Source organism: Streptomyces violaceus, assembly GCF_036014075.1.
GTDB lineage: Bacteria > Actinomycetota > Actinomycetes > Streptomycetales > Streptomycetaceae > Streptomyces > Streptomyces violaceus.
Genome location: NZ_CP107911.1, coordinates 4333347 through 4446411 on the forward strand (window position 1 = coordinate 4333347; position 113065 = coordinate 4446411).

Annotated in this window: 105 protein-coding genes and 3 pseudogenes (2 of these 108 only partly in view); 50 read left to right on the forward strand and 58 right to left on the reverse strand. The window is 71.3% G+C overall.

Annotated features, from left to right (window positions below; translation table 11 throughout):
* A protein-coding gene (locus OG542_RS19415; protein WP_328412528.1) for a flavin-containing monooxygenase crosses the window boundary here: on the reverse strand, positions 1–6 show its beginning. The gene continues 1800 nt to the left of window position 1, outside the view; the window shows 6 of its 1806 coding nt (coding positions 1–6); it begins with the start codon at positions 4–6; the stop codon falls past the left edge of the window.
* Between the two features lie 50 nt (positions 7–56).
* Complete coding sequence (locus OG542_RS19420) at positions 57–827, reverse strand: SDR family NAD(P)-dependent oxidoreductase (RefSeq protein ID WP_328412530.1); 771 nt, start codon at positions 825–827, stop codon at positions 57–59.
* A gap of 147 nt (positions 828–974) precedes the next feature.
* On the opposite strand from OG542_RS19420, the gene OG542_RS19425 reads away from it, so the two are divergent.
* Positions 975–1595, forward strand: coding sequence for a TetR/AcrR family transcriptional regulator (locus OG542_RS19425; protein ID WP_328412532.1), 621 nt, complete (start codon positions 975–977; stop codon positions 1593–1595).
* 45 nt (positions 1596–1640) lie between these two features.
* Here the strand turns inward: OG542_RS19425 and OG542_RS19430 are convergent, their stop codons facing one another.
* From OG542_RS19430 to OG542_RS19440, 3 genes are read right to left on the reverse strand one after another with little or no spacing between them, the layout of a single operon-like run.
* Entirely contained in the window at positions 1641–2777 is a 1137-nt protein-coding gene (locus tag OG542_RS19430) for a glycosyltransferase family 4 protein (RefSeq protein ID WP_328412534.1), read from the reverse strand.
* Positions 2778–2783: 6 nt separating this feature from the next.
* A complete protein-coding gene (locus OG542_RS19435; protein WP_328412536.1) occupies positions 2784–2924 on the reverse strand; it encodes a hypothetical protein in 141 nt (46 codons plus the stop codon).
* The gene (locus OG542_RS19440) at positions 2921–4567 is read right to left on the reverse strand and encodes a glycosyltransferase 87 family protein (RefSeq protein ID WP_456243536.1); all 1647 of its coding nucleotides are present in this window, start codon (positions 4565–4567) and stop codon (positions 2921–2923) included. The genes OG542_RS19435 and OG542_RS19440 overlap by 4 nt, the downstream gene beginning before the upstream one ends.
* Positions 4568–4855: 288 nt before the next feature.
* Here OG542_RS19440 and OG542_RS19445 point away from each other — a divergent pair, with 288 nt between their 5' ends.
* Entirely contained in the window at positions 4856–6100 is a 1245-nt protein-coding gene (locus OG542_RS19445) for a sensor histidine kinase (protein ID WP_328412540.1), read from the forward strand.
* Positions 6097–6774 carry a response regulator transcription factor gene (locus tag OG542_RS19450; RefSeq protein ID WP_328412542.1) on the forward strand — a complete coding sequence of 226 codons (678 nt, stop codon included), beginning with the start codon at positions 6097–6099 and terminating at the stop codon, positions 6772–6774. The genes OG542_RS19445 and OG542_RS19450 overlap by 4 nt, the downstream gene beginning before the upstream one ends.
* A gap of 52 nt (positions 6775–6826) precedes the next feature.
* Here OG542_RS19450 and OG542_RS19455 read toward each other — a convergent pair whose 3' ends face one another.
* From OG542_RS19455 to OG542_RS19470, 4 genes are all read right to left on the reverse strand, one after another.
* Positions 6827–7744: a tetratricopeptide repeat protein gene (locus tag OG542_RS19455; RefSeq protein WP_328412544.1), complete on the reverse strand. Its 918-nt coding sequence runs from the start codon at positions 7742–7744 to the stop codon at positions 6827–6829.
* On the reverse strand, positions 7711–9903 hold the full coding sequence (locus OG542_RS19460) for a hypothetical protein (protein WP_328412546.1): 2193 nt from the start codon (positions 9901–9903) through the stop codon (positions 7711–7713). Before OG542_RS19460 ends, OG542_RS19455 begins: the two co-directional genes overlap by 34 nt.
* A 122-nt stretch (positions 9904–10025) precedes the next feature.
* Positions 10026–10148 carry a hypothetical protein gene (locus OG542_RS19465; RefSeq protein WP_311126794.1) on the reverse strand — a complete coding sequence of 41 codons (123 nt, stop codon included), beginning with the start codon at positions 10146–10148 and terminating at the stop codon, positions 10026–10028.
* 218 nt (positions 10149–10366) lie between these two features.
* On the reverse strand, positions 10367–12418 hold the full coding sequence (locus tag OG542_RS19470; RefSeq protein ID WP_328412549.1) for a glycoside hydrolase: 2052 nt from the start codon (positions 12416–12418) through the stop codon (positions 10367–10369).
* A 272-nt stretch (positions 12419–12690) separates the two neighbouring features.
* Here OG542_RS19470 and OG542_RS19475 point away from each other — a divergent pair, with 272 nt between their 5' ends.
* Positions 12691–13677 carry a LacI family DNA-binding transcriptional regulator gene (locus OG542_RS19475; RefSeq protein WP_328418005.1) on the forward strand — a complete coding sequence of 329 codons (987 nt, stop codon included), beginning with the start codon at positions 12691–12693 and terminating at the stop codon, positions 13675–13677.
* A 323-nt stretch (positions 13678–14000) separates the two neighbouring features.
* On the opposite strand, the gene OG542_RS19480 is transcribed toward OG542_RS19475, so the two are convergent.
* The gene (locus OG542_RS19480) at positions 14001–14366 is read right to left on the reverse strand and encodes a YybH family protein (protein WP_328412551.1); all 366 of its coding nucleotides are present in this window, start codon (positions 14364–14366) and stop codon (positions 14001–14003) included.
* Positions 14367–14472: 106 nt separating this feature from the next.
* Between OG542_RS19480 and OG542_RS19485 the strand changes: the two genes are divergently transcribed.
* Both OG542_RS19485 and OG542_RS19490 read left to right on the forward strand, forming a co-directional pair.
* On the forward strand, positions 14473–15381 hold the full coding sequence (locus OG542_RS19485) for a LysR family transcriptional regulator (RefSeq protein WP_328412553.1): 909 nt from the start codon (positions 14473–14475) through the stop codon (positions 15379–15381).
* A gap of 33 nt (positions 15382–15414) precedes the next feature.
* A complete protein-coding gene (locus OG542_RS19490; RefSeq protein ID WP_328412555.1) occupies positions 15415–15537 on the forward strand; it encodes a hypothetical protein in 123 nt (40 codons plus the stop codon).
* Positions 15538–15577: 40 nt separating this feature from the next.
* Here OG542_RS19490 and OG542_RS19495 read toward each other — a convergent pair whose 3' ends face one another.
* Entirely contained in the window at positions 15578–15931 is a 354-nt protein-coding gene (locus OG542_RS19495) for a winged helix-turn-helix transcriptional regulator (RefSeq protein ID WP_328412557.1), read from the reverse strand.
* Between the two features lie 64 nt (positions 15932–15995).
* On the opposite strand from OG542_RS19495, the gene OG542_RS19500 reads away from it, so the two are divergent.
* Positions 15996–16838, forward strand: a complete 843-nt coding sequence (locus tag OG542_RS19500) for an SDR family oxidoreductase (RefSeq protein ID WP_328412559.1) — start codon at positions 15996–15998, stop codon at positions 16836–16838.
* A 154-nt stretch (positions 16839–16992) separates the two neighbouring features.
* Here the strand turns inward: OG542_RS19500 and OG542_RS19505 are convergent, their stop codons facing one another.
* Positions 16993–17796 carry a MerR family transcriptional regulator gene (locus tag OG542_RS19505; protein WP_261681376.1) on the reverse strand — a complete coding sequence of 268 codons (804 nt, stop codon included), beginning with the start codon at positions 17794–17796 and terminating at the stop codon, positions 16993–16995.
* Positions 17789–18325 (reverse strand): VOC family protein, encoded by a 537-nt coding sequence (locus tag OG542_RS19510; protein WP_311126781.1) that lies wholly within the window; start codon positions 18323–18325, stop codon positions 17789–17791. The genes OG542_RS19505 and OG542_RS19510 overlap by 8 nt, the downstream gene beginning before the upstream one ends.
* 277 nt (positions 18326–18602) lie before the next feature.
* On the opposite strand from OG542_RS19510, the gene OG542_RS19515 reads away from it, so the two are divergent.
* On the forward strand, positions 18603–19130 hold the full coding sequence (locus tag OG542_RS19515; RefSeq protein WP_328412563.1) for a DUF1062 domain-containing protein: 528 nt from the start codon (positions 18603–18605) through the stop codon (positions 19128–19130).
* 68 nt (positions 19131–19198) lie between these two features.
* On the opposite strand, the gene OG542_RS19520 is transcribed toward OG542_RS19515, so the two are convergent.
* Positions 19199–19705 (reverse strand): hypothetical protein, encoded by a 507-nt coding sequence (locus OG542_RS19520; protein ID WP_261681378.1) that lies wholly within the window; start codon positions 19703–19705, stop codon positions 19199–19201.
* 150 nt (positions 19706–19855) lie between these two features.
* On the opposite strand from OG542_RS19520, the gene OG542_RS19525 reads away from it, so the two are divergent.
* Positions 19856–20566, forward strand: coding sequence for an AAA family ATPase (locus OG542_RS19525; RefSeq protein ID WP_328412565.1), 711 nt, complete (start codon positions 19856–19858; stop codon positions 20564–20566).
* 246 nt (positions 20567–20812) lie between these two features.
* On the opposite strand, the gene OG542_RS19530 is transcribed toward OG542_RS19525, so the two are convergent.
* Entirely contained in the window at positions 20813–21466 is a 654-nt protein-coding gene (locus tag OG542_RS19530) for a class I SAM-dependent methyltransferase (protein WP_328412567.1), read from the reverse strand.
* 191 nt (positions 21467–21657) lie between these two features.
* Positions 21658–21858 (reverse strand): annotated as a pseudogene (locus OG542_RS19535) (IS1380 family transposase); the annotation flags it as partial.
* 36 nt (positions 21859–21894) lie between these two features.
* Between OG542_RS19535 and OG542_RS19540 the strand changes: the two are divergent.
* The gene (locus tag OG542_RS19540) at positions 21895–23286 is read left to right on the forward strand and encodes an MFS transporter (RefSeq protein WP_328412569.1); all 1392 of its coding nucleotides are present in this window, start codon (positions 21895–21897) and stop codon (positions 23284–23286) included.
* Between the two features lie 104 nt (positions 23287–23390).
* A complete protein-coding gene (locus OG542_RS19545; protein ID WP_328412571.1) occupies positions 23391–24734 on the forward strand; it encodes a BTAD domain-containing putative transcriptional regulator in 1344 nt (447 codons plus the stop codon).
* A gap of 8 nt (positions 24735–24742) precedes the next feature.
* Here the strand turns inward: OG542_RS19545 and pip are convergent, their stop codons facing one another.
* Entirely contained in the window at positions 24743–25720 is a 978-nt protein-coding gene (gene pip, locus OG542_RS19550; RefSeq protein ID WP_328412573.1) for a prolyl aminopeptidase, read from the reverse strand.
* Between the two features lie 57 nt (positions 25721–25777).
* Between pip and OG542_RS19555 the strand changes: the two genes are divergently transcribed.
* The 8 genes and pseudogenes from OG542_RS19555 (at position 25778) to OG542_RS19590 (ending at position 35458) form a co-directional block, all read left to right on the forward strand.
* Complete coding sequence (locus tag OG542_RS19555; RefSeq protein WP_328412574.1) at positions 25778–26275, forward strand: MarR family winged helix-turn-helix transcriptional regulator; 498 nt, start codon at positions 25778–25780, stop codon at positions 26273–26275.
* Positions 26276–26371: 96 nt separating this feature from the next.
* A pseudogene (locus OG542_RS19560) lies at positions 26372–26542 on the forward strand (helix-turn-helix domain-containing protein); the annotation flags it as partial.
* A gap of 319 nt (positions 26543–26861) precedes the next feature.
* Positions 26862–28256 (forward strand): erythromycin esterase family protein, encoded by a 1395-nt coding sequence (locus OG542_RS19565; RefSeq protein ID WP_328412576.1) that lies wholly within the window; start codon positions 26862–26864, stop codon positions 28254–28256.
* Between the two features lie 144 nt (positions 28257–28400).
* The gene (locus OG542_RS19570) at positions 28401–29330 is read left to right on the forward strand and encodes an amidohydrolase family protein (RefSeq protein WP_328412578.1); all 930 of its coding nucleotides are present in this window, start codon (positions 28401–28403) and stop codon (positions 29328–29330) included.
* A 348-nt stretch (positions 29331–29678) separates the two neighbouring features.
* On the forward strand, positions 29679–31214 hold the full coding sequence (locus OG542_RS19575) for an alpha/beta hydrolase (RefSeq protein WP_328418007.1): 1536 nt from the start codon (positions 29679–29681) through the stop codon (positions 31212–31214).
* Between the two features lie 193 nt (positions 31215–31407).
* Complete coding sequence (locus OG542_RS19580) at positions 31408–33612, forward strand: MMPL family transporter (RefSeq protein ID WP_328412580.1); 2205 nt, start codon at positions 31408–31410, stop codon at positions 33610–33612.
* Positions 33613–33617: 5 nt separating this feature from the next.
* Entirely contained in the window at positions 33618–34823 is a 1206-nt protein-coding gene (locus OG542_RS19585; protein ID WP_328412582.1) for a sensor histidine kinase, read from the forward strand.
* The gene (locus OG542_RS19590; protein WP_328412584.1) at positions 34820–35458 is read left to right on the forward strand and encodes a response regulator transcription factor; all 639 of its coding nucleotides are present in this window, start codon (positions 34820–34822) and stop codon (positions 35456–35458) included. The genes OG542_RS19585 and OG542_RS19590 overlap by 4 nt, the downstream gene beginning before the upstream one ends.
* Positions 35459–35540: 82 nt before the next feature.
* On the opposite strand, the gene OG542_RS19595 is transcribed toward OG542_RS19590, so the two are convergent.
* The gene (locus OG542_RS19595) at positions 35541–36716 is read right to left on the reverse strand and encodes an NAD(P)/FAD-dependent oxidoreductase (protein WP_328412586.1); all 1176 of its coding nucleotides are present in this window, start codon (positions 36714–36716) and stop codon (positions 35541–35543) included.
* Positions 36717–36947: 231 nt separating this feature from the next.
* On the opposite strand from OG542_RS19595, the gene OG542_RS19600 reads away from it, so the two are divergent.
* Genes OG542_RS19600 through OG542_RS19615 form a run of 4 tightly spaced genes read left to right on the forward strand, consistent with a single transcriptional unit; the run spans position 36948 to position 38926 of the window.
* Entirely contained in the window at positions 36948–37340 is a 393-nt protein-coding gene (locus tag OG542_RS19600; protein ID WP_311126766.1) for a sortase-dependent protein, read from the forward strand.
* A complete protein-coding gene (locus OG542_RS19605) occupies positions 37337–37945 on the forward strand; it encodes a class F sortase (protein WP_328412589.1) in 609 nt (202 codons plus the stop codon). Before OG542_RS19600 ends, OG542_RS19605 begins: the two co-directional genes overlap by 4 nt.
* Entirely contained in the window at positions 37942–38433 is a 492-nt protein-coding gene (locus OG542_RS19610; protein ID WP_184594146.1) for an RNA polymerase sigma factor, read from the forward strand. The genes OG542_RS19605 and OG542_RS19610 overlap by 4 nt, the downstream gene beginning before the upstream one ends.
* Positions 38417–38926, forward strand: coding sequence for a hypothetical protein (locus OG542_RS19615; RefSeq protein ID WP_328412591.1), 510 nt, complete (start codon positions 38417–38419; stop codon positions 38924–38926). The genes OG542_RS19610 and OG542_RS19615 overlap by 17 nt, the downstream gene beginning before the upstream one ends.
* Before the next feature lie 6 nt (positions 38927–38932).
* Here OG542_RS19615 and OG542_RS19620 read toward each other — a convergent pair whose 3' ends face one another.
* Positions 38933–39922, reverse strand: a complete 990-nt coding sequence (locus tag OG542_RS19620; protein WP_328412593.1) for a cytochrome c oxidase assembly protein — start codon at positions 39920–39922, stop codon at positions 38933–38935.
* Between the two features lie 211 nt (positions 39923–40133).
* Between OG542_RS19620 and OG542_RS19625 the strand changes: the two genes are divergently transcribed.
* Positions 40134–41711 (forward strand): carbohydrate-binding protein, encoded by a 1578-nt coding sequence (locus OG542_RS19625; RefSeq protein ID WP_328412595.1) that lies wholly within the window; start codon positions 40134–40136, stop codon positions 41709–41711.
* Positions 41712–41887: 176 nt separating this feature from the next.
* Here OG542_RS19625 and OG542_RS19630 read toward each other — a convergent pair whose 3' ends face one another.
* The 8 genes from OG542_RS19630 to OG542_RS19665 all read right to left on the reverse strand — a co-directional run bounded on the left by OG542_RS19630 (position 41888) and on the right by OG542_RS19665 (position 50253).
* The gene (locus OG542_RS19630) at positions 41888–42583 is read right to left on the reverse strand and encodes a DUF4328 domain-containing protein (RefSeq protein WP_328412597.1); all 696 of its coding nucleotides are present in this window, start codon (positions 42581–42583) and stop codon (positions 41888–41890) included.
* An 84-nt stretch (positions 42584–42667) separates the two neighbouring features.
* Entirely contained in the window at positions 42668–43030 is a 363-nt protein-coding gene (locus OG542_RS19635; protein ID WP_328412599.1) for a DUF952 domain-containing protein, read from the reverse strand.
* Between the two features lie 34 nt (positions 43031–43064).
* Complete coding sequence (gene bla, locus OG542_RS19640; RefSeq protein WP_328412601.1) at positions 43065–44006, reverse strand: class A beta-lactamase; 942 nt, start codon at positions 44004–44006, stop codon at positions 43065–43067.
* Positions 44007–44020: 14 nt separating this feature from the next.
* The gene (locus tag OG542_RS19645; protein ID WP_328412602.1) at positions 44021–45658 is read right to left on the reverse strand and encodes a penicillin-binding transpeptidase domain-containing protein; all 1638 of its coding nucleotides are present in this window, start codon (positions 45656–45658) and stop codon (positions 44021–44023) included.
* A gap of 306 nt (positions 45659–45964) precedes the next feature.
* Positions 45965–46573, reverse strand: a complete 609-nt coding sequence (locus OG542_RS19650; RefSeq protein ID WP_328412604.1) for a tellurite resistance TerB family protein — start codon at positions 46571–46573, stop codon at positions 45965–45967.
* 106 nt (positions 46574–46679) lie between these two features.
* Positions 46680–48134 (reverse strand): MFS transporter, encoded by a 1455-nt coding sequence (locus tag OG542_RS19655; protein WP_328412606.1) that lies wholly within the window; start codon positions 48132–48134, stop codon positions 46680–46682.
* 164 nt (positions 48135–48298) lie between these two features.
* Entirely contained in the window at positions 48299–49216 is a 918-nt protein-coding gene (locus tag OG542_RS19660; RefSeq protein ID WP_328412608.1) for an Ig-like domain-containing protein, read from the reverse strand.
* A 59-nt stretch (positions 49217–49275) separates the two neighbouring features.
* On the reverse strand, positions 49276–50253 hold the full coding sequence (locus OG542_RS19665; RefSeq protein WP_328412610.1) for a hypothetical protein: 978 nt from the start codon (positions 50251–50253) through the stop codon (positions 49276–49278).
* Positions 50254–50270: 17 nt separating this feature from the next.
* On the opposite strand from OG542_RS19665, the gene OG542_RS19670 reads away from it, so the two are divergent.
* Complete coding sequence (locus tag OG542_RS19670) at positions 50271–50672, forward strand: hypothetical protein (RefSeq protein ID WP_328412612.1); 402 nt, start codon at positions 50271–50273, stop codon at positions 50670–50672.
* A 286-nt stretch (positions 50673–50958) separates the two neighbouring features.
* On the forward strand, positions 50959–51321 hold the full coding sequence (locus tag OG542_RS19675) for a DUF1304 domain-containing protein (protein ID WP_328412614.1): 363 nt from the start codon (positions 50959–50961) through the stop codon (positions 51319–51321).
* 41 nt (positions 51322–51362) lie between these two features.
* On the opposite strand, the gene OG542_RS19680 is transcribed toward OG542_RS19675, so the two are convergent.
* Entirely contained in the window at positions 51363–51776 is a 414-nt protein-coding gene (locus tag OG542_RS19680; RefSeq protein ID WP_328412616.1) for a DUF5994 family protein, read from the reverse strand.
* Positions 51777–51917: 141 nt separating this feature from the next.
* On the reverse strand, positions 51918–52769 hold the full coding sequence (locus OG542_RS19685) for a hypothetical protein (RefSeq protein ID WP_328412618.1): 852 nt from the start codon (positions 52767–52769) through the stop codon (positions 51918–51920).
* 128 nt (positions 52770–52897) lie between these two features.
* Here OG542_RS19685 and OG542_RS19690 point away from each other — a divergent pair, with 128 nt between their 5' ends.
* Positions 52898–53272, forward strand: coding sequence for a DUF6479 family protein (locus OG542_RS19690; protein WP_311126748.1), 375 nt, complete (start codon positions 52898–52900; stop codon positions 53270–53272).
* 39 nt (positions 53273–53311) lie between these two features.
* Entirely contained in the window at positions 53312–53800 is a 489-nt protein-coding gene (locus OG542_RS19695) for a hypothetical protein (protein WP_328412621.1), read from the forward strand.
* 32 nt (positions 53801–53832) lie between these two features.
* Here the strand turns inward: OG542_RS19695 and OG542_RS19700 are convergent, their stop codons facing one another.
* Entirely contained in the window at positions 53833–54576 is a 744-nt protein-coding gene (locus OG542_RS19700; RefSeq protein ID WP_328412623.1) for an Ig-like domain-containing protein, read from the reverse strand.
* A gap of 192 nt (positions 54577–54768) precedes the next feature.
* Positions 54769–56430, reverse strand: coding sequence for a glycoside hydrolase family 13 protein (locus tag OG542_RS19705; protein WP_328412625.1), 1662 nt, complete (start codon positions 56428–56430; stop codon positions 54769–54771).
* A 307-nt stretch (positions 56431–56737) separates the two neighbouring features.
* Here OG542_RS19705 and OG542_RS19710 point away from each other — a divergent pair, with 307 nt between their 5' ends.
* A complete protein-coding gene (locus OG542_RS19710; protein WP_328412627.1) occupies positions 56738–57685 on the forward strand; it encodes an LAETG motif-containing sortase-dependent surface protein in 948 nt (315 codons plus the stop codon).
* Positions 57686–58424: 739 nt separating this feature from the next.
* On the opposite strand, the gene OG542_RS19715 is transcribed toward OG542_RS19710, so the two are convergent.
* Positions 58425–59936 carry an AAA family ATPase gene (locus OG542_RS19715; protein ID WP_328412629.1) on the reverse strand — a complete coding sequence of 504 codons (1512 nt, stop codon included), beginning with the start codon at positions 59934–59936 and terminating at the stop codon, positions 58425–58427.
* Positions 59937–60237: 301 nt separating this feature from the next.
* Positions 60238–61194 carry a nucleoside hydrolase gene (locus tag OG542_RS19720; protein ID WP_328412631.1) on the reverse strand — a complete coding sequence of 319 codons (957 nt, stop codon included), beginning with the start codon at positions 61192–61194 and terminating at the stop codon, positions 60238–60240.
* A 160-nt stretch (positions 61195–61354) separates the two neighbouring features.
* Here OG542_RS19720 and OG542_RS19725 point away from each other — a divergent pair, with 160 nt between their 5' ends.
* Positions 61355–61912, forward strand: a complete 558-nt coding sequence (locus tag OG542_RS19725) for a pyridoxamine 5'-phosphate oxidase family protein (RefSeq protein ID WP_261683615.1) — start codon at positions 61355–61357, stop codon at positions 61910–61912.
* Between the two features lie 7 nt (positions 61913–61919).
* Here the strand turns inward: OG542_RS19725 and thrS are convergent, their stop codons facing one another.
* Positions 61920–63170 (reverse strand): threonine--tRNA ligase, encoded by a 1251-nt coding sequence (gene thrS, locus OG542_RS19730; RefSeq protein ID WP_328412635.1) that lies wholly within the window; start codon positions 63168–63170, stop codon positions 61920–61922.
* 401 nt (positions 63171–63571) lie between these two features.
* On the opposite strand from thrS, the gene OG542_RS19735 reads away from it, so the two are divergent.
* Entirely contained in the window at positions 63572–64357 is a 786-nt protein-coding gene (locus OG542_RS19735; RefSeq protein WP_328412637.1) for a hypothetical protein, read from the forward strand.
* Positions 64358–64444: 87 nt separating this feature from the next.
* On the opposite strand, the gene OG542_RS19740 is transcribed toward OG542_RS19735, so the two are convergent.
* The 5 genes from OG542_RS19740 to OG542_RS19760 form a co-directional block, all read right to left on the reverse strand.
* Entirely contained in the window at positions 64445–65227 is a 783-nt protein-coding gene (locus tag OG542_RS19740; protein WP_328412639.1) for a GAF and ANTAR domain-containing protein, read from the reverse strand.
* Positions 65228–65341: 114 nt separating this feature from the next.
* Positions 65342–66103: a TIGR03943 family putative permease subunit gene (locus OG542_RS19745; protein ID WP_328418009.1), complete on the reverse strand. Its 762-nt coding sequence runs from the start codon at positions 66101–66103 to the stop codon at positions 65342–65344.
* Positions 66100–67113, reverse strand: coding sequence for a permease (locus tag OG542_RS19750; RefSeq protein WP_328412641.1), 1014 nt, complete (start codon positions 67111–67113; stop codon positions 66100–66102). Before OG542_RS19750 ends, OG542_RS19745 begins: the two co-directional genes overlap by 4 nt.
* A gap of 159 nt (positions 67114–67272) precedes the next feature.
* The gene (locus OG542_RS19755; protein ID WP_328412643.1) at positions 67273–67728 is read right to left on the reverse strand and encodes a hypothetical protein; all 456 of its coding nucleotides are present in this window, start codon (positions 67726–67728) and stop codon (positions 67273–67275) included.
* Between the two features lie 128 nt (positions 67729–67856).
* Positions 67857–69200: a helix-turn-helix domain-containing protein gene (locus OG542_RS19760; protein WP_328412645.1), complete on the reverse strand. Its 1344-nt coding sequence runs from the start codon at positions 69198–69200 to the stop codon at positions 67857–67859.
* Positions 69201–69328: 128 nt separating this feature from the next.
* On the opposite strand from OG542_RS19760, the gene OG542_RS19765 reads away from it, so the two are divergent.
* Entirely contained in the window at positions 69329–69481 is a 153-nt protein-coding gene (locus OG542_RS19765; protein ID WP_328412647.1) for a hypothetical protein, read from the forward strand.
* 9 nt (positions 69482–69490) lie between these two features.
* Here the strand turns inward: OG542_RS19765 and OG542_RS19770 are convergent, their stop codons facing one another.
* On the reverse strand, positions 69491–69688 hold the full coding sequence (locus OG542_RS19770; RefSeq protein ID WP_328412649.1) for a DUF397 domain-containing protein: 198 nt from the start codon (positions 69686–69688) through the stop codon (positions 69491–69493).
* Positions 69648–70496, reverse strand: coding sequence for a helix-turn-helix domain-containing protein (locus OG542_RS19775; RefSeq protein WP_328412651.1), 849 nt, complete (start codon positions 70494–70496; stop codon positions 69648–69650). Before OG542_RS19775 ends, OG542_RS19770 begins: the two co-directional genes overlap by 41 nt.
* Positions 70497–70582: 86 nt before the next feature.
* Here OG542_RS19775 and OG542_RS19780 point away from each other — a divergent pair, with 86 nt between their 5' ends.
* Positions 70583–71008, forward strand: a complete 426-nt coding sequence (locus OG542_RS19780; protein ID WP_311126726.1) for an ATP-binding protein — start codon at positions 70583–70585, stop codon at positions 71006–71008.
* A gap of 212 nt (positions 71009–71220) precedes the next feature.
* On the opposite strand, the gene OG542_RS19785 is transcribed toward OG542_RS19780, so the two are convergent.
* The 5 genes from OG542_RS19785 to OG542_RS19805 form a co-directional block, all read right to left on the reverse strand.
* On the reverse strand, positions 71221–71697 hold the full coding sequence (locus OG542_RS19785) for a hypothetical protein (protein WP_328412653.1): 477 nt from the start codon (positions 71695–71697) through the stop codon (positions 71221–71223).
* Positions 71698–71802: 105 nt separating this feature from the next.
* The gene (locus OG542_RS19790; protein ID WP_408057871.1) at positions 71803–73206 is read right to left on the reverse strand and encodes an extracellular solute-binding protein; all 1404 of its coding nucleotides are present in this window, start codon (positions 73204–73206) and stop codon (positions 71803–71805) included.
* Positions 73206–75833, reverse strand: coding sequence for a substrate-binding domain-containing protein (locus OG542_RS19795; RefSeq protein ID WP_328412657.1), 2628 nt, complete (start codon positions 75831–75833; stop codon positions 73206–73208). Before OG542_RS19795 ends, OG542_RS19790 begins: the two co-directional genes overlap by 1 nt.
* A gap of 4 nt (positions 75834–75837) precedes the next feature.
* The gene (locus tag OG542_RS19800; protein WP_311126722.1) at positions 75838–76128 is read right to left on the reverse strand and encodes a hypothetical protein; all 291 of its coding nucleotides are present in this window, start codon (positions 76126–76128) and stop codon (positions 75838–75840) included.
* Positions 76129–76299: 171 nt separating this feature from the next.
* A complete protein-coding gene (locus OG542_RS19805; RefSeq protein ID WP_311126721.1) occupies positions 76300–77361 on the reverse strand; it encodes a hypothetical protein in 1062 nt (353 codons plus the stop codon).
* A 221-nt stretch (positions 77362–77582) separates the two neighbouring features.
* On the opposite strand from OG542_RS19805, the gene OG542_RS19810 reads away from it, so the two are divergent.
* Together OG542_RS19810 and OG542_RS19815 are read left to right on the forward strand one after the other, a co-directional pair.
* Positions 77583–78023: a hypothetical protein gene (locus tag OG542_RS19810; RefSeq protein ID WP_328412660.1), complete on the forward strand. Its 441-nt coding sequence runs from the start codon at positions 77583–77585 to the stop codon at positions 78021–78023.
* An 86-nt stretch (positions 78024–78109) separates the two neighbouring features.
* Positions 78110–79069 carry a hypothetical protein gene (locus OG542_RS19815; RefSeq protein ID WP_328412662.1) on the forward strand — a complete coding sequence of 320 codons (960 nt, stop codon included), beginning with the start codon at positions 78110–78112 and terminating at the stop codon, positions 79067–79069.
* Between the two features lie 295 nt (positions 79070–79364).
* On the opposite strand, the gene OG542_RS19820 is transcribed toward OG542_RS19815, so the two are convergent.
* Positions 79365–80720 carry an aminotransferase-like domain-containing protein gene (locus OG542_RS19820; protein WP_328412664.1) on the reverse strand — a complete coding sequence of 452 codons (1356 nt, stop codon included), beginning with the start codon at positions 80718–80720 and terminating at the stop codon, positions 79365–79367.
* Positions 80721–80799: 79 nt separating this feature from the next.
* On the opposite strand from OG542_RS19820, the gene OG542_RS19825 reads away from it, so the two are divergent.
* Both OG542_RS19825 and OG542_RS19830 read left to right on the forward strand, forming a co-directional pair.
* A complete protein-coding gene (locus tag OG542_RS19825; RefSeq protein WP_328412667.1) occupies positions 80800–81627 on the forward strand; it encodes an alpha/beta fold hydrolase in 828 nt (275 codons plus the stop codon).
* A gap of 43 nt (positions 81628–81670) precedes the next feature.
* A complete protein-coding gene (locus OG542_RS19830; protein ID WP_328412669.1) occupies positions 81671–82672 on the forward strand; it encodes an endonuclease/exonuclease/phosphatase family protein in 1002 nt (333 codons plus the stop codon).
* A gap of 33 nt (positions 82673–82705) precedes the next feature.
* On the opposite strand, the gene OG542_RS19835 is transcribed toward OG542_RS19830, so the two are convergent.
* Positions 82706–84808, reverse strand: a complete 2103-nt coding sequence (locus OG542_RS19835) for a PhoX family protein (RefSeq protein WP_328412671.1) — start codon at positions 84806–84808, stop codon at positions 82706–82708.
* A 280-nt stretch (positions 84809–85088) separates the two neighbouring features.
* On the opposite strand from OG542_RS19835, the gene OG542_RS19840 reads away from it, so the two are divergent.
* The 6 genes from OG542_RS19840 (at position 85089) to OG542_RS19865 (ending at position 93388) form a co-directional block, all read left to right on the forward strand.
* The gene (locus OG542_RS19840) at positions 85089–86912 is read left to right on the forward strand and encodes a VWA domain-containing protein (protein WP_328412673.1); all 1824 of its coding nucleotides are present in this window, start codon (positions 85089–85091) and stop codon (positions 86910–86912) included.
* Between the two features lie 97 nt (positions 86913–87009).
* Positions 87010–88626 (forward strand): methionine--tRNA ligase, encoded by a 1617-nt coding sequence (metG, locus tag OG542_RS19845; protein ID WP_328412675.1) that lies wholly within the window; start codon positions 87010–87012, stop codon positions 88624–88626.
* A 125-nt stretch (positions 88627–88751) separates the two neighbouring features.
* Positions 88752–89117, forward strand: coding sequence for a PH domain-containing protein (locus tag OG542_RS19850; protein ID WP_193479266.1), 366 nt, complete (start codon positions 88752–88754; stop codon positions 89115–89117).
* 112 nt (positions 89118–89229) lie between these two features.
* Positions 89230–89715: a hypothetical protein gene (locus OG542_RS19855; RefSeq protein ID WP_311126712.1), complete on the forward strand. Its 486-nt coding sequence runs from the start codon at positions 89230–89232 to the stop codon at positions 89713–89715.
* Positions 89716–89724: 9 nt separating this feature from the next.
* A complete protein-coding gene (locus tag OG542_RS19860; RefSeq protein WP_311126711.1) occupies positions 89725–92412 on the forward strand; it encodes an HD domain-containing protein in 2688 nt (895 codons plus the stop codon).
* A 79-nt stretch (positions 92413–92491) separates the two neighbouring features.
* Entirely contained in the window at positions 92492–93388 is an 897-nt protein-coding gene (locus OG542_RS19865) for a hypothetical protein (RefSeq protein ID WP_328412678.1), read from the forward strand.
* A gap of 73 nt (positions 93389–93461) precedes the next feature.
* Here OG542_RS19865 and OG542_RS19870 read toward each other — a convergent pair whose 3' ends face one another.
* From OG542_RS19870 to aspS, 3 genes are all read right to left on the reverse strand, one after another.
* Complete coding sequence (locus OG542_RS19870) at positions 93462–94805, reverse strand: MFS transporter (RefSeq protein ID WP_311126709.1); 1344 nt, start codon at positions 94803–94805, stop codon at positions 93462–93464.
* A gap of 163 nt (positions 94806–94968) precedes the next feature.
* Positions 94969–95922, reverse strand: a complete 954-nt coding sequence (locus OG542_RS19875) for an intradiol ring-cleavage dioxygenase (RefSeq protein ID WP_328412680.1) — start codon at positions 95920–95922, stop codon at positions 94969–94971.
* A gap of 117 nt (positions 95923–96039) precedes the next feature.
* Positions 96040–97803 carry an aspartate--tRNA ligase gene (gene aspS / locus OG542_RS19880; protein ID WP_311126707.1) on the reverse strand — a complete coding sequence of 588 codons (1764 nt, stop codon included), beginning with the start codon at positions 97801–97803 and terminating at the stop codon, positions 96040–96042.
* Positions 97804–97960: 157 nt separating this feature from the next.
* Between aspS and OG542_RS19885 the strand changes: the two genes are divergently transcribed.
* Positions 97961–100099 carry a SpoIIE family protein phosphatase gene (locus tag OG542_RS19885; RefSeq protein WP_328412682.1) on the forward strand — a complete coding sequence of 713 codons (2139 nt, stop codon included), beginning with the start codon at positions 97961–97963 and terminating at the stop codon, positions 100097–100099.
* Here OG542_RS19885 and OG542_RS19890 read toward each other — a convergent pair.
* The 3 genes from OG542_RS19890 to OG542_RS19900 all read right to left on the reverse strand — a co-directional run bounded on the left by OG542_RS19890 (position 100054) and on the right by OG542_RS19900 (position 104036).
* Positions 100054–101148 (reverse strand): AI-2E family transporter, encoded by a 1095-nt coding sequence (locus tag OG542_RS19890; protein ID WP_328412684.1) that lies wholly within the window; start codon positions 101146–101148, stop codon positions 100054–100056. The genes OG542_RS19885 and OG542_RS19890 overlap by 46 nt on opposite strands.
* 229 nt (positions 101149–101377) lie before the next feature.
* The gene (locus OG542_RS19895; RefSeq protein WP_311126704.1) at positions 101378–102355 is read right to left on the reverse strand and encodes a pirin family protein; all 978 of its coding nucleotides are present in this window, start codon (positions 102353–102355) and stop codon (positions 101378–101380) included.
* Between the two features lie 181 nt (positions 102356–102536).
* Positions 102537–104036: an MFS transporter gene (locus tag OG542_RS19900; RefSeq protein WP_328412686.1), complete on the reverse strand. Its 1500-nt coding sequence runs from the start codon at positions 104034–104036 to the stop codon at positions 102537–102539.
* A 145-nt stretch (positions 104037–104181) separates the two neighbouring features.
* Between OG542_RS19900 and OG542_RS19905 the strand changes: the two genes are divergently transcribed.
* Positions 104182–104919 (forward strand): TetR/AcrR family transcriptional regulator, encoded by a 738-nt coding sequence (locus tag OG542_RS19905; RefSeq protein WP_328412690.1) that lies wholly within the window; start codon positions 104182–104184, stop codon positions 104917–104919.
* Positions 104920–104962: 43 nt separating this feature from the next.
* On the opposite strand, the gene OG542_RS19910 is transcribed toward OG542_RS19905, so the two are convergent.
* Positions 104963–105427: an SseB family protein gene (locus OG542_RS19910; protein ID WP_184594050.1), complete on the reverse strand. Its 465-nt coding sequence runs from the start codon at positions 105425–105427 to the stop codon at positions 104963–104965.
* A 132-nt stretch (positions 105428–105559) separates the two neighbouring features.
* On the opposite strand from OG542_RS19910, the gene OG542_RS19915 reads away from it, so the two are divergent.
* The 4 genes from OG542_RS19915 to OG542_RS19930 all read left to right on the forward strand — a co-directional run bounded on the left by OG542_RS19915 (position 105560) and on the right by OG542_RS19930 (position 110113).
* Complete coding sequence (locus tag OG542_RS19915; RefSeq protein WP_328412692.1) at positions 105560–106381, forward strand: intradiol ring-cleavage dioxygenase; 822 nt, start codon at positions 105560–105562, stop codon at positions 106379–106381.
* A gap of 135 nt (positions 106382–106516) precedes the next feature.
* A complete protein-coding gene (locus OG542_RS19920) occupies positions 106517–108343 on the forward strand; it encodes an acyl-CoA dehydrogenase (protein ID WP_311126700.1) in 1827 nt (608 codons plus the stop codon).
* 73 nt (positions 108344–108416) lie between these two features.
* The gene (locus OG542_RS19925; protein WP_408057772.1) at positions 108417–109766 is read left to right on the forward strand and encodes a M18 family aminopeptidase; all 1350 of its coding nucleotides are present in this window, start codon (positions 108417–108419) and stop codon (positions 109764–109766) included.
* 92 nt (positions 109767–109858) lie between these two features.
* A complete protein-coding gene (locus OG542_RS19930) occupies positions 109859–110113 on the forward strand; it encodes a hypothetical protein (protein ID WP_311126698.1) in 255 nt (84 codons plus the stop codon).
* A 34-nt stretch (positions 110114–110147) separates the two neighbouring features.
* Here OG542_RS19930 and OG542_RS19935 read toward each other — a convergent pair.
* From OG542_RS19935 to OG542_RS19945, 3 genes and pseudogenes are all read right to left on the reverse strand, one after another.
* Positions 110148–110237 (reverse strand): annotated as a pseudogene (locus tag OG542_RS19935) (RNA-guided endonuclease TnpB family protein); the annotation flags it as partial.
* Between the two features lie 388 nt (positions 110238–110625).
* Positions 110626–112443, reverse strand: coding sequence for an NHL domain-containing thioredoxin family protein (locus OG542_RS19940; RefSeq protein WP_328412694.1), 1818 nt, complete (start codon positions 112441–112443; stop codon positions 110626–110628).
* A 29-nt stretch (positions 112444–112472) separates the two neighbouring features.
* The gene (locus OG542_RS19945; protein WP_328412696.1) at positions 112473–112865 is read right to left on the reverse strand and encodes a cupin domain-containing protein; all 393 of its coding nucleotides are present in this window, start codon (positions 112863–112865) and stop codon (positions 112473–112475) included.
* 52 nt (positions 112866–112917) lie between these two features.
* Here OG542_RS19945 and OG542_RS19950 point away from each other — a divergent pair, with 52 nt between their 5' ends.
* Positions 112918–113065: the beginning of a GlxA family transcriptional regulator gene (locus tag OG542_RS19950; RefSeq protein WP_328412698.1), read on the forward strand. 851 nt of this gene lie beyond the right edge of the window; the window shows 148 of its 999 coding nt (coding positions 1–148); the start codon lies at positions 112918–112920; its stop codon lies beyond the right edge, outside the window.

The window sequence follows — 113065 nt, forward strand, 5'->3', positions numbered from 1 at the left end:
GGACATGGGTGTCCTCTTCCTCTCGCGGAGTGCCGTAGGTGAGGGGTCGGGCGGGGTCAGACCGCGGCCCAGGCGTTGTCCACCGGCAGGATGACGCCGTTGACACCGCTCGCCGCGTCGGAGGCGAGATAGACGATGGCGGCGGCCTGCTCCTCCGGTGCGCAGAGGCGGCCCATGTTGACGAAGTGCCTGCCGACGACGGACGGTCCGTGGGCCTCCCGGTCGATGTGGACATCGGCCGTGATGTCGGTGGCCGTGCCGCCGGGGGCTATGGCGTTGGCGCGGATGCCCTGGTCCCGGTACATCACCGCGAGGGAGCGGGTGAGGCCGAGAACCCCGTGCTTGGAGACCGTGTACGCCGTTCCCGCCGCGCTGCCGCGCAGCGACGCCTCGGACGCGGTGTTGACGATGGCTCCGCCGCCCGCGGCGATCATGTGCGGCAGTGCGGCCCGGGTCAGCAGGAACGGCGCGGTGAGATTGATCCGCAGCACCCGCTCCCACTCGACGTCGGTGACGTCCGCCGTGGCGGACATGCTGTCCATGACGCCCGCGTTGTTGACCAGGACGTCGATGCCGCCGAAGGTGCCGACCGCGGCGGCCACGACCTCCTCGGCCACCGCGCCGTCGCTCAGGTCGCCCGTGACGGCGACGGCCGTTCCACCCGCGGACTCGATGTCTTGGACGACGTTCTTGGCGCCCTCCGCGTTCAGGTCGGCGACCACGACCTTCGCTCCCTCCTCGGCGAACCGCAGGGCGGTGGCGCGGCCGATGCCGGAGGCGGCTCCGGTGACGATGACGCTCTTGCCTGACAGACCCGTGGCTCCCATGAGGCTCCTCTGCTCGTGACGTGACGGCACAGTACTGGTTTCTGTCTCAGTGCGACATAAAGACGCGACGTGCCAACAGGGCCTTTCACGCCAGTCAGACGTGAAGCGACGTAAAATAGAGTGAGCACGGCAAGTCGAGGAGGGCGCATGGCCGGACGAGCAGGCGGGGCCACGGGGCGGCCACCGCTGACGGAGCGGCGGCGCGCCGAGACCCGTATGGAGATCGCCGAGGAGGCGGTCCGGCTCTTCGCCGCCAAGGGCGTGGCCGCGGTGACCGCGGACGACATCGCCTCCGCGTCGGGGGTGTCGACGCGCACGCTGTGGCGGTACTTCCGCTCCAAGGAGGAGTGCGTACGTCCCCTGCTCACCACGGGCCTCGAGCTGCTGACGGAGCATCTGCGGGAAGACCGGGGCGAGCACGCCTCACTCGCCGAGGCGATCCTGGGCGTCCGGTACGACGACGACGCCACTCCCCGCCTGCGGACCCTGGGCGACCTGCTGCTGCTGTGCCGTGACGAGCCGGGGCTGCGCGCGGTGTGGCTGGAGGCGCACTACGACGCGGAGGCGACGTTCGCCGCGGTGATCGCCGACCGTACGGGCCGGCCCGTCGGCGATCTCGCGGTCCGGGTGGAAGCGGGCGTGCTGAACACCGCGATGCGCATCGCGGTGGAGGACTGGGCGCTGCGGTTCGACGCGGCGGCGGGGCCGTCCCTGGCGGAGACCGTCAGGCGCGCGTTGCGGATGGTCGACTCCGTCGAGAAGCGCTGACCAGGATGGTTTCGGGGCCGTCTCGGGGGTCCGGGCGCCATGCCCTCAGCCCACCCCCAGCAGGGACGCCAGCTGCCCGTGGGCCCCGTCCCACCCCCATTGCTCCCGCACCCATTCCCGGCCCTTGCGGCCCATGTCCCCGGCCAGTTCCGGATCGCCCAGCAGCAGCGCGAGCCGGTCGGCGAGTGCCGGGACGTCACGGCCGTCGGCCAGGAAGCCGGTCTCGCCGTCGCGGACCGTGTCCGGGGCCCCGCCCGAGTCGCCGACGACGACCGGCAGTCCGGCCGCCGCCGCCTCCAGGAACACGATCCCGAGACCCTCCACCTCCATGCCCGCCCGGCGGGTCCGGCAGGGCATGGCGAACACCTGCGCGGCGGCGTAGAACCCGGGCATGTCCTCGTGCGGGTGGCCCCCCGCGAAGACCACCGCCCCGGCCAGTCCCTCCTCGGCGGCGAGCCGGCGCAGGGCGCGGGCGTGCGGGCCGTCCCCGACCAGCAGCAGGACCGCGTCGGGCACGGTGCGGCGCACCAGGCGTAACGCCCGTATGAGCGTGTCCTGCCCCTTGCGCGGGACGAGCCGCGCCGCACACAGCACGACCGGCCGGTCGCCCAGGCCGTACCGTTCCCGCACCCGGGCGGCCGCGGCCCCGGAGCCCTGGAAGACCTCGGCGTCGACGCCCGGCGCCAGCCGCCGCATACGCGCCGCGGCCTGCGGACCGACGGCGGCGGCGATCCGCGCCCGGGTGTACGAACCGAGATAGGTGACGCTGTCCACCCCGGCACCGACGCGGCGCAGCAGCGCGCGAGCGCCGGGCGTGCGCGCCCACCACACCTCGTGGCCGTGCGTGGTGGCGACCAGCCGCTCCACCTCCGTACGGCGGCGCAGTTCGCCCGCCATCAGCCCGAGCGGGGCGGCGGCCCCGAACCAGACACTGTCGCAGTCGAAGCGGCGGGCCAGCTCCGCCGCCCGGGCGGTGACCCGCCGGGTCGGCAGCAGCATGTGGGCGCGGTCGCGCACCACGGGGAACGGCAGCCGGGCGTCGTAGGCCCGGTCGCCCGGTGTGCTGGAGGTGTAGACGGCGACCCGGTCGGGCGGGAAGCGGACCGTCATCGCGTGGACGAAGGTCTCTATGCCGCCCTGACGGGGCGGGAAGTCGTTGGTGACGACGAGCGTGCGCGGCATGGTCGGTCAGTCCTCCAGCGGCTTCACGGTGAACAGGTAGTTGCGGTACGCCCCGGTGACCCGGTCCACGCGAGGCCACCGCCGTCCCGCCACAGGAACGTCGAGCAGCCCGTGGACGGGCAGTCCGCGGCGGTAGGGCGCGCTCATCCCCGCCGCGTCCCGGGGCCGGTCCCCGAGGGCCATCTGGTGCGCGTGGCCCCGCCCGCCGCACGGCAGCCGCACCCCCGCGCCGAGGACGCGGTACGCCCCGGGCAGCTGCTCGAAGCCGTGCACGCACCCCTCGGGCGGCTGAGCGCGCACAGCGCGGAGTACGTCCAGCGCAGGGGACGCCCGGTCTCCCGGGACGGGGCGAGGCGGGTGGGCATGAAGCGCGTGGGCATGAGTCGCGTGGGCATGAGTCGCGTGGGCATGAGTCGCGTGGGCATGGCAGCTCCCGGCCGGGCCGGACGGCGGCCGGCCGGCACGAGCCGGAACCAGCCGAACAGCACCAGCGGGTAGACGACGTATCCGAAGCGGGTGGCGGGGATCAGGCACATGGCGATCCCGAGGCCCAGCGCGAGCCGGTCGGCGGCGGCGACAGTGGTGCGCGGCGGGCGCGTCACGAGGGACACGGCCACGGCGACCGCGCTCAGCGCCAGCGCCGCCACCGCGAGGGCGAAGCCCCCCGGCACGTACGTCGCCAGGAGGTAGCCCGGCAGCGGACTGGTCGCCGGGGACCCGGTGGCCCCCTCGCCGAGCGGGAAGAGCAGCACGTGCTCGGCGAACGCCCCCGGGCCGGTGAGCGCGACCGGCAGCACGGCCAGCACGGCGAGCGCGACGGCCGTGGCACCGGCCCGTACGGCGGCCCGGCGACCGGCGGTCACGGCGAGCAGGGCGAGCCCGACGGGCAGCAGCGGCCAGGCGGTCCACTTCAGCGCCGCGGCGGCACCGAGCGCGAGCCCGGCGGCGACAGGACGGCCCCGGCCCGCGAGGGAGAGCGCGAGACACATCAGGGCGATGACCGGGAGGTCGACCCCGCCGACGGCGAGGGGGAGGGCGACGGCTGGGGTCGCGGCGAGCCAGAGGAGAGACCGCACGGGGCCACGCCGAGCCGACCGGTGGCCCGCGGACAGCGGGACGGTGCCGCGCCGGGTCGGTCGGTCGCCCGCGGACAGCAGGGCGGGGCCGCGCCGGGACGACCGGTCGCCCGCGGACAGCAGGGCGGGGCCGCGCCGGAACGACCGGGAGCCCGCCCACAGCGCAACGGTGCCGCGCCAAGACGACCGGTACCCCCCGCACAACAGCGCCGCGAGTCCCATCGCCCCGAGCGACACCAACGCGAACCAGAGCCGGGCGTCCGCGAGCGGGACGTCACCGAGGACGGCCCGGGGGAGCCCGAAGAGCGCCATGCCGGGCAGGTACGGGTTGTAGTCGGGCAGTTCGGCCGGGTCGGGTACGTACGGGGTGCCGGAGTCCAGCAGCAGCGTGCCGGACCGCTCGACGACCGTGACCTCCAGTTGCCGGGCCCCGTCGGCGACCAGGAACACCAGCGGCACCAGCACCGACCCGACGGCGGCCACCGCCGCGCTCGCCCGGCCCCAGGGCCGCGCCGAGAAGTGGGCGACGAGCGCGGCGAGTCCGTATCCGGCGGCGGCACAGGCGCCCCACACCTGATGGGGGGTGATGGTCGTGCGCAGACAGAGGAGCAGCGCGAACACCGCGCAGCCGGTCCAGCAGAGGGCCTCCAACGGGCGTCGGGAGGTGCGGCGCCCGGGCCTCGGGAGGGAGACGGGAAGAGCCGCCGCACGCACCGGCGGCTCGGTCCATACCGGCGGGACGGTCCGTACCGGCGCGGCCGTCCGCACGGATACCGCCGGGGGCATCAGCGAGTCGAACGGCCCTCTCGAAGCGCCCCGCATCCCGCTCCCCCTGTCACCTGCCGGCCGGCGTCGGTCCACTGCCGGCAAGTCTTCGCAAGGGGCGGTCGAGAAGCGTCACACCGGATTCCGATCCTGAGCGTCGACCCGTGGTACTCGCCCGGCGCCCGGGTCAACCCGTACGGTGACGCGGGCCAGAGGGTCCTGGCCGACAATGTGGGGATGCGTCAGAAGCCGTCCCTGCGCCCCACCGCCTGGCCGCGCTCCCCCCGCTACCCGTACGTCACCGGCGTCCTGTTGGTCCTCGTGGCCGCCGCCGAGGTGCTGCACGCGCGCATCACCTCGACGACGGTGCTGGCGACCCTGCCCTTCGCGGTGCTCCCGCTGCTCTGGCGGCAGCGCGAACCCCGGCTCGGACTCCTGGTGGTACCGGCGGCGCTGCTGAACTTCCTCTTCCGGCCCGAGCTGCTGATGGCGGTGGCGGTGGCCGGAATCATGGGCCTCTACACCCTCGCGCGCCACCGCGTTTTGCATCCGGCGCTGCTCGGCGCCGCGGCGATCACGGGCTCGCTCCTCGTCAACGCGGGCCATGTGGCGACGGGCGTGTACGACCTCGGCGGCCGGTCGCCCGCCCTCGGCTCCGACGGCTCACTGTCGTACTTCACGGAGTCGTTCGTCCTGGCCGTGGGCGTCGTGGCGACGGTCGGCATCGCGGACGCCTTCCGCAGCCGGGAGGAGTCCCGGCAGGCTCGGGAGGCGGCCCAGCGGGAGCTGATCGTCATGGAGCGCAGGCATGCCGCCACCCAGGAACGAGCCGCCATAGCGCGGGATTTGCACGACATCGTGGCGCACTCGGTGTCGGTGATCGCGGTCCAGGCGGAGAGCGCCACGTACACCACGCCCGACCTGTCGCCGCCCGCGCGCGACGGCTTCCAGCGGATCGCCTCGTCCGCCCGCTCGGCCCTGACCGAACTGCGCCAGCTCCTCAGCGTGCTGCACGCGGCCGACGCCGGGGCCGAGGACCCTGCCCCGGTGTTGCCGCAGCCCACGCTCGACTCCCTGGACGCCCTACTGGAGGCCCACCGGTCGGGCGGCGGAGAGGTCACCCTGCGCACCGAGGGCACCCGGCCCCCGGTACTCCCGCCCTCCCTCGAACTCACGGCCTACCGCATCGTCCAGGAGGCCCTGACCAACGCCCGCCGCCACGCGAGGGGCGCCGCGGTCGACATACTCCTCACCTACGAGGAGGACGAGCTCCGGGTCCGCGTCGCCGACGACGGCCCGGGCCCGCAGAGTCCCCAACTCGACACGGGAGGCCACGGGTTGAGCGGCATGCGGGAGCGTGCGACTCTACTCGGCGGACGTCTGACCTGCGGGCCGGCCGGTCCCGGGGGCGGCTTCCTGGTCGAGGCCGGACTCCCGGTGCGGGCGGCCGCGAAGAGCTTCGCGGAGGGTGTGTACGAGTGACGGCGGGGGAACCGATCCGCGCGATCGTGGCCGACGACCAGGCGGTGGTGAGAACCGGCTTCGTGAACCTGCTGTCCACCCAGGACGACATCGACGTCGTCGGCGAGGCGGAGGACGGCGAACAGGCCGTAGCCCTCGCACTGGCCCACCGGCCCGACGTGGCCCTGCTGGACATCAGGATGCCCAGGCTGGACGGCATCCAGGCCGCGCGCACGATCCTCCGGGAGACCGAGGGCGCCACGAAGGCACTGATGCTCACCACCTTCGACCTCGACCAGTACGTCTTCGACGCGCTCGCGGCCGGCGCCAGCGGCTTCCTCCTCAAGGACGCCACCTTCCCCGAACTCCTGCACGCCGTACGGGTGGTGGCCTCCGGAGACGCCATGCTGGCCCCCGGCATCACCCGCCGACTCATCGCCGAGTTCGCCCCGCGCCGCCCGGTCACCGCCCCGGGGCCCCTCCTGGACCGCCTCACGGCCCGCGAGATCGAGGTCCTCCTCCTGATCGCCCAGGGCCACTCCAACGCGGACATCGCCGACCGCCTCACCATCACCGACCACACGGTCAAGACCCACATCAACCGCCTCTTCACCAAGCTGGAGGTCCGCGACCGGGCACAGGCGGTGATCGTGGCGTACGAGGCGGGTCTGGTGACGCCGGGGGAGGGCGGGTGAGGCCTGAGCACACCCGCCTCCTCGCCCTCGAGAGGGCGGCCCGCGGCCTCAGTCAGGGCCTCGGCCTTTCGGACGACTCGACGAACCAGGGGCCTGACAGGTCGCCGTCCGCGGTGAGGCCGTAGCGCGGAAGGTCCTCCCAGCGCGGGTCCGTCCGACCCCGCAGTTTCGCGAGATGCCTCAGCGCACCGCCGTATCCCGCGTCGATCGCGGCCCTGTGGAGGCGGTCGGCGTCATCGGTCAGGCCCCTTTCGGCGCACATGCAAGCGAGGTCGCAGAGTGCCTCCACGTGACCGGCACATGCCGCGTCGCGGGCGTAGTCCTCCGCCGCGTCGTGATCGTCGGCCTGATGCTTCAGACGGGCCATCTCCCGCAGTGCCTGTGTCTCTCCCCGCTGGGCGGCGTGCCGGTAGAGCCGCTCCGCCTCTGCCCTCCTGCCGTCCGACTCCCAGAGCCGGGCGAGCAGCAGCACCACCTTGCCGCCTCCGGCCTTGGCGAGGCGTTCGGCTCCTTCGCTGTCCCCGGCCTTCTCCCTGCGCAGCACGAACTCGTTGAGCACACGGCTGTCGCCGGCACCTGCCGCCTGGAGGACGAGGGCTTCGGCACCGTAGTGGTCCCCGGCCTTCTCCCGTAACCGCGCCAGCAGAACGAGCGCTCCCGAATTTCCCGCACGGTGAGCGGTCTGCGCCAGGCGTTCGGCGCCCTGGCGGTCGCTGGTCTTCTCGCGCAGCCACGACAGTTCGAGCAGCGCGAAGGTACTGCCCCCGTCTGCGGCGCTGCACGCCATACGTTCGGCTTCCTCGCCGGCCCCCTCCTCCTCCTTCAGCAGGGCGAGGTGGGCCAGCGCGTCCGTGCTTCCCCGCTCGGCCGCTCTGAGGTAGAGCAGAAGCGCGGCCTGTCTGTCGTCGGCCTTCTCCCGCAGCCGGGCCAGCTCGGTCAGGGCGAACATGCTGCCCTGGTCCACAGCCATGCACAGAAACCGCTCCGCCCCGTCGTTGTCCCCCCACCTCGCATCAGACGGGCGAGCTCGGTCAGGGCGAAGATGCTGCCCGAGCCGGCGGCGAGGTCGAGGGCACGCGCGGCGCCCTGCCGGTCCCCGGCCTGCCGCCGTATACCGGCCAGCCTGATGGCGGGGCGCACCTTCCCACGCCCGGCCGCCGCGAGCACCAGACGCTCCGCCGCCTCACCGTCTCCCGCCTTGTCTCGCATGCCCGCCAGCTCGGACAGGGCGTACGTGCTGCCGGTCTGGTCCAATGCCAGGAACGCGAGAGCATCCGCCTCCGCCCGGTCTCCCGCCTCTTCCCTCGACCGGGCCAGTCCCGCGAACGTCCTGATCTTCCCTCTGGCAGCAGCGTTCCTCGTCAGCCGCTGCGCCCCCTCCTCGTCACCGGCCTCCTGCCGGAGCCGGGCCAACCGGGTCAGCGACGTGCTGTCGCCCTGATTGGCGGCCTCGTGCGCCAGTTCCTCAGCCCTGCCCGGCTCGCCCTTGATCTCGCGCAGCCGTACGAGTTCCCAGCGCGCCACGTGATCGTCCCGCCACGCGGCCTCGTAGAGCTTCTTCGCCGCGTTGTCATCTCCCACGCCCTCGGCGAGCCCGGCCAGTTCGGGCCGCACGTCGATGCTTCCGGCCCGCACAGCTCGTTGGTAGAGCGCCGCTGCGGCCCGCAGCCGTCCCCTCTGCTGCGCGGCACGAGCCAGCGCGACGGTGTCGTCGGTGCCGAGGCTGTGACGGGTCGCCGCGTTCCAGAAGGAGGCGGGAGGGCATACGAGCCGGCGCACGACGCGGCCGTGCTGTTCGAGGTAGTCCGCCAGCCGGTACGCCCGGCCCGAGAGCACATCGTCCCGGGGCGGAACAGGCGTCAGCGGTCCGGGTACCCCGTGGCACGGCATGGCGCAGTACGCCAGTGCCTTGTCCAGCCAGCCGCTTCCGCGCAGGGCAAGCTCCTGGTCCTTCATATAGCCTTCCGCGGCTTCGGCGAGGAGCTCATGGGGCAGTACGGGGCCGTGCCCGAGCCTGCGGTAGTCCATCGCCGCGTGGACCAAGGCCTGCTCCGCCGGGGGCGCGCACTCGTAGCGCCGCATGAGTTCCGGGACGCCCGCGAGGTATTGCGTGATCTGCCCGTCGGCCGCAGCCGCCAAGGCGCTGGCGAGCCGCGGGTCGTCGTGCGCCTTACGACGCGCCTGCCGTAGGTCCCTCTCCGAGAACGTCTTGGGCACCGCGGTGCACCGGCCGAGATCGGTGAGGAGCTTGCGCTGCTGGTCGAAGCGGTCGTCCGTCCCCGCGGCCGAGGGGGACGTCAGGAGTTCCCAAAAGCGCGGCCAGACAGTGGCCAGGACCAGGATCGGGCTCCGGCGCATGTCGGTCAGGGCCGAGCGCAGGCCGGCGGCGATGCCCTCGGCGGTCCTTGCGTCCGGGGAGAGGAGGTAGTGCTGGGCCTCGTTCAGCCAGATCACCGTCTGCGGGCCGACCTCCCCCAGGCGCACGAGTGCCGCGTCCGGACGGCTCGGATCGAACGGATGCCACACGCGCCACCCCGGCGGCAGCCTCCGCAGCGCCTCCCAGCAGGCACGGGTCTTCCCGGTCGAGGACTCACCGACCACCGTGACGAGCAGGCTCTCCCCCGCGGCCGCCCGGTCCACGAGGGCGCCCAACTCTGTGTCGTGATCCCTTGGAACGTAGGACGGCAGGCTGGGCAGCGACCGCTCACCCGGCACACTGATCGCCCGGTGCACCTCCAGGGCGAACGGGTCGACGTCGGCCACGGGGATGCCCAGCGGCGGGGTGAAGTGAGCGGCGACCCACATCCGCCGGATCCGGGTCTCCACCTCGCCGAGGTTCTTGTCCGTCTCACGAGCGAGCAGGAGGGCGACGGACACGACGTCCTCCTGGCTCGTGGGGAGTTCCCTGGAGCCGATGATCCGGTGAATGGTGGCTTTCGAAGGGCTGCCCGGGAGTGCGTCGTCCTTCCCGATCTCGGCCGCCATCCGGTGCGCCGGCGGCGCACCGGCCTCCACATAGAGCAGATAGACGTAGTCCTTCAAGTCCCGCAGTGGGGCCGGTGTCACGCCCAGGGGCTGCGGAATCCGCCGCTGGCTCCCTTGCCGCGAACCACTCGTGTGACTGGTCATCGATGCATCCTTGCCTATGGGAACCGTAGCCGCCCGGACTGTCACGGATTCAGCGACGGTGTGGAGCTTGTGCCGCATCGCCCTGCGCGGTCCGCGCGGAGCTGGGTCGCGAGTCGCACCGGTCAGGACAGCAACACCTTGAAGGTCTCGCTGGTGGCCGCTCCGACGATGGCGGAAACCAGACTGCCCAGGAGGATTCCCATCAGTGTCAACCGTTCACGGCGGTTCAGCGGGCGTCGGGGCATGGCATGTCTCCCGTCTCGGTGGGGGTCGTCGGCGAGTGGCCGATCACGACCTACTTTCGCGGACATGAAAGGGCCGTGGACGAGTTGAGACGAGAAGGCGACGACCGGACCATCGTGAGGGCTCCGAGGCCGACGGTCGCACAGCACGACGCCCCCGACCCGGCCACCAGGACGGTGGCGGCGGGCGGGGGCGTCGTGGGCGGATGTGCGAGGCGGGGCTAGTCGGTCGTCACATCCGTCAGCTTCCACCGCTGGTTGGCCCCGGAGTTCGGCTGCCACACGCCGACGGACGCGCCGTCGGTCGTGGACTGGCCGGAGACATCCGGGAGTTGACCCGTGGCGGCGTTGACGAGGGTCCACGTGCCGTCACCGGTCGACGACATGATCCACTCGGTGGCCTTGTCACGGCGGCCCTCGTCCGGCTCGGCGACCAGCTTGCCGTCGCGGATGGCCAGACGCTTGTCGGCGGACGTCTCGGTGAACACGTACCGCTTGCGGTTGTCGCTCCCGCGGATCTGCTCCAGCTTCCACTCCTGACCACTCGGGTCGGAAGCGTTCGCACCCCGGATGACCAGGCCCGTGCCGTTGTCGGCGATGGTGAGGTCCTTGCCGCTCTGGGCGCCGGTCAGACGGTAGGTGTGGCCCTTCCGCAGTTCGGCCGCGTCCTTGGCCGTGCCGGAGACTCCCTTGACGAGGAAGGAGGTCACGGACTGGGCGGGGACCGTGAGGGTGGCCTGCTTGCCGTTGACGCGGACGGCCTTCTGCTTGTCGAGCTTGCCGTCGGCGCTGGTCACCACCGGGGTGACCGTGGCGCGGGAGGAGACCCGGCCGAACTTGGACAGGTCGAGGGTGACCTCACGGGCCTCGGCCGTGCTGTTGACGTGGACGACCGTCGCCGCGTCGCCCTTGCGGGAGACCGCCGCCGTGCTGGACGTGTCGTTCGTCTTGATCAGCCGGTCGCCGGGCTTGATGTAGTGCGTGAAGTTGCGGGCCGTGTCGAACTTGGTGTTCGTGTAGATCGGGCAGGATTCCAGCGTGTCCTTCGAGGTGCAGCTGAACGGGAGTTGGATCTCGCCCCAGTTGCCGCCCTTCGCGGACTCGCCGCCCGGCTTCATGTTGTCGTAGTCCTCGACGGGCTGCCAGAACACCCAGGCCTTGGGCTCCAGTTCGCGCAGGTCGTCGACCATGCGCTGGGCGAGTCCCAGCCCCGGCCGCATGTCCGTGAAGCTCTGGCCGTCGCCCCAGTCGCCCTCGACCTCGCTCATCCACAGCGGCTTGTCGGCGGCCTTGGCCAGGTCGCGGACGGTGGTGCGCTGGCCCGTGCCGTAGGTGTGCACGTTCATCTGGTCGACGAGGTCACGCACCTCCTGGGGGTACGAGTTCCAGTTGGTGGCGAAGGTGCCCGGGTTGGTCTCGTCCATCGCCGAGATCTTCGCGTGGCTGCGGGACTTCTCCAGCACGGGTCCCAGCGCCCGCAGCACCTTCTGCTGAAGCTCGGGACCTATGTGAGCGCCCTCCTGGCGGCCGCCCGTCGGCTCGCCGTCCGGGCCCAGCTTGGTGCCCCAGTAGTCGGTGTTCGGCTCGTTGAAGGCGTCGAGCGTGTCGACCTTGATGCCGTGCGCCTTCTCCAGCCGCTCGGTCGCGCCCACCAGGTACTTGGCGAAGTCCTCCACGGACTCCGGCTTGAGCTGGTCCTTGCCCGCGTCGAAGTTGCCGGAGACGTAGCCGCTCTCGGTCATGAACCAGGGCGGGGAGTTGCTGAAGGTCTCCCAGTGGGTGATGTCCTTCTTGATGCGGTCGACCCACCAGCGCTGCGTCTTGTCGGCGTTCTTGTTCCAGTCGCCGGAGTCCTCGGCGTCCCACCAGTCGACGTCCTCGCGGGTCGTGCCCGCCGGCGCCTTCCACCAGCCCTCGACGGCCCCGCCGGCCCGCAGGTAGTCCTTGACGTCCGGGGCGTTGCCGCCGCCGATGTTGTAGCGGGCGATGTTCAGAGCGAGGCCCTCGTCGCCGAAGAGGAGCTTGTAGAGCTTCTCGCGTACCGCGGGCGGGTAGTCGCCGGTGGCGTTGGCGAACCAGACGAGACTGGTGCCCCAGCCCTCGAACTTCTCCCCCGAGTAGGAGGGGTCGGGCCGGACCGTGACCCCGGCCGCCTGAACGGTGGTCTCGGCGTGCGCGGCGGGCAGGGTGGTCGTGGCCAGGACGGTCCCGGTCGCCAGGGCGGTGACGCCGATGGCGCCGAGGAGCCTTCTCTTACGGGTGCGGTGTGCCATCTCGAGTACTCCAGGGCTTCTGGTGCGGTGTGGCGCCTTCTCGTACGATTTCCGCTAATTTCTGCTAGGCAATGTTTACGTAAACATCCACTGGCGGGATGTCTACACTGTCCGAATCTCAGGGGTCAAGGAGTCGTTCCGGACCTAATTTTTTCGCGCCGCTGGGCGGCGAGGGGAGCGAGGGGCAGGTGGGCACAGTGGACGGCGAGAGCGAACCGATGGGCACGAGCCGTACGAGAAGGCGCTCGGCCCGCCCCCGCCAGGGCGCGTCCATGGCCGACGTCGCCCAGCTCGCCGGCGTCTCCTCCCAGACGGTCTCCCGCGTCTCCAACGGATTCCCGGGCGTCACCGAGGACACCCGCCGGCAGGTCCTGGCCGCGATGCGGGAGCTGGGCTACCGGCCCAACAGCGCGGCCCGGGCGCTGCGCCGCGGCGAGTTCCGCACCCTCGGCGTGATCACCTTCTCCCTCTCCACCATGGGCAACATCCGCACCCTGGAGGCCATCGCCACCTCCGCGGCCCAGCACGGCTACGCCGTCACGCTGCTGCCCGTCGCCGTCCCCACCCAGGACGAGGTGAACGGCGCCTTCTCCCGCCTGGGCGAACTCGCCGTGGACGCCGTCATCGTCATCATGGAGATCCACCTGCTCGACGCGGCGACGGTCTCCCTGCCACCGGGTGTGCAAGTCGTCGTAGCGGACTCGGACGCCGGCGACCGCTACACCGTCGTCGACACCGACCAGGCGGGCGGCGCCCGTGACGCCGTACGGCATCTCCTCGACCTCGGCCACGACACGGTGTGGCACCTGGCCGGCCCCGAGGGCTCCTTCGCCGCCCAGCGCCGCGCCAACGCCTGGAGGGACACACTGAGGGCCGCGGGCCGGGCGACCCCACCCCTGGTCCGCGGCGACTGGTCGGCCGAGTCCGGCTACCGGGCCGGGCTGCGACTGGCCGACGAGCCGGACTGCACGGCGGTGTTCGCGGCCAACGACCAGATGGCCCTGGGCCTGCTGCGCGCCCTGCACGAACGCGGCCGCCACGTCCCCGACGACATCAGCGTCATCGGCTTCGACGACATCCCCGAGTCCGCGTCCTTCCTCCCACCCCTCACCACCATCCACCAGGACTTCGCCCAGGTGGGGCGGCTGTGTGTGGAGGGGGTCCTGGACAAGATGCGGCAGGACGCGGCGGAGCACGGGACGACGTTGGTGCCTACGCGGTTGGTGCGGCGGGAGAGTACGGGGGTCCGGCGGCGGTAGGGCCGGCGACACGGGCCGGGGATCAGCCGGTGGGCGGGGTCGGCTCGGGCCGACCGAGGAGGCGTTCAGCCGACGGACGAGGTCAACTCGGGCCGACCGAGGACGCCTTCAGCCGACGGACGAGGTCAACTCGGGCCGACCGAGGACGCCTTCAGCCGACGGACGCGGTCAACTCGGGCCGACCGAGGACGCCTTCAGCCGACAGACGAGGTCAACTCGGGCCGACCGAGGACGCCTTCAGCCGACAGACGAGGTCAACTCGGGCCGACCGAGGACGCCTTCAGCCGACGGACGCGGTCAACTCGGGCCGACCGAGGACGCCTTCAGCCGGCTGGCGGGGTGAACTCCGGCTGGTCGAGGACGCGTAGCCAGCTGCCGTCGGGCTGGCGCCGGACCACCTGGGCGCGGGCGCCGGCCCCGTCCTTCGGCGGGGTCGACGTCAGGGCGATGTCGCCGCTGACCAGCGTCGGCAGGGGCGTTTCCGGCTGGAAGCGGGGCCGGTCGGCCAGCACCTTCTCCCACAACGCGCGGATCGCTTCCCGTCCCACCGTCCGCGCACCGGGCGGATAGGCCAGCACCGCGTCCTCTTCGTAGAGCGCGGCGACCCCGGCCGGGTCACCGGCGTTGGACCGCTCGACGAACAAGCGGGTGAGGTCCTCGGGGCGCAGGGCCTTCTCGTACTCCGTCATGGCGGGTCTCCTTAACGTCGTCGAAGGTCGATGCCTGCTTCCAGCGTGCTCAGCCCTGGATCAGAAGTCCAACGGATGGATCTACTGGAAACTAGAATCTCCAGTCATGGAACTGAGGCAGCTCGAATACTTCGTCGCCGTCGCCGAGGAGCGGAACTTCACGCGGGCGGCGGAGCGGGTGCACATCAGCCAGTCCGGCGTCAGCGCTCAGATCCGCCAGTTGGAGCGTGAACTCGGTGCCGAGCTGTTCGACCGCTCGGCACGCACCGCCACCCTCACCGCGGCCGGCAGGGCGGCACTCGACCACGCCCGCGCGACGCTCGCGGCGGCCGGGGCGGTGGGCCAGGCGGTCGACGAGGTGACCGACCTGATCCGCGGTCAGCTCGTGGTCGGGATGGTCATCGGCTGCACCCTCACGCCGCTGTTCGACGCGCTCTCCGCGTTCCACCGCGCGCATCCAGGGGTCGAGATCTCCCTGCTGGAGGACAACTCCGACCGGCTCGTCGAGGCGGTGCGCACCGGCACCGTCGACCTGGCCCTCGTCGGAACCGCGACGGCCGCCCCCGAGGGGCTCGAGGCCCTGACGCTCATCAGCGAGCGGCTCGTCGTGGCGGTGGCGGCCGGGCATCCCCTGGCGGAACAGCGGCGGGTCGTGCTGGGTGACCTGGTAGCCCATCCGATCATCTGCATGCCCCCGGGCACCGGCCTGCGCACGCTCTTCGACCGCTCCTGTGCCGCACAGGACCTCCACCCCACGATCGCCCTGCAGGCCAGCGCCGCCGACGCCATCGTGGACCTCGCGGCCCGCGGCCTCGGCGTCGCCGTCCTCAGCGAGTCGATGGCCGCGAGCCATGGCGACCGGATCGTCGCCCGCACCATCGACGACGTGACGGCACCGGCTCTGCTGGCCCTGATCTGGAAGGGGACGAACGGTCCCGCGGTGCGTGAGCTGCTCGGGCATTGCCGGCGGGCGTTCACCGGGCATGCCGGTGGTCGGGCAGGGCGGGGCGGGTGACGCGGGACGGCAGTTCGGCCGGTCGGTCAAGGAGTGGGGCGACTACCTGTACGTGAAGAAGAACGCCGCGATCTGGCCCGCAAGGAGCTGGCCAGGATGCTTGAGTACAAGCGCCGCGGCACGATGCTGCTCAGCTCGGTCACCAACCCCTACTAGGGGCACGAGACGAAGTACCGGCTCACCCGCGGCATTCGGGTCAGGCGATGGTGTCGGGCTCGGGGTCGGACTCGGGCTCGGGGTCGGGGACCGCCTCAGCCCAGGTGCCCATGGCGTTGAGGACGTCACGCAACCCCTCACCCAGAGGCGTGAGCTGGTATTCGACGCGTGGGGGGATCTCCGCGTAGGCAGTGCGGATGACGATGCCGTGGGGCTCGAACTGGCGCAGCCTGCTGGTCAGGGTGTGCGGACTGATGCCGGGCAGGGCATCGCGCAGCTCGGTGAAGCGGTGCGGGCCACGCAGGAGCTCACGCACGATCAAGGTGGCCCAGGGCCCGTTGAGCAGGGTGAGGAACCGGGCAACACCGCACTCCGGCAGGCAAGGGTCGGACATTTTTTGAGAGTAGCCCATTAGTGCAGTTGATGTAACCGGTGCATCGCATGCACTAATGACGTCCATGACCTACGTGATTCACGGCGCCACCGGCGCCCAGGGCGCCCCTGTCGTCTCCGCTCTCGCCGCCGCGGGAAAGCCCGTGACCGCTATCACCCGCAACGAGCAGGCCGTCGTGAACGGCGCGCGCGTGGTGGCCGCCGCCTACTCCTCCGCCACTGATCTGACCGACGCCTACCGCGGTGCCGCAGGGGTGTTCGTGCACCTGCCGATAACCTCGGAAGAGGATCGCCAGATCTTCGCGGACAACATCCTCACCGCCGTCCGGGAGGCCCGGCCGGCCCGCGTGGTGTTCTCCACCAGCGGCCTCCCGAGCGATCCCGCCATCGGCGGAGCCGCCGCGACGCTGGCTGCCGGCCTGGCCGACAGCGGCGTCTCCCACGCGGTGATCGCACCCGAGCTGTACCTGGAGAACCTGCTCATGCCCTACGTCATCGACTCGGTGCGTGAACGCGGTGTGCTGCCCTACGCGATCCGGGCCGACTTCCCCGTCTCCTGGGCGTCCCACCTGGACATCGCTGATGTCGCCGTTGCCCTGTTCGAACGCACGGACGTCACCGGTGTGGTCGCCGTCGGACAGTACCCGGCTGTCACGGGGCCGGACCTGGCCGAGGCGTTCGGCGCCGCGCTCGGACGGGACGTGGTCTTCGAGCCGATCACCCCCGAGGAGATGCGTGTCTCGATCGCACCCCTGATCGGGGAGGGCGCAGCCGCCGATGTCGCGGGGGCCTACCAGGCGATGAGCACGATGCCGGGCCGCTCGATCACGCCGGAGGCCTCCGCCCAGAAGCTGCTGGGCGTCACCCCCCGGACCACGAGTCAGTGGCTGGCCGACATCGGGCTGTGATCGCCCCCGCTGTCATCGCCCCCCTTACCGCTACCGGCTCCCCGCGTGGTTGAGGCGGGCCGGGTCGTCTGTGGCTCGGCCCGGGGGGCATGAACCGCGGCCTCGGCATCGCCTCCTCAGCGAATCGATGGCCGCGGTCCTCCGGCCCCCCGCTCTACTGCCAGGTCGCGCTGTCGGGATCGATGCCATGGGCGCGTGCGCTGGCGTCGACGATGCGGCGGAACCACGTGGCAAGACCGGCGCGGATGCCGTCGTAGTGGGCGGTGAATCCCGGATCGTCCTCATACATGCGCCCGAGACAGACCTGCATCTGCCTGGTGAGGGGAAAGTACGCAGCGAAAACCTCACGGTGCCGCTCGACGAGTTCATTCGCTTCCGGGCTGCCAGGGGTGACGCCGGCGTCCATCGCTTCCCCGAGGGCGCGGTCGAAGCCGGCAACGGCGTCGGCGATCTCCTGCCATTCCTCGGGACCGCGAGAGGCTGAGCGTTCGGCGTACTGCCGCCATTGCGTCGTGTCTCCGTAGCGCTGACGGGCCTGGGCGGGCGAGTCCGGGTCCCACTGGGGGCCGAAGATCGAGGCCTGCTGCTCGATGGTCAGCAGCAGGCCGCGCTCATGGGCGTCGATCATCCGGTCCAGTCCGGCGCTGAGCTGCTGGAGACGGTCGATCCGTTCACCGACCTGGGTGCGCTGCGCACGCAAGGCACCGGGCACGTCGGCGGTCGAGTCGTCCAGGACGGCCCGGATCTGGTCCAGGCCGAGACCGACCTCACGGTAGACGACGATGCGGTGCAGGCGTTCCAGATCACCGGCGGTGTAGAGCCGGTATCCGGCAGCCGTGCGCAGCGACGGTCGCGCCAGACCGATCTCGTCCCAGTGGTGCAGCGCGCGGACGGTCACGCCCAGACGCGCCGAGACCTGACCGACGGTCAGGCCATCGGCGTCAGAGGCATCAGGCATGCTCCTCATTGTCGCCACGACCGACGCCCGGTGGAGTGATCCCGACGGCTGCAAGGTTCCGCGCCTCCTGACTGGCCGGATCGAAGGGCTTCGCCGCGGTGAAGACGATCCGTGCGTTCTCGGGGGTGATCACCGCGATATCGCGGGTGGTCCAGGGAGTGTCCCGTGGGCCGTCGACCGAGTCCGGGCGCAGCGCACGGCAGGCCTCGACGATGGAATCGACCTGGTCGAGCACGCACGCGAAACTGACGCTCATCGCCGGTGCCTGCTCCGGAACGCTCTCAGCCGGGACGAGGAGTACGTCCTGGAAGGCCCACCGGCGCAGATGCACCACCCGGCCGGGGATGCTGAACAGCTCGAAGAAGCCGAGCCCACGAGTCCAGAAGTCCACCGACGCCGCCAGATCGCTCGTGGGGATCGTCACGAACGCGGGCATCCCGTAGATGCCGCGGAACGGCTCCGGCGGGGTCGCATCCGGCCCGGGGGCGGGCACGGGACTCATCTCGAACGCGTCGTAGTAGTCGCTCATGCACCCCACCCTCCGGCCTCACGCAACGTGAGGGTCAAGCCCGATTTCTTGGATCTCGGCCTACCCCGGCGATGCTCGAAATCCGGTGGAGCACCGCCGCTGTGCGCCATTACCGTGCTGCCGACCCAAGTCGTCTGAGCAAGGACGTGCCGTTGCACACCGTGTGAGACCTCCCGAGCGCTGATCTGTCGCGCGTCGCGCATGTGCGCCGCGCTGCTTTTTGCTGCGGACTTCTCACTGAAACCGGTGTACTTCTGTGCTCGAAAACTGGGTGGTCATGCCCACCTGCCTGCCGCTCGTCCTCCGCCGTTGCCACACGTGCGCGTCCGAACACTTCCGGGCAAACGGCAAGTTCCGCGTCAACGCCCACCACAAGCTGCTCGACGCCTGGCTCCTCGTGCTCTGCACCGCTTGCGGGGAAACGGCGAAACTCACGGTCCTGGAGCGGATGAACGTGCGCTCCGTACGACCTGAGCTGCTGGACCGGCTGCACGACAACGACCCCGGCCTGGCAGCCGAGTTGCTCCAGGATCCGGCCGTGCGGCGCCGTAATCGCGTCGCCCTCGACTGGGACAACGCCTGGCGCCTCGAGACCGGCGGATCGGATCACCTGGACCGCGAGGTGATCGACGTATCGGTCCGCTTCGCGGCGCGGATCCCCGTCCGGCCCGTGCGACTGATCGCCGAAGGCTGCGGTCTTTCCCGAGCCGAGGCCGAGAGACTGATCACGGAGGGGAAGCTCGTTTCGGCGGTCCGGCTGAGCGGCAAGCTCTCCGGCGACTTCACCTTCACGCTCAAGCGCTGAGCCCTCTCCGGAACCAGGGGCCTGTCGGCGAGATCCGCCGGGCAGGCCCCAGCCCTCGGTCTTCCGGGTCAGTCGATGCGAGCGCACAGGTCGTCCGTAGTCCCCCGGACGAGGTGTACGGCCTTGTATCCGGTGGCGCTGATGTCCATCGTGTAGACGCCGTCGACGATGTACAGGCCGCGCGGCAGGGTGCCCTGGCCGGCCCCGACGCCGACGAACACCGGGCCGTGCACGGCCCAGAGTTGCGAGCCGTCGCGCCGGTACTCGACGACGGCCGAGCCGCTCGCGTCGGCGTCGTGGGCGGCGCCGGTCTCGGTGTTCGTGACGCGGATGACCAGGTCGCCCTTGTAGGCGACCCGGCGCTCGGAACCGTCGGGGTAGGTGCTCAGGACGCGCCGCACCACCTCGTCGACGACGGGCTCGCCGTGGACGGGGAAGTCGCAGCGCACGCCGGCGGCGACGTCCCACGGTGTGGAAGGTGCCGGTTCCCAGCCTTCTTCCGCCGCGGCCGTCGCGGGCTGCGTCCCGAGGAGCGCGGCGGCAAGTGTGAGCGTCGTGAGGGCGGTTCGTCGCATGGTTCTCCCTGGTCAGAGGGGTGTAAGGAAGGCTCGCCGTGAGGGCGTGCGCCAGTCTGTCCCCGGCCTCTGACCAAAGCCTCACCATCGTCGGCGTGGACGCGGCGTGGACACGGCGACGCCTTCCGCGTCCTGGGCGACACTGGTCGAGTGATTATCGAACGCGCGTACGCCCACCTCTCCTCGTACGACGAGGACACCTGGCCCTGGTCGGTACCCTGCGTCCGGCAGCTGCTCGACGAGGGGCTGCGCTTCACCGCGCCGGTGACCTTCCTGGTCGGTGAGAACGGCTCGGGGAAGTCGACGCTGGTCGAGGCGCTGGCGGAAGGATTCGGTCTGGACTCCTACGGCGGCTCCCACGACTGGCGCTACGCCTCCCCGCGCGGAAAGTCGGCGCTCGGCGAGCGGATCAGGTTCGACGCGGCCTCGCGCGGGCGCCGCATGGTCACCAGCTGGTCGGCCCGCAAGGGCTTCTTCCTCCGGGCCGAGACCGCGCTGGACGCGCTCGGCAGGGAGGGGTTCTCGCCGGACTCGATCAGCCACGGCGAGGGCTTCCTCGCGGCGTTCCGCGGGAAGTTCCTGCACGCCGGGCTCTACGTTCTCGACGAGCCGGAAGCAGCGCTCTCCTTCTCCTCCTGCCTCGAACTCATCGGGCACATCGACCGGTTGGCCAAGGAGGGCGGCCAGGTCATCTGTGCCACGCACTCCCCACTCCTGACCGCCCTGCCGGGCGCGGACATCGTCGAGGTCGGCGAGCACGGCCTGCGGAGAGTCGCCTGGCAGGAGCTCGGCGTCGTGGATCACTGGCGCCGCTATCTCGCCGACCCGCACGCCTATCTGCGACACATCGTCGAACCGTAGGCGGCGTCTCCCTCGACTGGCGTCAGTCGTAATCCTCAACTGTCGTCAGTCGTCATAGTGGACGCGGACCATTTCGGGATCGCCTTCCGGTGTTGGTGGCGAATGTCCTATCTCAACGAAGGTAGTCCCCCGCATGCCGCTGACGTGTGTGGACTCGGTTGGGTGAGACGCATGGACTGGGTTCGTTGAGACAGACTCACGGTCTCGCCGGGCGGAACGGGCTGAGCCGAGCAGCCCCGTGTCTCCTTAGCCAGCGGTGGTCGGCGGTTCTGCCGTGCCGATGAAGTTCCCAGCTTTGCTCTGGACGTGGACTGACCACCCCAGCGCGGTGAGGTCGTCCGTGAGGGTCTGGGCATCGTGGAATACCTTCACAATGCGGTACTGGCTGCCGTCATCGAGCCGACGCAGTGCTGCTGGGATCGGCTGGTTCGCGAGGACTTCCTCGTATGCGGCTGCGGCTGGGCCGTCGTCGATGAAGATCGCTTTGCCGCCCGGCGCGAGTGCGACCGAGACGGTTTTCCAAAAGTCGGGCAACCGAGTAGGCGGAATATGGGAGAGCCAGAAGGCGAAGAACACAGTGTCGTAGCGTCGTGGCGGCTGCCACTCGAACAGGTCGGCCTCGATGAACTGGACGGTGGGCGATGTGGTGCGCGCCCGAGCGAGGGCCAACACTTCGGTTGACGCGTCGACGGCCGTCACCGAACGTGCCCGTGCGGCAAGCCTCGGGGTCCACTGGCCCGTTCCGCAGGCCAGTTCCAGCACATCCCCGGCAATCGGGAGGTCATCGACGGCAGCCAGCAATTGCTGCAGGGCTTCGTACTCTGCGTAGGGCCGGTCGTATTCGGCCGCGGCGGCCCTGTAGTAGGCCCTCTGCTCTGCCAGGAGAGTGTCCTCATCCATGCAGGTTCCTCTCATCCGGGCTCGGACAAAGCCCATCACGCTCAGCTCGCCGACTTGGTTGCCGCAGACACTGTCCGCCTTCACCTTTGGGCAAGGTCAAGAGTCATGAGGCTCCTCTTCTCTCGCAGTAGCCGACACCGCGGCTGTGACCACGCTCCAGCAGTTCCTCAGCGGGTTCTCCGACGCGAGAGCAGACTGACGGCCTCCGGGCCGGTGAGCCGCAACTGGGCACCGGGGTGCGGGTGTTCCTTGCGCACGATCAGCCGCAGGCCCTTGGGCCGGCCCGTCAGGCAGTCGCTGCCGACGTCGATCTCGGCGACCCAGGCGCCGTCACGAATCTCACCCCCCGGTTCGACGGCCGGGGGCCACGCCGAGGCGGGGACCAGCAGCAGGAAAATGCCGTGCCGCAGCCCCGATGCCATGCCAGGATGCAGCGCGTCCCAGTGCCTTGCGCCTTTGTGGAGCTGCTATTGCCCGGCGATCGCCGCCCCTTCACCGCCGTACTCGCCTCCAATGTCATCTCCATCACCGGGAGTGTGTTCACCGGGATGGGCGTGCCGTGGCTCGTCCTGCAGAGCACCGGGAGTGCCGCCAAGGCCGGGATCGTGGCGTTCTGTTCGGTGCTGCCGGTGGTGCTGTCAGCGATCGTCGGCGGGCCGGTGATCGATTTCATCGGCAGGCTCAGGGTCGGCCTCGTGTCCGATCTGGTCTGTGGGGTGGCCGTCGCTGCCATTGCGCTGTTGGAGTTCGCCGGGGTGCTGCAGTTTTGGATGCTGTGCGCGCTGATGGCCGTCACCGGGCTGTTTCATGCTCCGGGCGAGACTGCCCGCGGTGTGCTGTTGCCCACGCTCGCCGAGCGTGCTGGGATGCCGCTGACCCGAGCCGCCGGGTGGTACGACGGTGCCTCACGCTGTGCCGGGATGATCGGCTCGGCGGTCGGTGGTGTGCTCATCGCTCTCCTGGGCGCACAGCATGTCCTGTTGCTGGACGCCGCCACCTTCGCCTTGTCAGCCGCCCTCCTCGCCTTCGGTCTGCGCGACCTGCCCGAAGCCCGGCCCCAGAAGCGACCCGAGCCGACGTCGGTGCGCTCCTATCGCCGCGAGTTGGGAGAGGGCTACCGCTTCGTCCTCGGCACGCCACTGCTCCTTGGCATCTGCCTCATGACACTGGCCACCAAGGGCTTCGATCAGAGCTGGAGCGCCGTGCTCCTTCCGGTTCATGCACGTGAGGAACTCGGTGGCGCCGCCGACCTGGGTCTGTTGAACGCGACGTTCTCCCTCTGTGCGCTGGCAGGGGCACTGGCCTATGGCGCGGTGGGCAGCCGCTTCCGGCGCCGGCCGGTGTTCACCATCGCGTTTCTGATCGGCGGTATACCGCGCTTCGTGGTCGCTGCCTGCAGCGACACCGTGGCCCCGCTGGCCGTGACGATGGCAGTCGAGGGCGTCGCCTTCGGGATTATCAACCCCATCCTGACGACGGTGATGTACGAGATCGTGCCTGAACGGTTGCGCAGCCGCGTGCTCAGCGCGACCACCGCCTCGGTCCTGACGATCACCCCACTCGGCGGCCTCACCGCCGGCTACCTCGTGGACTCGACGGGCTTGTTCACCACGATGTTGGTGATCGGCGGTGCGTATCTCCTCGCCACTCTCGCCCCGACGATCTTCCCCTCGTGGAGGCGGATGGACCATCTCGCCCCCTCCGCGGGCGAGTCGAAGAGCCCGATACCGCATGACGCAGAGAGCCCGTCAGCAGTTCCGCGGCGACCTGCGACGGACAACAGTTGCGCCGACCCGGACGCCCCCGAACGTGGAACGTGAAGGACCCACCCCCCCTGGACGACCTGAGGAGCACTTCCCTCGTTTGTGATCACGCTACGGACGCGCCACACCGCGACAGCCCGAGGCTAGGCTGCCCGGTAGCCATGGAGTTCCAGCTGCTCGGTCCGTTCGCCGTCCGTCACGAGGGACGGCAGGTGCCGGTGGGCAGCCGCCGCCAGGAGCGGTGTCTGCTGGCGGTGCTGCTGCTGCACGCCGGCCGTTCCGTCGCGACCGAGCGCCTCATCGACCTGCTGTGGGACGGCGACCCGCCCGCCTCCGCCCGCGCCACCGTCCACACCTACGTCGGCCGGCTGCGCGCCGCGCTCAGGCCGTACGGGGTGCCCGTCGAGACCCGGCACGACGGTTACGCCGTAGAGCGAGCTCAACACCTGATCGACGTACAGGAGTTCATGGCACTCGTCGGGCAGGCGGCCGCTGCCGGGGACCCGGCCGAGCGGATCCGCCGCTACGACGATGCCCTGGGGCTGTGGCGGGGCGAGCTGCTCGCGGACGTGGCCGACGAGCGGCTGCGGACGCGGCTGGGCGGCAGGCTCGCCGAACTGCGGCTGTCCGCCGTGGAACAGCGGGCGGAGGCGCAGCTCGCCATGGGGCTGCACGACCGGGTCGCGGCGGACCTGGCACCGCTGCTCGACGAGCATCCGACACGTGAACGGCTGGTCGCCGCCCGGATGACCGCCCTGTACCGGGCCGGCCGCCAGGCCGACGCGCTCCGGCTGTACGACCGCACGCGCGCCCTGCTGGCGACCGAACTCGGCATCGAACCCCACCGTGAACTGCGCACCCTGCACGCACGCATGCTGCGCGGCGACCCCCGGCTGGACCGGCCCCCCGGGCCCGTCTACGCGGTACGGGTCGGCGACCAGTGGCTGCCGTGGAGTACGAGCGGACACCCCGCACTGGAGTTCTGCAACACCTACGCCGGGTGGGGCGAGGGCCCGCTGCCCGGGTCGGACTGGCTGCGGGGCTATGCCGCACTCGCCGTATGGGCCGGACATCTGGACCTGATCGAGGAGTGGACGGTCGGCCGGCTGCGGGAACAGGCCGTACGGGAGCCCTCCGAGGCCGCCGCCGCGCTCGACGAGGCCCGGCGGTTCCGTACGGACCTGTACGCCTGCCTGACCGATCCGCAGGACGGCCGGGCCTTCAAGGCGGTGGCCGGAGTGGTGGAGGACGCCGCGCGGCTCTCGGTCTTCACCCGGGGCGAGGACGGCCTGGGACGCTGGCGGCCGTCCCCCTCCGCCGGTCTTCGCCTGCCCCTGTACGCGGTGGCCCGCAGCGCGGCCGAACTGCTCGCCGACGCCCGCCGCTTCACGATCCGCGCCTGCCCCAGCCCGGACTGCGGCTGGCTGTTCCTCGACGAGAGCGGGCGGCGGAGGTGGTGCAGTCTGGCGACGTGCGGTGCGAAAGGGTCCGACTTGGAGCGTTGAGGCCGGCGTCAGCGGGCGCGCGTGTTCCCGACCGGCCTGAACCGGTCCGTAGCCGCCAGCACGGCGTCCGTCGTGGCATCCCGGGACATCCCGTGTCCCTCCCCGCCGATCAGCACGAGCTCCGCGTCCGGCCACACCTGGGCCAGCTGCCACGCGATGTCCGGAGGCCCGCTGATGTCCAGGCGCCCGTGGACCATCACACCCGGGACACCGGCCAGCTTCCCGGCGTCGCGCAGCAGGGCTCCGTCCTCCAGGAAGCCCGCGTGCCGCCAGTAGTGCGTGACGAGGCGGGCGAAGCGCAGCCGGAAGCGCGGGTCCTCGTAACGGGGGTCGGGCTTGTGCCCGGGGTGGGTGGACACGTGCACGTCCTCCCAACGGCACCACTCTCGCGCGGCCCGCTCCCGTACGGCCGGATCGGAGTCGGCGAGCATGCGGGCGTACGCCTCCACGAGGCTGCCGTCGCGCTCACCCTCCGGTACGGCGTCCCGGAACCGGGACCACTCCTCCGGGAAGATCCGTCCCATGTCCCGGGTGACCCACTCCACCTCGCGGCGAGTGGTGTTGGTGACGCTGAAGAGGACCAGCTCGGACACGTGTCCCGGGTGCTGCTCGGCGTAGGCCAGCGCGAGGGTCACACCCCAGGAGCCGCCGAGCACCAGCCACTCCTCGATGCCGAGGTGCCGCCGCAACCGCTCGATGTCGGCGATCAGATGCCAGGTGGTGTTGGCTGCGAGCGAGGTCCCCGGATCGGCGGCGTCGGGCGTGCTCCGCCCGCACCCGCGCTGGTCGAGGAGCACGATCCGGTACGCCGCCGGGTCGAAGAGCCGGCGCCAGAACGGCCCCGCTCCGGATCCCGGCCCGCCGTGCAGGACGAGAGCGGGCTTGCCCTCGGGATTCCCGCAGGTCTCCCAGTAGACGCGGTCGCCGTCGCCGACGTCGAGCATGCCGTGGTCGTACGGCTCGATGGGTGGATAGCGCTCGGTCATGTGGGACGTACCCTCCTCGACCCCGCTGAGATATAACAGCGCTGTTAGATTAGCAAGATGCGAGATACCCCGGACCCGGCCGCCGTAGGAACCCTGCTCCGTCACGTCCTGGAGCTGCTCGACGGCGACGTGTCCAAGGTCCACGAGGAACAGGGCCTTCCCGAATACCGGCCCCGCTTCTCCCCGGCCGTACGGGCCCTCCTGGCCGAAGGCCCGCTGTCCGTACGCGACTTGGCGGCGGCGGTGGGCGTCACACACTCGGCCGCGAGCCAGACGGCGACCCAGATGGCCCGCGCGGACCTGGTTACCCACACCCCCGACCCACTGGACGCCCGCCGCCGCCTGATCGACCTGACGCCGAAGGCCCGTGCCCTGCTGCCGCTGATCGAGGCGGAGTGGGAGGCCACGGCGGCGGCGATGGCGGAGCTGGACGCCGAGCTGTCGATGCCGCTGGCGGAGCTGCTGAGGGAGGTGGCGGAGGCGGTGGGACGCCGGCCGTTCCGGGAGCGGGTCGCGGCGGCGTACCGGCCTCCAAGGGGCGCCCCGAAGCGGTGACCAGAGGGTGGGCGGAGCCCGCAGCCAGGTCGTACGTGCCTGCCCCGCTCGCGCGATGGCGCTGCCGGCATCCTCGTCGCGACGTACGGTGGCAGCGTGGCAAACGAAGACCTGGGGCGGACTCTGCGTCGCTTGCGCCGTCCGGCCTCCTTGACGCAGGAAGAACTGGCCGAATGCTCCGGTGTGTCCGTCGATGTGATCCGCCAGCTCGAACAGGGGCGGAAACACTCGGCACGGCTGCCCACGCTGCACGCGCTGCGGGCCGGGGCAGTGGACATCGCGGCAACCGGACCGCCTGCGTGTGTTGAAGCCGCGCGAGGAGAGGCTGCCGTGGGCATGAGGCCCCGCTCCCACTCCAACAGGCCCGGGTGACGGTTCCCTCACACAACCGCTGCAGGGGCGGCTGGTGCAGAACAGCCGCCTCAGCCCTGGCGGTGGCAGCTCCGGACGGTGAAGCGCAGGGTGCGCCGAGCGGGCTGTGCCTGTGCTTTGCGGAAAACCCCCGTGCCCGCCTGGAGGCCTCCCCCACCTCAGGTCGGCGGTCAACCGCATGGTCTCCGTGGCCGCGTGGCGGAAGCCTTGGATCATGACACGGCATCGGACCGCCATCGCTCTGACCTTGTTCGTCACACTCGGCGCCGTCACGGTCGGCATCCCGGCTACGGCTGCGCAGACCGGCCCGGCAGTCAGGACCAGCGCACCGACCACCGCACCGGTCACCGCACACGTCACCGAGCCCGACTCCACCGTCGTAGACGCCCTCGACCGCGCCTCCCACCGGTTGCGCACTGTCGCTACGGGTGGGGACACCCGCGACCTGCGTCCCCTCGACCGCATGATCGGTGACGCCCGGGTCGTCGGCCTGGGCGAAGCCACCCACGGCTCGCACGAGTTCTTCGCCCTCAAGCACCGCGTCTTCCGCCACCTCGTCGAGGAACAGGGCTTTCGTACCTTCGCCCTGGAAGCCCCCTGGAGCACCGGCCTGCGCCTCAACGCCTACGTGCTGCGCGGCGAGGGGGACCCGCGGCGCATCATGCGGGAGGAGTTCCAGCGGGACTACCTGTGGTGGAACAACGCCGAGTATCTGGCGCTCGTGGAATGGATGCGGGCGTACAACCTCCGTCACCCCGGCGACCCGGTCCAGTTCATGGGCGACGACTTCGCGTGGGCCGGCCCCGAGCTGTACGACGAGGTCACCGGCTACGTGGCCCGCGCCCACCCCGGCCTCCTCGCCCGCTTCACCGCGCTGTACCGAGGGCTGCGGCCCACGACGGCGGCGGGCGCGTACATCGAGCAGTACCTGCACCTGCCGTACGCCGAACGCAAGGAAAGGGCGGACCGGACCGGTCAGGCCTTGAAGCTGCTGAAACAGCAGGCGCCGGGTGCCGACCGGGCAGCGTATGACTGGGCGGTGCGGCACGCCACGGCCATCGACCAGACCGCGCGCGGCTACGCCTTCGACTTCGAGGACCCGGAGCAGCTCCGGGCCGCCATGCGCTTCCGTGACTCGGTCATGGCGGACAACGTGGCCTGGTGGGCGGAGCACACCGGGAACAAGGTCCTGCTGTCGGCGCACAACGCACACGTCGCCTACGTTCCGGACGACCCCGTCCACTACCCGAAGATGCAGGGTGCGTTCCTGCGCGACCGGTTCGGCGACGGGTACCTGAGCATCGGTTTCACCTTCGCCCGGGGTTCGTTCAACGCGACCGGACCCGAGGGCGAGGTGCGGCGGTTCAGCCTCGGCCCTGCGGGGCCCGGCAACAACGAACGGACACTCGACCGGGTGCGCCACCGGGACTACGTCGTCGACCTGCGGACCGCGCCGCAACCGGCCCGGAACTGGCTGCGGGCCGCCCGGCCGACCCGCAGCATCGGCACCGCATACCCGGAGCCGGAGCACGACATAGCACTCGCCCGCAGCCACGACGTGCTGATCCACCTGCACCGTGTGAAGGCGGCCCACCTGCGCGACCGGTGACCGGCGTCCGGCTCGGCGGCCGGAGTCCGGCCCGGGGCGGTAACACCCGCTCCCACTCCCACACAGCCCGGGTGACGGATCCCTCACGCGCCCCTCGCGCAAAAGAGTGGACTCGCCGCCGCCCCCGGCGCGATCGTGGGCGACATGGACGATCACCGCGTGGCAGCTGACGAGCCCACTGACAGTGACGCGTCCACGGGCGCGGAGGCCGGTGAGATCCGCCGCTTCTGGAGCCGCCTCGGACTCCCCGGCCTCGTCGACGTGCACACGCACTTCATGCCCGAGCGGGTCCTGCGCAAGGTCTGGGAGTACTTCGACGCGCTCGGACCGCTCACCGGCGGGCTGGAGTGGCCGATCACCTACCGCGAGGAAGAGGCGGAACGGGCCGGGATACTGCGGGAGTTCGGCGTACGGGCCTTCACCTCGATGCTCTATCCGCACAAGCCCGGCATGGCCCGCTGGCTGAACGGCTGGGCGGTGGATTTCGCGCGTCGTACGCCCGACTGTCTGCACACCGCGACCCTCTTCCCCGAGCCGGGGGTCGAGGCGTATGTCCGGGAGGCCGTGGCGGCGGGGGCGCGGGTGTTCAAGGCGCATGTGCAGGTGGGGGCGTACGACCCGGCCGACGAACTGCTGCGGCCGGCGTGGGGAGTGCTGGCCGAGGCCGGGATCCCCGTGGTGATCCACTGCGGGTCCGGGCCCGCGCCCGGCAAGCACACCGGGCCCGAGCCGATCGCGCGCGTGCTGGCACAGCACCCCCGGCTGCGGCTGATCGTCGCGCACATGGGGATGCCCGAGTACGAGGAGTTCCTCGACCTCGCCGAGCGGTACGGGGAGGTGCGGCTGGACACGACGATGGCGTTCACCGACTTCAGCGAGGGGTTCATGCCGTTCCCCCGCCGGGCCCTGCCCCGGCTGGCCGGGCTCGGCGACCGCATTCTGCTCGGCTCCGACTTCCCCAACATTCCCTATCCGTACCTGCACCAGCTCCACGCGCTGGAGCGGCTGGGGCTCGGAGAGGACTGGCTGCGGGCCGTGTGCCACGACAACGGGGCGAAGCTCTTCGGTCTGTGAGGCCCGCGAAGCCTGTCGGCCCCAGGCTCAGGTGAACAACGCCGCAACTACCGCCGGGTATTGGAGAGATCACGTGACAAGGCCCCCACAAAGGGGCCCATCACGTCACTCTCGCCCCCCTTCCCCTCCCGTATGAGCTAGAAACTTCAACGAACCCGATCGCACCGAGGGGTGCGCCACGGCACTCGCGCCCGAGGGGAACACACAGTGACCACACGAGATCACGGATCCGGCCGGTCCGGCACCGGTACCGGCACCGGCTCCCGGGCGCGCAGACACCTCCCGCGTCTGAAGATCGCCCTCGCCGCGGCCGTCTCCTTCGCCGTCGCCGGAACGGCCGCCCAGGTGATGGCGGCCCAGCCGGACGAGACCGGCAAGCAGCCCGCCGTGCCGTCCCTGGCCTGGTCCGACTGCCAGGACGGCTTCGAGTGCGCGAACGCCGACGTGCCGCTGGACTACCGCGATCCACAGGGCCGGACCATCACCCTGGCGGTCATCCGGAAGAAGGCCCCGGACCAGGCCAAGAAGAAGGGCACCCTCTTCCTCCAGCCCGGCGGGCCCGGCAACTCCGGCGTCGACTTCGTACGCGGGAACTACGCCGAGCTGCCGGCCTCCCTGCGCGACTCCTTCGACGTCTTCGGGTACGACGTACGCGGCGTCGGGCGCAGTTCACAGGTCCAGTGCTGGGACGACCCGACGTACACCCGGGCCATCACCGCGGCCAAGGGCGCCCCCGGCCCGGACGCCTACGAGCCCGCCGTGCGCCAGGCCGCCGAGTTCGACCAGGCCTGCCAGGACAACGCGGGCGACCTGCTGCCCTACGTGGGCACCGAGTACGTCGCCCGGGACATCGACCTGCTGCGCCAGGCCCTCGGTGAGAACCAACTCACCTACTACGGAAGGTCTTTCGGCAGCTACATCGGCACGGTCTACGCCGCCCTGTTCCCCGACCGGGTGCGTGCCCTCGCGCTCGACGGCGCCTACGACCCGGAGCACTACGCCAACCAGCCGTACGCCTACGACCGGCCCCAGTACCTGGCCCTGGACGGCGCGATGAGCCGCTTCCTCGACTGGTGCGAGGCGGACCAGGCCACGTGCGGGTTCGGCGACGGCGACCCCCGGGCCGCGTTCGAGAAGCTCAAGGCCGACCTCGACGCCAACCCCGTACCGACCGCGAACGGCGGGCAGGCCAACGGCTACACCCTCGTCTACCGCCTCCTGTTCAACATCAACGAGGGCAAGGTCATCTGGCCCTCGCTCGGCGAGGCCCTGCGCAAGGCCCAGCAGCGCGACACCACCTCGTTCCTGCTGCGGCCGCCGTCCGCCGCCAGCTACGACTTCCTCAACCCGAACGTGGTCGTCGAGTGCACCGACAAGGCCTACCCGCGTGACCCTGCCCTGCTGAAGCGGCAGGTCACGGCCAACGCCAAGCTCGCGCCACTGCTCGGACCGGCCCTGGCGTACGGCCCGCCGCTCTACGACCACCAGCACGCCACCGCCTGCGTCCAGTGGAAGGGCGAGCAGGTCAGCCGCTACGACGGTTCCTTCCGCGCCAAGGGCTCCGCGCCGATCCTCGTCGTCGGCAACACCGGCGACCCGGACACCCCGTACCAGGACGCGGTGGCCCTGTCCCGGGAGCTGGACAACGGCCGGCTGCTCACCTTCAAGGCCGAGGGGCACACCGCCTTCGGGCGCAGCGCCTGCGCGACGGACGCCGTCACGAGCTACCTGGTGGACCTGAAGGTCCCGGCGCGCGGCACGACCTGCGCGGACGAGACCCAGCCGCCGTCCTCCACGCCGAAGGTGACGCCTCCCGGCACGACCCTCGGTGAACTCCGCAACGGCGTCAACGAGCGGCTCGACCGCCTCGGCGTCCTGCGCTGACCGACCCCGCACTACGGCACCCCGGATGCCGGCCCGCACCAGGCCCGGCACCCGGGGTGTTCGCGTATCACGGTGGCGCCGGCCTCTCGGACCGTGGGGTTTTCCCCAGGGACCGGGTCCACCGACCGGTGGACGGCAGGTTCAACCGAGTGCCTCTGTCCGTCAACTGCCCTGCTCAGCAACCCTTTTGGGCATGAACTCATTCTCTGTGCGCGTGGCGCGCTGGAGCGCGCGGCACCCCTGGCGGGCGATCGTCGGCTGGCTGGTGTTCGTGGCGCTGTGTCTGGGGGCCGGCAGTGCCGTCGGCACGAACAGTGCGAGGACTGCGGACTACCGGGTCGGTGAGGCCGGGCGGGCCGAATCCCTCGCTGCCGAGGCCCATCTGGAGCGCAGGGCCGCCGAGCAGGTGCTGATCTCCTCCCGTTCGGGCGGTGCTCTCGACCAGGGGACCGCCCGGGCCGCCGCGAAGGATCTCACCGAGCGGATGCGGCGACTGCCCGAAGTGGCGGGCGTGGCCGACCCGTTGTGGTCGGAGGATCGCCGGATCCTGATGGTCGAGGTGGCGCTGAAGGGCGAGGAGCGGGACGCGAAGGACAAGGTCGACGCGCTCGTGGCGCAGACCTCGGCGGTGCGCAAGGGCCACCCCGGTCTGCTGCTGGAGGAGACCGGAAGTCCCTCCGTCAGCAAGGGAGTCGAGCAGCAGCGCGGTGACGATCTGGCGCTGTCCGAGGCGATCACCCTGCCCGTCACCCTCCTCACACTGCTGGTCGTGTTCGGGTCGGTGACCATGGCCGGGGTGCCGTTGCTGCTGGCGCTGTCGTCGATCGCGGCGGCGGTCGGTCTTTCGATGGTCGTCTCGCATGTGTCGCCCGACGCCGGGGTCGGCACGAACGTCATCCTGATGATCGGCTTGGCGGTCGGCGTCGACTACACGCTCTTCCATCTCAAGCGCGAGCGGGAGGAACGGGCCCGCTCCGGCGGGCGGCTGTCCTCCGAGGCACTGGTGGAACTGGCCGCCGCGACCTCGGGCCGGGCCGTCGTGGTCTCCGGGCTCGCGGTGGTCGCCTCCACGGCGACGCTGTACCTGGCCTCCGACGTGATCTTCTCCTCCCTCGCGACCGGCACGATCGTGGTCGTCCTGGTGGCGGTGGCGAGTTCGCTGACGGCCCTGCCCGCACTGCTCGTCAAGCTCGGGCAGCGGGCGGAACGCCGGGCGGGCCGACGGGTCGAGCGCGGCAAGCCCGTACGCCGGGTGCGGGGTGAGAGCGGCGGCGGCCGGATATGGGCCGCGCTGCTGCGGCCCGCCGCCCGGCACCCCCTGGCCACCCTGTGCGTCTCGGTCCTCGCCCTGCTCGCCCTCGTCGTCCCGCTGGCCGGGCTGAAGCTCACCGAGATGAGCCGGGACACGCACTCCCGCGACATTCCGGCGATGCGGGTGTACGACCGGCTCAACGAGGCGTTCCCGGAGCAACGGGTGACCCACCAGGTGGTCGTGCGAGCCGATGCCGCTCGATCGGCGGAAGTCGGCGCCGCCCTGCGGGAGGTGGCCGGGCGGGCGGAGGACGACCGGCTGTTCACCGGGGCGTCACGGATCCGGACCTCGGCCGACGACCGCACCAGCACCCTCGAACTGAAGGTGCCGTACCTGGGCAACTCCGACGAGGCCTACGACTCCCTCGACCGGCTCCGGGACGACTTCCTGCCCGCGACCGTGGGCCGGATCGGCGGCGCCGAGTACGGCGTGAGCGGGGACGTCGCCCGCTACGCCGACTATCCCGCCCACCAGAACGGCAAACTGCCCCTGGTGCTGGGCGCGTTGCTGCTGGTGACGTTCGCGATGACCGTGTACGCGTTCCGCTCGGTCGTGCTCGGACTGCTCGGCGTCGTCCTGAACCTGCTGTCCGCGGCGGCGGCGCTCGGGCTGCTGGTGCTGGTCTTCCAGGGGACGTGGGCCGAGGGCCTGCTGGACTTCGACTCCACCGGGTCGATCGGGTCGCGGGTGCCGCTGTTCCTCTTCGTGATCCTCTTCGGACTGTCGATGGACTACCAGGTGTTCGTGGTCAGCCGGATCAGGGAGGCGGCCCTCGCGGGCGTGCCCACGCGGCAGGCGGTACTGGACGGGATCCGTTCCTCGGCGAGCGTGGTGACCAGTGCCGCGGTCGTGATGACCACGGTGTTCGCCAGTTTCGTCTTCCTCCACATCATCGAAATGAAGCAGATCGGCTTCGTCCTGGCGGCGGCCGTGCTCATCGACGCGGTCGTGGTCCGGGCCCTGGTCCTGCCGGCGGCGATGCTGCTGCTGGGCGAGGCGAGCTGGTGGCCCTCGCAGGCGGTGCGGCGGGCGATCGCCGTCCCGGAGAAAAGGTCCTCCTCCCGTCCGGCGGTCGACGTACGTTGATCGGCATGACCGCATCCGCCGGCTCCACCGCCGACGCCTTCTGGACCACGTCGCTGCGCCGCTGGAACGCGGTGTGCTGGCTGCTCTTCACCGTGATGGCCGTCGGTCTGGTCGCCATCGACCGGCCCGGCGGGAGCAAGTACGTGGCGCTGGTCCTGCTGGGTGGGGTGATGGTGTCCTACGCGGTCCTGTACCGCTTCCCGGCCAACCCCGTCGTACGGCCGCAGGTGTATCTGTCGGTGCTGGTGGTCGCGCTGGGCGGGCTGGCGTATCTGCGGAGCAACTACGCGGCGCTGTTCATGGTGACGCTGCCGCACTACTGGCTGTTCGGGCGGACGCCGAGGGCCTCCGTGGTGTTCCTGGGGCTCGCCACGGCCGCGACCCTGGCCGGCAGCGTGCTGCGGGAGGACGGCTGGACGGTGGAGTTCTTCACCGAGACGCTCGTCTCCACGGTGCTCGTCGTCGGCGTGGGGGTGCTGATCGGGCTGTGGGCGCACTCGGTGGTCGGGCAGAGCGCCGAGCGGGCCCGGCTCATCACCGAACTGGAGGAGACCCAGGCCCGGTTGTCCGAGGCGCATCAGCGGCAGGGCGCGGCGGACGAGCGGGAGCGGCTGGCGCGGGAGATCCACGACACCCTCGCCCAGGGCTTCGCCTCGATCATCGTGCTCGCCGAGGCGGCCCGGGCCGGGCTCGACTCCGAACCGGCCCGCAGCGCCCAGCAGTTGCGCTCGATCGAGTCCACCGCGCGGGAGAACCTCGCCGAGGCGCGGGAACTGGTCGGCTCGCCCCAGCGCGCCGGCCAGGCGGCAGCGGGTTCGGTGGCCCAGACCCTGCGCCGCACCCTGGACCGTTTCGCCGAGGACACCGGCCTCACCGTCGACGCGGAGCTGGCGGACCTGGAGTGCGACCAGCAGACCCGGATCGCGCTGCTGCGCTGCACCCAGGAGTCGTTGGCCAACGTACGCAAGCACGCCGGCGCCTCCACGGTCGGCGTGGTCCTGGCCCGGCAGCCGGACGGCGTGGAGCTCGAGATCACCGATGACGGGACCGGGTTCGTGGTGGCGGAGTCGTCGGGCTTCGGCCTGGACGGCATGCGCAAACGGCTGGCGGAACTGGGCGGGAGGCTGACGGTGACGAGTTCGGTGGGGGACGGGACGCGGGTGCTGGCGCTGATCCCCCTGACGGCCGAAGCGAGAGAGGCCTCCGCATGACCGACGAACTGCTCCGGATCATCGTGGTCGACGACCACACCGTCATGCGGGCCGGAGTGGTGGCCCTGCTCGCCTCCGAGTCCGGCATCGAGATCGTCGGCGAGGCGGACGACGGCCGCGCGGCCCTCGGCCTCGTCGAGCGCCACGCACCGGATGTCGCCCTGGTCGACCTGCGGATGCCCGTACTGGACGGGGTGGCGACCACGGCCGAGATCGTGAGGCGCTTCCCCCGCACCCGGGTGCTGATCCTGACGACGTACGACACGGACGCGGAGATCGAGCGCGCGGTGGAGGCCGGGGCGATCGGCTACCTGCTGAAGGACACCACCCGTGAGCAGCTGGCCGACGCGATCCACGCGGCGGCGCGCGGCGAGACGGTGCTCGCGCCCCGGGTCGCCGAACGTCTCGTCGCCCGCATGCGCCAGCCCGCCCAGATCCCGCTCACGGCCCGCGAGGCGGACGTCCTGAACGCGGTCGCGGACGGGCTGACCAACGCCGAGATCGGCCGCCGCCTCGTCATCGCCGAGGCCACGGTGAAGACCCATCTGCTGCGGCTGTTCGCCAAGCTCGACGTCAACGACCGGACGAGGGCGGTGGTGGTGGCGATGGAACGAGGGCTGCTGCACCGGCCCTGAGCCGTCCACGAACACCGGCGAGACGTAGCACCGCCGGCGCCGGACGGCGCCGGTCGACGCCGGTCGACGCCCATCCGGAGGCTCAGACGACATGCGACTCGGGCCGGAACTCCGCCCCCGCCCGGAAGCGGTCGGCACTGAGCGGGCCGACGTCGACACAGGGGGCCCGGTCCAGGTACAGGTCGCGGACGATCTCCCCCACCGCCGGGGCCTGGAGGAAACCATGGCCCGAGAACCCGGTGGCGTAGAGGAAGTTGACGACCTCGTCCGAGCGGCCGATGAGGGCGTTGTGGTCGGGAGTGACCTCGTAGAGCCCGGCCCAGCCGCCCGCCGTCTCCATGCCGGCGAGGGCGGGGGCACGGTGGCGTACGACCTCGCGGAAGAGCTCCAGCCACTCGGGGGTCCAGGTGGTGTCGAAGCCCTCCGGCTCGGCGGGGTCGGCCAGGCCGAACAGAAGGCCGTCGTCGCTGTTGTGGAAGTACGCCGAGGAGGAGAAGTCGATGGTGAAGGGGATACGCGGGGCGGGGGGTACGAGCGGGACGGTGAAGGCCAGTTGGCGGCGGACCGGCCGCACCGGGAGGGGGACGCCGGCCAGGTCGCCGATCCGTGCCGACCAGGCGCCGGCTGCGCAGACGACCGCGGCGCAGTCGATGCGTCCGCGGTCGGTGTGGACGGCCGTGACCCGGTCGCCGACGGTGTCGAGGCCGGTGACAGTGGTGTGGGTCGCGAGGACGACCCCCGCCCGGGCGGCCGCGCGCGCGTAGCCCTGGACGACCAGTGCGGGCCGGGCGTGGCCGTCGGCGGGCGAGTGGGCGGCGGCCACCAGTCCGTCGGTGCTGACGTAGGGACACAGGCGGCGGGCCTCCTCGGGGCCGGTCATGCGGCTGGGGACGCCGAGGGAGTTCTGCAGCCGGACGGCGGCCTCGAAGTCGGCGGCCTGCCGCTCGGTGGTGAGCAGGAAGAGGTAGCCGACGGTGTCGAGGCGGATGTCGGCGCCGGGGCGGTCCGGGAAGTCCCGGAAGGCGCGCAGACTCCGGTCGCCCAGTTCGATGTTGAGCGGGTCGGAGAAGTGCGCCCGTACGCCGCCGATCGGTTTGCCCGAGCTGCCGCAGCCGAACTCGCCGCGTTCCACGACGACGATGTTCCGCACCCCGGCCTCGGCCAGGTGGAAGGCGATGCTCGTGCCCATCACACCGCCGCCGATGATCACGACGTCGGCGGTGCGGGGGACGGTGGGGAGGACGGGTGAGGAGGTCAACGGGCCATCCCTTCCGGGGTCCTGCGCGTTCCGCGCGGGGGAACCTGCCGTCACGCCATCGTGCGCCGGACCGGCCCCCGGCGTCGACGGACGGGGCGGCACCACACCCGCCCTCCGAGGACTTTGCCATCTCTTTACAACCTGCCCCGCGCCCGCCTCGTCTCTCCGCACGACCCGTCACCCACCCCGCCGACCGACCATCGCGCGGGACCGACGAAGGAGAGCGATTCCATGCGCCGAACCGTCCTGAGCGCCCTTGCCCTCGCGGGCACCGCCGTACTGCTGGGCACCGGGCCCGCGTTCGCCGACGGGGGCAAGACCCCGAGCCCGGTCCCGTCGGCCACCCCGGCGAGCACCCCCCAGCCGGAGGCCAGTGCCGAACCGACCCGGGCACCGGCCGCGACGGACAGCACCCGCACCGCCCCGAAGCCCGAGCCGACCCGGGCGCCGGGCGACGGCCAGGTCTCCGTCCGGCCCAGCGGCGCGCCCGACACCGGTGTGACCCCGGCGTCCTCGTCCTCCGGGAGCGACGGCACGGCGATCGGCGCGGGCGCCGCCGCGGCGTTCGCGCTGGGCGGCGGGACGGTCTTCGTCGTACGCCGCCGCCGGGCGACCGGGGCATGACCGCGTTCTCCAGGCGCGCGTTCACGACCGCGGCCCTGGCGTCCCTGCTGACGGCGTGCGGGAGCCCCGGGACCACCGAACGGCAGCCGAAGCCTCGGTCGGTTCCGGCCAAGGGGGCGCGTCCCCTGGCCCGTTCCGCTCCGGTCCGGCTGCTCGTCCCGGCCATCGGCGTCGACACGCCGGTCATCCGGCTGGGCCTGGCACCGGACGGCACGGTGGAGGTGCCGCCGGTCACGGCGGACGACCGGGCCGGCTGGTACCGGCACTCGCCGGCTCCCGGCCGGACCGGTCCGTCGGTGATCCTCGGTCATGTCACGGTCGGGACGTACGGCGACGGCGTCTTCCGTCATCTCGACCGGCTGCGCCGGGGCGACCGGATCGTGGCGCGCCTGGAGAACGGCACGGCGGCGGAGTTCGCCGTCACGGCCGTACGGACCACCCCGAAAACCGACTTCCCGGCGGACGACGTCTACGGGGACGTGGACCGCCCGGAGCTGCGGCTGATCACGTGCGGCGGAGCGCGTACCGGCGACGGATACGCGGACAACGTGATCGTCTTCGCCGCGATGAGCGACGCCGAGTCCCCGACCCCTGGAGAGCGTTGAAACGGTCCCGCGAGAAGGCCGCGTCCGAACTGTTCGCCGCCCTCTACCCGCGCCTCGCCGGCTGGTGCCGCCGGCTCGTCGACGACGACGGGACGGCCCACGAGATCGCCTCGGAGGCCTTCACCCGGCTCTGGGCCCGCTGGACGTCGGTGGAGGAGCCCCGCGGCTTCCTCTACGTCACCGCGGCCAACCTCGTCCGGGACCACTGGCGCAAACTGGAGCGCGAACGCCGGGCCATGCACCGCGTCACCTCGGAAGCCGCCGTACGGCCCCACCCCGAGCAGGCCGACCCCTCGGTGCGCCTGCTCGTCCAGTCGCTCCCGGAGCGACTCCGCGTGCCGATCCTCCTCCACTACTACGCTGACATGCCGATCCGGGAGGTGTCCGTACTGACCGGGCGCAAGGAAGGAACCGTCAAGGCCGACCTGCACGCGGCCCGGGAACTGCTCCGCGTCCACCTGAGGAGAAGCCTTGACCACACGCCTTGACGACGTCCCGGGCGACCCGGAGTCCGGCCCCGACGACCCCCTCGCCGTGATCCTGCGTCCCTCCTCCCCCGACTACCTGGGCGCACCGCCCGGCCAGTACGAGGCGGTCCGCCGCAGGGCGACCCGCCGGCGCCTCCTGCGCACTGCGGCCGGAGCCGGCGTGTGCTGTGCCGTGGCGGCCCTGATCGCACTCCCCCTGCGCTTCACGGCCCCGGACCGCCCGGCCTCCCCGACGGTCCCGATGGCCCCGCCCCCCGCGACCACGCCCCTTCCCACCCCGCCCTCCTCTCCCTCCCCTTCCCCCTCCGCGCCGTCCTCCAAGCCGTCCTCCGCGCCGTCCTCCAAGCCGTCCTCCGCAACCGACGCCCCGGCCCCTGACACGACCAGCCCGCGCACGGACGACCTGCGTGCCACCCCACGCCCGACTGCCGCGCCCCGCACCCCGTCGGCCCGGCCGAGCACGGACCAAAGGTCGGCCGTCGACAGCCGGTGACCCACGTCAGTCGGCCCGCCCCTGCCGCCGTACCCGCGCCGCCACCTCGCTCTCCTCGGTCTCCCACCAGGGCCGGACCAGTCCGGAAGACGTACCCGGAACGGGGGGTTCGCCGGCGAGGCGGCGGTCCAGTACGACCGTCCGGACGCGCTCCGCGCGGACCCACTGGGCGAGGATCGCCAGCAGGAAGGGGACAGTGACCAGTTCGGCGATGCCCAGCATGGCGCCGCCGCCGATCTGCTGGTCGTGGTGGACGTCGGGGGACCAGGGCGGCGTGTGGTGCAGGTACCACGCGCCCGCGATCAGGGTGCCGTGCGTCATGACCACCAGCCCCGGGAGCGCGTCGACGACACCGTCCAGGAAGACCAGCGCCGCCCGGACGGGGTGGGTGCACCAGGCGGGCAGGGCCTGTTCGCGGGTGAGCACCGGCAGGACGAACAGGCAGCCGGCCGCCAGCAGCTGTAGATACATCAGCTCGTGCAGCCAGCCCACGCGCAGCGCGGTGGCGAAGTACGGGGTGAAGTAGACGGTCAGTTCCGTGGTCAGCACCAGGACCGTGCTGACGAGGGGGAACGTCAGCGCCCGCACCAGCCGTCCGGTCAGGACCCGCCGCACCCGGCCCGCACCGCCCTCCGGCAGCGCCTCGACCGCGAGCCGCAGCGGGTCGCCGAGGGCGAGACCCAGCGGCGCGAGCAGGTCGAGCCCGGCGTTCTGCACGGCGGCCGGCCAGAACAGCTCATGGTCGTAGACGGCCAGCCCGGACATCGTGGACGCGACGATCGCACCCAGCCCAAGGAACACGAAGGCGGCGAGCCGCGGGAGCGACCAGGACCCGCCCCGCCCGCGCACCCGCACGACACCCCAGCCGTACAGCCCGCCCAGCACCCCGACCAGCAACAGCACGGGCACGTCCGGCTGCCACGACTCCAGCAGCCGACCGGGGGTCAGCTCCGGCAGGTACCCGACCGCCAGTTCGCTCATCGCGTCACCCACCATGCGGTTCGCCCCTTCCACCCACCCAGGACGATGCGAGCGGGCTCACCGGACGGTAGCCGCCGAAGTTAAGAGATCACATTTATGAACAGCATCCATCTACCAGACTATTGACGTGTTCACGGCGGGCTCCTACCTTGCCCAGAAAGCGCTTACTCTCCCGCTCCTGTTCATACACCCGAACATCCAACGTCACCACCCCTGGAGACGAACGATGCATCTGAGACCAGTGATCGCGTCCGTCGGCCTCCTGGCCGGCTCCCTCGTCGCGATGTCGGGCAACCCGGCACAGGCGGCCTCCACCAGGTACGAGGCCGAGGCCTCACCTGCGGTCTGCACGGGCACCATCGACTCGGACTGGGCCGGATTCTCCGGCAGCGGATTCTGCAACGGTGACAACGGGACCGGCGGCCACACGCAGTTCACCGTGAACGCGTCCGCCGCCGGCACGGCGACGCTGAAGGTCCGCTTCGCCAACGGCACGACCACCGCACGCGCCGCGAACATCGTGGTCAACGGCGCGACGGCCACCACGGCCTCCTTCGAGGGCACCGGCGCGTGGAGCACCTGGGCGACCAAGACGCTCACCGTGCCGTTGCGCTCGGGCAGCAACACCGTCCGGCTCAGCCCGACCACCTCCGCCGGCCTGCCCAACATCGACTACCTGGACGTCGAGACGAGCGGCAGCGACCCGCAGCCCACGGGCCCGGCGCTGTACGTGTCGCCCAACGGCACCGACGGCGCGGCCGGTACCGAGTCGAACCCCACGACACTCACCTCGGCGATCAGCCGCGTCTCCGCCGGCGGGACGATCTACCTGCGCGGCGGGACCTACCGCTACTCCCAGACCGTCACCGTCCCGGCGGGCCGCAACGGTACGTCCGGCGACCGCACGGAACTGTTCGCCTATCCGGGCGAGACCCCCGTGCTCAACTTCTCCGCCCAGAGCGAGGACCCGGCCAACCGCGGCCTCGCCGTCAACGCGTCGTACTGGCACGTCAAGGGCCTCGTCGTCGAACGGGCCGGTGACAACGGCATCTTCCTCAGCGGCAGCAACAACGTCATCGAGCGCACGGTGACCCGCTTCAACCGTGACTCGGGACTGCAGCTCTCGCGGACGCTCTCCAGCACGCCCAAGGACCAGTGGCCGTCCAACAACCTCATCCTGAGCGCGGAGTCGCACGACAACGTCGACTCCGACGGCGAGGACGCCGACGGCTTCGCCCCGAAGCTCACCGTCGGCCCCGGCAACGTCTTCCGCTACACCGTGGCCCACAACAACATCGACGACGGCTACGACCTCTACACCAAGACGGACACCGGCCCCATCGGCGCCGTGACCATCGAGGACTCCCTCGCCTACGGCAACGGCACCCTCAGCGACGGCTCCCAGGCCGGCAACGGCGACCGCAACGGCTACAAGCTCGGCGGCGACGACATCGGCGTCAACCACATCGTCCGGCGCAGCATCGCCCACGAGAACGGCAAGCACGGCTTCACCTACAACAGCAACACCGGCGCGATGCAGATCTCGGACAACGTCAGCGTCGGCAACGAGCAGCGCAACTTCAACTTCGACTCGGGCAGCACATCGGTGTACCGGGGCAACACCTCCTGCGACAGCGGATCGAACGACCGGATCATCGGCAACTCCGACAGCTCGAACCAGTTCTGGTCCGGCTCGAACGGCTCCCGCTGCTCCTCCTACGCCGGTGCCCTGCGCTGGTCCTTCGCCTCGGACGGGCGGCTCGTGGTGACGTTCGGCGGCAGCCGGTCGGGCGGCGACCAGTAGCCTGCCTCGCCGCATGGCACGCACCGGCATTGCGCACTGCTTCCTCTGACTCCGCGGTGCGGACGGCGACGTGAGCGCGACCTCACGTCGCCGTCCTCGGCGTGCCCGCCACCGCCTACCGGATCCACTCCACTGAGGGCATCGCGGCCGCGGCCGGCCGATCCGGCCACCGGGGACTAGGAGTCGGTCCGCGCGACCTCGTCGATGCGCTCCTGCTGCGCCGTGGTGAGTGTGCGGACCATGAGGGCGGCGGTCCCGGCGGCGGCCACGATCACCAGGTCCGCGGCGAGCAGGGGCCAGACGCCGGTGTAGGCGCGGACGATGACCTCGTCGGTGGAGTCGGCGTAGATCAGGCCGACTCCGCCGGCCAGGCCGGCCAGCCACAGGCCCCACCACCAGTTCACGACGGCGGGCAGCCGCCGGTCGGGGAAGACCGACCGGTGGACATCCGCGACCATGCCCCGGGGTATCCACAGGTTCACGACGGGCACGATCCAGCCCAGGAAGAGCCAGAGGTACTGGTAGCGCGGCTCCGTGCCCGAGAGGGCCCGGGCGTTGTCCCGTACGCGGTCCAGCCAGAGCAGGAACACGAGCGCGCAGACCGCCGTGACGGCGCCGCCCGCGGAGTCGACCAGGTGGTAGGAGTTTTCCAGGGCGTTCAGGGGGCGGTGTACGCCGTCGCCCTGGTCGGGCGGGCCGGACGCCGGCTGGCCGGCCACGGCGAGCCGGATGTGCCAGACCGCCCGGGCCGCCCAGGCGGCTCCGGCGAGGGCGAGAGCGACGACGGCGAGGCGGGCCGGGCCCCGGACCGGGCGCAGAGCGGAGGCCGGGACGGGGAGAGGAGCGGCGGCGGGGGAATCCTTTTCGTTCACCCGATCATCCTGTCGTACTCGATCACCCGGCCATCCAGGCGCACTCGTTCACCCGGTCATCCAGTCGCACTCAGTCCCGCCGGCTCAGCCCCGCCGGCTCAGCCCCGCCGCCCGGCCCTCCGCGTCCCACCGCACCTCGAGGACGTGCTCCACGGCGTCCCGGTCGAGCGGGCCGAACACGTGCGGGAACAGGACGTCCCCGGCCACCCCGGGCGGCGGGGCGGGGGCCGCCGCCTCGAACACCACCCGCGCGGTGAGGCGCGCCTCGTCGAGGGCGAGTACCAGCAGGGGCCTGGGCGCGTCCCGGTAGAAGGCGTTGACGACGGCCAGCGTGGTCGGCTCGTCCGGGGAGCAGTGCACGAAGCCCTCCTCGGCGAGGGAGTCGGGCGCGTACGTCCGGCCGGGGGCGGTGTTCCAGACGGTGAGCGGTACGACGTGATAGATCATGGCCCCGTTATAGCTCCCTGGTGGGGAAGGTCCGCTAGAGCCCCAGGGCGGTGATGGCCCGTGCGGTGGCTTCGGCGATCAGGGCGTTGGAGGGCTCGGCCTCGTAGCCGGGCCGGTCGGTCATGACGGCCAGGACCAGCGGACCGGTGCGGGGCGGCCGGACGACGGCGATGTCGTTGGCTCTGCCGTAGTTGCCCGTACCGGTCTTGTCGGCCACCTCCCAGCCCTTGGGGAGCCCGGCCCGGATGCGCCGGGCGCCGACGGCGGTGGCGTTGCGCGAGAGCCAGTCCGTGAGCAGGGCGCGTTCCCCGGCGGGCAGGGCGGTGCCCAGGAGCAGCTCGCGGAAGTCGGTGGCGATCGCCCGGGGGGTGGTGGTGTCGCTGGGGTCGTCGGGCCGTACGTCGTGCAGTTCCGGCTCGTAGTGGTCCATGCGGCTGACCTTGTCACCGAGTTCGCGCAGATAGGCGGTGAGCTTCGCCGGGCCGCCGAGGTCGCGCATCAGCAGGTTCCCGGCCGTGCCGTCGCTGTACCGGACGGCGGCGTCGCAGAGTTGGCGAAGGGTCATGCCGGTCGCTACGTGCTTCCCGGTGATCGGCGCGGTGGACTTGAGGTCGGCCCGTGTGTAGGTGACGCGCCGGTCCAGGCCACGGAGGGAGCTGTGGTGCAGGACCGCCGCCGCGGCCAGTGCCTTGAAGGTCGAGCAGAAGGCGAAGCGCTCGTCGGCGCGGTGGATCACCGTGGCGCCGGTGCCGGTCGCCAGGGCGTAGACGCCGACGCGGGCGCCGTACTCGCGTTCCAGGTCCGCCAGGCGGGCGCGACGGACGGGAGGCGCGGGGGCGGGCGGGCTGGTCGTGGAGGTGCTGCCTGCCCGGCCGGTGTCCCGGTCGCTGTCCGTGCCGCAGCCGGCGAGAGGGAGGAGGACCGCGGCGGCCAGGAGGGCGCGGCGGGACGACGAAGGGGGCCCGTCGACGGACATGCGGAGTGCTCCTGTCACTCGGGGTCGCCGGACGCGGCGGCCAGCAGACTGTGGACGATCGGGCCGGCGGAGCCACCGCCGGTGACACCCTCTTCGACGACGCAGGCCACGGCGACGTTGCCGCGGTGGGCGACGAGCCAGCCGTTGTTGTCCTGCGCGTCGGAGACCTCCGCGGTGCCGGTCTTGGCGCCGATCTCGCCGGGCAGATCGGCGAGGACGTTCGCGGTGCCGTCGGTGACGGTGGCCCGCAGCATCGCGCGCAACTGGGTGACGACACCCCTCGGGAGCGGGGTCGTGGTGGTCTTGTCCTCGTTGCCTTCGGTGAGTGAGGGCTGGTGGAAGGTGCCGGACACGGCCGTCGCGGTCACGGACGCCATGAGCAGTGGATTGGCCTGCACCCGGCCCTGCCCGATCATCGAGGCGGCCTTCTCCGTCTCGTCCTTCGGCGCCGGCACCGAGCCGTCGTACGTGGGAGCCCCGACGTGCCATTCCTGGCCCACGCCGAAGTACTTACGGGCCACATCCCTGAGTTCCCCGTCGTAGAGCCGGTCGCGCAGGCTGATGAACGCGGTGTTGCACGACTCGGTGAAGTCCTTGTGGAAGGTGGCGCCCGGGTGTTCGGAGAGCTCCACGTTCTGGAACCGCTTCCCCACCGTGAGGTACTGGGGGCAGTCGACGACGTCGTCCGGCTTGACGGCGTCCTTGAGCAGCAGGGCGCTGCTGGTGACGATCTTCCAGGTGGAGCCGGGCGCGTAGGTGCCGGAGAGGGCGCGGTTGAAGCCGGAGGCCGGGGAGTTCGCCACGGCCAGGATCTCGCCGTCGTCGATGCGCAGGGCGACGAGCGCGGCGTTCTTGCCCTCGGCGTGGGTGGCGAGGGCCTGCTCGGCGGCGGACTGCCAGCCGGCGTGCAGGGTCGTGCGGACGGGGCCCTTGTCCCGGACCGTCCGCGCGCCGAACCTGGCCTCCGTGCGCTCGACGTCCCCGGTGGCCCGGTCGACCAGGTGGATCGCCCCGCGGGCGCCGGAGTCCGTGCCGTTTCCGCCGAGGCGGGCCATGAGGGGTGTGAGGGAGGGGAGTTCGTCGCCGGACAGGGCCGTCCCCTGCCGGTCGATGACCTCGGGGGGCTTCGTCTCCTCCCGTTCGAGGCGGAACTTCTCGGTGCCGCTCAGGCGCGGGTGGACGACGGACAGCTTCCAGGCCACCTTCCAGGTGCCGTCGCTCTGCTGACGCAGCGGCAGCTTCGACTCATAGGTCCAGGTGCCCAGGCCGGTGACGGGCATCCGGGCGGTGAACGGGACGGTGACCGTGCCGTCCTCCGCCTCGGTCGCGGCCTCGGCCTTGAGCGCGGGCTTCGTGATCTCGAGTCCGGCGGTGAAGCTGTCCAGCACGCGCCCAGCCGCACCGGGGCTGGTCGTACGGGCGGCCGCGTTCGGCAGTCGGCCGGCCGCCCAGTCCGCGAGGAACGCGCGGGCCTGTTTCCCGGCGGCGGGGTCGGGCCCGGTGTCCCGTGCGAAGGGGCCGAGACCGGCCGCGTACGCCCCACCCGCGGCGACGGCCAGCACCACCGCTCCCGCGGTGACGGCCCGTACGGCGGTCCGGCGCGGTCTGCGGTTCCGGGGGCCGGCGCTGGTGTATTCGGCAAGGGAGTCCATGCGCCGAGAAGAGCAGCGGCGTGGGCAGTCTGTCCAAGACCTTTGTCGCTCTCCCATCGATCAGTACCTGATGTGGTTACTAGATCGTCCGCCGCGAGAACGCCGCCGGCCCGCTGCCGGCGCGCTCCGGTCGCGACGCCGTCCCCCGCACTACGGCGGGCGGGGCACCGACGCCGTCATCGGCGCGGCGGCCCGCCCGGCGACGGCGGGCAGGACACCGACGCTCATCGGCGCGGCCGCCGGCCCGGCCGTGAACGCGCCGCACGCTCCCCGCGAGGCCCGAAGAAACGCCCCGCCCGTCGCCGGTCAGAGCTGGAACTCGGCGGGGGACACCCCCAGCGCCGCGCAGGCCTCGCGCAGGACCGTCGCCTCGGCCTGGGAGAAGTGGCCGTCGGCCCCGGCGATGACCATGCCGGTCTGGATCACGGCCCTGGCCTCGGTGGGCTTCTTGGCGGCCTTGGCGATCTCCTGCATCGCCTCGGTCTTGCCGTGCTGGAAGTTCATCGTCAGCTGGTCCACATGCTTGTTGAAGCGCTGCCGCAGCTGCTCCGGCGGGAAGTTCTGCAGCACGTCGTTGCTCAGGATCATCGACTCGACCTGCTGCCGCTCGGACGGATCCACCTGCCCGTCGGCCGCCGCGACCAGGGCACACATCGCCATGCTCGCGTCCCGGTACGCACCGCTCTTCAGCTCGTTCTTCAGCGACCCGAGCTGCGTCTTGAACAGCCCGACCAGCTGAGCCTTGCTGCCACCGCCGGACCGCGAACCCGAGCTGTGCCCGCCGGTCGCGCCGTGCCCGCCGGTCGCGCCGTGGCCGCCGGTCGCGCCGTGGCCGCCGGTCGCGCCGTGCCCGCTCCCGCTCTGGTTCTGCTGGAAGGCCTTGGCCTGGTCCTTGAGCTTGTCCCACACTGCCATTGAGTCACCTCGGTATTAGTCGGAGTCATCTCGCGAACCCGCTCCCGCGCGCTCACCGGATCAACGCCCGACCCCCGGGCAAAGGTTCCGCAAAACGCGCCCTCTCTCACCTCCTGTTCTCCCTTTTCCCTTGTGCGGCGTGGCTCGCGATCAGCGGTCCCGCGACGCACGCGGCGGCCAGCAGGATGCCGAAGGCGACGGTGAGGGCCGTGGTGTAGCCGTGGACGGATGCCTCGGCCGGGCTGGTGCGAGCGGCTCCTGCCGCGTAGGACGCCGTGGCACTGGCCGCGACGGTGTTGAGCAGCGCGGTGCCCAGTGCGGCTCCCAGTTGCTGGGAGGCGTTGTAGGCGGCCGACGCGGCTCCGATGTCGCGCAGCGGTACGTCCGCGGTGGCCAGCCCGGCCGTCGGGGGCAGGACGCAGCCGAGACCGAGCCCGGTGAGGATCAGGGCGGGAGTCAGGTACAGCGGCAGGACGTCCGTACTCCGCGCTGTCAGGCCGGTCAGGACGAGCACTCCGGCGGCCGCGGCGACCAGACCGGGCACGATCAGCAGCGCGGGCGCGACGCGTCCGTGCAGCTTCCCTGCGATGAGGGTGGAGCCGAGCAGGGCGGCCAGGGCGTTGACGATCAGGACCAGGCCCGCCTGGACCGGTGAATAGCCGAGGACGGTCTGTGTGTAGTAGCTCATGAACAGGTAGAAGCCGAACATCGCGACGAACATCAGGGTGATCGCCAGGAGCGCCCCCGCGCGGGCGCGGTGCAGCAGCACGGGCATCGGCAGCAGCGGGTGAGGGGCGCGGAGCTCGACCACGGCGAACGCGGCCAGCAGCAGGACACCGGCGGCCAGCAGCGTGAGCACCTTCGCCGAACCCCAGCCCAGCGGTTCGGCTTCGTTGAAGGCGTACACCACGGCGGCGAAGCCCCCGGCGCTGAGCAGCGCGCCCGCGGCATCGAGCCGTCCCTCGCCCCGGACCGGGCGGTCCGCCGGCACGAGAGCCGTACCGAGCACGGCGAGCAGCGCGACCGGGACGTTGATGTACAGGCACCACCGCCAGCCGGCGTACTCGGTCAGCAGCCCGCCCGCGATCAGTCCGAGGGCCGATCCGGCGGCGCCGACGGCGGCGAACACGCCGAACGCCCGGCCGCGTTCACCTGGCTCGGTGAAGGTCGTGGACAGCAACGACAGCCCCGCGGGCGCGAGCACGGCGGCGAAGACGCCCTGTAAGGCCCGGGCCGCGAAGAGTGTCTCCGGGTTCCCGGCGGCCCCGCCGAGCGCGGAGGCGACGGCGAAACCGGCCAGGCCGATGACGAACGCGCGCCGGTGGCCGAGGGCGCTGCTGACTCTGCCGCCGATCAGCAGCAGCCCGCCGAAGGCGAGCGCGTACGCGGTGATCACCCACTGTCTACTGCCGTCGGACATGCCGAGCGCGCTCTGTGCGGAGGGCAGTGCGATGTTGACGATGGTCCCGTCCAGGACCACGAGGAGCTGGGCCGCGCTCACGGCCGCCAGCGTCCACCGGCGTCGGGTCCCGGGGGCGGATGCGATGACTCGGGTATCCATGACTTCAATCGTTTCGTTGAAGGGGCCCCGGAGACTTTTTCCGCCGCCGTGGCCGCCCTCCCGCGGCGGTTCGCGGCCGGCGTTCGGCAACCCTCAAGTCCGCGGTGGAAACGGCGACTGCCCGCACCCGGTGATCGGGGGCGGGCAGTCGGGGTGACGTGAGGTCAGGCGCCGTCGCGGGAACGGAGCTTCAGACGCGGGGCGAGGCGGAACGCCGCGAAGCCGACCGTGGCCAGGGCCGCGGCCGCCGCGAGCAGGAGGCCGATGCCGCCCGCGCCGGTCGAGGCGAGGCTGCCGCTGTCGAGGTTCGTCGACGTGCCGCCGCCCGTGGTCGTGCCGCTGCCGCCGGTCGTCCCGGACTCGCTCGCGCTGGGCGAGGGGCTCGGTTCGGCCGAGGGGCTCGGGTCGGTCGTGGGGCTCGGGTCGGTCGTGGGGCTCGGGTCGGTCGTGGGGCTCGGGGAGGGCGAGCCGGATCCGTCGCCGGGGCCGGGCTCGTGCGAGCCGTCGCCGGGGACGACCTCGACCGCGAACTGGGTCATGGCGTCACCGACCGACGCGGCCACGGTGTACGTGCCCGTGCCCTCGCCGGCGGTCAGGTCCGGGGCCGCGGCCCTGCCCGCCGCGTCGGTCCTGACGCGGACGACCTGGTCCTCGCCGCCGAAGCGGGGAGCGTCCTCGCTGCCGTCCTCGACCCGGAACTCCACCTCCGTGCCGGCCGGCGCCGTCTTGCCCGACTTGACCACCATGGCGCGCAGCGCCTCGGCGAAGTCCTGCCCCTGCTCGGCCTGCTGCTCGTCGCCGCCGGTGACGCTCACGACGTAGGGCGACTCCTTGACCCGCACGGTGAAGGCCGTCGACGCGCCCTGGGTCTTCGCCCGGACGGTGAACTCGCCCTCCTTCTTGCTGCCCAGCCCGATCCACGGGGACTGCGCACGCCCCTGGGCGTCGGTCGAGACGACGGTCTCGTCGTCGTCCGGGCCGCCGGTGAGGTAGAAGAGCGGCTTGAGGCCGTCCGGGTCCTCGATCGTGAAGGTCACCGCGGTGCCGGCGACCGGCTTGCCGTCCTTGTCCCGGGCCACCACGGCCAGCGGGTCGACGTCGTGGCCCGGCTGGGTCGTCTGGCCGGTGCCGGAGACCTGCGTCAGCCGGTCGACCGTGGGGGACGCCTGCCACTGGAGGACGATGCGGCCGGGCCGCCGGGGGCGCTGGCGCCGCCCTCGGCCACTCCGGAGTTGACCGGGTCGCCGGAGAGAGCCCAGAACGGATCGTTCTTCTCCGGAGCCGTGGTGCCCTTGCCGATGACGAGACGGGCGTCGTCCACCCGGGCCGGCTCGGCGTAGCTGGAGCCGCCGCCACCGCTGCCGGTGGTGCCGTCGTTGCCGGTGGAGGAGCCGGTCTCGGCGCCCGTGCCACCGCCGCCGCCCGCGTAACCGGCACCGCCGCCGCCACCGCCGTACCTGCCCGTGCCGCCGGCACCACCGGCGCCGCCCTTGGCGTGGTCGGCGCCCGCGGCGCCGTTGCCGGTGCCCGCGCCGCCCTTGGCGCCGGTGGCGCCCTTGCCGCCGCGGCCCTTCTCGGAGGCGTCCTGGCCCGACTCGCCGCGGGCGACACCCGCCTGGGCGTGGGCCGTGTCGCCGCCGGCGCCGCCCCCGCCACCGGCGACGACCAGCGGCGAGCCGCCGCTCGTGCGGATGGCGCTGCTGTTGCCGCCCCGGTGGGCGCCGGAGCCGCCCGGCTTGCCGCCGAGGGCGTCACCGAAGCGCGGCCCGGCGACGGCGAGGCTCAGCGCCTCGCCGGGCGTGACCTTCAGGGTGCCGCCGACGAAGCCGCCCGCACCGCCGCTCACCGTGGTGTTGCCGGTACCGCCCTCACCCCAGACCCGCACGTTCAGCTGGGTCACACCCGACGGCACCTTGAACTCCTGCGCGCCCTCCGCCGGGACGAACAGTCGGCAGCCGGAAAAGCCCTCCACCGGCGCGCACGCCTTCCCGGCGGGCACGGCGGCACCGGCGGCCGAGGTCCCCGTCAGAGCCGTTCCGCCGGTCACCGCCAGCAGGGTCAACGCGGCCGCGCCGCGCCGGAATCCGGCACGGCGCGGCACAACGGAATCGTGATGCATCAAGAAAACTCCCCGACTTGTCACAAGCTCCGGCCATCGGCACGAACATCCTGGAGAAGGTCGAGGCGGCGACCGACCGCGCCCGGCTAGACGACGGCCCGGCCGCCAAGGCCCTGGAGCGGCTCTGCCAGGAGTACTTCGAACTCGGCGACGGCCTCACGCTGATGTTCGAGACCCCGCAGCTGGCGACCTGGTCCGGCTGGGACGAGGAGACCGCCGCCGACCAGCACTTCCTGCACACGGTCCGGCGCGGCCACACGGACGGCAGCATCGACTCCGAGCTGGACGAGGAGTGGGTCCGCAACCTGGTCTGGTCCCTGCTCTACTCGGCCTGGGCACACACCCGCACCGCCGGCGCCTCGAAGCACTCCGCCATGACGCTGTGCCTGCACACCCTGCGCAAGGCCATCGCCCCGTAGAGCTCGTCGCGTTGAGGGGCCTGCAACCGGCTGAAGTCGTACAAGCACCCGGAGCGGGAAGGCCGGGCCGGGCTCCCGAGCGGCACACGCGGGGACGCGTCGGCCCGGACCGGCCTTCCACTGCCCGCAATCTGCCACCCCGCACCGCCCACCGCCTCCCGGGGAGGCCCGAACGAGGACGGCGGGCGGGGACGGCGGGGCGAGGACGGCGGGCGGGGACGGCGGGCGGGGACGCGAGCAAGGACGGCGGGCGGGGGCTCCGGATGGTGCCTGGGATGATGCGTGCATGTCGACCCTCGCCACCCTCGCGGTGCTGGCTCTCGCCGCCCTCCACGCCTACATCCTGGTGCTGGAGATGTTCCTGTGGACCACTCCACGCGCCCGCGCCGCCTTCGGCACCACCGCCGAGTTCGCGGTGGAGACGAAGGCCCTGGCCGCCAACCAGGGTCTCTACAACGGCTTCCTCGCGGCCGGGCTGCTGTGGGGCGCGGTGGCGTCCGAGCCGGTGGGCTTCCAGGTCTCGGTGTTCTTCCTGGTGTGCGTGGCCGTCGCGGGGGTGTACGGCGCGGCCACCGCCAGCCGGAAGATCCTCTTCGTGCAGACCGTGCCGGCGCTGGTCGCTCTCGCTCTGGTGCTGCTCGCGCACTGAGCGGCGGGGCCGGGTCGAGCACTGAGCGGCGGGGCCGGGCGTCACGCGCCCTGGGTGACGGCCCGCTCCATGAGCAGGTCCGCCTCCGCCTGAGCCGTCGCGGGCGGCACCACCAGCAGGTCGTAGCGGCCCCGGCCGGGCGCGAGCAGGCAGACGGTGTGGGGGGCGGTGGGCGAGTCGGTGTGACCGACGTGCACCGTCTGCCCGGCGATGACCATCTGCTCCGGGCAGTCCGGCCAGGTGTCGCCGTTGACCAGGACGCTGCTGATGCGCCCCCAGGCGCGCGGCAGCACGCCCAGCAGTGCGGTCAGCTCCCGCGCCAGGTCGTCCGAGCGGGGCCACCACGCCCCGTCGATACGGCGTGCCGTACGGCCGAAGCGCGTGGGCTCGGCGAGCCGCAGCCGGACCTCCCGCGGTGCGGGGAGCGGCGACGGGGACGAGGAGGCGGACGTCATCGGGGCTCCTGCTGTGAACGGGGGGACGTGGCCAGGAGACCGTGCAGCCACCGGTGGTTGCGACATACCCCCGGTCTCTCCACCGTACGCCGCAGAACGGTGCGGGAGCAGGGACCGCCCGCACCGCCCACCGGGTGCCGGTCAGAGGCCGTAGCGGTTCTTCAGATGGCGCCAGAAGTCACGCGCCATCCACTTGTCGAACTCGGTGATCTGCGCGGCGCTGCCCGCCTTCATCAGGAAGCAGCACTGGCCGGTCGGCGACCAGTCGTAGAAGTCGTCGAGGCCGAAGGTGTGGCCGACCTCGTGCAGGTAGATGTGGATGTTCTCCTGGTTCAGGGCGCCGGTGAAGTACTCCTGGCCCATGCGCTGGCCCCAGTCGCCGCCCGCGCCGCCGCCGAAGCCCTTGGTCAGCCACAGTGACTGGTCGTAGTGGCGGGCGGCGCCGCCCGGACACTTCGAGTAGTTGCCGTCCTGGTGGAAGAAGCGGCCGCAGTCCGGAGCGCACTGCGGGGCGCCGCCGCCGTCTAGATTGCCGGTGTAGATGTCGACCGAGTTGTCGGTCCACTGGAGGGTGGAGCGGTTCTTGACGGCCCAGCCGACGATGTTGACCGGGACGTTGGTGTACGGCCAGGCGTTGTGCCCCTTGCCGTTCTCGGTCATGGCCGTCATCCACTTGCCGAACTGCTTCTTCAGCGCCGCGTGGATCCGGTCCCGCAGGGCGGCGCTGACCGGGGCGTCGGACTCCCAGCGGACGCAGTAGTTGACGCTGCCCCGGTTGGCCATGACCTGGTCCCAGCCGTAGTTCCGGAAGCCGTACAGGTTCGGGTAGGTCGTCTCGACGTGCCGCCAGACCTCGTTCAGGGGCTGGACGAGGTGCGCGGGCGGGTTCCACTCGTCGGCGGCCTGCGCCTTGCCGTTCGCCATGCCGGGCGTCGCGAAGACCGCCGCCAGGACGGCGAGCACGGTGATCAGTCGCGCGAGATGTCTGCGCATGGTGATCTCCCTCGTGTGGGGGGACGGGGTATCACCGTGAGGTCGTCGCCGGCGCGGCAGAGGTTGCCCCGTTCTCGCCGTCGGACATTCCGGGCGCTTTATGGCAATCCGTCGGCGATAATCGGAGTATGAAAACGGCCACGTATGAACTGCTGGCGGCGTCGTCGGATCACGCGATCGCCGTGACCATCGCCTTCGTGGGCGGGCTGATCGTGGCCTGCGCGCTGATCTGGGCCGTACGGGTCGGCATGCGGGTCATGGACAAGGACACCCAGCACCCCGGCCTGGACGAACAGCCGCACATCCCGGAAGGCGGGCCGGTCCACGAGATGCGCGAGAGGCGCGAGCCCGACGAGATGCCGATCACGACGAAGGACGGCGACCGCATCCTGCCCCACGACCTCCATCACGCGAGCACCAGGACGGGCAAGGACCAGAATCCGCGCCGTTGGTCGCCCGGATCCAGCGGATCCTTCGGCGGCGGCGGCCTCGGACGCACGTGACGCACGTGACGCGGTAGGCGAGGCCCTTCGGGAGGCTCTATGGCTGCCCGCCACCGGACGCGCTGGGCGACGGGCGGGGCGGCGCTGGCGCTTGCCCTGGCCGCCGCGCTCTCCGGCTGCGGCGGCGACGACAGCCCCGCGGACACCGCGAGCAAGGCGGAGTCGGCGGTCGGGTCGCTCGCCTCGGGGGCCTCCGAGGCGGTCGAGTCGGCCACGGCGGAGGCCGAACGCCGGCTCGACGACATCCAGGACGGCATCGACGTCAAGGGCGACGTGAAGGTCGGCCCGCCCACCGTCGGCTCCGACGGCCGGGCCCGGGCCGAGGTCACCGTCGACAACACCGCCGACGCGGCCCGGTCCTTCGCCGTCCAGGTCAACTTCACCGACTCCGGGAACAAGCTGGTCGACACGGTCATCGTCACGGTGAGCAACGTGCAGGCAGGCCACTCCGCCACAGCCACCGCCCGCGGTACGCACGACGTCTCCGGCGAGATCCGGGCGGAGGCGGCCCGAGCCGTGCGCTACTGACGAGTTCCGGCGGACGTGGCCCGAGCCGTGCGCTACCGACCGGCGCCGGATTCCGTCACCTCGATGTCGATCTGCTCGCTCATGGCGCTCACCCCGTTGAGGGTGGCGACCGCCTGGAGGCGGTTGGCGCCAGCCGGAAGGGCCGGGGCCGGGGTGCAGGTCCAGGTGCCGTCGCGGGCGGCGGTGGTCGCACAGGCCTCGCGGTCGTCCTTGTCACGGACGGTGACCCGGGCGCCCGGGTGCGCCGTACCGGCGATCTCCGGACGGGCGGGCAGCGGCACGCCGGACAGCGGACGGGTCAGCGTCGGCCCGGCCAGGCCCACGGTGACGGCACACCGGCCGGTGGCCCGCCGCACCCCGCGCGCGTCGGTGATCCGCAGCACGCAGTCCCGCAGCCGTGTGCCGGGCACTGCACCCACGGGCACCGCCAGCACGAACGGGAACGTACGGCCCCGCCAGGACAGTCCGGTCGCGTCGCCGGTGACGGTGTATGTCCCGCTGCGGCCGTCGGCGGCGACCGAGCCGCGGTAGCCGGCCGCGTCGAGCGGCGTGTCCGTCACCCGGGTCCCGCGGGGCGCGGTCAGCGTCAGCGTGGCACCCGCACCCGGCGCCGCCCCCGGGTGGCCCGCGACCTCGACGATGCCCTCCCGCCCGGGCGCGATGACCGCCGCACCCCACAGCCCGCCACCCTCGGCGGCCGCGGGCGCCCCCGGAACCGCGAGCACCCCCGCGACCACAACCCCCGCCACAGCTGCTGTCCTGCTGTACCTGTTCATCGCGGACGTGACTCCCTGTACGGACGTCGACGGCACTCTGCCACCAATCCTCCCGGCCACCCCCGCAGCCAACCCGCGCTGATCCGCCGCCCGGGTGGCCCACGCCCCGAAAGGGGCGCGGGGAACTGCGCGACCAGCCACGACGCCGCAGCCGCCGAAAGACAACCCACCACGGCACCACCCGCGGAGCGCTCAGCGCCCGAGCCACACCGTCGCGTCCGGCCCGAGCCGCCCGTCCTCCAGGGGAGCGCTGCTCAGCAGCACCTCACCGGCCGGCAGCGGCACCGCCGCACCGGACAGGTTCGTCACGCACCGCCATCCCTCACTGCGGTCGAACCGGAGCACCCCGTCCGGGGCGTCCACGGCCCAGGTCAGCTCCTCTCCGGCAAGGAGCTTGCGGCGCAGCCTGAGGGCCGTGCGGTACAGCTCCAGGGTGGAACCTTCCACCCCGTCCTGGGCCTCGACGGCGTACGCGGCGAAGCCGGACGGCTGCGGCAGCCAGGCACCGCCGGGCCCGAAGCCGTACGACGGTCCGGCCGTCGTCCACGGCAGCGGCACCCGGCAGCCGTCGCGGCCCTTGCGGACGTGGCCCGTCTGCTCCCAGATCGGGTCCTGGAGCACCTCGGTGGGCAGGTCGGCGACCTCGGGCAGGCCGAGTTCCTCGCCCTGGTAGACGTACGCCGAGCCGGGCAGCGCCAGCATCAGCAGGGTGGCCGCCCTGGCCCGGCGCAGACCGGCCGCCTCGTCGACGGCCGGGGCGTGACCGCCGGACAGGAGCCAGGCGTTGAGGTCGGTGCCGGGCGGCAGCATCAGCCGGGAGGCGTGGCGTACGACGTCGTGGTTGGAGAGCACCCAGGTGGCCGAGGCTCCGGCGGCCCGGGCGGTGTCGAGCGAGTCGGTGATGACCTGCCTCAGCTCGCCCGCGTCCCAGCCGGCCTCCAGATACTCGAAGTTGAAGGCCTGGCCCAGCTCGTCCGGACGGGCGTAGAGCGCACGCCGGGCGTCCGGCACCCAGGCCTCGGCGACGGCCATGCGGGGCGGTCGGTAGGCGTCGAGGATCTTGCGCCAGTCGCGGTAGATCTCGTGCACGTCGTCCCGGTCGTAGAGAGGGTGCGTGCCGGGCGGCAGACCGGTGAGCGCCTCCTCGCCGCTCGGCGCGTGCGTGCCGAGGTCGCGCAGGGGTTCGCTCAGGTCTTTGACCAGGGCGTGGGCGACGTCGATGCGGAAGCCGTCGACACCGCGGTCGGACCAGAAGCGCAGGGTGGTGCGGTAGTCGGCGCGGACCTCCTGGTTCTCCCAGTTGAGGTCGGGCTGCTCGGGGGCGAACAGGTGCAGGTACCACTGCCCGTCGGGGACGCGCTTCCAGGCGCTGCCGCCGAAGACGGACTGCCAGTCGCTGGGCGGGAGTTCGCCGTGCTCGCCGCGGCCGTCGCGGAAGACGTAGCGGTCGCGGGCCGCCGAGCCGGGGCCGGCGTGCAGGGCCTCCTGGAACCAGACGTGCTGGTGTGAGGAGTGGTTGGGCACGATGTCGACGATGACCTTCAGACCGAGGCGGTGGGCCTCGGCGACCAGGGCGTCGAAGTCGTCGAGGGTGCCCAGGCGCGGGTCGACGTCCCTCGGGTCGGCGACGTCGTAGCCGCCGTCGGCGAGCTCGGACGGGTAGAAGGGGCTCAGCCACAGGGCGTCCACACCCAGGGCGGCGAGGTGGGTGAGGCGGCGGGTGATGCCGCGCAGATCGCCGAGTCCGTCGCCGTCGGCGTCGGCGAAGCTGCGGGGGTAGACCTGGTAGACGACGGCCTGCCGCCACCAGTCGGGATCCCGGGACGACAGGTCGAGAGTGGAGCGATCGGTCACGCGGTCTCCTTCGCGGGGCATACGGGCGACAGCATTGAATCTGTCCAGAATGCCGGAAAAAGGAAACATCGGGGAGGTCGGAGTGATCCATTCCTGCTGTGATGAAAGTGTGATGGAGGAGTAACTACCTTTGCATACCCGCAGGTTGACAGCGTGCTGCGGCGCCGCCACGATGAGGTCGCACTGTGGCGCATGTGACCAATGAGCCCAGTGTTTCTCAGACCACTCACCCCGGTACGGCCGGCCGCCGCGCGCTGCCCTGCTGCCGTCACCCGGGTTCCGGCATACGCCAAGAAATGGGATCCGCATGTCCATAGCGAGACGTGTCACCGCGCGACGCCTGCTGGGGACGGGCGCCGCGACCCTCGCCCTCTGCGCCGCCTCCGCCACCACCGCGTTCGCCACCGGTACGCCCGGCGGCGACGGCTGGTCGTCCGGCGGCAGCTACAAGCCCGGGACGGGCGCGGGGACGGAGACCGGCACCGACCGCTGCCAGTTCTCGCTCGACGGCACGAACTTCTACGACTCGGTGAAGGTCGACGACCAGAACCTGAAGCCGAGCGAGGACGGCAAGGTCCACATCAAGGTCCGCACCGCCGGTGACGCGGCCACCTGCACGGCCTCCCTCGCCTCCTACCTCGCCCACGGCGCGACCTTCGGGACCTCGGGCGAGCAGGTGTTCGTCGACTTCGACACGGTGACGGTCAAGCCGGGCGCCACCGACTCGCTCGACATCGCCATCCCGGACAAGGGCTGCTTCGGGCAGATCGACCTCTACCGTGGCGCGGTGAAGTTCGACGGCGAGCTGGACGCGAAGGACGGCTTCGAGCACGGCGAGCTGCCCAAGGGCCCGGACCGCCCGGTCATCAAGGACAAGCTGATCGCGGCCTGGAACGGCGGCACGGAGGACTGCACGAAGACGCCCCCGCCGGCTCAGACGCCGCCCCCGTCCAGCCCGCCCGCCGAACCCTCGGAGCCGCCGGCCGAGCAGTCGACGCCGCCGGCCCCGTCGGAGCCGTCCGAGCCCTCGTCCCCGCCGGCGACGGACACGGACACGCCCACCCCGTCCGAGTCCGAGTCCTCGACGCCCCCGGCCCCCAAGCCGAACGGCGGTGGCGGCGACCTCGCCGAGACCGGCGCGAACAGCAGCACCGGCCCGATCGCCTTCGGCGCGGCGGCCCTGCTGGCGGGCGGCGCGGCGATGATGATCGTCACCCGCCGCCGCACGGCGAAGCGAAACGCCTCCGGCGCCTGAGTCAGGCCCGCCTGTGAAGCCCTGCCCTGCCCGCACCTCACTGGGACTGGGGCAGGGCGGGGCCTGCGATTCCCGCGACGGCCCGTCAGTCCGGCGAAGACCTCCGCCCCTCGCCCCGGCGCCGCTCGTCCCGCCCGGCGCGACCACCGCCACCGCGACCGACCGGTCCATGCGGCGAAGCGCGACCCGCCCGGCGTCCGAGCCGGGCCGCCCCTGAACCGTTCCTGAGGACTGAGCAGGAGTGAGCCTGATCAGCCGCACGCCCCGAACGGTCTTGAGCGCACTGGTCACCGGCGTACTCAACCCCGAGGCGGCGACACGCATCCCGTGCGTGGTCCGATCCCGGGAGGCCGGTTCCCTCACGACCTGGCCATATGGATACGGCCAGAGGCGACGGGGAGGCCCCGAACCATCACTCCGGTGGAGCGGGGGCCCCGCACACTGGCGCCGTACCCGGCGTCCCAGATCGCACGATCACGTTAGCCCGGTCGTCCCAGGACACCGCAAGCCCACAAGCGGACCATCACACGATCGAGCTAACTCGACCTCCTGCGCACTTCCCCGCGAGCAGCTACCACCCCCCGCCCTGCCGACACCCCTCCACGCCTGCGGCAGGGCGGGTCCAGCGATTCCCGAGACGGGTGGGCCGACGGTCAGACGGCCGCCGCCATCTCGGCGCGATGGCAATTTTCGTGGGCAGCGCGGCGTTGGTTCGGGACAGCACACCCAGGGCCACCCTCTAAGGCAGAACAGCCGTCGGCATCGTCCGGCCGTAGAGCTCGTCGAGGCCGATCAACAGGACACCGCCCCGCTCGGCCTCATCGCGCAGGGCATCGCTGAAGCCGGCAGCGCTGAAACACGCCAACCCGCAGCGCGTCGTGTCCATCCCCCGTCCGGCAAGGAGTTCCCTGGCCCGCTCCAGACGTGCCAGATGGTTCGTTCCCATGACAGTCCCCCACTTCGCCTCACCGAGCAGCGCGACCGCGGACCTGCCTCCACCGGAGCCCGACTCCACCACGGCTACGTCGATCTGGATCTGCCGACGCTCCCGCGAGTCGGTCACCACGCCACATCCGACCTCGCCCATCGACGTGTCGAGCAGCGTGCGGCCCGGCCCGAGCACGTACTCCCGGCACAGCGCCTCAAAATGCGGACCGGCCACCTGCGCGGCGAAGCGCTCCGCCGACCGTGCCCACACCTCTGCGGCCTGACCACTCTCGAGGCGCGCCCAGGCGGGACGCATGATGGCCTCGTAGAAGGTGATCAGAGGCTCGGTGATGCGGTACTGCGACTTGCCCGCCCGGAAGACGTCCGCCTCCCGCACCAGCAGGTGGCTGTCCTCCAAGACGTTGAGCGGATGCGAGATGTCGACAGACTTGCGGCCGATGTAACCGGCGATGCCTCCTCGCGTCGCGTTGCCCTGCGCCACGGCCGCGAGCACCGAGTGGTACAGCGCGGTGTCACGGATGTCCGCCTCCTCGGCAAGCAGATACCGAGCCTCCCGAAAGAGCGGACTGAACGGCGCCAGGACGGTGCGGCACACCCAGTCGTCGAAGTCGCCCATACTCACGGGAACGTCATCGGCCAGGAACTGACGACGGTACGCGGGCGTGCCTCCCACGACGGCATGCAGGCGCGCGGCCAGTGCGGGCTCGTCGGCGACGCTCCAGAAGTCCGCCGCAGCCCGGTATCCGAAGGGACGTACGACCAGTTCCAGTTGCGCCCGGCCACGCAAGGGTGCGGTGCTGGCCAGCAGCCCACCCATGACGGACATCGCCGAACCGCACAGGAGCAGCCGCATGCCGCTCTCTTCGATCTGGAATCGGTCGATCACGCGCTGGATGAGCGAGGGGAGCTCAGGGGCCGCCTTCACCAGGTACGGAAACTCATCGATGACCACGAGGAAGGGGCCCTCCCTCCTCCCGGGAACGGCCAGACCGAAGAGATACGAGATCGCGTCGTCCCATGTGGCGAAGGAGAAAGGCGCCGGCGAATCCACATGGTCGGCCAGAGCCGCGCTGAACTGGCGGAGGGACTCCGCCTCCGTCCCGGCCGTGGCCCCGAAGTAGAAGCCTCCGCAACTCTCGACGAGCGCCCGCAGGAGATACGTCTTGCCCATACGTCGTCGACCGCTGACGATCCCGAGCATGGCGTGCGGCACAGGCCGGTTCACGAAGGAGCTGAGCGCGCCCCATTCGCTCCCGCGGTCGTAGACCCGCGACGGCTTGTCCGGCCTTGCCCGACGGTGCATGTGACTCCTTGGAGTACCCCGGATCCTAATAAGGAATACAGCCCTAAGGAGTGTACTCCTAATGTGACACCCGGCCAGGAACCCCGATCGAGGCACCGAGAGCGGCCCCCCGAGGAAAGACGCCGCCCGCGGCAGCGCCCCCTTCACTCTCTCCTCGGCCGGACTCACGCCCGCCGCCAGCCAGGACGTCATCGAAACGTCCGGGGCCTACATCCCCGGCCACGGCACCCCGACCGCCATCCTCGCCGGACGTAACCGCAAGGCCGATCCCCGTACGACCGTTCGTGCGCTGCCTCCAGCGCTAAAGCGTCTTCAGGTACAGGTTGACGTACCGCTCCACGTCCACATCCAACGCCACGTCCACCAGGGGCTGTTCGCGCGTGCCCTCGTGGATCTCGGACTCGCCGGGGCGCGGGCGGCGGTCGACGATCGTCTGGCCGCGGGCGGGGCCGGGGGCCAGGACGACCTCGACCGGCAGGGCCTCGGTGGTGATGCCCTTCGGGTCGACGACCGCGCAGATCGCGCCCGCGTCCCCCAGGCCCCCCATGGGCGTGGGGTCGCCGGAGGTCGCCGGGTCGCGGTGGGCGAGCAGCTCACCGGCCAGCCGCAGACTCGGTTCCGCGCTCGTGCGCAGCCGCCGCACCTCCCCGGCGGGCACCAGGACCCGCTTGAACACGTCCAGGCCGTACATCGTGATCGGCACCCCGGCGGTGAGCAGGACCGCGGCGGCCTCCGGGTCGTGCCACACGTTGAACTCCGCGACCGGCGTGGCGTTCCCGGTCGCCACCGCGCCGCCCATGAACACGATCCGCTCGATGTTGCGGGTCACCTCGGGGTGCGTCCGCAGCAGCAGCGCGATGTTCGTCAGGGGCGCGGTGGGGATGAGCGTGACCGGCCGCGGCGAGGCGAGGATCTCGCGGCGCAGCAGCGTCACCGCGTCCACGTCGACCGGCACCCGGGTCGGCGCGGGCAGTCCCAGATCCCCCATGCCGTCCTGCCCGTGCACATGCCGCGCCGTCCGCACGGGCTCGATCAGCGGCCGCTCAGCGCCCCGGGCCACGGGGATGTCACCGGCACCGGCCACCTCCAGCACGGTCAGCGTGTTGCGGACGACCCCGTCCACGTCCGTGTTCCCGGCCACGCAGGTGATGGCGCGCACGTCGAGCGCCGGGTGCCGTACGGCGAACAGCAGGGCGAGGGCGTCGTCGACACCGGTGTCACAGTCGATGATCACCGGGATGGGCTGACCGTCCGTCACGGCGAGGGCTCCTTCCACTGGTCCCGGGCTGGGCTCCGTACGGGCGACCTTACGCGCCCCTCGAACGGGTGAACCGACGCCGGGGCGCACACGGGAAGGACGTAGGAAGACCGCAGGGAGTACGACAGCACAGACAGCTGAGGACGACAGGAGAGACGCCATGCCGGCACCAGGTCCCGCGCAGCAGCCCACCACCGAGCTCGACCCCCGCTACAGCTCCGCGCTCAACCCCCGTCCGGGCGCCTCGGGCGTCACCGCCACCGAGTGGGACGAGGCGCAGCGGCGACTGGGGGCCGCCGAGATCTTCTGGGTGTCCACGGTCCGGCCCGACGGCAGGCTGCACGTCACGCCCGTCATCGCCGCCTGGCACGACGGGGTGCTGTACTTCTCCACCGGCCGGCAGGAGCAGAAGGCGAGGAACCTCGCGCATGACGCGCACTGCGCGCTGACCACCGGGGCGAACTCCCTCACCGAGGGCTTCGACCTCGTGGTCGAGGGCAGGGCGCGGCCGGTCGCCGACCCTGCGCTGCTGGAGGAGGTGATCGCGGCGTACGAGGAGCAGTACGGGCCGCACATCACCTCCCCCGAGGGCACCTTCCACGGCATCGGCGACGCGTTCCGCAGGGGCGACGACGTCGTGTACGCGGTGGCCCCGGACACGGCGTACGGCTTCGGGCGGGACAACGGGGTCTACTCCCATACGCGTTGGTCGTTCTGAGCCCGTCCTACGACCGGTCCCACAGGTCGGTGCCGCGGGACGCCACCCGGTCGGCGATCCGCCGCAGCAGTTCGGCGGTGGGCAGGGCGGGGGGCCGGCGGCCGTCTCGCAGGCGCGGGGAGGCGAGGTCCGCCGCGGCCTCCCGCCCGCCGATCACCGCCTGGTACGGCACCAGCCGGGCGGCCCGGATGCGGGCGCCGAGGGTGCCCTGTTCGGGGCCCGCCACCTCGGCGCGCAGGCCGAGTTCGCGGGCCCGGCCGGCGAGGGCGTGGGCGCTGTCCGCCTGGTCCTCAGCGACCGGCAGGACGACCACCTGCACCGGCGCCAGCCACGCCGGGAACGCGCCGCCGTGGGTCTCCAGGAGATGCGCCACCGCGCGTTCCACGCTGCCGATGATGCTGCGGTGCACCATGACCGGACGGTGCTTCGCCCCGTCGGCTCCGATGTAGTGCAGGTCGAAGCGTTCGGGCTGGTGGAAGTCGATCTGGACGGTGGACAGGGTGGTCTCGCGGCCGGCAGGGTCGGTGATCTGTACGTCGATCTTGGGGCCGTAGAACGCCGCCTCGCCCTCGGCGGCCTCGTAGGGAATGCCGGAGCCGTCCAGGACCTCCCGGAGCAGGGCCGTGGCCCGCCGCCACAGGTCTGGGTCGGCCACGTACTTGCCGCCCTCGCCGGGCAGCGAGAGACGGTGGCGGGAGGCGCGGATGCCCAGGTCCGCGTAGGCGCGGCCGATCAGCTCCAGCGCGGCTCGCGCCTCCTCGACGGCCTGTTCCAGGGTGCAGAAGATGTGCGCGTCGTTGAGGGTGATGGCCCGTACCCGGGTCAGTCCGCCGAGGACGCCGGACAGCTCCGAGCGGTACATACCGCCCAACTCGGCCATGCGGAGGGGGAGTTCACGGTAACTGTGGGACCGGGAACGGTAGATCAGGGCGTGGTGGGGGCAGAGGCTGGGGCGCAGCAGGACCTGTTCCGCGCCCAGGCCCATCGGCGGGAACATGTCGTCGCCGTAGTGGTCCCAGTGGCCGGAGATCTCGTACAGCTCGCGTTTGCCGAGGGCGGGCGAGTACACGTGCCGGTAGCCGGCCGCCCGTTCCGCCTCGCGGACGTACTCCTCCAGGGTGTGCCGCACCACCGCCCCGTCGGGCAGCCAGTACGGCAGCCCCGCGCCCATCAGCGGGTCGGTGTCGAAGAGGTTCAGTTCGCGGCCGAGCCGGCGGTGGTCGTGCATGGTGGTCTCCCTCGGTTCTGAGGCGAGCACCGCGCGACGAAGCCCCGGGGCACTCGCCCCGGGGCTTCGGACATCTGGGTCAGCTGTCAGCGCGCCGGGACACTCTCCGGCGTCGTCGTGAGAGACGGGAACGGCTGGGCGCGCTGCATGGGCGTGACCGTAGCAGGGCGTCGGCGCCCGGGCGACGGATTTTCCGCCCCGCCACCCCGCGGCACCCCTCGGCCCCGCACCCGCACCCGCACCGCCCGTCCTCACCCGAACAGCCCGTCGCACTGGTGTGCCGCCCGCCGCGGTGGTGCCGTATGAGCACAGACGCGATCACAGACGCGATCTCAGAGCCGAATCTCAGAGCCGATCTCAGACCCGATCCCGGAGAGCCCGCCCGCCAGAAGGCGCCTCCAAGGATGAGCCCCGTGCAGGAGGCACCCCCGATGACCCACCCTCCGGCCACCGCCCGTGTCCTCCTCGCCTCCGCGCTGTCCGTGACCGGACTGCTGACCACGGCCGCCTGTTCCGTCGAGGAGCCGCGGCCCCGGTGGTTCTCCGCCTCCGCCCCCGCCTCGGCCGCCTCGCCCGCCGTCGAGCAGCCCGCCGGCTCCGGGGCCGCGCTCACCGAGGCCCAGGCCCAGGCCGCGCTGATCACCGAGGCCGACCTGGGCGAGCCGTGGGGGCCGACGCGGGGGGCCAGGACCTGGCGGGACGGGCTGCTCAAGGCGACCACGGAGAAGCCGGACTGCCAACGGCTGCTCGACGCCCTCTACGCCGAGGACCTCTTCGGCCCCCCGAAGGGCCCGCACGCGGTGTCCGCGCTCGACGACGCCGACACCGACGCCCAGTTGCGCTACCAGGTCGCCGCCCACCCACCGGCGGACGTCGACCGCGCCCTCGACTGGCTGAAGTCGCTGCCGGGCGAGTGCGGCCAGTTCATGGCCGCGACCACGCGCGGCGGCGTCCAGACCGTCGAGGTCAGCAGGATGCCGCTGCCCCCGGTCGGGAACTCCCGCCAGGCCCTGCGGGTGACGCTGGCCGGCGAGACGGAGGAGGGGGAGCTGACGTACCTCACCATGGACCTCGCCGCCGCGCGCGTCGGCGAGGAGGCCATCACCGTCACCAACGCCGGTCTCGACGAGGTGCACGCGGAGGTCACGCAGCAGACCGTGAAGCTCGGGGTGCGGCGGCTGACCGATCTCAGGGAGCAGGGCCGGGCGCAGATCTGACCGGCTCACCGGCCGATCGGTCCACCGGACCACCGGCCGATCGGCCGATCGGTCCACCGGTCCCCCGGTCCCCCGGTCCCCGAAGTATCAGTCCCGTTCGAAGCGCGTGCGGTGGGCGAGCACGTCGCGTGCCACGTCGACGGCCGTGCACCCGCGCGCGAAGGCGTCCGCCCGCAGCCGCGCGAGGGCGTCGTCCGCGCCGACGCCGAGATGCGCCATGATCATGCCGACGGCCTGGTAGACCTCGTCGTGGTCCGCGGCCAGCCCGTTCAGCCAGTCCTCCCCGTCCCGCGCCTCGGGCTCGTCCGCGCGCGCCAGCGCCATCAGGGCCACCGTCATGACACCGGCCACCAGCCGGGCCACGTGCAGCTGGCGGGCGGTCAGCCCGCCCGGGCAGTCGCGGTACAGGTCGAGGGTGCCCACGTACACCGCGTCGCTGCCCAGCGGCACCGCGTACACCGCGCGCACCCCGGCCGCCGTCGCCTCCTTGGCGAAGACCGGCCAGCGTCCGGCGTCGCGGCCCGTCGCCAGGTCGCGGGCGAGCACGGGCGCGCCGTCCCGCACAGCGCTCTGGCAGGGGCCGTCGCCCAGCGTCGCCTGGATCTGCGCCAGGTGTGCGGCCCGCGCGTTGCTGGCACTGAGCTGCACGGGCATGCCGTCGCCGCGCAGCGACACGCTCGCGCCGACCACCGGCAGCAGCTCGACCGCGACCTCGCACAGCCGCCCGGGAACCTCACCGGGCTCGGCACCCCGCACGCCCTCGGCGATCACATCGGCGGCCCGGATCCCGTCCGGGTCCAGGTCACCACCGGCGCGGCGAGGCCCGGGGTCACCACCGGAATCACCGCCGGGGTCGTCCCTGGGCCGCACGACAACCGCCTCCTTCGCTCACCCCGGGCCTCTGGCGGCCGACACCCGCACGCTCCGAATACCTCCCGGAATCGAGCGCCGACTACCCGTCGCAGATGGGGCGAAACCTCCCGCTCAGCGCTTCTCGTAGGGGTTGTCCGGCTGCGGCACCCGTCGTACGGAGGTGACGTCGAGGACCGGCGGCCAGGCGGCGGCCGAGCCCAGCTCGCCCCTGGGGTGCCAGGTGCCGGTGACCGTGACCCAGGTGTCGACGGGCGGGGCGTCGGCGCCGCGCACCTCGGCCTTGCCGGACGTGGCGTCGGCGGCGCAGCAGGAGACGAGGAGGCGGGTGACGTACCAGGTGCCGTCGTCGCCACGGGTGACGAAGCCGGTGAGCCGGACCGTACGTCCTTTCAGCGAGCGGCTGCTGTCGTAGACCGCCCGGGAGCCGAACTCTCCGAGGGTGAGGTCGAGGGGGTTCCCGGACGGCAGCGCCGGGAAGCCGCCCACACCCCGGGCCGCCCGCTGGGCCGCCTCGCGCTCCGCGCTGTAGGAGCCGAGCGCGGGCGGCGGGAACAGCAGCAGGGCCAGGGCGGGGAGAGCCAGGAGCCAGGCGACGCGGGGGCCGGCGGGGCCGTGGGTGTGCCCGTCATGCTCCTCCTCGTGCCCGCCGCGCTCCTCGCTCTCGTCTTTCTCCTCGTGCCCGCCATGCTCCTCCGCGGTCCGCGCCACCACCCCCACCACCACACCCAGCAGCACCAGCCCCACCCCCGACACCACCAGGTACGGCCGCAACCCCGCCTGGACGTACCGCAGGTACAGCTCGCTGAAGAGCGACACCCGCAGGATCGCCGCGCCCACGAGGGCGAGCAGCACGGCAGGTCCGTAGCGCCTCACAGCAGCCACCACCCCACCAGCACGCTGCTCGCCACGGCCACCAGCCAGGTCGCGGACGAGAACCGCAGCGCGAAGGCCCGGCCGAAGGTGCCCGTCTGGAGGGCGATCAGCTTCAGGTCCACCATCGGCCCGGCCACCATGAACGCCAGCCGCGCGGTGGGCGAGAACCCGCTCAGCGACGCCGCCACGAACGCGTCGGCCTCACTGCACACGCACAGCACGACCGCCAGCACGGCGAGCAGCAGCACCGACAGCCAGGCCGACCCCGTGAACACCTCCAGCAGCGACCTCGGTACGACGATGTCGAAGGTCGCCGCGGCCGCCGCCCCGAGCACCAGGAAACCGCCCGCGTGCAGGAAGTCGTGCTGGAGCCCGGAGACGAAGGCGCGCGGTCCGCCGCCCGGCGCATGGTCGCCACTCCGCTTCGGCGGCCGCAGCCATTCCTCCCGCCCGAACCGCACCCACAGCCAGCCCATCACCACGGCCGTGGCGAGCGAGGCGACCAGCCGGCCGAGGACCATCTGCGGCAGCCCGGGGAAGGCGATCGAGGTCGCCACGAGCACGACGGGGTTGATCGCCGGCGCCGACAGCAGGAAGGCGAGCGCGGCGGCCGGGGCGACACCCCGCCGCATCAGGCTGCTCGCCACCGGCACGGACGCGCATTCGCAGCCGGGCAGGACGACCCCCGCCGCGCCCGCGACCGGCACGGCGAGCGCCGTACGGCGGGGCAGGAGTCGGGTGAAGACCCGCTCGGGCACGAACGCGCCGATCGCCGCCGACACGACCGTGCCCAGCAGCAGGAAGGGCACGCCCTGGACGACGATCGCGGTGAACACCGTCCACCAGGCCGCGACCGGCGGCGTGTAGAGGTCGAGCGCGAGCAGGGGCCCGAGCACCGACACCACCGTCACGATGGCGATCAGCGCGACGCCGCCGAGGACGGTGTACACGAGGGCGCGCAGGGCCGTCCGCAGCCCATCGGCAACCGTCGCCGTCCGTTCGTTCTCCACGCGCCCCGCCCCGGTCGTTCACACCCCGGAAGGAGGTTAACCCGCACGACTGTGCGAGGTCCTTGGTTCTCCGAGGAGGGGGCTGTGCGTCGCGCGCTGCCAGAGACGGTTTCCTCGCCGGGCGCAAGCACAGGATCTGACCGACGACATCAGGTTCGCCTACTCATACGGATTCGCCGAGAATTCGGGGCGTTCACTTGGAAAGTCGCTCGGGAAGAACGGGATGTGCAGCGATCCAGTGAGCAGATGAAGAACCGTGGCCGTCGAACTCACAGGCGAGACGACAGCGCCGAGCTGACCAGCCTGGATGATCACCGTGGGCCAGCGCTCGGGTTCTCCCACGGCGATCCACGCCAGCACGTCGGCGTTGTCTGTCACCCCCCATTGGACGAGATGATCGGAGGTGGACCGATGTTCCTCGAGAACACGGCTCAAATGGTTCGACGTCTTTTCGCGGAGAATGGATCGCAGTTGGTAAGTACTGTCGGTGATGTCGAGATTGCTGTTCGGTGCGCCGTCCGCGAAGACCCAGACGAATTCGTCGAAGCAACCGACGCCATAGGTTTGAATCAACTCGCGATGGCTGGCCGGAGTGATTTGGGCGGGGTGCGCCAATGCCTCCCTCCTCACGGAAGCGGGGTGGGGCGGAGGGGGGCACCATGCGGCAAGGTGACGCAAGTCCTTCCATGGAGCGCTTGCTTGATGCCGAGGCGTCGAGCTGCTTTCACTGCGGGCCGCTCTCCTCACAGAGGAGGCTGTGCGGGCGCGGGGCCGAGGGTGGTCGTGCCCGGGGCCGTACGGTGTCCGAGCCCCGTCCGGTAGGCGTCCAGGGCCGCTTCCACCCGCCCGGTCCGCCGCAGCAGATCGCCCAGCAGCCGGCACAGGTCGGCCAGGTCACCGGCCGCGCCCGCCCGCTCCAGCAGGCTCAGGGCACGGACGTAGTGCTCCTCGGCGTCCTCGGTCCGGCGGGCGTCCTCGGCGATGATGCCGAGCAGCCGGTGCGCGGCGGCGGAGTGGACGGCGCCGCGCTCGGGGGACAGGTCGTCGAGGACGTCGTGCAGCAGGGCCGCCGCCTCGTCGGACTTGCCGCGCCGGTGGAGTACGTCGGCCAGTTCCACGGCGACCTGGCTGCTGTAGAGGGCGGCGCGCTTGGCCGACAGCATGCCGAGGGCCTCCCTCAGCTCGCCCTCCGCCCGCTCGAGTTGCCCGTCCTGGGCGTACACATAGCCGCGCATCCAGTGGCAGTTGGCGAGTTCGGTGCGGATCTGCAGGCCGCGGTACAGCTCGGCGGCCTTGGCCAGCGAGGCGTCGGCCTCGGCGAGGCGGCCCTCGGCGACCAGGGTGCGGGCGACGGACCGGTGCATCCGGGCGACCAGGGCTGGGTCGCCGGACTGCGGGGCGAGCGCCAGGGCGAACTCGGCGGCCTGGGCGGCGCGGGCATGCGCACCCATGTCCATATAGGGCCCGATGACGCTGGCGTAGAGCAGCAGCAGGGCGTCGGGATCGTGCAGTCCACCCCGGTTCAGTTCATCGAGAGCGGACTCCAGCAGATAGACGGCGTACCGGAGCTCACCGGCGAGATAGTGCGCGACGGCCCGCCCGCGCAGCGCCGGGACCCGGGCGGGCAGCGGCGCCCCGGCCAGACAGGCCTCGGACCGCTCGAAGTACTGCCGGCCCGCCACCAGCTCGCCGGTCTCCAGGGCGCACTCGCCGAGCCCGAGCAGCGCAGTCGCTTGTTCCGCGGCCAGCCCGTGCGTCTCCGCCTCGACGAGCAGCTGGGCGTACTGCTCCGCCGCCGGCTCGGCCTCGCCGACGGCGAAGGTGCGCTGGGCCTCGGTCAGCCGCAGCCGCAGCTCGGTCACGACCCGCGCCGAACGCCCGGTGGCGAGCTCGTCGAAGGCGACGCCGAGCCGCTCGGCGAGATGCCGCAGAGCGTCGTCCGAGGGACGCACCCGGCCCGACTCCAGGGTGGAGACATAGGCCGGTGTGTACACAGGCTCCGCCAACTGCCGCTGCGTCAGTCCGCGTTCGACACGCAACCGCTGCACCCGGCGCCCGATCGTCCCCGGATCGTCACGCTCCCCCACGCCAACTCCCCCTGCCCCTCTTGCCGTTCGCCCTGAACAGCCCCTAGGTTAAACGGAGTGTTAAGCCGGAGTGTTGCTCATGCTTAATACGCTGCTGCCGTAATCGCCGCCCCTGTTGCGAGGTCGCCGTGCTCGAACGCACACGCACCGCCGAGCGGTACGCCAGAGGTCTCACCGCGGCCGTCGTCGCCGTCGCGACACTGCTGCTCGCGGCGAACGCGGGTCCGGCGAGAGCAGACGAACCCAGACAGGATCAGCGGACCGTCGCCGACGCCCGCTGACCCTTCCGCTCACGCACTGACGTACGTCACGAAGGCGGCGTAGGCCTCCGGAGCAACAGTGACGATCCCGACCTCGGGGTTCTTGGAGTCACGCACCGCGACGCCGGGCAGACCGAGGTCGGCGACCTCGACGCAGTCGCCCCCGGTACTTCCGCTGTACGACGACTTACGCCACGTCGCGCTCCTCAGCTGCTGGCTGGTCTCCATAGCGCTCCTCCATCACGTGGGCGATCAGGTCTGCCGAGTCCCGTACCGAGAGGGCAGCAGCTCGCACTTGATCGTAATGGAGCCAACCTTCGCTGACACTATCCGGATTGGCCGTCATGTGCCCTTGGACGAAGTCCTCGGTGTAGACGATGTCCGGGTCGTCATCGAGGCGCAGGAGGTTGAAGGAACCCTGCACACTCGGGTGCTCCCCCGCCGAGAACGGCAGCACCTGGATCTTCAAGCGCCTCTCGTTCCGGAAACTCAACAGGTGCGCCAGTTGGTTTCGCATCACCGCCCGGCCACCCATGGGCCGGTACAGCACTGCCTCGTCCAGCACCACCCACACCAGCGGCGGCTTCTCTTTCCGCAGAAGACGTTGCCGATCCATGCGGGCCTCGACCAACTCTTCGAGGTTCTCCGGCTGAACCGCGCCCAGTACCGCTCGTGCGTACTCCGGCGTCTGCAGCAGCCCGTACACCAACTGGCACTGGAACGTGGAAATGTAGGTCGCCTTCGCCTCCATCTCGGCATACGCCTGGAACCACGCCGGCAACTGGCTCCGCAACACCAACCCAACGAGCCTCGAAAAGCTCCCGTCGGTCATCAGCGCCGCATCCGCCCGCTCCGCGAACTCCCTGGTCGGGACCTTGTGGGCCGTCTCGATCTGGCCGACGAGAGAACCCGTGCAGAAGATGCAGTCCCCGAGCTCCTTCTGGGACAGCCCCGCACTCTCGCGGTACCGGCGGAGCTCGGAGCCGAAGTAGTCCAGCGGTGAGGCGGTGGGGTCGAGTCGGCGGATGTTGGGCATGGAGTGGTCACCCCCAGGTCCGAACGCGGCACGGCGTTCAATTCGGTCTGTAGCCGAGCGTAATCACTCGACTCCACCCTGGTGGCATGAATCACGCAACCCACCAGCCCTGGCCAGGACTTGGCTCCAGGTACGGCACCGACTTCACCTTGGGTGAGCACTCCGCCCGGCATCTACGCCGGATCCTCAGGGTGTACCTCACCGCCTGGGAGATGAGTGAACTGTGCGACCCGGCCGGCCTCGCCCTCACCGAACTCGTCGCCAACGTCGTACGCCACACGCCCGACCGGCGCGCCGCGGTGCTGATGGTGCGGTGGCCGGACGGGCGTGGGGTGCGGGTGGAGGTCACGGACACCTGCCCGCGACCGCCGGTGTCCACAGCTGTGGAGGAACTCGCCGAAGGCGGACGAGGCGTGCTGATCGTCGAAGCCGTCACGGACCGGTGGGGGTGGGATCCACTGCCCGACCGGCCCGGAAAAACCGTCTGGTTCGAATGTGATGTGAAGCCGTAAGGCGATTAGGAAATTCGGTTAGTGCGAATTCCCTCGTGCGCGAATATAACGCCAGCCGAAGTAGAGAACTCCGAGAGCCCCTACGGCCGCACCGACGGCACAGGTCGCCGTCGCCCACGCGGCCATGTCACGCGTAATCCACAGCAGACTCACCACGACCAGCGCTATGGAGAACAGCAGACGTTCTCCATAGCCCGGGCCGCGACGGCCGGTCAGTCCCCGGTCGCCGTGCACTTGTAGGTCACGCCCTTCATCCTGATGTCGCGGTACCCCGCCTTCACGGTCGGGTTGGTGGGGGCGACATCGGTGCCGCCGCCACCGCCGCTTTCCTTCTTGCGGCAGTAGTAGCCGAGCGCATCGAGCTTCTCGATGTCGCTCATCGCCTGGTACTTCTTGTAGGACGCGATCATGGCGGCTCGCCTTTCCGCGGGCGTGGCCTCCTTCGCCTTCGTGTAGGCGTAGCACCCGACGCTGGCGCCGATCCCTACCACCGAGGCTCCCTTGGCCAGCGCCTTGGTGAGGCCCGCCGCGCCGCTGCCGATCCCCAGGACCGCGCAGATCTCGTCCGCCCCGGCGCGGAGTTCCGGCTGCGCCGGAGCCGCTTGTGCCGTCTGCGCTCCGGCGGCACACAGCGCGCCGGTCATGGCGAAGGCGATTACGGAAGAAATTCCCTTGCTTCGTACGCTCACGAAGTCATCCCCGTTTTTTGTTTGCATGGTCAGTGCGAAATTGAGGCTACCCACGGGGGACACACGTACGCAATGGAGGAGTTGTGAACATCATTGGGAGGAGATTCAACCGGGTAAAACTTCCCTCAACGCCTCGTCAAGGTTTTTCGCTATCTCCGCGTCACCGAGCCCGCTTCCCCCCGGCCCCCGCGGAGGAGGGTCGTACAGGGCGTCGAGTTCGGTGATGAGGGTGCGGTTCACCGCGCCGTACAGGGGCGTGACCGGGCGGTGCACGGCCTCTTCGAGAGCCGGGTACAGGATCTCGCGGGAGTAGCTGGTGCCGTCGGCGAAACGGTCGGGGGGCGTACGGACCGTGCTCTCGCCGGTGGGGGACGCCGAGGGCGTCTCGGCGTACGCGGGGGCGTGGCGGCAGTCGGGGGCGGTGCCGGACTCCTCGTAGGCGGATGCGCGGGTCGCGGCGAACCCGGCGCGCAGCAGGCAGCGTTCGCTGTCCGGGTCGGTCAGGAACGCGATGAGTTCCTCGGCCTTCGCGGCCCGTTGCCCGGACATGGACGAGGTGACGGCGAGGTTCTGGCCGCCGAGCACCGCCTTGCCGGGCAGCCGGGCCACACCGAGCTTGCCCTTGAAGGTCTCGTAGAGGGTGGGATAGACGTACGGCCAGTGCCGCAGGAAGGTGGTGCGGCCTTCCGCGAAGGCGCTCAGCGACTCGGCCTCCCGGGACTCGAGGGCCTCCTTGAGCATGTAGGCCTTCGTCGTACGCGCACGCAGTTCGGTCACGCCCGCCGTCAGCTGTTCCCTGGTCGCGACGTACTCGCCGTCGCGGTCGGTCAGCCGGAAGCCGGGTACGGCCGAGGCGAACGCCTCGATCGCGTTGACGGTACGGCCCTCGTACGCGGCGAGCTGGGTGGTCCAGCCCGCGTTGTCGCCGGCGGGGTCGACGGCGTCGATCAGATCCCGCAGCTCGTCCCAGGTGACCCCGCCGCTGAGCTCGGTCTGGGAGGCACTGGCTTTCCGCAGGTGGTCCTTGCGGTAGTACAGCAGGCCCGCGTCGCTGTTGAAGGGGACCGCGTACCGCTTGCCGTCCCAGTACGACGTGCTGTTCACGGACGGGATGAGATCCTCGGGGGACTTGACGGCCGCGTCCGTCAGCGGGCGGACCAGGCCGGATTCGGCGAACTCCGGGATCCAGGTCACGTCGAGGTTCACCACGTCGTAGTCGGCGCTGCCGGACTGGAGGGCACCGAGCAGCTGGCTGCGCTGCTGGTCGGCGGAGCCCGGCAGCTCCACCAGCCGGGCCTGGTAGCCGTGTCGGCCCTCCCTGGAGTTCCAGGCGTCGATGAGCTGCTGGCGGATGCCGTTCTTGCCGGTGACGTCCTGGCCGCTGGCCACCACGATCCGGGTGGAGGTGTCGGCGCCCTGCGGCTGCTCCTGCCCCTCACCGCCGGTGCAGGAGGCGAGGGCGAGCAACGACAGCAGGGACAGCACGGCGGCGGGCAGGCGGCGGGCCATCATTCCTCTCCCATTCCGATGCGGGCGACCTCGTCGCGCAGGCCCGGGACCAGGTCGTCTCCGGCATCCAGGCAGCGGCCCCGGCCGGCGTCGGCGATGAGCGTGCCGGGGCGGCCGCTGTCGCAGGCGCCGCTGTTCAGGGTCACCATCGCCACGGGCACACCCGCGGTCCCGGCCCGGTCGACCACCTGCTCCAGCCGGGCGCCGGTCAGGCGGGTGTCGTCCTCGCCGTCGGTGAGGTACACGATCAGCTGCGGCCTTTCGTCGTCGGCGCCGCGCTCGTTCATGAACGTCAGTGCGTCCAGCAGGGCGGCGGGCGGATCGGCCTCCGCGTCCCGCACCTTGCCGGTGTCGAGGGCCCCCTCGGCTTCCTTGCGGGGGTGTGTGCCGAAGGGGAGCAGCTCGGTGTGCGTACGGCCCGTGAGGCCGTGCACGGCCCACATCCCGTACTCGTCCTCCCCGCCTAGCCCGGGCAGGGTCTGCTTGAGGATGCCGGGGCCGCCGCTGGGGCCGTCCCACAGACCGGCCATCGAGCCGGAGCTGTCGAGCAGGAAGAGGACCCGGCCGGGTCCGTGCGCGTTGCCGTACTGCTCCAGTGCCGTGTCCAGGTGCGACGGGTCGGCGGAATCCGCCGGGGGGACGGAGTCGGTCAGCCCGTCGGGGGCCGACCCGGCGTCGAGCAGGGCGCGTTCACCGCTCGCGGACCTGAAGCCCTGCTCGCCGAGCACCGCCCGGCCTTCCGCACCGGTCAGCCAGGTGCGGAAGCGGTCCGCCTCGTCGTCGCGCGCGTCAGCGTCCAGGTCGCCGTGATCCCAGCGCACCCGCACGAACGTCGGTTCCAGACCGGGTACGTCGTCGGGGTAGGCGGCGGTGCGCGGGACGCGCGTGGCGGGGTGGCAGCCGACCCCGCTCCTGAGCAGGAACTCCGGGACCAGGGCCGCGCCGCGGTCGTCCACGTCGTCGTCGTCGGGCAGTGTGCACAGCAGTTTGACGGCCGAGGGCTCGGGCCGTCCGGGCCGGGTGAGGAGCCGCTCGGCACCGCGCGCGTCGTCCCCGTCGCCGTACAGGCCCACGGTCGCCAGCAGTGCCGAGCCGGTGAAGCCGGGGTCGGGGCGGTGCACTTCGGCGGCGCCGGGTGCTCCCTCCAAGGCGTCGACCAGCTCCGACAGCGACCGCCCGGTGGGCTTCCCGACGGTGTGGGCGAGGTCCTGCGGGACGGCCAGCACGACCGGCGAATACGCGAACGGCTCGGCGTCCGGCTCCAGTCGGGCGAAGACCCGGTCTTCCTGCGCGGCGGTGACCCGGCCGACGTCGGCGCCGGTCGCGGGTATCCACACGTCCGGCTGCGGGCCGATGTCCCGCTGCGGATTGTCGTCCTCGCGCGGCTGCTGCCAGGTGTCGGTCCGCTCGCCCAGCGCGGTCACCACGGCGGCGGCACCGGCACTGTAGACGGTGACGCCGCCGCGCCTGCAGCCTTCGTCCGTGGTGTTGGCGTCCGAGGCGAAGTAGGCGTCCGCCGCCGCTTGCATCGCCGGTTCCAGGTCGGGGTCGGTGAGCACGCGCAGCTCCAGGGACGGCGCGCAGGTCCCGGAATCGCCGATGAGGGCGAAGATCCCGTAGCCGCCGGCACTGGTGGCGAGCAGGGCCAGCAGGAAGGTGAGCAGGGTTCGGCCGAGCCGCTCGGCGACGGCCCGGGCGGTGTTGGCCGCGCGTCTGAGCAGGCGTGACCGGCGGGGGCGGGGCGGAGGGCCGGGCGTCGGCGGCGGGGGAGGTTCTGGAGGCCCAGACGCAGACGAAGACGAAGACGAAGGCACAGGCGCAGGCGAGGGCACAGGCACAGGCGCAGGCGCAGGCACAGGCGAGGGCACCGGCCGCGCCGCCAGCAGGATGTCCGCGTCCGGGTCCCACGGAGGGGCCAGTGCCTGCGGTATCTGCGGGTCGTCCTCCTCCGCCCGGTAACCCGCCTCGTCCATCCGCTGCTTCAGCGTGGGATACAGCTCGGAGAGCCACACCTCCCCGCCCTCGTCGAGAACCTCCGCCAGCTCACGGGTGAACGGCGTCGCGATGTCGGCGTCCCCGCCCAGGATGCAGCGGTTGGGCTGGACACTCATCAGGAGGAGGACCTTCTCCCTGTTCCCCTCCGGATCGGCGAAGCGGTGCCAGACCCCCGCGGCATGGCCCGCGTAGCAGCAGTCCAGGATCACCAGCACCTTCTCGGCGCGGCTCTCGGCCACGCAGATCTCACCCAGCACCTGGGCGAAACTCACCGCGCCGGGCAACTCGCCCGCGACCACCCGCGCGTTGCGCATCTGCAGGTGCAGCTCGCCGCCGGACGTGTTCACGACGGCATGCCCGGCGAAGTAGAGCAGCAGCAGGCCCTCGGTCTCGCGCACGGCGCGGCGCAGCGCGCCGGTGAAGTCGTCCTGGGACGGCGAGGCCAGCCCTCTGACCTCACCCGCGCCGAACACCCCGCCCCGGTGCAGGGCCTCCTCGAGCGTCGTCCGGTTGTGCCGCACGGCGGGAAGCTGGCCGGTCACGCCCTGCGGGTCCGGAGCCGTGTGGTCGTATTCGGACACGCCGACGAGCAGCGCACGGTTCACTCGGCCGCGCGGGTCGAAGCGGGTCACCGGGCTACTCGCCGTCGGAGCCCAGCGGACGGATCTCCGAATCGGGTTCGCCGCCCTGGAGCCTGCGGCGGTTGTTCTTCCAGGTCTTCACCGCGCGGTTGGTGTACTCGGTGAGCGCCACGACCGTCGCGGCGTGACCAAGCAGTTGGAGGACGAGCTCGATGTCGGGCCCCAGACGCCCCTTGGGCCCCTCCGTGCTGGTCCGCTCCTCGATACGCAGCTTCCCGGCGGAGAGCAACTCCTCCAGGGGCTCGTCCCGCTCCAGCCATGCCCGCAGGGCTCTGACATCGTCCACGGTCGCGCCTTCACCCAGCCGGACGCGTACGCCTAAGACAGCCACTTCGTCCCCCTCTGTCATGTCCGACATCATGACACTGGGTCAGGCCTCGGCGGCAGACCTGTGACGCGACCAGCGCAAGCGCGATTGCACGCCCCCTTCACGCCAGGCGCACACGGCGCACGCGGCTCAGCCCTGGGTCTGGAGCTGGCGCAGTTGCCGCTGGACGTGGTCCAGGGCCCCCTCGCGCCGCCCGGGCACCCGGCCGCGCAACTCGGCGAGCCCAAAACCCAGTTCACGTGCCTGCGCGGAGTCGGATATCTGCCCCCACTGGTGGTGGGCCCGGTCGACGGCCGACTCGACGGCGGGGGCGTCCACCGCCTGCCCGGCGTTCAGCCGGGCGACGGCCACCGACAGCCAGGTGCGGCAGCTGCGGGCCGCGTCCCCGGCGAACATCGCCAGGTCGGCCCGTACCTCGGCCCAGTGCAGTGCCTCCTCCGAGGCGGGCCCGTGCGCGGCCACGGCGGCCTGCTCGTGCCGGGCGGCGAGCGCGTCCGCGTCCTGGTGCCGGCCGGACTGGACCGCGGCGGTGATGGCGGTGTGCGGATCGCCGCTCACCGGCCCCTGCGCGCTGACCACGATGTCCCGGCCGGCGCTCTCCTGCGCGATCCGGGCCAGCGCCTGCTGGTGCAACTGCTCGGGCGGCGGGCGGAACCCGCTGCGCAGGATCGTCGCCACGGCCTTCATGTACGCCGGTGCCGCGACCGTGCGCCGGGACGGCGGTGGGGCGATGCGCCCGTGGACGGCGGTGCCGCGGCCCGAGTCCAGGGGGGTGCTCCGCAGCAGCTCCCAGGTCTCGGCGTCCGCGTGCAGGTCGAGCACCAGCGTGGTCGCCCCGGCGGGTCTGAGCCGCAGCTCCTCCCGGAACCAGTGCCAGGGGAAGGCCGTGTAGCGCACGGTCGGGGCGGTGGTGCGGGCCAGCGCGAGATGCGGCAGGCGCTGCTTGCGGTCGAGCTGAAGCTGTCCGGTGACGTACACGGTGAGCGGGCCGGGGGCCGTGGCGGCGGCGCGGAGCCGGGTGAGGACGGCCTGCGGCTCCAGCGGGTCGGCGAGTTCGACGACGTTCGCGGTGTCCGTGCCGGACAGCACGGCGGGCGGCACGGCGGCGAGGACGGGGAGCACGGAGGCGGCGTCCACCAGGCGCCCCTTGCCCAGCGGCGAGGCCGCCAGCAGCAGCACGGTTCCGGGCATCTCTTCCCCTCCCCCGGTCGATCACGTACGGCAGCACCGTAACCTCTGCGGCTGCAAAGGGGGCCCTCAGGACCGCAAACGTCCGCCTTCGGGTGGTTCGCCCCCGGCCTCGGGCAGGAGTGCGCGGGGCCGCCCGGGGCCGTGTTCCCGTACGCCGACTTGCCAGCGGCCCCCCGCAGGTGTGCCCTGGTAGGCAGGGGCAGGGAGAGAGGAGCACTCTCATGGCTCATGCGGCACCCGCCTCACGCGAGGTCGCCCTGCGGCGCCGTACACCCGACCTCTTCAGCCCGCGCGCCCACGCCATGGCGAAGGTCGCGGTGCCCGTCGCCGTCGGGCTCGTCTACGGCTACTGGGCCGCGGCCCTGCGGCGCGACGCCGGGCCCATCACGGGCTGGAACCTGCTGTTCGGCTTCCTCACGACGATCGTGTTCGCGGTGGTGTTCGCCGCCGTCTGGAACGTCGCCCAGCGGCTGCGCCGCGAGCTGCACGCGCTGCTCTGGTTCGTCTTCACGGGCTGCGCGATGGGCTTCCTCTACAGCCAGACCGGCGGATCCGTGCTGAAGTCCACGGGACTGGGGCTGGCGGTGGGGGCGGGCGTGCTCGTGATGCTGTTCTACCGGTACTACTCGCGTGAGGACGCGACCGGCCACCGCATCGTCTGACCGGCCGTCCCCTTTCGGCTCGACATGTGCGGCCGATTGCAGTCACTCCGCGCGCGGAGCGGGCCCGGGGCGGCTTGCCTGGGAGGGTGCCCGAGCCCGACCGGGCGCCCGTACCCGAGAAGGCGCCCCCACGACTGCGGAACGCCCTGTCGGCCGTTCTGCTGGCCCTCGCGTGCCTGCTCGTGCCGTTCGGGGCGCTAGCGTCCTGGGCGGCGCACGGGCTGACCGACACCGGCCGCTACGTCCGTACGATGGCGCCGCTCGCCGCCGACCCGGACGTGCAGCGCGCGGTCGCGGACGCCGTCGGGGACGGCATCATGCGGGAGGCCGGGCACGAGCTCGACACCGGCTCCCTGCGCGGCGCGGTCGGGCCCTTCGTGCACGACGCGGCGCGTTCCTTCACCCGTACCGAGGCGTTCCGCGCCGCCTGGGACGCGGCGAACCAGGCCGTCCACGCCGCCGTGCTGCACGCCCTGTGCGACGACGAGGCGCACGCGGCCGCGGTCACCGTCGACCTCGCCCCGGTCGTCGCCCGGGTCAAACGCCAACTCGCCGACGACCACGTGTCGTTCGCCCACCGCATCCCGGTCGCACACGCCCGGGTCCCGGTGCTCCCGGCCGGGGACCTGGACCGACTGCGCAGGGGATACCACGTGCTGGACACCGCCGCCTTCTGGCTGCCGCTCACCGCCGCCGTCCTGGCCGTCGCCGGGATCGCCGTCGCCGCCTGCCGCCGCCGTGCGGTCACCGCCCTCGGCCTCGGCACGGCCCTGGGCGGAGGGCTGCTGGTCCTCGCCGTCGCGATCGGCCGCCGCCTCACCCTCGCCGACCTGCCCGACGCGCTCCACCGCCCGGCCGTGGGCGCGGTCTACGACGCCCTCACGACCACCCTGCGCACGGTGTCCTGGCTGCTGCTCGTCCTCGGCCTGACGGTGGCGCTCGGCTCGTGGCTCACAGGCCGGTGCCTCGCCGCGCGGCACCGCGCGCGAGCATCCGCAGCGCCCGCCGCAGATCCCCCTCCGGAACCGACGCAAGCCCGAGCCTGACCGCGTCGGGCGCAACCGGGGGCCACAGCGAAGACAGGCCAGGCATCTCGGCGATACCGTGCCCCGCCGCCACGGCAGCCGGCGACGCACGGCACCTGACTCACAAACCCGCACCCCGCCGCGCCGCAACACGAGCGAGCATCCGCAACGCCCACCGCAGATCCCCCTCCGGAACCGACGCAAGCCCGAGCCTGACCGCGTCGGGCGCAACCGGGGGCCACAGCGAAGACAGGCCAGGCATCACGGCGATACCGTGCCCCGCCGCCACGGCAGCCGGCGACGCACGGCACCTGACTCACAAACCCGCACCCCGCCGCGCCGCAACACGAGCGAGCATCCGCAACGCCCACCGCAAATCCCCCTCCGAAGCCGACGCGAGCCCGAGCCTGACGGCATCGGGCGTGTGGCCGGGGGCGACGGCGAAGGCGGGGCCGGGCGTGACGGCGATGCCGTGCGCCGCGGCGGCGGCCGTGAAGGTGTCGGCGCGCCACGGGGCCGGCAGCTCCCACCAGGCGAAATAGGCGCGCGGGTCGGACCGCACGGCGAAGCCGGCGAGTTCCTCGGCGAGGATTCGCTGCCGCCGCACCGCGTCCGCCCGCTTGGCCTCCACCAGCCGCGTCACCGTCCCCTCCGCGGCCCAGCGCACGGCCGCCTCCAGGGCGAACCGGCCCGCGTTCCACCCGCCCGACCGCACGGCGTCGGCCACGGCGGCGGCCCGCTGCGGCGGCACGACGAGGAACCCGACGGTGAGCCCGGGGGCGACCCGCTTGGAGAGCCCGTCGACGACATGGGCGAGGGCCGGGGCATGGGCGGCGAGGGGATCACCGGCCCCGTGCCGCTCGCCCGACCCGTGCAGGAAGGACCAGATGCGGTCCTCCACGATCGGGAGGTGCAAGTGGTGGATCAGCTGGGCGAGTTGCAGCCGCCGCGTCCGGCTCGTCGTCAAGGACGTCGGATTGTGCAGCGTCGGCTGCACATAGAGGGCGGACAGGGGTGCCGTACGGTGCGCCGCCGCGACGGCCTCCGGGAGCAGCCCGGCCATGTCACCGGCCAGCGGCACCAGCGTGATGCCCAGCCGGGCCGCGATCTCCTTGACCAGCGGATACGTCAGCTGCTCCACACCGACCCGGCCGCCCGGCCGGACCAGGGAGGCCAGGACGGCGGCGATGGCCTGGCGGGCGTTGCCGGTGAACAGCAGCCGGTCCGGGGCAGGGCGCCAGCCGGGCGTGGTGAGGAGGGCGGCCGCGGCCTCCCGGGCTCCCTGGGTGCCGGTGGCGGCCGCCGGCAGCAGGGCCTCGGCCAGCACGTCGGGGCGCAGCAGGGGCTCGAGGACGGGGGCGAGCAACTCCGGCTGACCGGGCGCGCTGGGGTAGTTGAGCTCCAGGTTGACGGGGGCGTCGGCCGGGCCGGGCTCGGCGAGCGCCTGCCCCGGCGGGCCCGTCGGTCCGGCGCGTACGAAGGTGCCGCGCCCCACCTCGCCGACGACCAGCCCGCGCCGTACGAGTTCGCTGTACACCCGCCCGGCCGTCGACGAGGCGATCCCGCGGCGCCGCGCGAACGCCCGCTGCGGCGGCAGCCGTTGACCGGGCCGGAGCCGTCCGGTGGCGATGTCGTCGGCGATCCTGTCGGCGATACGCCGGTAGTCACCCATCGGTCGGCCTCCCCCTTGGATTGCACCGAGAGCAAAGATCTTATTGCACCGAGTAGTTGGGCGGCCTAGGGTCGTCCCCATGGCACCCTTCCTCGCATACGAGGACAAAGGCCCCGCCTCCTCCCGGCAGCCCCTTGTCCCCAAGGTTCCCCTGGTTCTCGTCCACGGCCACCCCTTCGACCGCACGATGTGGGCCCCGCAGCTCGAGACGTTCTCGGCGGACCGCCGGGTCATCGCCCCCGACCTGCGCGGTTACGGCGCCTCTCCGGTCACCCCCGCCGTCACGGACTTCTCCGGATTCGCCCGGGACATCGAGGCCCTGCTGGACGAGCTGAAGGTGGAGTCGTTCGTCCTCGCGGGCCTGTCGATGGGCGGCCAGATCGCGATGGACTGCTACCGCCTGTTCCACGAGCGGGTCAGCGGCCTGGTCCTCGCGGACACCTTCCCGTCGGCGGAGACTCCGGAGGGCATCCGCACCCGCGACGCCATGGCGGACCGCCTCATGGCGGAGGGCATGCGCGGCTACGCCGACGAGGTCCTGGAGCGGATGGTCGCCCCCTACGCCCCCGACGGGGTCAAGGCCCACGTCCACCGCATGATGACGGCCACCGCCCCCGAGGGCGCCGCGGCGGCCCTGCGCGCCCGCGCCCGGCGCCCCGGCTACGACGACCTGCTGACCCGTGTCTCCGTCCCGGCCCTGGTCGTCGCGGGAGCGGACGACACCTTCACACCGGTCTCCGACGCCCTGGCCATGCACACCGCCCTCCCGGACGCGGCGCTGCACATCATCGACGGCGCGGCCCACATGCCGAACCTGGAACGCCCGGACGTGTTCGACCAGGCGCTGGGGGAGTTCCTGGCCCGCGTCGACGCACGGCAACCTTCCTCCGCCCCGCCCCGTCTTTGAGGGAGGATGCGGGCATCCCGCCCCGCGAACGGAAGGCCGGCCTGTGAACACCGCCGCTGCCGAGTGGACCGCCACGGACGACGGGCCGGAGCACCGCCCGCCCGGACGCGGGTTCGGCGCGTGGTGCGCCGGCCTGCTGCTCGCGGGTGTGAGCGTGGTCGTCGGCTTCCGGACCGCCGACAGCGACGGCATCACACCCGTCCCGCAGCTCCTCGCCTTCCTCCCCTGGCTGCTCGCGCCCACCGGCCTGGCGCTGCTGCTCACCCTGCGCTCCCGCTGGTGGTTCGGCACGGCCTGGGGAGTCGTCGTGCTCGGCCTGCTGGCCTGGTTCATCGAGCCGTACGGCAAGGTCGACGACCCCGCGGGCCGCCCGGTCGCCGACCTGCGCGTGCTGACCTCGAACGTCGAGTTCGGGCAGGGCACCGGCTTTCTGGTCGCCGCCGTCCGCCGCGAGAAACCGGACATCATCTTCGTACAGGAGTGCGACTACGAATGTGACGCGCGGCTGAAGCGGGACCTCTCCCGGGACTACCCGCACCGCCGTGCCGTCGAGGGCGGCGGCTCCGAGGGCTCCGCCATCCTCAGCCGCTTCACGCTCCGGCCCACCGACGGGGTCCCCGGCACCATGGGCATGCCCGGGGCGATCGCCGACGTGGACGGGCACGCCGTACGGCTCCAGCTCGCCCACCCCATGCCCCCGCTGCCCGGGCAGGTGGACCTCTGGAAGCGGGAGCTCGGCGCCCTGCGCGCCGCGGCCGTCACCGACCGCGGAACCCCGCTCGTCCTGGCCGGCGACTTCAACGCCTCCCAGGACCACGCCGTCTTCCGCCGCATCCTCGACACCGGACTGCGCGACGCCTCCCGTCTGGACGGCGCCGACCGCACGGCCACCTGGCCGGCCCGGACCGCCCCGACGCTCGGCGCCCAAATCGACCACGTGCTGGTGTCGCGGGACTTCGCGGCCCGCGACACTCGCATCCTGGACCTGGCCGACACGGACCACAGGTCGGTGATCACCGACCTGACGCTCCACGAGGGCCGGTGACCACCTGAGCGAGCTGCCCGGCGCCAACGGCAATCAGACGCCGATGTCGCCCCCGTCCGCGCGCCACACGGCCACGACCGCCGGCCGGACGTACTTCCCGGGCCCGTCGGGCCAGGTGCTGGCCGGCTTCTCCACGGACGCGCCGTCGATCTCGCCCGGGTGCTGCACGGCGACGAGGACGCGCCGGTCCTGGATGATCGGACCGCAGGTCTCGGCGCCCTTCGGCACGGTCAGGAACTGCTTGAGCTCACCGCGCCGCTCACCCCGGGTCGCCACGCCGAACAGGCCGTCGTGCGAGCCGAGCTGGGCGCCGTCGGTGGACATCCACAGGTTGCCGTAGGGGTCGAAGGCGACGTTGTCCGGGCAGGAGATGGGGCTGACGCCGTCCTTCGGGAACCCGGCGAAGTACGTCGCCGGGTCGTCCGGGTCACCCGCGACCAGGAACAGCGACCAGGCGAACTTCGTGCTCTCCGGCCGGTTCCACCGCTCGGTGAGCTCCAGCACGTGCCCGTGCTTGTTGGCGTGGCGCGGGTTGGCCTCGTCCGCCTTGGCGTTGGAGCCGACACCACGGTTGGTGTTGTTCGTCAGGGCGACGTACACCTTCCCGGTCACCGGGTTGGGCTCGATGTCCTCGGGGCGGTCCATCTTGGTGGCGCCCACCTTGTCACCGGCGAGCCGGGTGAAGACGAACACCTCCTCCGCGGTCATCCCGTCCACATGCGAGACGGCACCCTTCGCGGTCGCGGTGGCCAGCGGAATCCACTGCCCGCTCCCGTCGAACTCCCCGTCCTTCGGCAGCTTGCCCGTGCCCTCGATCTCGAGGGCGGGGGAGTCACCGGTGAGCTTGGCGACGTACAGCGTCCCCTCGTCGAGCAGCGAGAGGTTGTGCTCGCGCACGGCACGCGAGGACCCGTGGCGCATCCGCTTGCTGCCGACGAACTTGTAGAAGTAGTCGAACCGCTCGTCGTCACCGGAGTACACGACGGGCCGCCCGTCCTGCGTGAGCCGCACGGTCGCGGCCTCGTGCTTGAACCGCCCGAGCGCGGTGTGCTTGCGCGGCGTCGACTCCGGATCGTACGGATCGAACTCGACGACATACCCGAACCGGTGCACCTCGTTCGGCTCCTGGGCGACATCGAACCGCTTGTCGAACCGCTCCCACTTCCGCTCGGTCGCGCCGGTCCCGACCCCGTACCGCTTGTCGGTGTCCCGGCTCGCGTTGGCGAAGTACTGGTTGAAGTTCTCCTCGCCGTGCAGGGTCGTGCCCCACGGGGTGACACCGCCCGAGCAGTTGTTGAGGGTGCCGAACACCTTGGTGCCGGTCGGGTCCGCGGAGGTCCTCACCAGCTTCGACCCGGCGACGGGCCCGGTCAGCCGGAACTCGGTGGTGACGGTGACGCGCCGGTTGAGCTGATGCCGGGACACGGCGGTGAGCTTCCCGGTCCTCCGGTCCCCCTCCACCACCACGGCCGACAGCCCATGCGCGGCCCACGCCACCTCGACCTGCTCACGGGTGGGGTTGGCGGCGTCGTACCCCCGGAACATCAGGATCTCGTCGGTGTACTCGTGGTTGGCGACGAGCAGCTGCCTGCCCCGCTCACCCGGCAACGGGAGGAGGGCGAGGAAGTCGCAGTTGTACCCGAACTGCCCGGCCTGGGCCTTGGCGGTCTGCTTCTCCGGGTCGAAGGCGGGCGCCCCGCGCAGGATGGGCTCGCCCCAGCGGATGACGACGTTCTGCCCGTACCCGTCCGGCACGGTCACGGCGTCGGTGGTGTTGGGCGCGACGGGCGCGAAGCGCAGCCCGCGCGCGCCCTTGTGTTTACGCCGGGCGGCCACGGCGGCGGCGTCCGCTGCCGGTGTCGTCCCTGCCGTTGCCGGTGCCGCACCGGCCGGTGGAGCCTGCCCGACACCCACGGCCCCCGCCCCGGCGGCGCCCACAGTCACCACGGCCGCGGCCCGCATCATCGACCGGCGGCTGAGCGCACCGGCGATCACATCACCGACGTACTCGTTGGAACTGGTGTTGGGCACCTCGTGGAAGCAGGCGTCACCACACCGGAAACGACAGGTCATGGCGGACCGGCCGCCAGGGTGCGATCCGGACGGCGTTCCGATCAACGGCAGCAGCTTTCGCACTTTGCTCTCTCCTTGGATGCCCTGGGTGTCAGCGTGACCGTAGGAGCACATACGTGCGGGAGCCGGGCGCCTGGATGAACTGCGGGTGAACCTGGGGCGTCCGTGCGGCAGTTGCGGCGATTCAGCACGGCGTCACGTCGGCAGGCCGGATGTCCCCCTTGACAGAAAGGACCTCGCACACCCGACCCTGCCCAAGATCACACAGGAGGGCCGCTAACCTTACGTGTCCGTCCTGGCCAGGGATTGACGGGCTTCAACTCACGCGAAGGGTTGCGCGCACATGGGCATTCTCACTCTCTTGCGGAACGCGTTCGGACGGTCACGCAAGTCACGGACCGCCGAGGCGGAGGGTGCGGCGCGGCCGACGACGACCCCGGAGGAGCCGACGGCAACGCCGTCGAGCGATACATCGACCTCACGCGGCCAGGTACCCGCACAGGAGCCCCCGGCCGCGTCCGGGGAACGCCAGACCTCCTCCCCCACGACGGCGAGCGTCCCCGAACCCCGCACCTCCTCCCCCAACGAACACGACCTGGTCTCCGCGGCCTTCGACAGCGTCGCGGCGGTCCCCAGGCCGACGCGCTCCGCGGAGACCGAAGAGACGGCACCGACTGAGCCTGCGGCTGCGGCCGCGGCTGCGGCGGGGGAGTCGCCGGAGGCGGCGGTTGCCGAGGAGCCGGAGGTCGCGGGGGAGCCCGAGGTCGCCGAGGAGCCGGCGGTCTCTGAGGAACCCGAGGCTGCCGAGAAGCCGGCGGTCGCGGAGGAGCCCGAGGCTGCCGAGAAGCCGACGGTCGCGGAGGACGCGGAGAAGACGGCGGTCGCCGAGAAGCCGGAAGCCGCCGACGAGCCCGAGGCTGCCGAGGAGCCGGTGGCTGCAGAGACCGCGGAGAAGCCGGCGGTCGCCGGGAAGCCGGAAGCCGCCGACGAGCCCGAGGGCGCCGAAAAGCCGGTGACTGCGGAGACCCCGGAGCAGACGGCAGTCGCCGAGGAGCCCGAGGGCACCGAGAAGCAGGCGGTCGCGGAGCAGCTGGCTGCCACCAATGAGGCGGAAGCCGCAGCGCCGACCGATGCCGAGACGCCGGCGGCTGTGGAGCCCGAGGCAGCCCCGGAAGAAGCGAAGCCGGAGGCCGAGACGAAGCCCGAGGCCCAAGGCACGACCGCTACCGAGGCCGAGCCCGAGACCGACGCTGACACCCACGCCGCCGTCGACCCCGAGCCTGCCACGGCACAGCCGGAAGCGGAGCCGAAGGCGGAAGCGACCGCGAAGCCGAAGGCTGAGGCACCCGCACCCGCACCCGCACCCGCACCCGCCGACGGCGAATCCGCCCCACAGGGGCCACCCGCACCCGACAACGATGACCGCACGGGCGGTGCGGGTGGGAACGACTCGACCGAAGGCGAAGCCGAGGCCGAGCCCAAGCCCGAGCCCGGTTCCGAAGGACCCGCCCTCCCCCTCACCCGCGTAAAGTCCCGCGCCCCCGGCCTCACCACCGCCTACAAGGCCGCCACCACCACCCTCAAGACCCACAACCTCACCGGCACCCGAGCCAAGGTCTACCTCGTCCTCGACCGCTCCGCCTCCATGCGCCCGTACTACAAGGACGGCTCCGCCCAGGCCCTCGCCGAGCAGACCCTCGCCCTCGCCGCTCACCTCGACCCCGAGGCCACGGTCCAGGTCGTCTTCTTCTCCACCGAACTCGACGGAACCGGCGAGATCACCCTCACCGACCACGAGAACAAGATCGACACTCTGCACGCGAGCCTCGGCCGCATGGGCCGCACCAGCTACCACGCGGCAGTCGAAGCCGTCCTCGCCCACCACAGCAAGGAAGCGGCAACCGACACCCCGGCCCTGGTGATCTTCCAGACGGACGGCGCCCCCGACGCCAAGACCCCCGCCACCCAGTCCCTCACCGACGCGGCCAAGTCCCACCCCACCGTCTTCTTCTCCTTCGTCGCCTTCGGTGACCCGGAGAACAAGGCCTTCGACTACCTCCGCAAGCTCAAGACCCCCAACACGTCCCACTTCCTCGCCGGCGAAACCCCCCGCGAGCTCACGGACGGGGAGCTCTACGAGGGCGTACTGGCGAACTGGCGCCCGTAGCCACCACACGCCCCGGGGGGTGGACAGGAGAGAAGCCCCTGTCCACCCCCCGAAACGCGTGTGAGTCGATCTTCGACGGACCAGTAGGATTTCGACCATGGCGGCCACTGGATCCGAGAAGCAGGGGGCGAAGGCGTACTACGTCTCGACCCCCATCTACTACGTCAACGACGCTCCTCACCTGGGCCACGCCTATACGACCGTCGCAGGCGACGTGCTCACCCGCTGGCACCGTCAGCGCGGCGAGAAGGTGTGGTACCTCACCGGCACGGACGAGCACGGTCAGAAGATCATGCGCACCGCGGAGGCGAACGGCGTCAGCCCCCAGGAGTGGGCAGACAAGCTCGTCACCGAAGCGTGGAAGCCTCTCTGGGAACACCTGGAGATCGCGAACGACGACTTCATCCGCACCACGCAGAAGCGGCACACGGACCGCGTCCGGGAGTTCGTCCAGGACCTCTACGACAAGGACGAGATCTACAAGGGCGGCTACGAGGGCCCGTACTGCGTCGGCTGCGAGGAGTACAAGCTCCCCGGCGAGCTCCTCGACGGCGAGGGCGAGTACGCGGGCCAGAAGCTCTGCCCGATCCACAAGAAGCCCGTGGAGAGCCTCAGCGAGGAGAACTACTTCTTCAAGCTGAGCGAGTACGGCGACAAGCTCCTCGCCCACTACGAGGCGAACCCCGGCTTCATCCAGCCCGAGTCCGCGCGCAACGAGGTCGTGAACTTCGTACGCCAGGGCCTGCAGGACCTCTCCATCTCGCGTTCCACGTTCGACTGGGGCGTCCCGGTCCCGTGGGACGACAAGCACGTGATCTACGTGTGGATCGACGCCCTGCTGAACTACGCCACGGCGGTCGGCTACAACGAGAACCAGGCGAAGTTCGAGGAGACCTTCCCGGCCGACGTCCACCTGGTCGGCAAGGACATCCTCCGCTTCCACGCGGTGATCTGGCCGGCGATGCTGATGGCCCAGGGGCTCCCCCTGCCCGGCAAGATCGCGGCCAACGGCTGGCTGATGGTCGGCGGCGAGAAGATGTCGAAGTCGAACCTGACCGGCATCAAGCCGCAGGACCTGACCTCGCACTTCGGCGTGGACGCGTACCGCTGGTACTTCCTGCGCGCGATCGCCTTCGGCCAGGACGGCTCCTTCTCCTGGGAGGACTTCTCCGCCCGCTACACCAGCGAGCTGGCGAACGACTACGGCAACCTGGCGTCCCGCGTCGCGGCGATGGTCGGCAAGTACTTCGGCGGTGAGCTGCCGGAATCGACGGCCGACGGCGAGGCGGAGAAGGCGATCCACGAGGGCCTGGCGAAGGCCGTCACGCAGGCGGACCGCAAGATCGGCGAAGACCTGGACTTCCAGGGCGGCATCCTGGCGATCTTCGACTTCGTCAAGCAGGTCAACGGCTACATCACGGAGCAGGAGCCGTGGAAGGTGGCCAAGGACACCTCTGACGAGGGCAAGGCCCGCCTGGCCACGATCCTCTACACGGCCGCCGAATCGCTCCGCGCGATCGCCGTCCTGCTCAACCCGGTCATGCCGGAGACCTCCCAGAAGCTCTGGGACTCGCTCGGCGCCGAGGCCTCCCTCGGGGCGCTCGCGGACCAGAAGGTCCAGGAGTCCGGCGAATGGGGCAAGCTCCCGGCCGGTACGACGGTCACGAAGGGCGCGGTCCTCTTCCCGCGCCTTGAGGAGAAGCCGACGGCGTAACGGCCGTAACACGCTCGCTACAGCACGGGGCCCGGGAGAACACGAACCTTCTCCCGGGCCCCGCGCTTTGCGAAGATCGCATGAGGACGGCCGCCCGGCCGCCGCCACTCACCACGGGGGTTTCCATGGCACTCTTCGGCAACGCGCACACCGTAGACCCGGCATCGGCCCAGCAGGACTACGCCCGCCTCCTCGGCCACGGCGAGCAGGTCCACGCCGCGTTCCTGCTGATCCGCGACACCATCCTGTTCACCGACCGCCGCCTGATCCTGGTCGACAAGCAGGGCATCACCGGCAAGAAGACCGAGTACCACTCGGTCCCCTACCGCAGCATCACCCACTTCGCCGTGGAAACGGCGGGCACCTTCGACCTCGACGCCGAACTCAAGATCTGGATCTCCGGCTCCCAGCTCCCGATCCAGAAGACCTTCACCAAGGGTGTCGACATCTACGAGGTCCAGGCGATCCTGACCCAGTTCGTCGCGCGCTAGCGGCGCAACGTCGGCCGGCCACTGGCCCCACCCTCTGATCATCCATCACACTGGATGGACGAACGGGCCTTGGGTATACGTTCGCTGACAACGGGTCAGTCGGGTGGGGGCGATGGCGGAACCGGGGGAAGAACGGCCGGAAGCGGTCACTGTCCGCAACGATTTCGCGTTGGAGCGCTACCGGTACGTCCTGCAGCAGATCCATGCCGTGAACGAGAACGCCCACCGGTTCCTCGCCATCTACCAGACGCTCGCCACCGCACTCGTCACCGCGGCGCTCGCCCTCTTCGTCGGATACCGCAAGTGGGACCTGGCGCCGGCCACCGCCCGCGGCGGCGTCATCGGCCTGCTGACGCTGGCCACGATGGTCGCCGCGTTCACCGGCACACTCATCGTGGTGGGCGCGCTCGCCTGGCTCGACTACCGCAACGAGGAGTGCGACATCACCGACGAGGTCGTCGGGCCCGGCTTCCGCAAGCGCCCTCGCCCCGGCAACTTCCTGCGCTGGTACGAGACGTATGTGCTGCTCTTCATCCTCGTATCGGTGATCACCATGTGGGTGCTCGCCGCGCTGTTCCTCCTGCCCGCTATGAGGTGATCACTCCCGGTGCCCGAGCACGACTACACCAGCACGTCTCTGTGGCAGAGCACCCTCGCCGGGCGCCCGGGCCCCGACGCCCACGCCGATCAGCGGGAACGACTGCGCACGTCGTACGCGGAGCTGCGGAAGAAGGCCGCCGTCCTCCTGGAGGAGAACGCGCGCAGCATGCCGGACTTTACGGTGCACGACATCAGCCACGTGGACGCACTGTGGGAGACGGCCGACCTGGTCTGCGGTACCGAGGTGACGCTGAATCCCGCCGAGGCGTACGTGCTGGGCTGCGCCTTCGTGCTGCACGACGCGGCGATGGGGGCCGCCGCGTACGGGACGACCGTGCCCGAGGCGCTCGGTGAGAAGCGGTGGCGTGATCTCGTCTCGGTGGCCTACTACCACCAAGAGGGCTGCTGGCCCGACCGGGAGGAGCTGGACACCCCGCCCGCCGAGATCGCGGACGCCTGCCTGGCGACGGCGATCCGCGACACACACGCGGAGCAGGCCAAGCGGCTGGTGGACCAGCCCTGGCGGTCCAGTACGGGCAACGAGATCTTCCTCATCGAGGGCGTGCAGCTGCGAGAGGTGTACGGCCCGCTGGTCGGCGAACTGGCGGCCAGCCACTGGTGGCCCGTGGACCGGCTCGCGCAGGAGTTCCCCCATACGATCGGTTCCCTGCCCTGGCAACCCAGCGAGTGGACCATCGACTCGCTCAAGCTGGCCTGCATCCTGCGACTCGCCGACGCGACGCAGGTCGACAGCCGACGCGCTCCCGGCTTCCTGTTCTCGCTGCGCAGGCCGCAGGGCCTCTCCCGCGAGCACTGGCGGTTTCAGGAGCACATCGCCCGGCCCTACCGAAACGGCGACCGGGTCACCTACAGCTCGCTGCGCCCCTTTCCCCCGCAGGACGCCACCTCCTGGTGGCTGGCCCTGGAGTACCTGCGCGGCATCGACCGCGAGCTGAAGGCCGTCGACGCCCTCCTGCACGACCTCGGCCGGAACCGGCTCGCGGCGCGGGCGGTCGCCGGCGTCGGCTCCCCGGAGCGCTTCGCGGAACTCTTCCGCGTACAGAAGTGGCGCCCCATCGATGCGACCGTCAAGGTCTCCGACGTCCCGGCCCTGGTCGGCACGCTGGGCGGGCAGCAGCTGTACGGCGACGTGCCCGAGGTCGCGGTCCGGGAGCTGATCCAGAACGCCCAGGACGCGGTGCTCGCCCGCCAGACGTTGCAGCCCGGCTTCCCGGGCGGGCGCGTGGAGATCCGTCTGACCGAGACCGACGGTTCCTGGTACCTGGAGGTCCGTGACAACGGCACCGGCATGGACGAGGAGACGCTGGTCCACGGGCTGCTCGACTTCGGCACCAGCGGCTGGAGCTCCACCAGCCTGCGCAACCGGCTCCCGGGGCTGGCCGACGGCGGCTTTCAGCCCAGCGGCCGCTTCGGTATCGGATTCTTCTCCGTCTTTCTCCTCGGCGATCAGGTGGAACTGATCACCCGTCGCTACGACGCCTCGCTCACGGACGCCCGCCGCCTCACCTTCGACGGACCCTCCAGCCGCCCCCTGCTGACGCCCTTCACCGGACAGGGCTGGGTACCGGAGGGCACGACCGTGCGCGTGCGGCTCAGGAAGAGCCCCTACGAGCTCCAGGGCCTGTTCAGCCGGACCGACGACGAACGGCTCGCCCAGCTCGCCCAGCGTCTGGTCCTGGAGAACGCGGTGCCCGTGTACACATGGGAGCCCGGGGCGGCCGAACCCGAGATCCTCGCGCCGTTCTCCCTGGCTACCGGGTCAGCTGACGAGGTGTTCGACCGCCTCTACCCGCCCCAGGCTCTGAGGTGGCGCACCGGAGAGGAGAAGCTGCGCCTCCAGATGCGCGACGATTTCGTCAGCAGGGCCACCGAGCTGCTGAACGACAAGGGACGGCGCATCGGGCTCGCCATGCTCTGGAACAACATGCACTTCCAGGGCCGACGCGACTTCTGGGGCACCGTCACAGTCAACGGCTTTCTCGCTGACACCTCGGTCTCCTTCGCCGGCTACCTCGCCGGACAGCCCAGCCGGGCCTCACGGGACAAGGCCGCGCTGATCGCCACCAAGGACCAGGTGCGGCAGTGGATGCGCACCCAGGAACAACGGCTGCGCGACACCGGCCACTTCGGGGACCCACTCCAGCTGGAACTGGCCTACACGCTGCACAACGCCTTCAACCCGCTGGCCGACGACATAGCCTTCGCGCTGACGGCACAGGGCGTGCTGCGCCTGGCCGACGTACCCGAGTGGGCCGCCGGGCGCAGCGAGATCTTCCTCGCCTTCGGCTGGCCCGTCACCTGGCGGACCCGTCCGCCGGAGCTCTACCACCACCTCTCCGGGAAGCGGGTTCAGGTCCCCGACAACTGGATCTTCATCTACCAGCTCGTCTCCACCCCACCTCTGTCACAGGTCTTCCCGGCCGCCGCCAACCGGGACACCGCATACGAGTTCGCCCGCGACCACACCACACCCACCTGGCAGAAACAGTGGTGGCGCAATTCAGGCGACCTGTACGGCCTCTTCATCCGCTCCCTGTGCGAGGCGTGGTCCTGCACGGTCGAGTCCCTGCTGGCACCCGTCGAACAGCGCGACTGGTCGGACAGCATCCACTTGGAGGACGAATCACTCGGCCCCGTTTCCGGCTACCTTCTCCACCGCCCACCCAGCCCATGAACGTTTTTGCGGCTCTCGAAAGAGTGAACGCAGTCCATTTCACGGGATCCACTGATCTCGTCGGACCTAGCTTGCGCCCATGGTCACATCAACCCATGAGACCTCCCACCGGATTTTCCAGGACCATCCGGAGGTTCTCACTCCTGCCTTCGAGGCACTGGGGCTACCACCGCCCGCGAAGGCGATCATCGAGGCGCTCACCCCCGACGCCACGGAGATCAAGCCGCTGGAACGCCGTGTGGACACGGTGTTGAAGGTCGAACCGTCCGAAGGCGACGGCTTCCTGATCGCCATCGAGGCCCAGACCGCCCGGTCCAGCGCCAAGGGTTCCAGTTGGTCCTACTACGTGGCGTACCTCCACGCGAAGTTCGGCCTGCCGGTACTGCTCGTCGCGGTCTGCCGGGATCGGTCGACAGCGTCCTGGGCCGCCGGCCCTTTCGAGAGCCGCGTCGGCAACTGGACAACCCAGGCCACGCGTCCCTTCGTACTCGGCCCGGACAACGTACCGGTGATCACCGACGAGTCCATGATCGTCCGTGAACCGGCGTTGGCAACGTTCTCGGCCATCGTGCACAGCGACAGCGAAGACGCCCCCGCCATACTGGGCATGGTGGCCCGCGGCATGCGGTCGTTCGACAAGGCAACAGCGAAATACTGGTGCGAATGGCTTGAAGTCGGGCTGGAGGACACTCCGGTCCAGGAGACCTGGAGAGAGCTGGAGAAAATGGTCGGCACTTACTTCCCGGGCAGGGGAACCCTCTTCGAGCAGACGTACCTGGAGGGCAAGGCAGAAGGCAGGGCAGAAGATCGCACGGCGCTCATCCTCCGCGTGCTGGAGAAGCGTGGCATCGACATCCCCGAGACGGCTCGGGAACGCATCACCTCCTGCACCGACCTCGACACCCTCACGCTCTGGTTCGACCGCTCCCTGACGGCCGGCACGGCAGAGGACCTGTTCGCCGACGACCCGGCCTGACGGACAAAGGGACGCGAGAAGGCGCCCGGGGTACCCACACCCCGGACGCCTCCGCGTTGCGGAAGTCAGCGCACTACGCCACAGCCGACTCGCCCTTCACCGCCGTGCGACCACCGGAGCCCGACTGCGGCCCCCGATTGGTGTGCCGTACGAACGCCACCCCCAGCACCGCCAGGATCGACGCCGCCGAGAGCGTGTAGAGGCCGCCGTTCGTGCTGCCCGTCGTGTCCTTGAGGTACCCGAACAGCGTCGGCGACACGAAACCGCCCAGGTTGCCGATCGAGTTGACCAGGGCCAGTCCCGGCGCGGCGATCTTCAAGTCGAGGCCCGACTGGGCCATCGGCCAGAACAGCGTGGCCGCGCACTTGCCGCCTACCGCCGCCAGCGTGAGGGCGATGAGGCCGAACCAGGGCGAGCCGAGGGTGGCGAGGAACGTGCCGATGGCGGACAGGACCAGGGCGATCGCCAGGTAGGGACGGCGGTCCGGCGCCCGGTCGGTGAAGTGGCTCATCGTGTACATCGCGATGACGGCACAGACCCACGGGATCGCCGACAGCAGCCCGATCTGGAAGGGCGACAGTCCGCCGATCTCCTCCACCAGGCTCGGCAGCCAGAAGGTGATCGCGTACCCGGTGAGGGCCATCGCGAAGAACACCGCGGTCAGGACGGCGACCTGCGGATGGAAGATCAGCTTCATCCGCGACACCGAGGGAGCACGGTCCCGCGCCTCCTTGTCCCGGGCCACCGCATCGCTCAGGGCGTCCTTCTCCTCCTGCGTGAGCCACTTGGCGTCCTGGATCCGGGAGACGAGGAAGAACCCGGCGATGAAACCGACCAGGATGGAGAAGGCTCCTTCGAGGGCGAACATCCAGCGCCAGCCGGCGATGCCGCCCGCGCCGTGCAGCTCCAGCAGCGCGCCCGTGATCGGGCCGGTCACGATGTACGCCGTCGCCGAGCCGCCCAGGAAGATCGCGCTGGCCCGGCCCCGGCTGGAGTCCGGCAGCCACTGGGTGAAGTACAGGAGCACACCGGGGAAGAAGCCGGCCTCCGCGACACCGAGCAGGAAGCGCAGGGAGTAGAACATCCACACGTTGTGGATGAAGCACATCGCCACGATCACCGCACCCCAGGTGATCATGATCCGGGTCAGCCAGACCCGGGCGCCGAGCCGCTCCAGGAGCATGTTGCTCGGCACCTCGAACAGGGCGTACCCGATGAAGAACAGGCCCGCCCCGAGGCCGTAGGCGGTGGCGCTGACTCCGACGTCGGCCCGCAGTTCGTTCTGGACGAAGCCCACGTTCGTCCGGTCCATCTGGTTGACCAGCAGCATCAGGACGAGGATCGGCAGCATGCGGCGCAGGAACTTGCTCACCGCTCGTTGCTCGGCCTCAGGTATGGCGGTCGCGGCTTCTGACATCGTTGTCTCCCTTGCTGTGCACATACGTGAACAGCAATCACGTACGCGTTCTCGAAGGGACCTTATGGAGGCCCGTCTTCCGGGTCAACGGATTGAGCAGAAGTACATATATGTGAATGTGGGGCGGGCATCTCGTAGACGCCCGCCCCACGCACCCCGTCCGTCAGCTCGCGGAAGCCGACGCCGACGCGCCCGGCTGGACCGCGTCATCCGTGCCGTCGTGCGTCGCCTCGGGGTCGACGCCCAGGGTGAGGGTGGCGACGACGCCCTGGGCGATGGCGTTCCTCCGGTACTTGAGCTTCAGCAGCCCGCCCTCGGTCCCGTTGCCGGGGTAGATGGTGTCCTCGTCGAGGGTGGTGCGGGTCGTGGTGTTGGTGGAGTACGGCTCGGTCTCGGCGGAGGCCAGCACGGACTCCTCGTCGAAGAAGAGCTGGCCGGTGTGGCAGGTGGTGCCGCCCTCGTAACCGGCGTCGGTCCAGGTGCCGCCCACGTGCACTTTGGTGTGGATGTGCACGCAGCGGCCCTGGTACCAGCCGGGGAAGACCGTACGGAACTCGACGAAGCCCCGCTTGTCCGTCCGCCAGGTGCCGCGCAGATAGCGCTCGTCGTCGGTGGGCTCCTGGTGGCCCCCACCGCCACCGCCAGGGGGCGGACCCGTGGGCGTGCCGGTCGGCGTACCGGAGGGCGGCGTACCACCCCCGCCGCCCCCGCCGCCACTGCCCATGTCCTCGTAACCCGAGTACACGCCCAGCGCGTTGCAGTGCCAGATGTCGACGGCGGCGTTCGCGAGGGGCTTGCAGGACTCGGAGTCGATCACCTTGAGGCGCAGGGTGAGCGGGATGCCCTCCTGGTCCTCGGTGACGTCCCGGCGGAGCTTGTCCGCGTCGATGTAGTAGGGGCCCTCGGTGGTCTCGGAGGTCAGCTTGTAGCAGACCTCACCGGAGCCGGCGGCGGTCGTCTTCTTGGCGGCGTTCGGCTCCTCCCCGGCGAACGCGCCCGCCGCGAACGTACCGCCGACGCCCGCCGCCACCACCGCACCGGCGCCCGCGGCGACGACATTACGGCGTGTCAGATCCCGTTTGTGTTTCGGCCCTTGGGCCGTTTCCTGTCCCGTCATGGGAAGGGAAGCTAGGGAGCGCGCCTGTCAGGAGCCTGGGTAAGAGCTGGGCGAGAGCCCTGCGTACGAAAGTGGCTCGGAACCGACGCCGGTTCCGAGCTACTCACAGCGATGCGCCTACTTCGGCTGCGGCTTGCGCACCGACAGGTGCAGCTCCTTCAGCCTCGTCTCCTCCAGCTCCGTCGGCGCGCCCATCATCAGGTCCTGGGCATTGCCGTTGAGCGGGAAGGAGATGGTCTCGCGGATGTTGGGCTCGTCGGCGAGCAGCATGACGATGCGGTCGACGCCCGGGGCGATGCCGCCGTGCGGCGGGGCGCCGAAGCGGAAGGCGCGCAGCATGCCGGCGAACTTCTCCTCGACGGTCTCGCGGTCGTACCCGGCGATCTCGAAGGCCTTGAGCATGATCTCCGGCTCGTGGTTCCGGATCGCTCCGGAGGACAGCTCGACGCCGTTGCAGACGATGTCGTACTGCCAGCCCAGGATGTCCAGCGGGTCCTGGGTCTCCAGGGCCTCCAGACCGCCCTGCGGCATGGAGAAGGGGTTGTGCGAGAAGTCGATCGCGCCGGTCTCCTCGTCCTTCTCGTACATCGGGAAGTCGACGATCCAGCAGAAGCGGAAGACGTTCTCCTCGAAGTGCCCGGCACGCTTGGCGGCCTCGACCCGCACCGCGCCCATGATCTTCGAGACCTCGTCGAACTCGCCCGCGCCGAAGAAGACCGCGTGGCCGGCCGACAGCGACAGGCGCTTGGTCAGCTCGGCGACGTTCTCCTCGGTGAGGAACTTCGCGATCGGGCCGGTCAGCGAGCCGTCCTCGGCGACGCGGACCCAGGCCAGGCCCTTGGCGCCCTGCGAGACGGCGTAGTCACCGAGCTGGTCGAAGAACTTGCGGGGCTGCGCCGAGACGTCCGGCACCGCCAGGGCACGCACGTGCTTGCCGGCGAACGCCTTGAACTCCGAGCCCTCGAAGACGTCGGTGATGTCGACGAGTTCGAGCTGGGCGCGCAGGTCGGGCTTGTCGGAGCCGTACTTCAGCATCGCCTCGCGGAACGGGATCCGCGGGAACGGCGAGGTGACGTGGCGTCCGCCGCCGAACTCCTCGAACAGCTCGGTCATCAGCTTCTCGACCGGCTGGAAGACGTCCTCCTGCTCGACGAAGCTCATCTCGACGTCGAGCTGGTAGAACTCGCCGGGCGAGCGGTCCGCGCGGGCGTCCTCGTCGCGGAAGCAGGGCGCGATCTGGAAGTAGCGGTCGAAGCCGGAGATCATCAGCAGCTGCTTGAACTGCTGCGGGGCCTGGGGAAGGGCGTAGAACTTGCCCGGGTGCAGACGGGACGGGACGACGAAGTCGCGGGCGCCCTCGGGGGAGGTCGCGGACAGGATCGGCGTCGCCATCTCGTTGAAGCCCAGCGCCGTCATCTTGTGCCGGATCGCCGAGATGACCGCCGTGCGCAGCATGATGTTGCGGTGCATGCGCTCGCGGCGCAGGTCCAGGAAGCGGTACTCCAGGCGCCGCTCCTCGTTGACCCCGTCCTCGGCGTTGATGGTGAAGGGCAGCGGGGCGGCCGCGCCGAGCAGCTCGACGTCGCCGACCTCGACCTCGACCTCACCGGTCGGCAGCTCGGGGTTGATGTTCTCGGCGCCGCGGGAGACGACCTTGCCGTCGATGCGGACGGTCGACTCCTTGGAGAGCTTGTCGAGAGCCTCGTAGGAGGGAGTGCCGGGACGGGCCACGAGCTGCGTGATGCCGTAGTGATCGCGCAGATCGATGAAGAGGATGCCGCCCAGGTCGCGCCGATTGTGCAGCCAGCCACTCAGCCGGACGTCGGTGCCGACGTCAGAGGAGCGGAGCTCGCCGCAGGTGTGGGACCTGTACCGATGCATCGTCGTTCATCCAGTCTTCGCTGATCGGGGTCTGTGTTTCACGTGAAACTGGTCCCCAGCGTACCGGGCAGGGCAAGATCGGCTCTCCACAGTTAACGATCGAGCACACTTCGGTCTTCGGTGGCAGTCTTCGATCCCCTCTTCTTAAAGTAGGGCAATGCGCACTGGCGAGCCCCTGCCCGCCGTGGGGGAGGCCCTCGCCGCCCTCGCGACCGGCCTCTGGCACTGGGACACCGCTACCGGGCTGGTCACGGTCGACGCCGAGGCGGCACGGCTGCTCGGGCTGCCCGCCGAGCAGGTCAGCCTCACGGAGGCGCAGGCCCGCGCCCGGCTGCACCCGGTCGACTGGAACGAGATCACCGGCGTGATCCAGCTCGCCGTCGCCGAGGGCACCCTCGCCGAGGTGCGGGTCCGCATCATGGACGAGCAGGGCCGGATCGTCCGGGTCGTCCGCAGCCGCTCCAAGCCGTCCTTCGACCGGGCCCGCAAGGCGTACCGGCTGATCGGCACCCTCCAGGAGGTCACGGAGCCGACGCCGGGCACTCCGGCCGGGCGCAGCGCGGTCACTGGTGACTGGCGGCGCTCGCGGGAGGCGTTCCTGCTGGACGCGGGCCGGGCGCTGGCGGAGGCGCGCTCCACGCAGGAGGTACTGCGGGTCACGGCCAATCTGTCGATGCCGGGGTTCTCGCCGGACGGGCTCGCGGTGTTCGGCGTGGCCGGCGACCGGCTGACGGTCATCGGCCACCACGGGCAACAGCAGGGCGACGAGGGCCCGTTCTCGGAGATGCCGCTGGACACGGACTACCCGGCCGCCGAGGCGGCGCGCACCGGCCGGGCCGTGTATCTGGGCTCTGCCGAGCAGTACAAGGCCCGCTATCCGCTGACCTGGCCGCTCGCCGAGCGCTTCGGCCGCCGGTCCTGGGCGTTCCTGCCGCTGACCGTGGCCGGCCGCACGATGGGCGCGTGGATGGCGGCCTTCACCTACCCGGTCGCGTTCACGCCGGACGAGCGGTCCGTGCTGGCGACGGTGGCGCGGATGCTGGCACAGGCCCTGGCCCGGGCGGGCCTGGCCGAGAGCGAGCGGGCACTGACCGACGGGCTCCAGCGCACGATGCTGCCGAGACTCGGCTCGCAGCGCATCCCGGGCATGAGCGTCGCAGCCCGCTACGTTCCCACCGGCGGCGGACTCCAGGTCGGCGGCGACTGGTACGACGTGATCCCGCTGCCGAACGGACGGTTCGCACTGGTCATCGGTGACGTCCAGGGGCATGACGTGCACGCGGCGGGTCTGATGGGACAGCTGCGGATCGCCCTGCGGGCCTACGCCTCGGAGGGCCACCGGCCGGACGCGGTGCTGTCCCGCGCCTCCCGCTTCCTGCATGGCGTCAGCGACGAGGACACGTCCGACCCGCGCTTCGCGACCTGCGTGTACGTCGAGGTCGACCCGGCGACGGGGGTGCTGGACATCGCCCGTGCCGGGCACCCGGACCCGGCTTTCCGGATGGCCGACGGCACGGTGCTGACGCGGCCGACGTCGGGCGGCCTGCCGCTGGGCATCGACCCGGACGCCGACTACCCCACGACCCGGCTCGCCCTGGAACCCGGCGAGACCATGCTGATCTGCACGGACGGCCTGATCGAGACCGGGGGCCACGACCTGGACACCGGCTGGCGGCGGCTGCGCGTGATCCTGGAGGAGCACAAGGGCGATCTGGAGGAACTCGCCGACACCCTGGTGCAGGCCGTGCACGGGCCGTCCTCGCACCACACCACCGGTCCGCTGACCGACCGCCGCGAGGACGACATCGCCATGCTGCTGCTCAGCCGGGAGGGCGAGGGCTGCGGGTGCGGCGACACCATGACCGCGGTGCGCCCGGTGCGGCGCACGGTGCTGACGGTCGCGCAGGCCGAGCCCGAGCGGGTCGCCTCGGCCCGGCAGCAGCTGCGCGAACTGCTCCACGACTGGGCCTCCCAGGACCAGGTCGACTCGGCGGTGCTGCTGCTGTCCGAGCTGCTGACGAACGTCCTCGTGCACACCGACTCCGACGCGCTGCTCGTCGCCGAGATCACCGGCTCGGTGGGTGAGCGGCGGCTGCGGATCGAGGTCACGGACGGCGGTGACGACCTGCCGCACAAGCGCAGACCAGGGGAGCTGGCGTCCTCCGGCCGCGGCCTGGTGCTGATCGAACTGCTCGCGCACGCCTGGGGCGTGGACCCGCGGGGCGAGAGCAAGAGCATCTGGTTCGAGCTCTACGAGTCCGTGGACGGCTCGGGCGACGGCTCCTGGTCGCCGTAGCGGGTGCGGAGCTCCCGGAGGACGCCGAAGGCGGCCGCGGTGAGCGGCACGGCGAGCAGCATGCCGAGCACCCCCGCGACGGACGCGCCAGCGGTGATCGCCACCATCACCACCGCCGGGTGCATCTGCACGGTCCGGCTCTGGATCATCGGCTGGAGCACGTGCCCCTCGAGCACCTGCACCGCGAGCACCACTCCCAGCACCCACAGCGCGATGACGAACCCCCGGTCGGCGAGCGCGACCAGCACGGCCACGGCTCCCGAGATGAAGGCGCCGAGGTAGGGGATGTAGGCCCCGACGAAGACCAGCGCGCCCAGTCCCGCCGCGCCCGGCACGTCCAGGACGAGCAGCCCTACGGTGATGCAGAGCGCGTCGATGAGCGCGATGAAGGTGGTGCCGCGCATGAATCCCTCGACGGCGTGGAAGGCCCGTCGTGCCATGGCCTCCAGGGTGTCGGCCGAACCCCGGGGAGCCAGGGCCCGCAGGGTTCCGGTGGCCTTGTCGGAGTCGCGGAGGAAGAAGAAGACGAGCAGCAGCGCGAGCACGGCGATGGCGAGGGTCTCGCCGACCACGCTGACCCCGCTGATCACGCCGGACGCAGCCGAGCCGCCGAACTTGCCCAGCAGTTCCCGGGCGTTGGAGGCCAGGTCCTCCAGCGAGGTCCCGGCCGCTCCGAAGTGCTCGGAGATGCCCCGCGCTGCCTGCCTGAGCGAGGCGACGATCTCGTCACCCGTGTCGATGAGCGCGGCGACCACGATGTACACGGCCCCGCCCACCACGGCGACCACGGCCACACAGGTGAGCCCGGCCGCGACCGACCGCTGCACCCCGGCCTTCACGAGCCGCCGGTGCAACGGCCCGAGCAGCGCCGTCCCCAGCAGCGCGAGCAGCACGGGCACGACAGCGGTCCGGAACTCGTCGCACAGCCGGATCCCGACGTAGACGACCCCGGAGACGAGCAGGATCAGCGCGCACCAGGCGGCGAGGCGCCGGAGGGGGTCCGGGAGAAGCGTCCCGGGCCCGGCCGCGATCGGATCGGAGTCCTGCACCCCTCCACCCGACCACGCCCCGGACCTCCCGTCCCGCCGGAACGGCCGCCCGGGTGACGGGGCGTCAGCGCGGCTGATCGGATCGCCGGTTCGGCCGGCGACGCCGCCGGCACGGCCGCGTGGCCTGCGCCTGCCTCGCGGCCGCCGGCCGGGCCACAGCCGCGGCGCCGCGGGGGCGTCGCGCGGGCGGCGCCCCGGGCGGTGCCGGTGCCCCCGGGGGCTTCCGGTGTCAGTCCTGCGGGCCGCTCGCGGTCATTCCGTGCACCGCCGGAACCGTGCCCAGCCGGCCCTTCTGGAAGTCCTCGAAGGCCTGCATGAGCTCGTCCTTGGTGTTCATCACGAACGGGCCGTAGTGGGCCATGGGTTCGCGGATCGGCTGTCCGCCGAGCAGGACGACCTCCAGGTCCGGCGTGTTCGAGTCCTGCTTCTCGTCCGCGCGGACGGTCAGCGAGGAACCCGCGCCGAACACCGCGGTCTGGCCCATGTGGACCGGCCGGCGCTCGGTGCCGACGCTGCCGCGCCCGGCCAGGACGTACGCCAGGCCGTTGAAGTCCTCACGCCACGGCAGGGTCAGCTCCGCACCCGGCGCCAGCGTCGCGTGGAGCATCGTGATCGGCGTGTGCGTGATGCCGGGGCCCTGGTGACCGTCCAGCTCACCGGCGATGACCCGCAGCAGCGCGCCGCCGTCGGGGGTGGAGAGCAACTGGACCGAGCCGCCGCGGATGTCCTGGTACCTCGGCGCCATCATCTTGTCCTTGGCCGGGAGGTTCACCCACAGCTGCAGGCCGTGGAAGAGACCGCCCGACATCACCAGGTGCTCCGGTGGGGCCTCGATGTGCAGCAGGCCCGAGCCCGCCGTCATCCACTGGGTGTCGCCGTTGGTGATGGTGCCGCCACCACCCTGGCTGTCCTGGTGGTCGAAGATCCCGTCGATGATGTACGTGACGGTCTCGAAGCCGCGGTGCGGGTGCCAGGGCGTGCCCTTGGGCTCACCCGGCGCGTACTCCACCTCGCCCATCTGGTCCATCATGATGAACGGGTCGAGATGACGGTAGTTGATCCCCGCGAACGCCCGGCGCACCGGGAAGCCCTCGCCCTCGAAACCGCTCGGAGCGGTCGTGACGGTGAGCACGGGACGTGCCACGGCGTCGGCCGGCGCGGTCACGCGGGGCAGCGTCAACGGGTTCTCGACGGTCACTGCAGGCATGTCGGTTCCTCCTCGTGTACGCCCAGTTTAGTTGAGCGTTGAACTTTCTGCTACCCCAAACAGAGAAAACCGGGAGGGCATTCCCAACAAAGGGCGGCCCGAACCCCGGGAGACCGACATGGCCACGGACATGACGGAAGACCGGCACCCCCTCCCGAGGTGCCGGCCTTCGTAGGCGGTGTCAGGCAGCCAGCCGGTGCTCCTCGTTCTCGGCCCCGGAGGGCTCGGCCTTGCGGTCCCGCATCACCAGCGTGGCCACCACGGCCGCCGCCAGGACACCGATCGCGCTGATCGTGAAGGTCGTCGACATCGAGGCGGTGAAGGCCTCGCGAGCCGCCCGGACCAGACCCGTGTCGCCGCCGGCGACGGCCAGGGCGCCGCCGATGGACTCCTTCGCCTGCCCGGGAGCGCCGGCCGGCATCTCGTCGGCGTAGCCGCTGGAGAGCAGGGAGCCGAGGATCGCGATGCCGAGGGCGGTGCCGGACTGCTGGATGGTGTCGTTGAGGGCCGAGCCGACGCCCGCCTTGTCCTCGGGGATGGTGCCCATCAGCGCGGCCACCGCGGCCGGCATCGCGAGGCCCGCACCCAGGCCCAGCACCCCCAGCGCCACGGCCGGGACCGTGAACCCGCTGTCGACGCTGAGCGTGGTCAGCAGCCCGAAGGAGGCGGCCATCAGCAGCATTCCGGCGAGTATGACGAACCGGTTCCCGGCCTTCACCGCGAGCTGGGCCCCGGCGGCGTTGCCGGCCAGCGCGGCCACGGCCAGCGGCAGGAAGGCCAGGCCCGCCTTGACGGCGGAGTAGCCGAGCACGAACTGGAGGTACTGGGTCAGGACCAGCAGCAGGCCGGCGTTGCCGATCTGGACGAGCGACAGGGAGAGCGAGCCCCCGCTGAAGTCGCGGTTCTTGAAGAGGACCAGCGGGACCATCGGCGAGCGGGTGACGTTCTCCCAGATCACGAAGCCGGCCAGGGCGACCACCGCGACGGCCAGGACGAGCAGGGAACGGCCTTCGAACGCGCCGTGCTGCGGGATCTCGATGATCCACCACACCAGGGCGGTCATGCCCACCGCCGACAGCACCGCGCCCAGCGGGTCCGGCTTCTGCCACGGCGCCTTCGACTCCGGCATCAGCAGCACACCGGCCAGCAGCGCCAGCGCGACGATCGGCACATTGATCAGGAAGATGGCCTGCCAGGCGAAGTGGTCGATCAGCACACCGCCGAGAACCGGGCTGCCGACCAGCCCCAGCATCGACACCGAGCCCCAGGCCGCCATCGCCTTGGGCCGCTCGTCCTCGTCGAAGACGGTGATCAGGATGGACAGGGTCGACGGCATGATCAGCGCCCCGCCGACCCCCATCGCGATCCGCACCGCGATCAGCTCACCCGGAGTGGAGCAGAAGACCGCCCCCAGTGAGGCCGCCCCGAACAGCAGCAGACCGATCAGCATCACCTTCCGGCGCCCGAACCGGTCCCCCAGGCTTCCCGAGGTCAGCAGCAGTCCGGCGAAGACCAGGGTGTAGGAGTCGAGGATCCACTGCATGTCCTGGGTGCTCGCGCCGATGTCCTCGGTCAGCGTGGGCACCGCCACCGTCAGCGCCATGCTGTCGACGACCAGCACGAGCGTGCTCAGGCACAGCACCACCAGGATCCACCAGCGGCGTGGATTGCGAGCGTCCATGTCAGTTTCCCCTCCTGCGAACACCGTTCCTTCGATGCGAACACTGTACGCATGGCGGAACAGTGTGCGCAACTCTTGAGTTCCGTACGCTGACTGCGCACGCTGTTCGCACGAAGGTGCCGAAAGTCCAGCAGGAGGAGCATCCATGAGCCGGAGCAAGACGACGGAGAAGAGCCCGATCCCGTCCGTATGGACCCGTGAGCAGCGCCGTCCCGACCAGCCGGCACTCAGCCGGGACGCGATCGTGCGGGAGGCGATCGCGATGCTCGACGCCGACGGCATCGAGGCGCTCAGCATGCGCAAGCTCGGCGCCCGGCTGAACGCCGGCGCGACGTCCTTGTACCGGCACGTCGCCACGAAGGACGAGTTGATGGAGCTCGCGGTGGACGAGGTCGCCGCCGAGATCCACGTCCCGCCGGCCGGCGGCCCCGACTGGCGCGCGGCGGTGACCGAGGCCGCGGGATCCTTCCGTACGACGGCGCTACGGCATCCCTGGCTGACCCTGGTCCTGGGCCAGGCCGGACTCGCCTACCTCGGGCCCAACTACATGAACTTCTCCGAGCGGCTCGCGGCGCTGTTCACCGCGGCGGGGTTCCCCGAGCCGAGCCGCGCGATCGACGCGGTCTTCTCGTACGTCATCGGCATGAGCACCACGGAGGCCGCCTGGCTCACCACGGTCGCCCGCTCCGGCGAGACCGAGCCGGAGTTCGTCGCCAGGCTGCTGCCCACGGCCCGGGAGGTATCCGCCGGCTACGACCACCTGGCGGCCGCCGATGCCGGGAGCGCGGACCAGGCCGTCGACCCCGCCCGGATCAGGGACGACAAGTTCACCTACGGCCTGGAGGTCGTCCTGGACGGCCTGGCGCTGCGCCTGCCGAAGTGAGGGCGGGAGTCGGCAGACCTAGCCGTCTGCGCGGCAATGGCGTCTAGCCATACATCCGGCGCATCGCGAACTCGACCATCTGCTCGACGGCCTTCGCGTCGAACACCATCCGGTGCTCGCCCTCCATGTCGAGGACGAACCCGTAGCCGGTCGGCAGCAGGTCCAGCACCTCGGAACCGGTGATCACGAAGTACTTGGACTCCTTGCCCGCGTACCGGCGCAGCTCCTTGAGCGTGCTGAACATCGGGATCACCGGCTGCTGGGTGTTGTGCAGCGCGAGGAAGCCGGGGTTGTCGCCGCGCGGGCAGTAGACCTTCGACGTCGCGAAGGCCTGCTGGAAGTCCTCGGCGGCCATCTGCCCGGTCGTGAACGCGCGCACCGCGTCCGTGAGGGAGGGTGGGGACGGCTCGGGGTACAGCGGCGGCTGCTGGCCGTATCCGCCGGACATCGGCTGCTGCGGAGGGGCGTACTGCCCTTGCGGGCCCGCTGTCTGGTCGTAGCCGTACATGAGCGCAAGAGTACCGAGAGCGGCGGGGCGCACGGGCCGGTACGTCAGCGCCGGCGAACCGACAGTGACTCGACAGCGACTTGACAGCCACGGCTATGGATTGCCACGGCCTTCGCTCATAGCGTCGGTGCCATGAACGGACACCATGACGAGGGCCCGCACGAACACGACAGAGGCCTCTCCTACGACCTCCCCGTCCTCGCCCGCCGCCGGATGATCGGGCTGATGGCGGGCGCGGGCCTGATCCCGTTGGTGGGCTGCACGTCCGAGCGGGAGACCTCCGCGGCGCCCTCCTCGTCGCCGTCCTCCTCGTCGTCGGCCGGGTGCGCGACGATCCCGGAGGAGACGGCCGGTCCGTTCCCCGGCGACGGCTCGAACGGTGTGAACGTCCTGAAGGAGAGTGGGGTCGTCCGCAGCGACATCACGCGGAGCTTCGGCGACTCCGCGGGCGGTACGGCCGAGGGCATACCCCTGACGATCACGCTGACGGTGGTGGACGCGGCCTCCGGCTGCGGCACCCCGAAGCAGGGCGCCGCCGTCTACCTGTGGCACTGCGACCGGGACGGCGCCTACTCCCTGTACTCCGAGGGCGTCACCGAGGAGAACTACCTGCGCGGCGTCCAGGAGACCGACGGCGCGGGCCGGGTCACCTTCAAGAGCGTCTTCCCCGGCTGCTACCAGGGCCGCTGGCCGCACATCCACTTCGAGGTCTACGGCAGTCTGGCCGACGCCACGGCGGCCACGTCGATCACGAACACCTCGCAGCTCGCCTTTCCCCAGGACGTCTGCGACGCGGTGTACGCCACGGACGGCTACGGCGAGAGTGTCCGGAACCTGAGCGGCCTCTCCCTGGAGAGCGACGGCATCTTCAGCGACGGCCACGGCCACCAGCTGGCCGCGATGACGGGCGGTACGGAGGGCGGCTACACCGCGACTCTGACCGTTCCGGTGTGACCTGTCACAGATGACAGGTTCGGGGTTGCTTCTTATTACCGACGGGTAGCATCATCGTAGCTACTTGTTGGTACGTGAACTAGCGCGAGGATCCAGTGCCTCGCCGATCTCTCTACGGAGCCGGGAGCCGTCGCCATGGGGCACTACAAGTCGAATCTCCGCGACATCGAGTTCAACCTCTTCGAGGTACTCGGGCGGGACAAGGTGTACGGCACCGGTCCGTTCGGGGAGATGGACGTCGAGACCGCGAAGAGCATCCTGGAGGAGCTGACCCGCCTCTCGGAGAACGAGCTGGCGGAGTCCTTCATCGACGCCGACCGCAACCCGCCCGTCTTCGACCCGGAGACCAACACCGCGCCGGTCCCGGCGTCCTTCAAGAAGAGCTACCAGGCCTTCATGGACTCCGAGTACTGGCGCCTCGGCCTGCCCGAGGAGATCGGCGGCACCACCTCGCCCCGCTCCCTGATCTGGGCGTACGCCGAGCTGATCCTGGGCGCCAACCCGGCCGTGTGGATGTACTCCTCGGGCCCCGCCTTCGCCGGCATCCTCTTCGAGGAGGGCAACGAGGTCCAGAAGCACATAGCCAAGGTCGCCACCGAGAAGCAGTGGGGCTCCACGATGGTGCTCACCGAGCCCGACGCGGGCTCCGACGTGGGCGCCGGCCGCACCAAGGCCGTGCAGCAGGAGGACGGCTCCTGGCACATCGAGGGCGTGAAGCGCTTCATCACGTCCGGTGAGCACGACATGTCGGAGAACATCCTCCACTACGTGCTGGCCCGCCCCGAGGGCGCCGGCCCCGGCACCAAGGGCCTGTCCCTCTTCCTCGTGCCGAAGTACCTCTTCGACTTCGAGACCGGCGAGCTGGGCGAGCGCAACGGAGCCTACGCCACGAACGTCGAGCACAAGATGGGCCTGAAGGCCTCCAACACCTGCGAGATGACCTTCGGCGACCAGCACCCCGCCAAGGGCTGGCTGATCGGCGACAAGCACGACGGCATCCGCCAGATGTTCCGCATCATCGAGTTCGCCCGCATGATGGTCGGCACGAAGGCGATCTCCACGCTCTCGACGGGCTACCTGAACGCGCTGGAGTACGCCAAGGAGCGCGTCCAGGGCCCCGACCTGGCGAACTTCATGGACAAGACCGCGCCCAAGGTCACCGTCACCCACCACCCCGACGTCCGCCGCTCGCTGATCACGCAGAAGGCGTACGCGGAGGGCATGCGCGCCCTCGTCCTCTACACCGCGTCCGTCCAGGACGAGATCCAGGTCAAGGAGGCCGCGGGCGAGGACGTCTCCGCGCTCGAGGCCCTGAACGACCTGCTCCTGCCCATCGTCAAGGGCTACGGCTCCGAGAAGGGCTACGAGCAGCTCGCCCAGTCGCTGCAGACCTTCGGCGGCTCCGGCTTCCTGCAGGAGTACCCGATCGAGCAGTACATCCGGGACTCCAAGATCGACACCCTCTACGAGGGCACCACGGCGATCCAGGGCCAGGACTTCTTCTTCCGGAAGATCGTCCGCAACCAGGGCGCCGCGCTGAACTCCCTCGCCGAGGACATCAAGAAGTTCCTGGCCCTCGGCACGGGCGGCGAGGAGCTGGCCGGTGCCCGCGAGCACCTCGCCAAGGCCGCCGTCGAGCTGGAGGCCATCGTCGGCCTGATGCTCACCGACCTCGCGGCCACCGAGCAGGACGTCAAGAACATCTACAAGGTCGGGCTGAACACCACCCGCCTGCTGATGGCCTCCGGTGACGTCGTCGTCGGCTACCTGCTGCTCAAGGGCGCCGCGATCGCCGCCGAGAAGCTGGAGACCGCCTCCGCCAAGGACAAGGCCTTCTACACCGGCAAGATCGCCGCGGCCAAGTTCTTCGCCGCCAACGTCCTGCCGGGCGTCACCCTGGCCCGCAAGGTCGCCGAGGGCGTCGAGCTGGACCTGATGGAGCTGGACGAGGCCGCGTTCTGATCCTCACGTCCTCTGTTCGAGGGCCTGTTCCCTTCCCGGGGAACGGGCCCTCGTCCGTCGTTAAGGTGAATGCATGACCGAACCAGCCCGCCCGTCTCCCACCGCCGCCCTTGCAGCGAGCGCTTCGCGCGCACCTCTTACTTTCGACCGCGGCCACACCGACGACCTCATGACCTTCCTGGCGGCGAGCCCCTCGCCGTACCACGCCGTGGCGACCGCCGCCGAGCGGCTGGAGAAGGCGGGCTTCAAGCAGGTCGCCGAGACGGACGCCTGGGACGGGACGAGCGGCGGCAAGTACGTGCTGCGCGGCGGCGCGATCGTCGCCTGGTACGTGCCGGAGGGCGCCGCGCCCCACACGCCCTTCCGGATCGTCGGCGCCCACACCGACTCCCCCAACCTGCGCGTCAAGCCGCTCCCCGACACCGGGGCGCACGGCTGGCGCCAGGTGGCCGTGGAGATCTACGGCGGGCCGCTGCTCAACTCCTGGCTGGACCGCGACCTGGGCCTCGCCGGCCGTCTGACCCTGCGCGACGGCTCGACGCGACTGGTCAACGTCGACCGGCCGCTGCTGCGCGTCCCGCAGCTCGCCATCCACCTGGACCGCTCGGTGACGGCCGACGGCCTCAAGCTCGACAAGCAGCGGCACCTGCAACCGATCTGGGGCCTGGGCCACGATGTGCGCGACGGGGACCTGATCGCCTTCCTGGAGGAGACGGCCGGCCTCCCCGCGGGCGAGGTCACCGGCTGGGACCTGATGACGCACTCCGTGGAGAAGCCCGCCTACCTGGGCCGCGACCGCGAACTGCTGGCCGGCCCGCGCATGGACAACCTGCTCTCGGTGCACGCCGGCACGGCGGCCCTCACGGCCGTGGCCTCCGGTGCGCCGAAGCCGGCGTCCATCCCGGTGCTGGCGGCCTTCGACCACGAGGAGAACGGCTCCCAGTCGGACACCGGCGCGGACGGGCCGCTGCTCGGCAACGTGCTGGAGCGTTCGGTGTTCGCGCGCGGCGGCTCCTACGAGGACCGGGCCCGCGCCTTCGCCGGCACGGTCTGTCTGTCCTCCGACACGGGTCACGCCGTCCACCCCAACTACGCGGAGCGGCACGACCCGACGCACCACCCGCGCGTCAACGGCGGCCCGATCCTCAAGGTCAACGTCAACAACCGCTACGCCACGGACGGTTCCGGCCGCGCCGAGTTCGCGGCGGCCTGCGAGCAGGCCGGCGTGCCCTTCCAGTCCTTCGTCTCCAACAACTCCATGCCCTGCGGCACCACGATCGGCCCGATCACCGCGGCCCGGCACGGCATCAAGACCGTCGACATCGGCGTGGCCATCCTGTCGATGCACAGCGCCCGCGAACTGTGCGGCGCCGACGACCCGTTCCTCCTGGCGAACGCGCTCACCGCGTTCCTGGAGGGGTAGAACAGGCCGTCACCGCATGGGTGTTCCCCGCGGGGGTACCCGGTGTGCGGACCGGAACGACCGGGCCGGACCGTACAGGGAGGCGACACAACATGGGCCTCGGCGGATGCATCATCCTCATCGCCGTGGGAGCCATCCTCACGTTCGCGACCGACTGGGACATGCAGGGGGTCAACCTCGACCTGGTCGGCATCATCTTCATGATCGTCGGACTGATCGGCGTCACCACGTTCAGCAGCATCTACCGGCGCAGGCGCGTGGTCGTGCCACCGGCGGCGCCGGGCGTCGTCGACGACCCGGCGGCCCACCACCACCGCGGCGGCTACAGCGACGGGTACGGGGTTTGAATCCTCTCCTCCCTGAGGGGAGGGGATTTCTGGCTCAGGCTGCCTCCTGGAGCAGCGCTCCAGGAGGTCTTCCGCCATCAGCACCAGCCGGGTTGAGACCAGCCCGGACGAGCATCACGCGTGCGGGTCCCACTCCCCCGTCAGGGCCGTGCGGGCGGCAGACGGCACACGCAGCCGGTAGGTGAAGCGGGCATGCCCCGCCTTCGCAGCCACCCCTACCTGCGCCATCCCGCCCCCCCACGGTTCCCAGCCGGAACGACATGGCATCCCGAACCCTGCGAAGACCATACGTACGACCGCCGCACGCATGTACCCCGATTCCGCAGCCCATCACCCTGATCAGCGATGCCAGGCACACCCGTTCGCATCACCTTGGAAACATGGGATAGCGGCGTGAGCGGTCCGCGCCCTGAACGGGATGCGGCGACGCACCGCTTCGCAACACCCGATGCGATTCCTCCCCGGCGTGAACGCCGGGCCTCCTCTCAAGAAGCAGGTGACGCCCTGCCAGATCAGGCGTCCATCCCGGCCAGCACCAGCGGAAGCCGGTCCGTCCCCGCCTCGGTGAGGCGGACGGGTACGCCCCAGTCCTGCTGATGGACGTGACAGGCGGGGTACTCGTTGGCGGGGTCGTCGTCGCAGGAGGCGGCCATCGCGGAGACGTGCAGCACACCCTCCTCCACGGCGGGGTCGAGTTCGAGGGCGCGGGAGAGGTCTGTTCCCGCGCCCTCGCCGCTGCGCAGCAGCTCCGGCGGGGTGGCCGAGACGAGCAGGCGGGTGGAGGGGCCGTAGCGCACGTCCAGCTTCTGGCCCGCCGGCGCCTGGAAGATCACGTCCAGCCGCAGTCGCCCAGGGGTGACTGCGGTGGCCTCCCGCTGCGTGCGGTGGGCCACGTCGGGCACCTTCACGGCCTCCTCCGGCAGCCGCAGCCGGGTCAGCCGGTGCCGGGCCGACTCCACGACCACGATGTCGTCGCCTGCGAGCACCGCGTCGCTGGGCTCGCGCAGGTCCGTGGCCAGGGTCGTCACCTCACCGGTCGCCGGGTCGTAGCGGCGCAGGGCGTGGTTGTACGTGTCGCTGACCGCGACCGAACCGTCCGGCAGCGCTGTGACACCCAACGGGTGCTGCAACAGTGCCTGTTCCGCCGCGCCGTCCCGGTGCCCGAAGTCGAACAGGCCGGTGCCGACGGCCGTGTGGACGGAACCGTCCGGCTCCACCCAGCGCAGGGCCGACGTCTCGGAGTCGGCGAGCCAGAGCCGCTCCGGTGTCGCGGCCAGCCCGGACGGCTGCGCGAACCAGGCCTCGCCGCCCGGCCCGTCCACCAGCCCCTCGTTGGTCGTGCCGGCCGAGACCGCGACCGTCCCGTCAGTGGGGTCGTACGCCCACAGCTGGTGGACGCCGGCCATGGCGATCCACACCCTGCCCTGCCACCAGGCGACGTCCCAGGGGGAGGAGAGGTCGACCTCACGGGCCGGGCCCGAGGTGGGTGAGCCCTGCCACCACTGCCGGCCCGTGCCGGCGAGGGTGGTGACCTCGCCGGTGGTGAGGTCCAGCCGCCGCAGCGCGTGGTTGACAGTGTCGGCGACGACCACGGAGTCGTCGTCGAGAAGGGCGAGCCCCTGCGGCTCGTTGAAGGCGGCCTCGTCGGCGGAGCCGTCGGCGAACCCGCGCGCACCGGACCCGATCCTCCGCAGCACGCTCTCGCCGTCCTCGGCGAACTCCACCAGCTGGTGCCTGGTCGTGTCGCTCACCAAGAAGTTCCCGCCCGGCAGCGGCACGGCCTTCCCCGGGAACCGCAGCACCGTCGGCTCCGGCTCCGGCGCCACATACGGCCCGTCACCCCGCCGCAGCGTTCCCTTCGCCGCGTGCTCGGTCTCCAGCTCCGCCACCAGCCGCTCGATGGCGTGCACATGCCCCTCACCGGCGTGCTGTGCGACCACGTACCCCTCGGGGTCGATCACGACGAGCGTCGGCCAGGCCCGCACGGCGTACTGCTTCCAGGTCGCGAGCTCCGGGTCGTCGAGCACCGGGTGCTCCACCCCGTACCGCTCCACGGCGTCGACGACCGCCTGATGCTCGGCCTCGTGCACGAACTTGGGCGAGTGCACCCCGATGACGACGACCGTGTCCCGGTGCTTCTCCTCGAGCTCTCGGAGCTCGTCCAGAACGTGCAGGCAGTTCACGCAGCAAAAGGTCCAGAAATCCAGGATGACGATGCGTCCCCGCAGGTCGGCGAGGGTGTACTGCCGCCCGCCCGTGTTCAGCCAGCCGCCCTTGCCGTTCAGCTCGGGGGCGCGGACACGGGCGCGTCGGGGTGCGGAGTGGTCCATGCCCCCAGGGTGCCATCCGTCACTGACAGTCAGCTCAGGGCATGCCCTGTCGTGGCGTCCACATGGTCCGGGACGTCGTCGTGGCGGTCGCCGACCGTGAGGGTGCCGGTGGGTTCGAACATGAGGATCGCGGTCGGGACGGGCGCGTACGGCTTGTGCTCGGTGCCGCGCGGGACCGTGAAGACGCTGCCCTTGGAGAGCACGACCGTGCGCTCTCCGGCGCCTTCGCGCAGTCCGATGTGCAGTTCGCCGTCGAGCACGAGGAAGAACTCGTCGGTGTGGTCGTGGACGTGCCAGAGGTGCTCGCCCTCGACCTTCGCGACGCGGACGTCGTAGTCGTTGACGCCCGTGACGATGCGGGGGCTCCACTGCTCGGAGAAGGAGGCCAGGGCGTGGGCGAGGGAGACCGGTTCCTTAGTCATGAGGGGATCTTCCGGGGTGCCGTACGTCTCGCACGAGTGCTAGGAATCGCACATGCCGCAAGGATCCTCGCATCGCCCGCATCGGGTCACCGTGATCGTCGACGAAGGCACCAACCCCTTCGAGGTCGGGGTGGCCACCGAAATGTTCGGGCTGCCGAGGCCCGAGCTGGGGCTGCCAGGGCCGTTGTACGAGGTGACGC

Excerpts from the sequence above, each read along its gene's own strand:
- OG542_RS19420 (WP_328412530.1), bottom strand. The coding sequence starts at position 827 with ATGGGAGCCACGGGTCTGTCAGGCAAGAGCGTCATCGTCACCGGAGCC.
- OG542_RS19425 (WP_328412532.1), top strand. The coding sequence starts at position 975 with ATGGCCGGACGAGCAGGCGGGGCCACGGGGCGGCCACCGCTGACGGAG.
- OG542_RS19430 (WP_328412534.1), bottom strand. The coding sequence starts at position 2,777 with ATGCCGCGCACGCTCGTCGTCACCAACGACTTCCCGCCCCGTCAGGGC.
- OG542_RS19435 (WP_328412536.1), bottom strand. The coding sequence starts at position 2,924 with ATGAGCGCGCCCTACCGCCGCGGACTGCCCGTCCACGGGCTGCTCGAC.
- OG542_RS19445 (WP_328412540.1), top strand. The coding sequence starts at position 4,856 with ATGCGTCAGAAGCCGTCCCTGCGCCCCACCGCCTGGCCGCGCTCCCCC.
- OG542_RS19455 (WP_328412544.1), bottom strand. The coding sequence starts at position 7,744 with ATGGCTGTGGACCAGGGCAGCATGTTCGCCCTGACCGAGCTGGCCCGG.
- OG542_RS19460 (WP_328412546.1), bottom strand. The coding sequence starts at position 9,903 with ATGACCAGTCACACGAGTGGTTCGCGGCAAGGGAGCCAGCGGCGGATT.
- OG542_RS19465 (WP_311126794.1), bottom strand. The coding sequence starts at position 10,148 with ATGCCCCGACGCCCGCTGAACCGCCGTGAACGGTTGACACTGATGGGA.
- OG542_RS19470 (WP_328412549.1), bottom strand. The coding sequence starts at position 12,418 with ATGGCACACCGCACCCGTAAGAGAAGGCTCCTCGGCGCCATCGGCGTC.
- OG542_RS19475 (WP_328418005.1), top strand. The coding sequence starts at position 12,691 with ATGGCCGACGTCGCCCAGCTCGCCGGCGTCTCCTCCCAGACGGTCTCC.
- OG542_RS19480 (WP_328412551.1), bottom strand. The coding sequence starts at position 14,366 with ATGACGGAGTACGAGAAGGCCCTGCGCCCCGAGGACCTCACCCGCTTG.
- OG542_RS19485 (WP_328412553.1), top strand. The coding sequence starts at position 14,473 with ATGGAACTGAGGCAGCTCGAATACTTCGTCGCCGTCGCCGAGGAGCGG.
- OG542_RS19495 (WP_328412557.1), bottom strand. The coding sequence starts at position 15,931 with ATGTCCGACCCTTGCCTGCCGGAGTGCGGTGTTGCCCGGTTCCTCACC.
- OG542_RS19500 (WP_328412559.1), top strand. The coding sequence starts at position 15,996 with ATGACCTACGTGATTCACGGCGCCACCGGCGCCCAGGGCGCCCCTGTC.
- OG542_RS19505 (WP_261681376.1), bottom strand. The coding sequence starts at position 17,796 with ATGCCTGATGCCTCTGACGCCGATGGCCTGACCGTCGGTCAGGTCTCG.
- OG542_RS19510 (WP_311126781.1), bottom strand. The coding sequence starts at position 18,325 with ATGAGCGACTACTACGACGCGTTCGAGATGAGTCCCGTGCCCGCCCCC.
- OG542_RS19515 (WP_328412563.1), top strand. The coding sequence starts at position 18,603 with ATGCCCACCTGCCTGCCGCTCGTCCTCCGCCGTTGCCACACGTGCGCG.
- OG542_RS19520 (WP_261681378.1), bottom strand. The coding sequence starts at position 19,705 with ATGCGACGAACCGCCCTCACGACGCTCACACTTGCCGCCGCGCTCCTC.
- OG542_RS19530 (WP_328412567.1), bottom strand. The coding sequence starts at position 21,466 with ATGGATGAGGACACTCTCCTGGCAGAGCAGAGGGCCTACTACAGGGCC.
- OG542_RS19540 (WP_328412569.1), top strand. The coding sequence starts at position 21,895 with ATGCAGCGCGTCCCAGTGCCTTGCGCCTTTGTGGAGCTGCTATTGCCC.
- OG542_RS19545 (WP_328412571.1), top strand. The coding sequence starts at position 23,391 with ATGGAGTTCCAGCTGCTCGGTCCGTTCGCCGTCCGTCACGAGGGACGG.
- pip (WP_328412573.1), bottom strand. The coding sequence starts at position 25,720 with ATGACCGAGCGCTATCCACCCATCGAGCCGTACGACCACGGCATGCTC.
- OG542_RS19555 (WP_328412574.1), top strand. The coding sequence starts at position 25,778 with ATGCGAGATACCCCGGACCCGGCCGCCGTAGGAACCCTGCTCCGTCAC.
- OG542_RS19565 (WP_328412576.1), top strand. The coding sequence starts at position 26,862 with ATGACACGGCATCGGACCGCCATCGCTCTGACCTTGTTCGTCACACTC.
- OG542_RS19570 (WP_328412578.1), top strand. The coding sequence starts at position 28,401 with ATGGACGATCACCGCGTGGCAGCTGACGAGCCCACTGACAGTGACGCG.
- OG542_RS19575 (WP_328418007.1), top strand. The coding sequence starts at position 29,679 with ATGGCGGCCCAGCCGGACGAGACCGGCAAGCAGCCCGCCGTGCCGTCC.
- OG542_RS19580 (WP_328412580.1), top strand. The coding sequence starts at position 31,408 with ATGAACTCATTCTCTGTGCGCGTGGCGCGCTGGAGCGCGCGGCACCCC.
- OG542_RS19585 (WP_328412582.1), top strand. The coding sequence starts at position 33,618 with ATGACCGCATCCGCCGGCTCCACCGCCGACGCCTTCTGGACCACGTCG.
- OG542_RS19590 (WP_328412584.1), top strand. The coding sequence starts at position 34,820 with ATGACCGACGAACTGCTCCGGATCATCGTGGTCGACGACCACACCGTC.
- OG542_RS19600 (WP_311126766.1), top strand. The coding sequence starts at position 36,948 with ATGCGCCGAACCGTCCTGAGCGCCCTTGCCCTCGCGGGCACCGCCGTA.
- OG542_RS19605 (WP_328412589.1), top strand. The coding sequence starts at position 37,337 with ATGACCGCGTTCTCCAGGCGCGCGTTCACGACCGCGGCCCTGGCGTCC.
- OG542_RS19620 (WP_328412593.1), bottom strand. The coding sequence starts at position 39,922 with ATGGTGGGTGACGCGATGAGCGAACTGGCGGTCGGGTACCTGCCGGAG.
- OG542_RS19625 (WP_328412595.1), top strand. The coding sequence starts at position 40,134 with ATGCATCTGAGACCAGTGATCGCGTCCGTCGGCCTCCTGGCCGGCTCC.
- OG542_RS19635 (WP_328412599.1), bottom strand. The coding sequence starts at position 43,030 with ATGATCTATCACGTCGTACCGCTCACCGTCTGGAACACCGCCCCCGGC.
- bla (WP_328412601.1), bottom strand. The coding sequence starts at position 44,006 with ATGTCCGTCGACGGGCCCCCTTCGTCGTCCCGCCGCGCCCTCCTGGCC.
- OG542_RS19645 (WP_328412602.1), bottom strand. The coding sequence starts at position 45,658 with ATGGACTCCCTTGCCGAATACACCAGCGCCGGCCCCCGGAACCGCAGA.
- OG542_RS19650 (WP_328412604.1), bottom strand. The coding sequence starts at position 46,573 with ATGGCAGTGTGGGACAAGCTCAAGGACCAGGCCAAGGCCTTCCAGCAG.
- OG542_RS19655 (WP_328412606.1), bottom strand. The coding sequence starts at position 48,134 with ATGGATACCCGAGTCATCGCATCCGCCCCCGGGACCCGACGCCGGTGG.
- OG542_RS19665 (WP_328412610.1), bottom strand. The coding sequence starts at position 50,253 with ATGCATCACGATTCCGTTGTGCCGCGCCGTGCCGGATTCCGGCGCGGC.
- OG542_RS19675 (WP_328412614.1), top strand. The coding sequence starts at position 50,959 with ATGTCGACCCTCGCCACCCTCGCGGTGCTGGCTCTCGCCGCCCTCCAC.
- OG542_RS19680 (WP_328412616.1), bottom strand. The coding sequence starts at position 51,776 with ATGACGTCCGCCTCCTCGTCCCCGTCGCCGCTCCCCGCACCGCGGGAG.
- OG542_RS19685 (WP_328412618.1), bottom strand. The coding sequence starts at position 52,769 with ATGCGCAGACATCTCGCGCGACTGATCACCGTGCTCGCCGTCCTGGCG.
- OG542_RS19690 (WP_311126748.1), top strand. The coding sequence starts at position 52,898 with ATGAAAACGGCCACGTATGAACTGCTGGCGGCGTCGTCGGATCACGCG.
- OG542_RS19695 (WP_328412621.1), top strand. The coding sequence starts at position 53,312 with ATGGCTGCCCGCCACCGGACGCGCTGGGCGACGGGCGGGGCGGCGCTG.
- OG542_RS19700 (WP_328412623.1), bottom strand. The coding sequence starts at position 54,576 with ATGAACAGGTACAGCAGGACAGCAGCTGTGGCGGGGGTTGTGGTCGCG.
- OG542_RS19710 (WP_328412627.1), top strand. The coding sequence starts at position 56,738 with ATGTCCATAGCGAGACGTGTCACCGCGCGACGCCTGCTGGGGACGGGC.
- OG542_RS19715 (WP_328412629.1), bottom strand. The coding sequence starts at position 59,936 with ATGCACCGTCGGGCAAGGCCGGACAAGCCGTCGCGGGTCTACGACCGC.
- OG542_RS19725 (WP_261683615.1), top strand. The coding sequence starts at position 61,355 with ATGCCGGCACCAGGTCCCGCGCAGCAGCCCACCACCGAGCTCGACCCC.
- OG542_RS19735 (WP_328412637.1), top strand. The coding sequence starts at position 63,572 with ATGACCCACCCTCCGGCCACCGCCCGTGTCCTCCTCGCCTCCGCGCTG.
- OG542_RS19770 (WP_328412649.1), bottom strand. The coding sequence starts at position 69,688 with ATGGAGACCAGCCAGCAGCTGAGGAGCGCGACGTGGCGTAAGTCGTCG.
- OG542_RS19775 (WP_328412651.1), bottom strand. The coding sequence starts at position 70,496 with ATGCCCAACATCCGCCGACTCGACCCCACCGCCTCACCGCTGGACTAC.
- OG542_RS19780 (WP_311126726.1), top strand. The coding sequence starts at position 70,583 with ATGAATCACGCAACCCACCAGCCCTGGCCAGGACTTGGCTCCAGGTAC.
- OG542_RS19790 (WP_408057871.1), bottom strand. The coding sequence starts at position 73,206 with ATGGCCCGCCGCCTGCCCGCCGCCGTGCTGTCCCTGCTGTCGTTGCTC.
- OG542_RS19805 (WP_311126721.1), bottom strand. The coding sequence starts at position 77,361 with ATGCCCGGAACCGTGCTGCTGCTGGCGGCCTCGCCGCTGGGCAAGGGG.
- OG542_RS19810 (WP_328412660.1), top strand. The coding sequence starts at position 77,583 with ATGGCTCATGCGGCACCCGCCTCACGCGAGGTCGCCCTGCGGCGCCGT.
- OG542_RS19820 (WP_328412664.1), bottom strand. The coding sequence starts at position 80,720 with ATGGGTGACTACCGGCGTATCGCCGACAGGATCGCCGACGACATCGCC.
- OG542_RS19825 (WP_328412667.1), top strand. The coding sequence starts at position 80,800 with ATGGCACCCTTCCTCGCATACGAGGACAAAGGCCCCGCCTCCTCCCGG.
- OG542_RS19840 (WP_328412673.1), top strand. The coding sequence starts at position 85,089 with ATGGGCATTCTCACTCTCTTGCGGAACGCGTTCGGACGGTCACGCAAG.
- metG (WP_328412675.1), top strand. The coding sequence starts at position 87,010 with ATGGCGGCCACTGGATCCGAGAAGCAGGGGGCGAAGGCGTACTACGTC.
- OG542_RS19850 (WP_193479266.1), top strand. The coding sequence starts at position 88,752 with ATGGCACTCTTCGGCAACGCGCACACCGTAGACCCGGCATCGGCCCAG.
- OG542_RS19855 (WP_311126712.1), top strand. The coding sequence starts at position 89,230 with ATGGCGGAACCGGGGGAAGAACGGCCGGAAGCGGTCACTGTCCGCAAC.
- OG542_RS19865 (WP_328412678.1), top strand. The coding sequence starts at position 92,492 with ATGGTCACATCAACCCATGAGACCTCCCACCGGATTTTCCAGGACCAT.
- OG542_RS19870 (WP_311126709.1), bottom strand. The coding sequence starts at position 94,805 with ATGTCAGAAGCCGCGACCGCCATACCTGAGGCCGAGCAACGAGCGGTG.
- OG542_RS19875 (WP_328412680.1), bottom strand. The coding sequence starts at position 95,922 with ATGACGGGACAGGAAACGGCCCAAGGGCCGAAACACAAACGGGATCTG.
- aspS (WP_311126707.1), bottom strand. The coding sequence starts at position 97,803 with ATGCATCGGTACAGGTCCCACACCTGCGGCGAGCTCCGCTCCTCTGAC.
- OG542_RS19885 (WP_328412682.1), top strand. The coding sequence starts at position 97,961 with ATGCGCACTGGCGAGCCCCTGCCCGCCGTGGGGGAGGCCCTCGCCGCC.
- OG542_RS19895 (WP_311126704.1), bottom strand. The coding sequence starts at position 102,355 with ATGCCTGCAGTGACCGTCGAGAACCCGTTGACGCTGCCCCGCGTGACC.
- OG542_RS19900 (WP_328412686.1), bottom strand. The coding sequence starts at position 104,036 with ATGGACGCTCGCAATCCACGCCGCTGGTGGATCCTGGTGGTGCTGTGC.
- OG542_RS19905 (WP_328412690.1), top strand. The coding sequence starts at position 104,182 with ATGAGCCGGAGCAAGACGACGGAGAAGAGCCCGATCCCGTCCGTATGG.
- OG542_RS19910 (WP_184594050.1), bottom strand. The coding sequence starts at position 105,427 with ATGTACGGCTACGACCAGACAGCGGGCCCGCAAGGGCAGTACGCCCCT.
- OG542_RS19915 (WP_328412692.1), top strand. The coding sequence starts at position 105,560 with ATGAACGGACACCATGACGAGGGCCCGCACGAACACGACAGAGGCCTC.
- OG542_RS19920 (WP_311126700.1), top strand. The coding sequence starts at position 106,517 with ATGGGGCACTACAAGTCGAATCTCCGCGACATCGAGTTCAACCTCTTC.
- OG542_RS19925 (WP_408057772.1), top strand. The coding sequence starts at position 108,417 with ATGACCGAACCAGCCCGCCCGTCTCCCACCGCCGCCCTTGCAGCGAGC.
- OG542_RS19930 (WP_311126698.1), top strand. The coding sequence starts at position 109,859 with ATGGGCCTCGGCGGATGCATCATCCTCATCGCCGTGGGAGCCATCCTC.
- OG542_RS19940 (WP_328412694.1), bottom strand. The coding sequence starts at position 112,443 with ATGGACCACTCCGCACCCCGACGCGCCCGTGTCCGCGCCCCCGAGCTG.
- OG542_RS19945 (WP_328412696.1), bottom strand. The coding sequence starts at position 112,865 with ATGACTAAGGAACCGGTCTCCCTCGCCCACGCCCTGGCCTCCTTCTCC.